This window comes from Dongia deserti, assembly GCF_003574735.1.
In the GTDB taxonomy this organism is placed as follows: Bacteria; Pseudomonadota; Alphaproteobacteria; order Dongiales; family Dongiaceae; genus Dongia_A; species Dongia_A deserti.
In genome coordinates this window covers 1-115,343 of record NZ_QORW01000019.1, presented here as the reverse complement: position 1 = coordinate 115,343, position 115,343 = coordinate 1, and the positions used below count along the sequence as shown (strand labels likewise).

Below are 115,343 nucleotides of genomic sequence, written 5' to 3'. Positions count from 1 at the left end.
CGGGCAATTCGGCGCGCAGCATTATTGCCGAATGCATTCTCAATCGCGAAGGCAAGGGCCGGTTCCGCGCCTTCAGTGCCGGCAGCCATCCCAAGGGTCAGGTCCATCCCTTCGCAATCGAGCTGCTGAAGAAGCTGAACCATCCGACGGCAGGATTGCGCTCCAAGAGCTGGGACGAGTTCGCCGGACCTGATGCGCCGCATCTGGATTTCGTGTTCACCGTCTGCGACAACGCCGCCAACGAGGTCTGTCCGATCTGGCCCGGCCAGCCCATGACCGCGCACTGGGGCGTGCCCGATCCCGCAGCGGCAGAGGGCACCGAGGCCGAGAAGCACTTCGCCTTTGCCGATGCCTACCGCATGCTTCTCAACCGCATCAGCATCTTTACCAGCCTGCCGATGCGGTCGCTGGACCGCCTCAGCCTGCAGAAGCAGCTGGACGAGATCGGCCGCTCCCTGCCCAAGTCGGCTTAGGCCATGTCGGCGTTCGAACGTTATCTGACCCTCTGGGTCGCGCTTTGCATCGTCCTTGGCATTGCCTTGGGCCACCTATTTCCTGCTCTCTTCCAGGCGATCGGGGGGCTGGAGATCGCGCAGGTCAACCTGCCGGTCGCGGCCCTCATTTGGCTGATGATCATCCCAATGTTAGTGAAGATCGATTTCGCGGCAATTCGCGAGGTCGGCCAACACTGGCGCGGCATCGGTGTGACTCTCTTCATCAACTGGGCGGTGAAGCCGTTCTCCATGGCTGCGCTGGGCTGGATCTTCATATCCTGGCTGTTTCGCCCGCTGCTCCCTGAAGACCAGATCAATTCCTACATCGCGGGCTTGATCCTGCTAGCGGCCGCACCTTGCACGGCCATGGTTTTCGTGTGGAGCAACCTCAGCGATGGTGAACCGCATTTCACCCTGAGCCAGGTCGCACTCAACGACGTGATCATGGTGTTCGCCTTCGCGCCCATTGTGGGGCTCCTGCTTGGGCTGTCGGCCATCACGGTGCCGTGGGAGACGCTGCTGCTGTCGGTCGTGCTCTATATCGTGGTGCCGGTCTGCATCGCGCAGGTCATGCGGCGGTCCGTCCTCGCCAGTGCCGGGCCCGCGGGCCTTCGGCGCCTGTTGGGGACGTTGCAACCATTGTCGCTGGTGGCGCTGCTGACGACGCTGGTCCTGCTGTTCGGCTTCCAGGGCGAGCAAATCATCCAGCAGCCGCTGGTGATCGCTCTGTTGGCCGTGCCGATCCTGATCCAGGTCTATTTCAATAGCGGCTTCGCCTACCTCTTGAATCGCTGGACGGGCGAAGCACATTGCGTCGCCGCGCCGTCCGCGCTGATCGGGGCAAGCAATTTCTTCGAGCTGGCCGTGGCGGCGGCAATCAGCCTGTTCGGCTTCTCGTCCGGCGCCGCGCTGGCGACCGTCGTGGGCGTCCTGATCGAGGTCCCAGTGATGCTATCGGTCGTTCGCATCGTCAATCGCACGCGCGGCTGGTACGAATCCGGGTCCGCGGTGCGCCAGCGTCCTGTCGAGCAGAAAGCCGGCTAAGGATCGCAATCATGGCGCGATCTCCAGCACCATGAAGGCCGAGATCGACTGGATTCCGCTACCCGTCGGCGCTGTCCGACCAACTGCCGTGTCCCCTATCGGCAGTCAGTCTGGCACGCCGAGTTGGCTGCGTCCGGTCTCGGATCAGAACGGAATGCCGCTCGGTTCGGCATGCGCACCATGGGCAATGTCTGAGCGTTCATGATCGCGTTTGACTCGACGATGCCGTTTAGATGCAGGAGGTACGCCGTGAGCGCGTAGACCTCGTCCGGCGAGAGGGATTGCGGCCTGTCCAGCGGCATCGCGCGGCGAACGTAATCGAACACGGTCGTTGCGTAGGGCCAATAGCTTCCGATGGTCTTCACAGGTTTCGCGGACTTCAAGGTGCCCTGTCCGCCAGCGAGGCGATCCATCGGTTGTCCTAGTCCTTCGGCGCCGTGACAGGCGACGCATTTCGTTTCGTAGATCGCTTTGCCCGCCTGAACCGACCCTTCGCCCGGGGGGAGCCCGGCACCGTCGATTCCCACATCGATGTTCCAGAGCTGCAGCTCGGCCTCGCTCACCCGCTGGCCGATGCCAAAGCCCTTGTCGTCCTGAGGCATTGCGCTTTGGCCAGCAGCAACGGAGATCGCGATGACAGCTGCTCCCGCGGTGAGCGGCCTACGCCTGAATGAGCGCATTGCTCACCTCACCATTTTCAGAGACACGCCAGGTGTGAATGGCGTTGAAGTGGTCCTCGGAGTTGGTCCCGCGCACCGCGATGAGCTGTTCGCGGGTAGGCTGCACGTAACCGGTCTCGTCGATCGCCCTACTCTGGAGCAGCGCCGCGGCCCCATCCCAGCGCCACGGAGATCGAAAGCGGGTCAGTGCCTTCGACAAGACGGGTTCATCGAGGCGAGCCCGATGCCAAGTGCGGCCCCCGTCTGTCGACACATCGACCGCGGTGACCCGGCCGCGACCTGACCAGGCAAGCCCCGAGATCTCGTGGAAACCATGGGCCCTCAGATGATGCCCACCCGACGGTCGCGTGATGACCGACTTGGCTTCCATGACGAAGGTGAACTGGCGAACGGTGCCATCGGGCATCAGATCGGTGTATTTCGATGTCTCATCACGGGTGTGCCAGGGCTGCGCGCCGAGCTCCAGGCGCCTCAGCCACTTGATGCTGAGGTTTCCTTCCCATCCCGGCACGAGCAGGCGGATCGGATAGCCCTGCTCGGGCCGGAGCATCTCGCCGTTCTGCGCGTATACGACCAGCGTGTCGTCCAGCGCCTTCTCGATCGGAATGCTGCGCGCCATCGCCGCAGCGTCCGCGCCCTCGGCGAGTATCCATCTCGCCTCCGGCCTTACCCCGGCCTCATCGAGAATGGTACCGAGTGGAATCCCGGTCCATTCGCAGCAGCTCAGCAGCCCATGGCTGAACTGCGCAGTCCTCGAGCGGGGCATCTGCACCACTTCCGTGTATCCGTTGCCCGCGCATTCGAGGAAATAGATCCGCGAAACGGCTGGCAGGCGCAAAAGGTCGTCCATGGTCAGCACCAACGGGCGTTCGACCAGACCATGAATGGCCAATCGGTGCTTCTTCGGATCGATATCCGGGATTCCAGCGTGATGGCGCTCGTAAACCAGCCCGTTCGGCGTGATGATTCCCGTCAGCCGATCCAGAGGGGTGAAGCTCCAGGCCGACAAATCTGTCGGTGTGTGCTCGGTCAGGCTGCGCACGACCGCGGACTCGAAGTGCGACGGCAGGCCGTAGGGAGCGCTGCCGGTGCCGCGGCCGGGCGTGGTCATCCAGTCCTGGAGTCCAATAACAGTGTTGGGCCCCGCCTCAGCCCACGCATCTCCACGCGCGGCAAAAGCCGCCACGCCTCCGGCTCCGAGTGCCGTGCGCAGCACCGCGCGGCGCCCGACCAGTCGCGGCTCCTTGCCATGGGCTTCGACCAGAAAGTTCTCCTCACGTATCACGTCATGCACCTCATCGCTGGCGTCGCTCCCGCCATAGACGATAGTGCCGCGTGAGGACACCGGCCCAATCGGGATTTTTTCGCTCTGTTATCGAAGGGCTCTATATGAGCGGCGAAACATGCCTCATGTGCTCAAGCGCAGCGCCGTTCCGGCTGCTCGAATTCACGGGCTGTTTCCGCAACGAGCCCTCTCAGCCAGCGATGGGCAGGATCCGTGTGCACGCGCTGGTGCCAGAGCGCGACTACGCTGAATTCCGGTACGGCGACAGGCGGCGCGAATGTGCGCAGACCGCTCATGCGCCCCCGCACGACCCGCTCGGGAACCACAGCGATGAGATCATCGGTTGCGAGTATTTCGGGAAGGATCAGGAATTCCGGAATCGAGAGCACGACCTGTCGCTTGCGGCCGAACTGCGCCAGCGCCTGATCCACTGGCTCTGTGAACTGACTTTCCGTGGGCGAGACCGCCACATGGGGAAACCGGCAGAACTGATCCAGCGTGATCCGCGCGCTTGCCAAGGGATGCCCCTTGCGGACGATGCATGTGTAATGCTCGTTGTAGAGCGGTCGCGATGTCAGGTCCCGAGACGGAATCTCGGACGTCGTGGCGATGCAGAGGTCAATAGCGCCGTTCTCGAATGGCATGGTGCCATGACAAAGCTCTGCGCTCCGCACTGCGAGCCGCACGTTCGGCGCTTCGCGGCGCAGTCGCCTAACGAGGGGCACGAGCAGCGCGGACTGGATGTAGTCGTTGGCGGAGATGGAAGCCGTAAATCTTGCCGTTGCGGGATTAAAGGATTCTCCTGCCACCAAGCCGTGGGCTTCGACCAGCCACTCCTTCAGTGAAGGCGCTAGGGCCTCTGAACGCGGTGTCGGCAACAGGCCTCGCTGCGCGCGGACGAACAGTGGGTCATCAAACAGGTCGCGCAGACGCGCCAGCATGGCGCTCACCGTCGGCTGCGTCAGCGCGAGGCGGTCGGCGGCTCGCGTGACACTCCGTTCCTCGAGCAGGACATCGAGGGCAACGAGCAGGTTGAGATCGATACGCTTGAGGTCTTTCATCTCGTTGGGGCGCCCGGTCAAACGATCAACACAGATGCGAAGCCACCTCCCGGCGTCCTGAAATTGGTGGCTTGCCCTTGATAGAGGCGTGCGGCGACGAGCAGGAGCTGGCCATCATAGGTGTAGAGGCGCACATCCATCTTACGCGAGGTGAGAGCGCCATCGAGATTGATCATGCGCTGGCCTGGTGGTGCGAAGGCTTGCGCCACGTATCCGCCACGCGCAATTTCGTGCCAGACCGACTTGGTCAGCTTGTTGCCGCGATAGACAGCCTTGCTTCCGTGGCCGGACGTCGGCTTGAAGAAAAGCCCATTCCGCTCTTCCCAAAGCTGCTCGGCATTTTCCGGCGTGACCATCCGCGTCCGCGGAATGCCTGCCAAGCGAGAGCGCAGTTCAGACGGCAGCCCGAAGGCCGTCATTGCGGCCGGTTTGGACAATAGAGTCAGGTTCCGTTTGTCGGCCAGCAAAGCGTGATTGTGCGGGTTGGGCGTTACCACCACCGCGCCGTCTCGATAGGCTTTCTTGAGTGCGGCATGGTGGGGCTGCTCCAGCGCGAAATCGACCAGCCGATTGTAGACAAGGTCGATCTCGGCCTCATCCACTGTCAGCCTGCCGTTCGCGTATCTCAGATCGGCTGCGTCCGCGATGAGCACCTCGATACCATGCTTCTGGAATATCTGCCTTGCGAGGACAAATTCCGGATACAGGTACTGCTCAGCAGGTCGATCGTCGACGATCGCGATGCGACGCGGGGAGCCGCCCTCACGCTGCCGCACCCACTCCCGCCGGAACATGTCGATCACGTTGACTTCGAAATCATCGACTTGTGCCTGACGGAACGACTGCTCCAGCTCGGTGCAGCAGGCCTTTTGAGCGCGTGCGAGCATCGCGTTGAGGAAGGCGCCACCCGCGTTGGTATTGATCTCGATCAGCTTCGCCCCGGTCTCGTCGAGATGGAAGTCGTAGCCCATGAAGGCACCAGCCGGTCCATGGTCTTTTTGCGCGATCTCAGGAGCCCAGAAGAGTGCCGCCTTGCGATAGCCTTCCAAGCGCGATGCCGCCTCGATCGCCTTGACGATCTCATGCATCTCCTCAACGGCCGACCGAGGCAGGAAGACAGGCGTGTTGGAGAAAAGATGCTGCCTGGCGTCGACAAAGCCCGTGGCAAAGTCCTGCCCGGTAGTCTCGCGTTCCAAGCTGCCATGAAGAACCTCTCTGTCAAGCGTGATGCAGAAACAGTCCCGGTTCAGGGCGTTCGCGTCGTATTGTCCGCATGTCGGGTTCATCATGTCCTCCAACTGAGCGCTCATGCCAGCGCGCCATAGGCGAACCCACTGGCGATCGCGCCGATCAGCGCGAAGCCAAGATAGGCGCCGAACACGCGCGGCCGCGCGAGCGCATAGACCGCGATCGCAGCCGGAAGGCTCGTGACGCCGCCAGCGACGAGGAACGCCATGCCAGCGCCAACCGCCATGCCCTGATCCATCAGTCCCGATACCAGCGGCAGAGCCGCGTAGCCGTTGAGATATGCGAAGGTCCCGATCAGCGAAGCCCCGATCACCGGCCACGGCCCCTCGCCTCCCGCCACGTTGGCCACCAGGTCGCCGGGCACATAGGCAAGCATCAGGCTCTCGAGCAAGAAGGCGAGCGTCAGCCACTTGCCGAGGAACAGCAGGTTGTCGCGTGCGCCCTTGGCGAAGCCTTCCCGCCGCGCCGCCTCCGACCAGAACCGCCAGACGATGGCCTTTGGATTGCGGATCTTGGAGCCGCCACAGCCGCCGTTGCCGACGCCGTCGCGAACGATTGGCTCGCCGAGCAGGCCGATATGCTGAAGCCCGAGGGTTCCGAAGCCGCCCAGGAGCCCGATGCCAATGGCGGCCGCTGTCTTACCGACTGCGAAGGCCGTGCCCAGGGTCGCGGCGGTGATCACGAACATAGACGGGTCCATGATCGGCGAGGCGAGCCAGAACGCCATGACGGGCGCGAGCGGAACGCCCATCGCCAGGAGCGCGGCAATCAGCGGGATGACACCGCAGGAGCAGAACGGCGACAGCGCGCCCATGAGCGACGCAAAGATCACCATCGGGACGGCATGACCTCTGAACGCACGGGCGATCAGATTGTCGGTGCCGCTCGCCTTGGCGTAAGCAGCGATCGCAACGGAGACCAGCAGGAAGGGAAGCACCTTCCAAAGGGATTCGGCCGTGAAGGCCGCAGATGTCGTGGCCTGGTCGGGCGCCACAACCAGCAGCGCCGCGAAAATGAGCGCCACCGTCAACCAAGCAATATCGAGACGGCGCAGCAATGTGATCGACTGTGCGATAGGCCTTGCTCCCGGGCGTCCCAGGTTGGCCGTTGTCATCGAGCTTTGCTCCGTCATGATTCCAAATCCCTAGAAAAGTCGTTCTTTCACGGCAAAAAAACTCACGCGACTCCAGCGGCTGCATCGGAATCCAGATCTTCGAAGCCCACGCAGCACGACTCTGTGAGATAGGCCGCCGCCCCTCGAATGATGCGGAACTCGGCGGTGCAGATCACCTCGCGCCCGCGCTTCTCCTGGATCACCAGACCAGCACGGACCAGCGCAGCCAGATGATGGGCGAGCGTCGAAGCGGGCATATCCATGCGCCGCCCGATCTCTCCCACGGTCATTCCGCTGCCGCCAGCGCGCACCAGGAGCCGCAGCAGGCGTAGACGCGCGCGGTTTCCGAGAGCGGCAAAGCCTTCAGCAGCTTCGGCTTCGGTCAGTTTCTTGGGCAAGACGGGCACAAACGGTCTCCCTTAGTCGAAAAAAAACACTATATAACTAGAAATATCGTTATGTCAAGCATCGTCGCCATGCGCCTTGGTCACATCGCCAGCCGTCCGTGAATATGCCGAGCCTGAAACAGAGCACTACCAACGGCGATCTTGTTAACTCCAGAACAGCCAAGGGTGCCAACACCATGACGCACACTACCTTCTCGTTCATTCCGCGCGCTGCGCGCGCCGTGAAGCCTCGCACGCGCGGCCTTACGGAGATCCGCGGCCCTTACTACAGCGTCTACGGCCCACGTCGCCTCGCCGACGTTCTCGACACCATGGGCGCCTGGATCGACGGCTTCAAATATGCAGGCGGTTCATTCGCGTTGATGCCCCCGGCGACCGTGAAAGCCATGAACGACATAGCGCATCAGCGCGAGGTCTATGTCTCGACCGGCGGCTGGATTGAGAATGTCCTGCGGTTTGGCCCTGACGCCGTGGACGCCTATCTGACGGAGGCGAAGGAGCTGGGCTTCGACCTCGTCGAGATTTCCACCGGCTTCGTCAGCATATCGTCGGACAGCCTGGTGCGCCTGGTCAGACGCGTGAAACAGGCGGGTCTCAAGGCCAAGCCGGAGCTGGGTATCCAGCACGGTGCCGGCGGCGGCAGCTCGGCCGGTGAACTGCAGGCAGAGGGGACACGAAGCGTGACCTGGCTGATCGAGCAGGCCGAGCGAACCCTCGAGGCCGGCGCGGACATGATCATGATCGAGAGCGAGGGCATTACCGAGAATGTCGACACATGGCGCACCGACGTGGTGGCTTCGGTCATCAGCGCACTGGGTTTGGAGAGGACAATGTTCGAGTCGGCCGATCCAGCGGTCTTCGAATGGTATGTGAGGAACTACGGGAATGACGTGAATCTGTTCGTCGACCATAGCCAGGTCGTGTAACTCGAAGCGCTCCGCTCAGGAATCTGGGGCACCGCGCGCACTTGGGGTCGTATTCAGAGCTTCAGAGAGTGAGGTATAGGCAGCCGTGCGACCTCAGGCGATGGTCGCATGGCGCATGGCATCGATGAGCGCTACCTTAGCCTCGAAGCCGATCCCGGGCACATCGGGCAACCGCACGCGGCCGCCTTCGACGGCAATGCCGTCCGCGAACCCGCCGAACGGTGCAAACAGGTCTGGATACGATTCATTCCCGCCGAGCTTCAGACCCGCGGCGATGTTCAAGGACAGCTGATGCCCGCCATGCGGAATGCAGTTGCGGCTCGAGAACCCGTGATCCGGCAGCAACGCAAGCGTGCGCAGATACTCGACCAGCCCGTACGACAGCGCGCAATCGAACTGCAGCCAGTCGCGATCCGGCCGCATGCCGCCATACCGCAGGAGATTGCGCGCATCCTGGTGCGAGAACAGGTTCTCGCCCGTCGCGATCGGCGCATCGTAGTGCTTGGCGAGCTCCGCCTGCAGCGCGTAGTCGAGCGGATCGCCTGCCTCTTCGTACCAGAACAGGTCGTACGGGCGTAGCGCCTTGGCGTATTCGATCGCCGTCTTCAGATCGAACCGGCCGTTCGCATCAACCGCGAGCGACTTGCCCTCACCCACCACTTGGAGCACCGCCTCGATGCGCCGCAGATCCTCGCCGAGGTCCGCGCCGCCGATCTTCATCTTGACCACGCTGTAGCCAAGATCGAGGTAACGGCGCATTTCGTCCTGCAGCGCGCGATGATCCTTCCCCGGATAGTAGTAGCCGCCGGCGGCATAGACGAAGACATCGCGATCTGGCTTGCCATCGCTATAGTGCTCCGCGAGATAGCGATAGAGCGGCTTGCCCCCGATCTTCGCGACGGCGTCCCACACCGCCATGTCGACCACGCCGATGGCAACCGAGCGCTCGCCGTGGCCGCCCGGCTTCTCGTTGGTCATCATGATGCGCCAGATTTTAGCCGGGTCCAGATTGTCTCCGCTCTCAATCACGATGTCCTGCGGCTTGGCTTCAAGCAGGCGCGGCAGGAAGCGCTCGCGCAGCAGCCCGCTCGCGGCGTAGCGGCCGTTGGAATTGAAGCCGTAACCGATCACAGGCTTGCCGTCGCGGATCACGTCGGTCTCGAGCGCGACGACGCTGACGGTCATCTTGCTGAAATCGATATAGGCGTTGCGGATGTCCGATGCGATCGGCAGCACCGCCTCGCGAATCTTGACGATCTTCATGACCAACGCCCCGTTCAAACAAGCCGCGACGCGCGTGTCGCGCTGCCTCGGTGTAACTGCCTCCAAGCGTGCGATCAACCTCTTCTGCAGGCTTCCAACGGTGGAGCCGGCGTAGGTCTCGAGGATCTCTGGGTGCCGCCAAAGGACTGAGTACAGTTGGCGCAGATACCTCTGGACCGCGCTTAGCTCTGCGCTGACCTATGCATGCTTGGCATTCCAACCATGATGGGCAGGGCCATGTCCTTGGCCCACTGCGAGATGGTCGGCCGCCTCAAGTGCGCCGATGAGATAGGCCTTGGCATCCGCCACGGCTACAGCCAGGTTCGCTCCCTGTGCCAGGCGGGCTGCAATCGCTGAGGACAGCGTGCATCCCGTGCCATGCGTGTGACGCGTCGCGATCCGTGGCCCGGTCAACACGCGCTCGGTCGTGCCATCCCACAGAAGGTCATCGCAGCTTGGCGAAGCCAGATGACCGCCCTTGACCAGAACGGCGGACGCACCAAGCCGACGCAATGCGCGCGCGGCCTCACCCATCGTAGCCAGATCCCGCGGCCCGGGCGCACCAAGCAGCAATCCGGCTTCGGGCAGGTTCGGCGTGACGAGGGTGGCGATCGGCAACAGGCACTCGCGGACCGCCGCTATCGCCTCAGGCGCCAGCAGCGTGTCGCCGCTGGTCGCCACCATCACGGGGTCAAGCACGATGGAGCGCGGCCGATGCCGCCGTAGTGCAGCCGCAACGGCGTTGGTGATCTCGGCAGTCGCCAGCATGCCGATCTTCACGGCATCGACGCGGATGTCGGCGAAGATCGCGTCGATCTGCTGCGCGACGAAGTCTGCGGGGGGCACGTGGACACCCTGGACGCCACGCGTGTTTTGCGCGGTCAGCGCCGTGATCGCCGCCATGCCATAGCAGCCGAGCGCGGCAAAGGTCTTGAGATCCGCCTGGATACCGGCGCCGCCGCTGGGATCCGAGCCGGCGATCGACAGGACGTTGCTGATCATGACGCCGCCTGCTGCTCGGCACGCGCGATGATTCCACGCAGGCGACGCGCGGCAGCCGTCGGGTCGACAGCACAGCAGAGGTTCGACGCAACCGCCAAGCCGGCTGCACCCGCGCGCACGATGTCGGCCGCGTTTGCCTCGGTGATGCCGCCGATCGCGACCGCAGGCAGAGCGGGAAACAGCCGGCGCACGGCTTGGAAGCCCGCAGTCCCGATCGCCGGCCCGGCATCGCCTTTGGTCCGGGTGCCGGCGATCGGTCCGATGCTCACATAGTCGAGCAGGGTCGCGTCGACCCCGACGGCCTCTTCCGGCGTGCCGACCGACAGCCCGATCAGGGCGTCCTCGCCCAGAATGCGCCGCGCATGGACCGCCGGCAGATCGTCCTGGCCGAGATGAACCCCGTTGGCGCCGATTGCCGCAGCGACCGCCACGTCGTCGTTGATGATCAGCGGGATGTCGTGCGGCGCGAGCGTGGCCCTGGTTTCCGCACCAAGAGCGCAAAGCGCGCGTGCAGAGATATCCTTGCCCCGCAGCTGGACCAGCGAGACGCCACCGGCGATCGCCGATGCGATCAGCCGCTGCGGCGGTTGCGATCCGATCAAGGCCAGGTCGAGGATCAGATAGAGCGTGGGATCGAAGCTTCGTTTCATCGTCGCATTGCCTTCAGGAAAGCGTGCACCACAGAGGCCGGATCGCCGGCGCGCATGACGGCGCCCATGGCGGCTACCCCCGCCGCCCCGGCGTCCAGGCAGTCGGCCGCTCGCTGCGGAAGGATGCCGCCTAGCGCGATGACGGGGACAGGCATCGAGCGGGCGATGGCGTGCAGCCCAGGGAGGCCAAGAGGCCGGTGTGACAAGGCCTTGCTTTCTGTTTCGAACACCGGCGCCACAACCAGGTAGTCCGCGCCGATCTGCACCGCCGCTTCGGCTTCGCCGCTGTTGTGCACCGAAGCACCCAACAGCAGATCGGTTGCATCGATCTCGTACCGCAAGCCATCCGATGGCAGATGCAGGTTCAGTGCACCGATCGCCTCGGCGGTCGTACGATCCGAATTGACGCCGAGCAGCGCCCCATGGCGATCGGCGTCTGCCTTGATCTGCCTCGCGAGATCAAGACGCGCGGATGATGCCATGTCCTTCTCGCGCAGCAGGATCCACTTCGCACCGCCATCGAGCGCCCGCGCGATGGTCGCGACCGGATCCGCGCTCATGTGCCGATTGGTGATGACCATCAGGGTCGGCGTCGGCAGCGGCGGCTTCATGTGCCGATCAATCCCGCTTCAGGACTGGAGGCCTCCGCGTGATGCAGCTGCGGAATCCGCCCGGCGCGCCAGGCGAGGCGGCCGGCTTCCACCGCGCGCCGCATCGCGTCCGCCATCAGAACAGGTCGGCGCGCCTTGGCGATGGCGGAGTTCACCAGCACCGCATCGCAGCCGAGCTCAAGCGCGATCGCCGCATCGGAGGCCGTGCCGATCCCCGCATCGACGACGACGGGCACTTCGATCCGATCGCGGATAATCGCAAGGTTGTAGCGGTTGATCAGTCCCATGCCGGACCCGATGGGCGCCGCCAGCGGCATCACCGCCGCGCAGCCGAGATCCGCCAGCTTGCGGCAGGTGATCGGATCGTCATTGCAATAAGGCAGCACGACAAAGCCGGCCTGCACCAGCTCGCCTGCCGCTGCCAGCAGCTCCGGGACATCGGGATAGAGCGTGTGACGATCGCCGATGACCTCGAGCTTGATCCAGTTGGTGCCGAGCGCCTCGCGGGCGAGCTGCGCCGTCAGCACCGCATCGCGCGCCGTGTAGCAGCCGGCGGTGTTCGGGAGCAGCCGGCCTCTTGCACCGAGGACAGCGGCCGTTTCCTCGTGTTGACCGCTGAGATTGATGCGCCGGATCGCGACGGTCACGATCTCCGCCCCGCTGGCATCAAGCGCGTCGAGCATGACCTGCTGGTTGGGGAAGCCCGCCGAGCCCATCAGCAGCCGCGACGCGAAGCGCTCCCCGCCGAGATTGAAAGGATCGTCCATCGTCAGCCTCCTTTCATCGGTTGCACGATCTCGACCCGGTCTCCGGCCGCCAGTCGCACACTTGCCCACTCGCTGCGCGGCATGACCAGATTGTTGACCGCGACAGCGACAAAGCGCTGCCGCTCGTCGACGCCCCGATCCGCCAGCAACTGCGCGAGGCTGGTGGTCTCGACAGTCATTTCAGCGCCATTCAGGATGATCGCGATGCTGGTCATGCGACGCGCTCCATGCTGCCACGTGCCGCGAACCGGGCCGCCGAGAATGGCTGCAGCGCTGGGGGCACGGTCCCGTGCAGCACGTACTCCGCGATCCCGGCCGCGGTGATCGGGGTCAACAGGATTCCGTGGCGGTAGTGGCCGGTGGCGTAGATGAGGCCGGGCAAGGGAGAAGGACCCAGAATCGGCGCATCGTCTCGGCTGGCCGGGCGAAAGCCGCTCCACCTTTCCTCGATCGGCAGCTCGTCGATGTCGGGCAGCAGCGCGCGCGCCTCTTCCAGCAGCTGGAACAATCCGCCTGCAGTCAACCGATCATCGAACCCGCGTTCCTCGACCGTCGCGCCGATCAGCAGGCGGCCGTCGCGCCGCGGCACGAGGTAGCGGCCATTGCGCCAAAGGATGAGCTCGGTAAGCGATGAACTCATGCGCACCGACAGCATCTGGCCCTTGACCGGCCGCACCGGCGGGCGATATTGCGCCGGCAGCGCTTCGTTGGCACCAGACCAGGCGCCTGCGGCAAGGATCACAAGCTCCGCCGCATAGCGGCGACCGCCGGCAATGACGCCCGTCACCTTTCCGCCGGCGAGATCCAGCGCAGTGACTTCGGTATGTTCCTGCAGCCAGCCACCATCGGTCACGAAGGCCGTGCGCAGCGCAGCCATCAGCTTCCTGTTGTCGACCTGGTGATCGGTCGGCGAGACCAAGGCGGCTTTCACATTGGGCGAAAGATGAGGCGACAGCGAGCGCGCCTCTGTCCCGCCGAGCCATCTCGCCTCCAGCTGCAGCCGGGCGAGAAAGTCCTGCAGGAACCGCAGCCGCTCGACTTCGTCGCGATCCAAGGCGACATGCAAGCCGCCGCATTGCCAATAGTCGATCAGCGTGCCGGTTCTCGCCGTGAGCTCCACGGCAAAGGCGGGCCACATCGCGTGACCGGCAAGCGCAAGCTGAATCAGCGCGTCCTCCTCCGGCTCCGCCTCGCTGACCGGTGCCAGCATCCCTGCCGCGGCCTCGCTGGCCGCGCTGCCTGCGCGCCCACGGTCGAACACGGTCACAGCGAGATCGGCGCTTGCCAGCCGCCAGCCGATCGCTAGCCCGATCGCGCCACCACCGATGATCGCGATCATGGCGCTTGCACCTCCTCCGGCCGGTAGATCTCGCCGCCACCGGTCCGGAAGCGCTCGGCCATGTCGCTCATGCCGCGTTCGACCTCGCTTGCGTTCCGCAACTCGTGGCTCAGCTTCATGGAGCAGAATTTCGGGCCGCACATGGAGCAGAAATGCGCAAGCTTCGCGCCTTCCGCCGGCAGTGTTTCGTCGTGGAAGGCCTGGGCTGTCTCCGGGTCCAATGCCAGCTTGAACTGGTCGGCCCAGCGGAACTCGAACCGTGCTCGCGACAAGGCGTCGTCCCACGCCTGCGCGCCCGGATGGCCCTTGGCAAGATCGGCGGCGTGGGCGGCGATCTTGTAGGCGATCACGCCTTGCTTGACGTCGTCCCGGTCGGGCAGGCCCAGATGCTCCTTCGGTGTCACGTAGCAGAGCATGGCGCAGCCAAACCAGCCGATCATCGCCGCTCCAATCGCGCTGGTGATGTGGTCGTAGCCCGGCGCAATGTCTGTGGTGAGCGGGCCCAAGGTGTAGAACGGCGCCTCCGCGCAGATCTCGCTCTGCAGGTCCATGTTCTCCTTGATCTTGTGCATCGGGATGTGGCCGGGGCCTTCGATCATCACCTGGACGTCATGATCATAGGCGATGCGGCGCAGCTCGCCTGCCGTGCGCAGCTCGGCGAACTGCGCGGCGTCATTGGCGTCCGCAATCGAGCCAGGCCGCAGACCGTCTCCGAGAGAGATCGAGATGTCGTAGGCGCGGCAGATCTCGCAGATCTCCGCAAAGCGCTCGTAGAGGAAGTTCTCGCGGTGATGCGCCAGGCACCATTTGGCCAGGATGGCGCCGCCACGCGAGACGATGCCCGTGACCCGCCCAATCGTCAGCGGGATATAGGCCAACCGCACGCCGGCGTGGATCGTGAAATAATCGACGCCTTGTTCCGCCTGCTCGATCAGCGTGTCGCGATAGACCTCCCAGGTGAGATCCTCGGCCTTGCCGCCGACCTTCTCCAGCGCCTGGTAGATGGGAACCGTGCCGAGTGGCACCGGGCAATTGCGGATAATCCAGTCGCGAATGTTGTGGATGTCCCTGCCCGTGGAGAGATCCATCACCGTATCGGCACCCCAGCGCGTCGCCCACACCATCTTCTCCACCTCCTCGATGGCGGAGGACGCAACTGCGGAATTGCCGATATTGGCGTTCACCTTGACCAGGAAATTGCGGCCGATCGCCATCGGCTCGCTTTCCGGATGATTGACGTTGGCCGGCAGGATCGCCCGCCCGCGCGCGATCTCGTTGCGCACGAATTCCGGTGTGACGGCACCGTTCCCGGTAGCCCCGCAGTTTTCGCGCAGCGCCACATACTCCATTTCCGGCGTGACGATGCCGCGCTTGGCGTAGGCGAGCTGCGTGACGGCATGGCCGCGAAGCGCGCGCCGCGGCACATGCGGTGCGGGACAAGGCGGAACAGCAGCCTCGCCATCGATCCGGCCATTGTCCAGCGGATGGATCGGCCGTCCTTCATAAACTTCGGCATCGCCGCGGGATTCGATCCAGCTAAGCCGTCGCCGTGCCAATCCGCGCGCCAGATCGATGCGCGCGCCAGAGTCGGTGTAGGAGCCCGATGTGTCATAGAGCATCAGCGCCTGCTGCTGCGCATCGTGCGGCAGGTCGACGCTGCGCATGGCGACGTCGTGCGCGCCCGCATAAACCTTGCGCGAACCGGGAATGGCGCCAGTGGTGACGGCGGCAGCGGCAGTGGTGGCAGAGGAAGCTTCGGGTAGGCGCATGCGGATCTCCGTCCTTCGAGTTTCGGAGACCCGGGATTGACCAAAGCGAAAGGGGAAATAAAGCGGCTGGAGTCCGCGCATTAACTTCCTTCCCTACGCCGGCATGACCCGGATCAGGTTCGAAGGGTCCTGACGTCGCCGATTTTCATCGACCAGCCAGTCTCAGCCCCTTGCCGGGGCACCCCTAGGAAACTGCATTACTGATAACGCTGACCGGTCGGCCAGGTCAAGCCGGTTGAACGCGATCCAGAGCAAAGTTCAACGCGGCCGCTGTTCGCAACCACAGGAGGCCACAATCGCAGTGCGGGATCCTTGGAACAGTCGTGGGGGCTCCGTCATTGTTTCCAGAGCGCAACGCAAAACCATATTTTGCAATCTATGCTTGGTCTCACCGGCCCGCTGGCAGGGCACATGGCTGTCCACATTGTTGCGATGAATGTCGTGGCGCCCCTCGCCCTCGTGGCATGCAGATGTCTTCTGCCTGCACACACCGGTGCGTCAGCTCGCCAGCAGATTGGACCAGCAACCGTCCTTCAGCTTGTCGTGCTCTGGGGATGGCATTTGCCGCCTGCGGTTCAATTCGCTCTTGCGTCCAGTGTTGGATTCATGGCGATGCAGTCATCACTCCTGCTCGCGGCTCTGTTGTTTTGGTACTCCGTGATATTCGCGGAAGCTCGTTGGTACTCGCTCCTCGCGCTACTCACCACGGGCAAGCTCTTCTGCCTGCTTGGCGCTCTGCTCACCTTCGCGCCCCGTCCGATATATCCGCAGTTGCGCGAACTATACGCGCAGGCCGGACATTTTCCGGTAGAGACTGCACTGTCGGATCAGCAGCTTGCCGGCCTTTTGATGCTCGTCGCATGTCCCCTGATCTATGTGCTCGCCAGTGTAGTTCTCGCGGCGCGCTGGCTTCTGGAGTGGAGCGATCACAGCTCGCCGCTTCCAAGCGACAAGGCTTGGCAATGATCGGCGTCTTCGTTCGACGCTGGAAGCTTATTGGCCTGGTCGCGCTTGGGACGGTCGCTCTCTTGATATTCCTTGCCGCCATTTTCATGGCTTCCGGCGTCTATAACGTAGCGGCATCGGAGCGCCACTTCCTGGTCACGAACAAGCTCCTCGCCTTCACCCTGCAGCGATCAATCGAAACGCATAGCATGTTCGTCGAAGTGCCAAAGCAGAACGAAGAAGATCTGGTGCCTCTGGGGGCCAATCACTTCAGTTCGGCTTGTGCACTGTGCCACGGCAGCCCTACGGAACGGCGGAATGCCGTCGTTCTGAGAATGCTTCCCACACCGCCACCGCTGAAAGAAGCCGCGACGAAGTGGACCCCGGCGCAACTCTTCTGGATCGTGAAGCACGGGCTCAAATATACCGGCATGCCGGCCTGGCCCGGCGCGCAACGGGACGACGAGGTCTGGGCCGTCGTGGCCTTTCTGAGGCGCCTGCCCGATATGGATCGAGCTGAGTATCGACGCTTGGTTCGTGCAGAGCCGCGCACTGAGAGCGAGGAGCGTTCGCCGCTCGTCTTTGAGCAGAAGGAAGAGCTCCCGCATTTCTGCTCGCGCTGCCACGGTACCGCCAGCACACTACCGGCAAGCCGGCGAGTGCCGGCGCTGCATGGCCAGTCCGCAGGCTATTTGAAGCGCGCGCTTGAAGAATACAGGAACGGCACGCGATCGAGCGGATTCATGGAGCCGGTCGCTACGAACCTGACCGCGGCGCAAATCGACTCTTTGTCCAATGAGTATGCCGAACGTGATCCGATCCACACCGCTCCCGTGCCAAAGGATTCACGCTCGCTGAAGCGCGGCCGTGCCATCGCCGAGATCGGCATTCGTGAAAGCGGTATCCCGCCGTGCCTCGCCTGTCACTCGGGACGCGCATCAAAGCAATTTCCGATCCTTCGTGGCCTCTCGGCGGACTACATGATGGGCCAATTATCTCTGTGGCGCCGAGGCCTGCGGGACGAGACGGCATACGGCGCAATCATGGCTGTCATTGCCAACCGCCTGAACCAACAGCAGATTCGCGACGTCACGGCATACCTGGAATCTCTTCAGAACAAGCACTCGGCCGATCGGCCGAGCGCGGGTAGAGGCGGCGAATGAGCCATTCACGGCCCACCACGCCTATGGTGCCTTCTCTTCTAGGTCTGGCGCTCGGTGGCTGCGAGGGTGTGCAGTCGGCCCTCTCAGCGAGCGGCGATGAGGCACATGACATCCGGCTTCTGCTCTGGATCGCCGGGGCCGTGTGCGCAGCCACCCTGGTGCTCGTGCTCGTTTTTGGAATATTGGCGTTCAACGGTTCGGCGCGCGTGCGGGCCTGGATCGCACGAGATCAGCTCATAGTCTCTGGCGGGCTCGTGCTGCCGGTCGTCGTTCTGAGCGGCCTCCTTGCGTACGCATTGCTTGTTCTGCAGGCGGGCGCCGCCCGCAGCGCATTCGCTGGGGAGCCGAGCGTGACGATCATCGGAAAGCGCTGGTGGTGGAAGGTCATCTACCGCGATTCAGAGGGACGTGAGGTGGTGAGCGCCAATGAGCTGCGGCTGCCGCTCGGCCAGCCTATCTCCCTCCGCCTTATCACCGACGATGTCATCCACAGCTTCTGGGCGCCAAAGCTCGCTGGCAAACTGGACATGATTCCGGGCCGCACGAACGTGCTGACCGTCCAGTCGAACGAAGTCGGTGTCAGTCGTGGTCAATGCGCGGAATATTGCGGCGGCGCGCATGCCCTGATGGCCTTCTATGTGGTGACACTTCCGGAAGAGGAATATCAAGCCTGGCTAGCGCGCGAGGCATCGAAGGCGCTGCCGCCGGCGACCGAGGCTGAAAAGCGCGGCCACGCAGTCTTCGTGGAGAGCGGATGCGGTGCCTGCCACACGATCAGGGGCACGGAGGCGCGCGGCACGATTGGTCCGGATCTCACGCATGTCGGGTCGCGCATGTCGCTCGCCGCCGCCACCTTGCCGAACGACGCCAATTCGTTTGCGCGCTGGATCACCGACAATCAGCATATCAAGCCGGAAAATCTGATGCCGCCCTTCCGGCATTTCAAGGCAGGGGAGCTCGACACGCTTGCCAATTACCTCGACAGCCTGAAGTGACGCCATGGCTTCCCTGTCCGAACTGGGCCTGCCCCTGACCATCATCATCTTTGCGCTTTCCGCTATCACTGTATGGATCGCCGGCACCCGGCTATCTGAATATGCCGACACGATCAAAAACGCCACTGGCATCGGGCAGGCCATCGTCGGAATCATTCTGCTCGCGGGCGTCACATCCCTGCCAGAGATCGGAGTCACGGCAACCGCTTCACTAGCCGGTGAGGCAGAGCTGGCGGCCAACAACCTGTTCGGCAGTATTGCGCTGCAGGTGTCCCTGCTTGCCGCTGTTGACGCAGCGATCGGTCGAAACGCGCTCACCTCCGTGATCCCCGACCCCACAATTATTCTGGAGGGTGCTTTGAACATCGCGCTTCTCGCAGCCATTGCGGCAGCCATCATTGTTGGCGACCGAGCGGTCTTCGGCATAGGCCTGTGGGCCTGGGGCAGCCTCGCGGCCTACCTCGCATCAGTGTGGATGCTGTCGCGCACCAAGGGCAGGCGGCCATGGCTGGCGGCGCGTGGCGGCCGCATTGAACGGGCTCCGATTCAGGAACGGGACGAGGAAGCAACGAGCCCGAAGACAGAGCGCCGCGCTCTTCGCCTCGTCATCGTGAAAACAGTTGCTGTGGCCATAACTATTCTCGGCGCGGGAGCGCTGCTGGCCTCGAGCGGTGAGGCAATTGCGGTGCAGACGGGGCTCGGATCGAGCTTTATCGGCTTTGTGCTTGTCGCCTTCTCGACCTCGTTGCCAGAGCTAAGTACTGCCTTGTCGGCCGCTCGCCAGGGGCTCTTCGTCATGGCGATTTCCGACATTCTCGGCACGAACCTCATCAATATCGGATTGCTGTTCGTCATCGACCTTCTTGGGAGCGGCGAGCCGGTGATAAGCCAAATCGGCGCTTTCTCCGCTTTCGGTGCAATGCTCGGCGTGGTGCTGACGGCCTTGTTCCTGATCGGACTTGCCGAACGCCGCGATCGAGCTCTCTTGCGGATGGGCTACGATTCGATCTTCGTGGTCCTGGCCTATACCGGCGGTGTCGTCTTTCTCTACACATTGCGGGACGCGACATGACGGCGAGTTCCGACCGCAGATTGCCGAACCCAACCCCGCGTCCCGATGATGAGCGGGACCAACTGGAGCGGATCTGGTCGACGCCAAAGGGCTGGCGCATTCTCAGCGCCGTCAACAACACGGCTGTGGGTGTTGCCTATATTGGTGGGGCCTTCCTGTTCTTCCTCATGGCCGGTGTGCTCGCGCTTGTCATGCGCACACAACTGTCCGTGCCAGAAAACCAGTTCCTCGATCAGGATCTCTATAACCAGATCTTCACGGTGCATGGCACCACCATGATGTTTCTATTCGCGGTGCCTGCGATCGAGGCTTTGGGTGTCTTGCTGCTGCCGCAGATGCTGGCCGCGCGCGATCTACCGTTTCCGCGGCTCAGCGCATTCGCCATCTGGGCTTATATGATTGGGGGGCTCGTCTTCTTCTCGACCATATTCTACGATCTTGCTCCCAAGGGTGGCTGGTTCATGTATCCGCCGCTGACGCTGACGGAATATTCGCCTGGCCATAATGCCGATTTCTGGCTGCTGGGCATCGGCTTCATCGAGATCTCCGCGATCGCCGGTGCGGTCGAGATCGTCGTCGGAACGCTGAAGACCCGACCGCCGGGCATGTCGCTGGCCAGAATGCCGATCTTCGCCTGGTCGATGCTGATTTTTGCCGGCATGATCATGTTCGCGTTTCCGGCTGTGATTCTCGCGACGATGCTACTGGAGATCGAACGGTCCTTCGGCTGGCCATTCTTCACCGCCGCCAAAGGCGGCGATCCACTCCTCTGGCAGCACTTGTTCTGGTTCTTTGGCCATCCCGAGGTCTACATCATTTTCCTTCCGGCCGCAGGGTTGGTCTCGATGATCGTACCGACAATGGCGCGCCACCGTCTGGTCGGCTACAACCTCATTGTCGTTGCTTTGATCGCCACCGGGTTCTTCAGTTTCGGCCTGTGGGTGCATCATATGTTCACGACCGGCATCCCGGCTTTGAGCCTCGGTTTCTTCTCGGCGGCGAGCATGGCGGTTGCCATTCCGTCGGGAATCCAGGTGTTCTCCTGGATCGCTACCATGGCGGCCGCCCGGGAACGATTCCGTATTACCACCGCGTCCCTATTCGTCCTCGGTTTCCTTTTCATTTTCACCATCGGTGGGCTCACGGGCGTTCTAGTGGCGCTTGTCCCATTGGATTTCCAGCTTCACGACAGCTACTTCGTGGTTGCGCATTTCCATTATGTGCTCGTGGGCGGAATGGTGTTTCCGCTCTTTGCCACTTTCTATTACTGGATCACGATGGTCAGTCGAAACCAGCTCTCGGAGCGCGTCGGACGATGGGTGTTCTGGCTCATGTTTCTCGGCTTCAACATTGCCTTTCTGCCGATGCATTGGACGGGCTTGTCGGGTATGCCCCGTCGTATCTGGACCTACCCGCCTTCGCTCGGATGGGATGGCCTCAACATGATCTCGACCGTCGGCGCCTTTATTCTCGCTGCTGGCGTGCTCCTGTTCGTCGTCGATCTCCTGCGCCGCTTCAGGCCGGGACAAAGAGAAAATGAGAACCCCTGGGGCGCCGGCACCCTCGAGTGGCTTCCGGCAGACGTCTATTCCACCCGCAGCATCCCACGCGTATCGAGCCGGGAACCGCTGTGGGACCAACCTGGCCTTGCGGAAGACGTGGAAGCGGGGCACTACTATTTGCCCAACGCGCCGACCGGGGGGCGCGAGACCATCGTCACAAGCCCCGTTGAAGCCGAGCCCGAATACATCATCCGGATGCCCGGGAACGGCTGGGGCCATGTTTGGGCCGCCATTTTCACGGCGGCCTGCTTCCTGCTCCTCACAGTCAAGGTCGTGGTTCCGGCATTGATCTGCGCACTGCTCGCGATCGCGTCGTGCATCGCGTGGGCATGGCAGCTCGATCACGGACCCGGCAAAGAGCCGGTCGAAATCGGCGGCGGCATCAAGTTGCCGACCTACATGTCCGGCCCTTCTTCGCACTCGTGGTGGGCGATGAGCGTTCTCATCCTGGTCGCCGCCTCGCTTTATGTCGCCTTCGCCTTTTCATATCTCTATCTTTGGCTCGTTTCGCCACAGGTTTGGGCGCCACACGGCTCGCCGCCACTGCCGACCCCGAGTTGGGCGATCGGCACGGCGCTGCTTCTGGCATTGGGCACTGCAATCATCGTTGTCGCCAATCGCCTGCTGCCGGCGCCCGGTCGGCGCGATATACGCGGAGTGCTCCTGCTTTTTCTGGCTGCGGCGTGTCTGGCTGCCGCGGGTTTGGTCGAGTTGTTCGTGCACTGGAACTCGGGACTACGGCCGACTGCCAATGCCTACGGCGCCATGGTGTACATGGCGAGTGCGCTGAACTTGCAAGTGGCGTTTGCTGTTCTGATCATGGCTGGTTTCACCGTCGCCCGTGCATTCGTCGGCAGAGTGGATCGCGAAAGGCGGGTCACTTTCGACAATACGCTCATGCTGTTTGTTTATGGCGTGGCGCAGACGCTTTTGGGTCTGATCCTGGTACACGGTTTTCCGCGAGCGGTTGGCTAGAATGGTGCATAGCGGAAGCCCTGGCCAAAAGCAGCACGTTACCTCGATTGTCAGGCTGATCGCGTACCTTCTGGCCGGTCCGCTCATCTGGGCTGTGCAGTTCTCAATCGTGTACGCGGTGCACACGCTGGCTTGTGCAATCTCACCTGGGGAAACAGCGATCGGCGGCTGGCTGCTTCTTTTCATGGTGGGCGTGACTGCCGCATCAGTTGCCGCTGCGCTCGCGATTCTTCTCTGCGGCCGCCGCATCCGGCGTGCGGTTTGTGGGGGCAGCAATGCGGCCGGATGGACTGCCTACGACATCATTTCCGGCTTTCTGATCATTCTGTCAGTCGTTGCCATGTCATGGTCCGGAGTGGCCATCGGTCTGCTCGAAACCTGCGATCAGACACAAATGTAAGCCAAACGCAGTCTTCCACCGGAAGATCGCTCATATACAACTGCGCCGCTGGGTGCTTCAGAGAAAGGCTGAAAGGACCAGCAGAACGAGAAAACCGACACCAGCAGCGATGGCGGCGGCTTGTTGGTAATGCCGCTCTTCAGCTTCCGGTACGAGCTTGGCGATGGTCAAATAGAAGATGCCACCAGCACCCATGCCGAATAGGCCTCCGAGAACGGCTTGCGATAGATCACGCAGCAGCAGCCACCCGATCAGTGTGGAAACGAGAACAGCCGCCGCGATCAGGCCAGTCCATCCGAAGATGCGCTTTTTTTGATGGCGCCGGTCCGCGTCCGGTTCGTTGAGGATAAGCTCCCCAATGCTGAGTCCTTCACTAAAGTTGTCGATGCCAATCGCGAGCGCGATTACAAGACCGACCTGAGGTTCAATTGCCGCTCCAATTCCGATGCTCACTCCCTCGATCAGTTCCTCGACGCTGGTACCACCGGCAAGAACGGTCACCTCGCTGCCGCGCGGTCGATGCCGTCTATGGAACCGGACGACCTTCTCACGCTCCGCAGCCTTCTCGCCCACCAGCTTTCCTCGGTGAATAAAAAGATCAAACGCGTAAATGGCCAGAAAACCGGCGGAAAAAGCGGCAACCGTAGCCGGCATGGAGCTGCGTGTCAGGGCATTGGGTACCATCTCGAAGCTAATCGTGCCCAGAAGGACGCCGCTGGCGAAACCAAGGGCGATCGACATGAACAAGGTGGTCGGTGCCCGCAAGAGCGCGACCAACCCACCGAGCGGCGATGCGGTCGCCGCAACCACAGCGATGGCAGCTAGCATACCCAAGTCACTCGCCATGGCCGTCTCCTAGCCGTTACGCGGCGCCCTCGGGAGGCCGATTGTCACTGTAAGCAGTGGAAACTCGGCACAATTTTGATTTTACATCTTCGGTCTGGCAACGGAAGGAGGCGAGTGGTTACGACCGCATATTGAGCCGTTGGACAGCATCGACAACTATCGCGGATTCTCCTACCTGCAAGCACATCGGATTGAAAGCCACGATGCCTTGATCGCAGAAGGTCGGGTCCACCTGGATTGACGGAGTGCCACTCTGTAGGGCGATCACCAGATCCTGAGCGGATAACGTGCCGTCACGCGGCAACGCGAGTGTCACGATTGGCACCTCTTCAACGTTATCGAATCCTGTCAGCTCAACGCGGCAGCCAGGCAGTGATTGGAGACCGTCCGCTAGATCCTGGGCCAGCTTGCACCATCGGCCGTGGCGCGCCTCGTCGCCTTCGGCCACGAACAGCTCCAGGGCGGCGAGTAGGCCGATGATCTGCTCCTTGCCGACCTTACACGGGCGGCCGATGCCATGCTGTGGCGTGCCTTTGAGTCGGCCCTTGTCGATCAAGATCGGCGGCGGTGCCCACTGCTCCCACAGGATGTCGAGATCGAGATGCTGCAAAGCAGCTGCCATCACGAGATCGCGGCGGCCGCATAGAAATCCGGTTGCCTGCGGTCCATTGATCGCCTTGCCGCCGGAGAAAGCCACCAGGTCCGCGCCCTCTGTGATGAATCGCCGGAGATTCCCCTGCGGGGGCAATTGCGCCGCCGCATCGACGATGACGGGAACACCCGCCGCGTGCGCCACCTTGACCACGTCCACGAGCGAAGGCCGCGCGGCACGATCTGCAACGTAAAAGACGGCCGCCGTGCGCTCGCTGATGGCATCGGCAATCTCCCAGGGCTCGGCATCGCGAATGCCGGCGCCGGCATAGCGGTCCGGCAGGCCCACTTCGACGAAGCGAACGCCGGCGGTACGGACCGCGTGATCGTAGAAATTCCGCTGGCTGCGAACGACGATGACCTCGTTCTTCATGCCGCTGGTGTCTGGCAGGCGCGCCATCCGGCCCGGATCCAGGCCGGTCACACACGCCGCGGTCGCCAGGAGCAGGCAGGCCGCGGCACCCGAGGCGACGTACCCTGCCTCGGCCCCGGTCACGTCAGCGATCACCTGCGAGGCATGCGCCTCCAACTCCGCCATGTCCACGCAGTGCCCCGCGGCTTCGGACATCGCGGCAAGCACCGCAGGATGCATGACGCCGCCGGACAGTCGCGTCGCAGGGCCCTTGGCATTGATCAGCGTCTTGATGCCTCTGCGCTCATAGATGTTCATGGCACCACCTTAATAGGTGCAAGTCAGTCCGCCATCGACCACCAGCGCCTGGCCGGTCACATAGCGGCTGTCGTCGCTGGCCAGGAACAGGATGGGTCCTGCCACATCCTCGGCCTTGCCGGGACGGCGCAGCGGCAACCGTCCATGTTTGATGAAGACGTCCTGGAACCAGTCGGTTTGATGCTCATGCACGTTGCCGTGCATCAGCGCCATGCGTGTGTCGATGTAGCCGGGCGCAACCGCATTCACGCGGATGCCCATCGGCCCGAAATCCACCGCCATGCAGCGCGTGAGATTGATCACGGCACCTTTGGCGGTCGCATAGGCCATCGAGTTCGGCTGCCCGCGCAAGCCCTGGATCGACGCCACGTTAATGATAGAGGCGCAGGGGCTGCGGCGCAGATGCGGCATGGCCGCCTGGGCGCCATAGAGTACGCTGTCGAGATTGACGTTCATCACCTTGTGCCATTGTTCCGCGGACAGCGCCTCGAATGGCGTATCGTCGGTGATGGCCGCGTTGTTGACCAAGATGTCCAACCGGCCCCAGGCGTCTGCCGCCGCGTTGACGGCGCGCGCGAGCTCGCTCCTGTTCGAGACGTCGGCGCTGGTTGTACGGACCTGAAGGCCGTCCTTGGCCAGTTGCTCCGCTGCTTCGGTCAGGACATCGGCGTCGATGTCGCACATCATGACGCGGGCGCCCTCCTGGGCGAGCGCGCGCGTCGCCGCCAGCCCGATCCCGCGGGCAGCACCCGTCACGAAGGCAACACGGGATTCCAGCCTTCTCATGGTCTAGTCCGGATTCAGACGGAAGTCCGCGCCTTCTGGCAAGGTCTGGCCGCCATCTACCACGATGGTCGTGCCGGTGATGTAGGCGGCATCGTCCGAAGCCAGGAACAGCACGGCATTTGCCACGTCGCGCGGCGTGCCGAGGCGGCCGAGCGGGATCATGTCCTGCATCGACTGGATGAAGGCCGCGCTACGCGCTTCCTTCACGCCCTCCGTCAGGATGTTGCCCGGCTCCACCCCGTTTACGGTGATGCCATAGGGCGCGAACTCCAGGGCCGCGGCCTTGATGAAGCCATTGATGCCCGCCTTGCTGGCGGAATAGTGCCCGTGGCCGGGACTGGTCACGCGCGGGCCGGTGATGGAGGAGGTGAAGATCATGCGCCCGGAACGCTGGGCTTTCATCGGGGCCAGGGCGGCACGGGCCGCCAGATAGGTGCCCTTGAGATTCACCGCCAGCACGCTGTCCCACTCCTCCGGCTCGATGTTCTCGATCAGGGTCCAGGGATAGATGCCGGCGTTCTGCACCAGAATGTCGAGCTGCCCACATTGCTCAAGCGCTGTTGCCACGGCGCGCTCGGCGTCGGCCTTCTGGGCGATATCGATCTGAAGGAAACGACCGCCGAGGCGACTTGCGGTGGCTTCTCCCGCGGGCTCGCGATCGGCGATGACGATCTGCGCGCCCTCCTCCACGAATCGCGCGGCGATGCCGGCGCCGATGCCGCGCGCGGCGCCGATGATGAGAGCGATGCGGTCCTTGAGCCTCATACGAACTTCTGCCGGATCCGGAGTTTCACGGTGTCGAGAAGCACGGCGGCCAGAACCAGCGCACCCAGGATCATCTGCGTGTAATGCGCCGGAAGCCCCATCAGATTGATCGCAGTGTGGATCGACGACAGCAGCAGCACGCCCGCATAGACTCCGGGCAGACGCCCGATGCCGCCCTTGAGGCTGACGCCGCCGATCACCACTGCCGCGAATGCATTGAACAGCATGCCGGTGCCGAGATTGGCGGTCGCGCCCGACGTGCGGATGGCCAGCAGCCATCCGGCCAGGCCGGCAACTGCGCCCGCCACCACGAACGTGATGAGCACCAGGCGATCGACCTTGATCCCCGCGCGGAACGTCGCGACCGGATTGCCGCCGATCATCGTGACATGGCGGCCGAACGGCGTTTTCGCCATGACGAAGGTGAAGATCACAAAGCAGGCGATCGCCAGCCATGCAATCAGAGGGACATGTGCGACAGTCTGAATGCCCATGAAGCGCAGCGAGGGCGCCAGATCCTGGGCCGAGCGCCCACCGGAGATGGCAACGACCAGCCCGCGCACCCAGATATAACCAGCGAGCGTCACGATGAACGCATTCATATTGAGCCGCACGACGAGGAAGCCATTGATCGCGCCGACCAGCCCGCCGACCACCAGCGCCAGCGCCAGCGAAGCGGGGATCACCAGCCATTCCGGCGTCAGTGTCACGCCAAGCCCGATGCCGCGCGCGCAGAACAGGATGCCGGTCACCATGGCCGTCAACGCCGCCACCGATTCCACCGACAAATCCATGTTGCCGGCGATGATGACGATGGCAAGGCCGATGGCCATGACGCCGACGAAGGTGGATTGCTCCACGATGTTGGCGAAGATTCCGATCTGGAAGAAGTGAGGGATCGTGCTCGAGAACACGATCAGCACGACCGCCAGCATCAGCCAGACGAGATTGTCGAGGACAAACTCGGCCAATGCGCGGCGGTCTCGCAGTCGCACTGCAAGGCTGGAAGATCGGCCTCCGGAGCGCTTCGCTCCGGAGGCTGCCTGATCGGAATTCATTGCAACCCGCTCATTCCACCGGCTTGATCGGTTCGGCTGGTGCCTTCAGGTTGCCCCAGAAGCGTGAGTCGTCCACGTTCTCCTTGGTGATGGCCGCGCCGGGAATCTTGAGGTTCGGTCCCCACGATTCGATGGTGAGCTCGGATTCCAGGCCAAGCACGTTGTACTTGCCCGGCTTGATCTCCTCCTTGTTGACCACCTTGTCGGCGAACATGCCGATCGCCGCAGCCTGGGCGTAGAGCGGCTGCTCCACTTCCACCTGCTCCCAGCCCCTGCGGATAAGATCGAGGCCCACCGGCGCGCCATTGGAGGAGACGAGCAGCACGTCGCCCGGCTTCTTGCCCTTGGCCTCGAGAGACGCCACGGCAGCGACCGCGAGGTGCGCCGCGTGCACGAAGATCAGATCGATGTCCGGATTAGCCAGCATCTGGTCGGCGACAATGGTGCCGGCGTTCGACGCTTCCCACTGCATGGCCGGCAGCGAGATGATCTTGACGTCCGGGAATTCCTTCATCCGCTCCTCGAAGCCCTGCTGGATGTCGAGGGTGTAGGGATCCGCCGGGTCGCCCAGGACCTGGAGCACCTTGCCCTTGACTGAGCCGTTCTTCTCCTTCAGCAGGCGCTGGATCTCGCCGGCCGCGACGTAGCCGATTTCGACCGTGCCAGCGACAGAGGTGAAGTCCGACTGTGTCTCCGTGATCTGCCGGTCGAAGATCATGACGGGAATGCCGGCAGCGCGCGCCTTTTCGATCGAGGGCTGCAGAGCATTGAAATCGACCGCCGCCAGGACGATCGCCTTCGGCTTCAGGTTGATGACGTCGTTCATCTGGCTCTGCTGCAGGTCGGTCTTGTTGTCGGCGTTGAGCGTGACGGGCTCGTAGCCGACGTCTTTGAGAAATTTCTCGATCGCAGCCACCGACTCAGTCTGGAACTCGTCCAGCAGCGTCGGCACCATGTAGTAGATCTTCCCCTTCGATTCCGCCCAAGCCGGCGCGACCGCTACGGCTGCCAGGATTGCCAGGGCGGCAATCACGCTACTCAACAGACGTTTCATGTTGCTTCTCCTCTGTCCTTCCGGTTTTGCGCAGCCCCTTGGCTACGCTTGTTGGGCTTGGCCTTGCACTGCCTCGCCTGTGATCATTTGCACGACTTCATCGGGGCTGGTCGCGGTTCGCTGCACGTCGCCCGCCACAACACCTTGACGGATCACCACGATGCGGTCGGCGACCTGAAAGGCCTGCGCCATAATGTGGGTGATGATGACGACGCCGATGCCTTGCGCCGCGATCCGCTTGATCATCTCCAGCCCCCGCCGCGTCTGCTCCACGCCGAGCGCCGCGAACGGCTCATCCAGCAGCACCAGCTTGCCGCCCCAATGGACGAAGCGGTTGAGCTCGATGGCCTGGCGCTGACCGCCGGACAAGTGCTCCACGTTGGTCCGCAGCGACGGTATCCGCGTGCCCGCATTGGCCATCGCGTTCGCGACCGCCGCCTCCATTTCCGCCTCCTGCAGGATCGGAATGCCGAACCAGCGCTTGACGATCTCGCGCCCCATGAAGAAATTCGCGACCACATCGACGTTGGTGCAGAGCGAGAGATCCTGATAGACGGTCTCGATGCCGGCCGCCTTGGCCTCCGCCGGCGACGCGAAGCGTCTTTCTTCGCCCTCGAAGATCACCTTTCCTGCGCTTTGCTCGAGCCCGCCCGCGATGATCTTGACCAAGGTCGACTTGCCGGCGCCGTTGTCCCCAAGCAGCGCCACCACCTCACCGCGGTGGATCTCGAAGCTGATGCCCCGCAGCGCTTGGATCGCGCCGAAGTTCTTGGTGATCCCCTCCAGCCGGAGCAAAGGCGCCTCTGCCATCACGCCGCCTCCGTTGCGGGTTGGGCTCGCACCGGCGCGCTACTCTCTTCGTCGTTTGCGAACAGCGAGCCGAAGCGCGGTGACAGCACGCCAGCGACCGCCAGCGCGGCTGCTCCACGCAGCGCCGCGTTCGCGCCATCGACTGCGCGCGTGATGCGCGGTGCTGCCCGCCCCCGTCGCTCCGAGACCGAGTGTGCGAGCGGCTCGGCGGCTTCGACCAGTCGCGTCAGGATCGACTCATCAGCCGGCCCGCCAATGACAATGGTTTCCGGATCGAACAGGTTTTCGATGGCAACCAGGGCTGCACGCAGCAAAGGTGCAGCTTCCGCGACCCATCCATCGACACCAACGGATGCCGAGCGGCGCCCCATCGCTTCCAATGACAGATAGCGTTCCAGGCATCCCCGGTTGCCGCACGGACACGGCTCCCCGTTCGGGACGAGCGGCAGGTGCCCGATTTCGCCGGCATTGCCGAAGGCGCCGCGCAAAGGCGCGCCTTCATGCACGAGGCAACCACCCAGACCAACTCCGAAATAGAGATAATAGAACTCCCGCAGCGTTCGTCCGGCGCCATAGAGCCTTTCACCTAAAGCCGCTGCAGCCATGTCGGTCTCGATGAAAGCCGGCAGGCCCGTAAGCTTGGCAAGCCGCTCCCGGATGGGGATTCCCTTCCACCCCTCCAGCGTCGTCGGGCCGACGAAGCTCATAGATTCCACATCGAAGGGACCCGGCATCGCGAGGCCAATGCCAAGCATACGGCCGCGCGGCCGCAACTTGCGAAGACTCGTCACGAGAATGCCGATCTCCCGGAAAGCCCGATCGGGACGCATCTGCCGCAGCTTTTTCTCGCGCTCTCCGATGACTTCGCCGGCCAGATTGATCAGCGCCGCTTTCAGGCCGACCGGTGTGACGTGCACGCCGATGGCATGGCCGCCATCGGGATTGATATTCAGAAATGTCGGTGGCAGGCCGCGCCCCTTGGGCAGCTCGCGGGCACCCAGCACAAAGCCCTCAAGCTCCAACTCGCGGACGATGTTCGAGACGGTCTGGACCGTCAACCCCACGCGCTTGGCGATGTCCCCACGCGCGATCGGGCCATGGAGCCGGACCGTCTCCAGTACAATACGGCGGTTGTAAGGCCGCCCCGATCCCTGGTTCGTCCCCTTCAGCGCCATGCCTGCGCGTCCCTTGCTCCGAACACGCTAAGACCGACAACGGCAATATGTCAAATGGATTTCAAAAATAGCGCGCCGCGGATGGCGGCACAAACGAGGATCAGGGTCCTGCGGCGGCGGCGCGCTCGGCGGGTGTAGGGGTCTCTGCCTCGCGATGTTCGGCAGCATCGAGCGCAAATGCCACGGCCTCATCCACACGCTCAAGCCACAGGAACTCGATCGCGTTGCGGACTTCTTCGGGGATGTCCTCGAAATCTTTCCGGTTTCGCGTTGGCAGCATCACGCGTTTGACGCCGGCGCGATGGGCGGCGACGACCTTTTCCTTGATGCCGCCGACCGGCAGCACCAGGCCGCGCAAGCTGATCTCGCCGGTCATCGCGGTGTCGCTGCGCACGGTGCGTTTGGAGAACAGCGAGGCCAGCGCCAAAAACATCGCGATGCCCGCGCTGGGGCCGTCTTTCGGGGTTGCACCTGCGGGCACATGGACGTGAATGTCGGACCTGTCGAGGCGCTCCGGGTCAATACCCAGGGAACCTGCGCGATTCTTCACGATGCTGAGCGCGGCCTGGACGCTCTCCCTCATGACGCCGCCCAACTGCCCGGTCAGGATGAGCTTCCCGCTTCCCGGCATCCGCGTCGCCTCGATGAACAGGATCTCGCCGCCGACCGGCGTCCAGGCGAGACCGGTGGCGACACCGGAAATGCTGGTGCGCATCGCGACCTCGCTCTCGAAGCGCGGCGCGCCCAGGATGGTGGTCAGATCCTGGGTGCCGATCCGGATCGGACCGCTCTCCCCCTCCGCGATGCGGACGACGGCATGGCGTAGAATACGGCCGATCTCGCGCTCCAGATTTCTGACACCGGCCTCGCGGGTGTATTGCTGGATCGTTTGGCGGATCGCCTCACCGGCGACCTCCGCCTGCCCCTCCTTGAGACCGTTCGCCTCCAACTGTCGGCGCAGAAGATAGCGGCGCGCGATCTGCAGCTTCTCCTCGACCGTGTAACCAGCAAGGCTGATGATCTCCATACGGTCCCGCAAGGGGCCGGGTATGGTATCGAGCATGTTGGCGGTCGTGAGGAAAATCACCCGGCTCAGATCGAATGGCACCCCGAGGTAGTTGTCGCGGAACGTGCTGTTCTGCTCCGGGTCCAGCACTTCGAGCATAGCGGCGCGCGGATCGCCCTGGATGCTGGCGCCGAGCTTGTCGATCTCGTCCAGCATCATCACGCAATTGCGCGTGCCTGCCTTGCGGATCGCCTGGATGATGTTACCCGGCAGAGCGCCAATGTAGGTGCGGCGGTGGCCGCGGATTTCCGCTTCGTCGTGCACGCCACCCAGGCTTACGCGCCCGAACTTGCGGTTCATCGCGCGTGCGATCGACTGGCCGAGCGAGGTCTTGCCGACGCCGGGCGGGCCGACGAAGCACAGGATCGGCGCCCTGCCCTGCGGCGCCAGCTTGCGGACCGCGAGATATTCCACGATCCGCTGCTTGATCTTCTCCAGCCCGAAATGGTCTTCATCCAGAATGCGTCGGGCCTCCTTGATATCGATGGGTATCTCCTCGGGCAGGCTCCACGGCAGCTCGATCAGCCAATCGAGATAGGATCGAACCATGCCGTATTCGGCGACGGATTCCGGCATACGTTGCAACCGGCGCAGCTCCTTGGCGGCGTGTTCCTCGACCTCCTTGGGCATGCCAGCCTTGGCGATCGCCTGCTCCAGTTCCGCGATCTCGGCGGCCTTGCCCTCCTCGCCTTCGCCGAGCTGGCGTTGAATCGCCGCCATCTGCTCGCGCAGCAGGACCTCGCGCTGGCGCTCGTCCAGGGCCGCCTTGGTCTGCCGGCTGATCTCTCGCGACAGGCGCAGCACCTCGATGCGATGGCCAAGGAGGCTTGAGACCTTCTCCATGCGGGCGAGAACATCGAGCGTTTCCAGCACCTCCTGCTTCTCCGCCGGCTTCACATCCATGTAGGAAATGGCGAAGTCGGCCAGGGCCGCAGGCGAGTCGATGGACTGGACAGCACTGACCAGTTCCGTAGGCGCCTGCGGCAGCAACTGCATCGCCTCGACCCCTTGGCTCTTCAGATTGACAAAGCGTGCTTCGACCTCCGGCGTGTGCGTCTCAGGCTCCGGCATGCGCAGGATGCGCGCCACGAGGAACGGCCAGCCGACGAGGAATTCCATAATCTGGAACCGCTGCTCTCCCTGGCAGACGAGATGGTGCGATCCGTCTGGGGCCGTTACAAAGCGGACGATGTTGGCGATCGTGCCGATCCGGTACATATCGAGCGGCGCGGGATCCTGCTGCTCCGCGTCGCGCTGCAGCAGGATACCCACCTGCTGTTGCTCGCGCAGGGCATGCTGTGCCGCCATGGCGGACTTCTTCCGGCCGATCGTGATTGGCAGCACAAGCCCTGGGAACAGCACGGTGTTCCGCACCGGCACGATGGCGACCGCATCGGGCGGGATCGGCGCATAGCCGGTGCCATGCGTGGTACGGGCGGGCGCGTCGTCAGGTGGCGACAGCATTTCTGTTTCAGCCAAGGGATCCTCTCGCCTTCCGCAGAGTGATGAGCAGGCAGCCGGCGACCGCCGCGCGGCCGACATCGCTGTATCGGCCCGGCGGAAGGGGGACGCGGCGGTAGAAGCGCCCCTGCGGCAACTCCAGCCGATGAATGGTAGCGGTGCGCAGCTCCGGCGGGAGCGCCCTCGCTCCGCCGATCGCTAGATGACCCTCCTCGATGACCGCTTGCGCTTGATCGACGTCAACGCCCGGAAGCGCTACCAGCACCAGGACCGCGTCCTCCGTCTCAAGGATGTCGACCGGCGGCTCCCAAACCGGCACGCGGGCGAGCAACCCCATGGGCCGGAAGAACTCGCGATGCATCCGCTCGGCCCGCGCGAGCAATTCGCAGGCCTGCGACCACATCCAATCGCGTGCGGGATCGCTTGTCATGAAATCGCTCTGTCAGCCATGCTTAGGATTTATGGCGCCGCAACCGCTATCAACGCCGCGTATCACCGCGCATCCTGTGGAGACGCGGCATGCCATCTCACCGTGAATAGGTTCCGACCAGCTCGGCTTGGCCGAGAGTATGCCCTTGCGCTGCCTTCCAGATGTCGGCGACCGAGACTTTCGGCGCTTGCATCAGGCTCTCCACATCCAGCGCAAGCAACTTAAAGTGATAATGATGCGTGCCGTGCCCCTTGGGCGGCGCTGGCCCGCGATAGCGCGGCTCGCCAAAGTCATTGATGCCCATGCCGAGGTCCTCCGTCTTGACACCATGACCGATGCCCTCGGGCAGGCGATCACGCTCGCTCATGATGTTGTACACACCCCAATGGCGAAATGTGCCAGTCGGGGCATCCGGATCCTCAACAATCAGCGCGAAGCTGCGGGTGTTCCTGGGCGGATCCGACCACTCGAGCGCCGGCGAGACATCCTCGCCATCGACCGTGTATTTCACCGGTATCCGCTGCCGGTCCCGAAAGGCCGGACTTCTCAACTCGAACGTCACGGAACGCTCCTCAAGCGGCAAGGGCGTTGCGATTGACCTCGCTCTTGGCAAGCTGGGTCAGCAGCTTGTCGGCCCTTTTCTCGCGCTCGAGGCATTGATGGAGCATGTCCTGCTCATCGCGCAGATCGAGCTGGCCAGCCAGCGCGGCTGCCGTACCGTAGGCCCCGATCCGGTAATGGAGGAGCTTCTGGATCGATGCGACCAGACCGGCGTCGCGCACCTCGTCGCCGCGAAGGATCGCCAGCATCTTGCCCCCTTCGCGGACCAGCGCCTGCATGGCCTGATCAGTATGTTCCGCCGGATCGGCATTGTGGCGGCGCAGGATGGATTCAATATTCTGCCTCTGAGCTTCCGCTTCTTCGCAGTGCCGCATCAGCGCGTTCTTCAATCTCAGATGCGAAGCCATCGGAGCGATGCGCATGACACCGGCGATGAACTCCCGTTCCGCGCTGGCCAACTCCTGCAATTCTGCAAGATACAGGTCCCGAAAAGTGCTGATTTCCATGACCAAACCTCCTTGGGGCGGCAGGCGACGCTATCATTTCCGAACAATTGCCGCGTCGAATTGATCCGCTCAGGGCTTCTCGACGACGGCGCACGCGATGCGAGATCCGGCATCCCCGGATGGCTGGGACTTGTAGTCATCCGGATCGGCGTGAACGACGAGCGCTGACCCATCCGCGTCGAAGAGCGAGTTCTCGCCCGAGTCGAGCGTCACATAGGGGTTGAACACCTCCAGATGCAGCGTCCCGTCCGCTGGGGCGGACTGGTTGGCCATGTCGCCGGCATGCGGGCCGGCGGGATCAAGGAAGCCATGGCTGTGCCCAGCCGGCGCAAAATGGTTGCCGGCCGACTTGAAGCCGTCGGACGCGTCGCACCGACCCGTTTCGTGAACGTGGAAACCGTGTTCTCCGGCCGGCAAGCCAGCCAGCTGACCCGAGATCAGGACGCCGTGCGGCGTATTGGTCAGTTGGACTGTCCCGATCTCTCGGCCTTCGGCGTTGATGAATGGTGCGCTCGCCGCCTGTTGCGCCTGTGCCGGGCCGGAAACGGCGAACATGCACGTCGCCACGAGAAGAGTTCGATAGGTCACGGCTATTCCCATCTGGAAATAGGCAATCTGGGACAACAGCTCTCGGGCCTCACCCATTGCCTTCGCACGGAAGCGGTTTCTGATATTAACCTTGCCCATGTGCCGACAATGGCACGCCAGCCTTGAGATAGAGAACAAGGTGGCCACGGCTCGCATATTCTCTCAGTTTGCCGCGCACGCCATGGTCACGCCCCGCCGTGATCTTCAAGGCGTCGCGCCGCGCCAGATCCAAGATCGCCGGGCTGATCTCAGGCTCATGGAAAAGCAGATCGGCCATGCGAATGAGCCGCGCATCCCGCACCGTCAACAGGTCCGGATCATCCGATCCAATATGCAAAAGGTGGACAGCTCCGCTCTCTGACCCAGGCTGAGCGCTCTGCTCGATCAGCGCGTGAGCCACGGCGAGAGCGCCATCCATGTGACCGGCCATGGCGAACTCCGCAGCCGATCCATCGAACAGATCCTCCCAGAACCTGGCGCGTTGCCCGGCGGAACCGAGGCGCCCGCGAACCATGTGCCGGATGTGGGCGGCGAGTACGGCGACCCGGCCAAAGCCCGCAGGTATGGCCGTTTCCAGCCGCTGCCGGATCAGGCGTGCGATCGCGGGCGCAACGCCGCCGGTCGAGACCGCGACGATCACCGGCGACCGGTCCAGAATGGATGGCAGGATGAAGTCGCAGAATGCCGGCCGGTCGACAACATTGATCGGGACTTTCGTTGTCTTCGCCAAACGCACTGACAGCCGATGGGTCGCCTCGTTGTCCGACGCGTCGATGACCAGCGCGGCATCCTCGAAATGATGCACAGCCAACGGCTCGCGGATGCAGGAGACCATCCGGTCACCTGCGATGCCGTCGATCAGGCTCTCGTCCAAACGTTCCACCACCAGGCGCACCCGTGCGCCGGCCCGGCGCAAGAGAGTGAGCTTGCCCAACGCCGCCTCGCCGCCGCCGATCAGCAGCGCGATGCGGCCCTTGATGCCGAGGAAAATCGGCAGGTAGGCGAGTTCGGTGTCGGCGCACCCGCTATTCGGCGGCGAGAGGGCGTTCATGGGCAATGATCTCCCGCAGCTCCGGCAGGCAGGAGCCGCAATTGGTACCGCATTGCAATCTGCGACCCAGCGCCGCCACGTCCGCAATGCGCTCGCGCTGGACCATGTCCACGATGCGATTGAGGCCGACCTGAAAACAGCTGCACACCACACGGCCTTCCGATGGCGTCGCAGTGGCTGAGCGGCCGGAGAGGAGCGCGCGGCGGTCGGCATCTGAGAGCGGGCGCCCTTCCGCCAGCAGCGCGAGCAGCCAGTCGCGCTCGTGGACGAAATCTGCTGGCCCGACGAACAGGCAACCTGCGAGCCGGCCGGCGGAATCCGTGACGGCGGCGCGAAAGATACCGCGGCGCGTATCGCGATACTCGATCGCGCCTTCATCCCGCGGCCCGTCGAACAGGCGTCGTGCCAGCAGGATGCCGTCGGACGTCGGTTCCGGGCCGGCCAGCTCGTAGAGCCAGCCGCCGACGACGGCGCGCTTGCTCCAATGCACCAGGCCCGTTGGCTTTATCGAGTGCCGGCTGAGCAGGAAACCAGCCCAGCGCATTTTCAGCGGCACAATCGAGATCGGCGTATGTTTCAGCTCCGGCTGACCCGACCAGGGATCGTTGTCCGGGTTGACCAGCGGACCCGCCGCGGCCTCCGCCGCGAAAACATTGCTCCAATGCATGGAGAGAAATGCCGTGCCAGGCCGCTGATCCATGGTGATGCGCACAGGCGCCACCGCACTCCCCTGCGCACTTTGGACGCGCGCGCAGTCGCCATCGGACAGGCCGAGCGAGGTCGCATCCTGCGGGGACACATCAATGGCCGGCGCGGGTGCGTGCGCCATCAGGCGCGGCACGGCGCCCGTGCGGGTCATCGTGTGCCACTGGTCCCGCAGGCGGCCGGTGTTCAGCGCGATCGGATAGCGGCCGCTTAGCGGGACAGCCGGTCCCTCCTGCCGCACCGCCACGAACCGGGCGCGGCCATCGGGCGTCGAGTACCGCCCGTCGGCAAAGAGCCGCTGGCCGGGTTCGCGCTGGCCTCTGCCCACCGGCCATTGCACCGGTTCCAGCGCGTCAAAGTCCTCATCGGATAGATCAGCCAGGCCACCGAGGTCGAACCTGCGGGCGCCCGCATTCTCGAAGGCTGAGAGCGCGGCATGTTCGCGGAATATCTCAGCAGGTGTGCGATAGCCGAACGCTTCCGCAAAGCCCATGCGCCGGCCGACCTGGACAAAGATCTGCCAGTCCGGGCGCGCCTCTCCCGGCAGTGGACGAAAGGCGCGCTGGCGCGAAATTCGGCGTTCGGAGTTGGTGACCGTACCGTCCTTCTCGCTCCATCCTGCCGCCGGCAACAGCACATGCGCGTAGCGTGTGGTGTCAGTGTTCGTCACATCCGACACGACGACGAAATCACATGATTTGAGCGCGGCGCGAACCCGCCGTGCGTTGGGCAGGCTCACGACGGGATTGGTGCCGGCGATCCACAGCGCCTTGACCCGGCCACACGCGACCGCGTCGAACATGTCGATTGCCTTGAGGCCGGGGCCCTTCGCCATGCGCGGCGCCTTCCAGAATCGCCGCATGCGATCAACCGCGCCCGCATCCTCGAACGCCATGTGTGCGGCAAGCTGGTTGGCAAGGCCGCCGACCTCGCGCCCGCCCATGGCATTCGGCTGGCCGGTGACGGAGAACGGCCCCATGCCGGGATGTCCGATTCGCCCGGTGGCGAGGTGCACGTTGATGATGGCGTTGACCTTGTCGGTGCCGTGCGCCGACTGGTTCACACCCTGGCTGTAGACTGTCAGGCTGCGGGCCGTGGTCGCAAACCACTCGTAGAAGCGCGCTACATCGCCGGGCTCGAGATCACAGCCGGCCGCGACCTTGGTGATCGTGCCAGCCTCGGCCTGGGCGAGCGCGAGCGCCGCATCGAAGCCCGTGGTGTGCACGTCGATATAGGCATAGTCGAGCGCATTCTTGTCGGCGAGGTAAGCCAGCAGCCCGTTGAACAGCAGCACGTCCGTCCCGGGCTTCGGCGCAAGATGCAGGTCGGCCTCTGCCGCCGTGGCGGTGCGGCGCGGATCGATCACGACAATCTTGGTGCCGCGCTTTGCGCGGGCTGTGATCAGGCGCTGATACAGGATCGGATGGCACCACGTGGTGTTCGAGCCGACGAGCACCGCCAGATCCGCATTGTCGAAGTCTTCGTAGCAGCCGGGCACCACATCCTCGCCAAAGGCCCGGCGATGGCCGGCGACGGACGAAGCCATGCACAGGCGCGAATTCGTATCGATATTGCCCGAGCCGATGAAGCCCTTCATCAGCTTGTTGGCGACGTAATAGTCCTCGGTCAGAAACTGGCCGGAGACGTAGAAGGCGATAGCGTCCGGCCCGTATCGTGTGATCGTCTCGGTGAAGCGTCGTGCGACGAGATCGAGCGCGACATCCCAGCCCGCTTCGATGCCTGCGATCCTTGGCTTCAGGATTCGCCCTTCGAGCCCGAGCGTTTCGCCGAGCGCACTGCCCTTGGAACACAAGCGGCCGAAATTGGCGGGATGCGCCGCATCGCCGCGCACCTGATTGCCCTCGGCCGCCACGATCCCACAGCCGACACCGCAATAGGCACAGGTGGTGCGAATGCTCTCAGCCATGCGCGGCACGCGACGCGCGCGGCAACCCAAGCCGGATGCGCCCGCCATCGATGCTGACGGAGATCTGCGCGGCGCAGCCGTGGTCCGGCCCCTCGACCTCGCCGGTCTCGAGGCAGATCACCCAATTATGCAGAGGGCAAGTCACCGAACGGCCATGGACAATGCCTTCGGACAGCGGCCCGCCCTTGTGGGGACAACGATCATAGAGCGCGAAGATGGAATTGTCCGCCGTGCGAAAGACAGCAATGTCACCGTCGGCCGACCGCACCACGCGTGCACCCATGATGGGGATATCGTCCACGTCCCCCACGTCGATCCAGTCGATCTTCACGCAACGACCTCCGCCAGCGGTGAGAACTCATGCGCCGCAGCGCCGGCTGCGCGCTCAGCCCAAGGATCCTTCTGGGTGAAGCTGATGGCGTGGCGGAAACGGGCATGTAACGCACGGCGGCTCTCCGCATCCTCCACGATCCGCTTGCGCAGATAGGCGATGCCGACACGCTCGATCCAGGGCCAGGGCCGTTCCAGATAGCGCCCCTCCTCGCGATAGAGCTGGAGGAAGGCGCAGCAATACTCGATGACTTCCGGCGGTGTTGCGACCTTGCACAAGAGGTCGGTGGGCCGCACATGCATGCCGGCCGCGCCGCCGACATGCAGCTCCCAGCCGGATTCCACCGCCACCACGCCGAAGTCCTTGACCGTCGCTTCGGCGCAATTGCGCGGGCAACCGGAGACCGCCATCTTCACCTTGTGTGGCGTCCAAACGCCCCAGGTCGCACGTTCCAGCGCGATGCCCATCGCCGTCGAATCCTGAGTACCGAAGCGGCACCACTCGGATCCCACGCAGGTCTTCACTGTGCGCAAGGCCTTGCCGTAAGCGTGACCGGAGACGAGGCCGGCGTTGTTGAGGTCCGCCCAGACCGCCGGCAGTTGCTCCTTCTTCACACCCAGCAGATCGATGCGCTGGCCGCCGGTCACCTTCACCGTCGGAATCTGATAGCGGTCGACCACGTCGGCGATGGCGCGCAGTTCGGCCGCACTGGTCACGCCGCCCCACATGCGCGGCACCACCGAATACGTACCGTCCTTCTGGATGTTCGCGTGGACCCTCTCATTGACAAAGCGCGACTGCGCATCGTCCCGGTATTCGCCGGGATATTCGCACAGCAGGTAGTAGTTGAGAGCGGGTCGGCACTTCGAGCAGCCATTGGGCGATGTCCAGGCCAGCTCCTGCATCAGCTCGGGAATGCTGCGCAACTCCTTGGCGCGGATCAGCTTGCGCACCTCGTCGTGGCCGTACGTGGTGCAGCCGCAGACCGGCTTCACCGAAGAGCCCTGCTGGAACGCTTCGCCCAACGTGCTTTTCAGCAGCTTCTCGACCAACCCGGTACAGGAGCCGCAGGACGCCGAGGCTTTGGTGTGGGTCCGCACATCCTCGACGGTTTGCAGTCCCTTCGCACCGATCGCCTCGACGATCTTGCCCTTGCAGACGCCGTTGCAGCCGCAGATCTCTGCCTCGGCTGGCAGGGCCGCAACGGCTTCAATAGGGTCCGGCGCCGCACCTCCGGCGGCGAGGGCAGGACCGAATACCAGCGTGTCGCGCTCTGCCGACACATCCTCGCTGCTGCGCAGCAGCTGGAACAACCGGGCGCCGTCTGCGGTATCGCCATAGAGTACGGTGCCGACGATACGGTCATCCTTGAGGACGATGCGCTTGTAGATTCCGCGTGCCGCATCGCGGAAGACGATGTCCTCCGCGTCCTTGTCGGCGCCAAACGTGCCGGCGGAGAACACGTCAATTCCCGTCACCTTGAGCTTGGTGCTAGTGACCGAGCCCTGATAAACGGAGTCGGTGCGGCCGGCGAGCTGATCCGCGACAACCTTCGCCATCTCGTAGAGCGGTGCAACTAGGCCATAGCTCTGGCCACGATGCTCGACGCATTCCCCGACTGCCAGAATAGCTTCATCCGAAGTGACCATGCGGTCATCGACGATGAGGCCGCGGTTGGTGGCGAGCCCGGTTGCCTTGCCGAGATCGGCATTGGGACGAATACCGACGGCCATCACGACCAGGTCCGCCGGAATCTCGCGTCCATCCTTCAGCCGCACGCCTCCGACACGCCCGTCGCCAAAGATGCACTCGGTGTTGGCCTCGGTGATCACGGCCAAGCCGCGGCGCTCCAGCTCGCGCCGCAGCAGATAGCCCGCCGCATCGTCGAGCTGGCGCTCCATGACCGTCGCCATCAGGTGGACGACCGTCACGGTCATGCCGCGCGCCAGTAGACCGTTCGCCGCCTCGAGCCCGAGCAGCCCACCGCCAATCACGACCGCGCGCCGGCCGCTCCCGGCTGCAGCGAGCATCGCATCAACGTCGGCAATGTCCCGGAATGTGATGACGCCCGGTAGATCCTTGCCTGGCACTGGAATCAGAATCGGATGCGACCCGGCCGCGATCACCAACCGGTCATAGGGCATGCGGCTGCCGTCTGATGCGACAACTTCGCGCGCGGTCCGATCGACGCTTTCGATGCGGGTGCCAGTACGCAGATCGAACCCGTTCTGCGCATACCAGGCGCGGTCGTGAGTCACGATGTCCTCAAACTGCTTCTCACCCGCTAACACGGGGGAGAGCATGATGCGGTTGTAGGTCGGGTGCGGCTCCGCTCCGAACACCGTCACCTCGTAGCGGCCGGGTGCCCGCTCGAGCAGTTCCTCGAGCACGCGCACGCCCGCCATGCCATTGCCGATGAGGATCAGCTTCTCTTTCATGGCGCGCACCTATGCGGCTGCTTCGGCGGCCGGCTCTGCCGGCTTGGCGTGAGGCTTCCCGCCGCTCTCGTGATCCTTGAGGAACGTCAGCAGCCCCTCCCGGTAGTCGTAGTATTTCGGGTGATCGAGCAGCGCCTTGCGACTGCGCGGCCGCGGCAGATCGACCTGCATGATATTGCCGATACGGGCGTTCGGGCCGTTGGTCATCATTACGACCCGGTCGGCGAGTAGGATCGCCTCGTCGACATCGTGCGTGACGCAGATCGCGGTGACTTGGGTGCGGGTCCACACTTCCATCAGCACTTCCTGCAGTTCCCAGCGTGTCAGGGCATCGAGCATGCCGAATGGCTCGTCGAGCAGCAGTAGCTTGGGGGACAGCGCGAAGGCGCGGGCGATGCCGACGCGCTGGCGCATGCCGTTGGAAAGGTCCGCCGCTTTCTTGTGCAGGGCATCGGCGAGACCGACACGCGAGAGGTAGTAGGTGACGATGTCCGCCCGCTCGCGCCGCGTCGCGTGCGGATAGACCCGGTCGACGCCGATGGCGACGTTCTCGGCTGCCGTCAGCCATGGCAGGAGCGAGGGCGATTGGAAGACGACCGCACGGTCCGGCCCAGCGTCGCTGACCTCCTTGCCGTCGAGCACGATGCCGCCGCGCGTGATGCCGGCGAGACCCGCCACCATCGACAGTACGGTGGACTTGCCGCAGCCCGAGTGACCGATCAGAGAGATGAACTCGCCCTTCGCCATCTTCAGATCGAAATGATCGACGACAGTCAGCGGCCCTTTGGGCGTGGGATAGACCTTGGCAACTTCGTAGAACTCGACATAGCGGTTCTCGGATGCGGGTGGTGCGGAACGCTGGCTCTTTTTGCGCGCGGCACCGAGACGGACAGGCACGATCTTGGGTGCGTTCAACGCATCATCGGTCGCGCTACGGCGGTCCTCGGCAGCATCCATCAGGTATTGCGTGATGCCGGAGCGCAATCGCCGATATTCCGGATCGTGGTTGAGTGCGGCGCGGTCGCGCGGACGCGGCATGGTCACGCGGAATTCTGTGCCGAGCGTGGCGTTCGGACCGGGCCTCAGCGGGATGATGCGATCGGCCAGCAGCAGCGCCTCATCCACGTCATTGGTGACCAGCACGATGGTCTTGCGCTCGGTCGCGCGGATCGCCTCAATCTCGTCCTGCAGCTTGGAGCGGGTCAGCGCGTCGAGCGCAGACAGTGGCTCGTCCAGCAGCAGGATCTCCGGCCTCATCGCCAAGGCGCGCGCAACGGCGACGCGCTGGCGCATGCCACCGGATAGCTCCGCCGGTCGCCGATCGGTTGCATGGGACAGGCCGACCAGCTGGATGTAGTGCCGGGTGCGTTCTGCACGCTCGGCCCGCGAGGCCTTCAGCATGGTCGCATCGACGGCGAGCGCAATATTCTGTTCGACCGTCAGCCACGGCATCAGCGCATAGCTCTGGAAGACCAGCCCGCGCTCCGGTCCTGGTTCGGTGATAACCTCGCCACGAAACCTGACGAGGCCGCTATCCGCCCGGATCAATCCAGCCATGAGCGACATGAGCGTCGTCTTGCCGGAGCCGGAGAAGCCGACGATGGCGACGAACTCGCCGTCTTCAATCACCAGCGAGATGTCCTTCAGCACATCGCCGCTCGCAGTGCCGGAACCGTAGGACTTGCTGACTCGGTTCAATTCAAGGATTGCCATCGCGCGCCCTCACCGGTTCGCCGAATGAGTGACGGCGGCCTGCAAGGTCAGCATCAGCCGGTCGAGCAGGAAGCCGATCAGGCCGATGGTGAAGACCGCGACCATGATCCGCGCGAGCGAGGCGGACGAGCCGTTCTGGAACTCGTCCCACACGAACTTGCCGAGCCCTGGATTCTGCGCCAGCATCTCGGCCGCGATCAGGACCATCCACCCCACGCCCAACGACAAGCGTAACCCGGTGAAGATGAGGGGTAGCGCGGACGGCAGCACCAGCTTGCGAATTTTGGTCGGCCAGGACAGCTTCAGGACCCGCGCGACATTCAGCAGATCCTTGTCGATCGAAGCCACGCCATAGGCCGTGTTGATCAAGGTCGGCCACAGCGAGCAGAGCGTGACGGTGATCGCCGAACTGAGAAACGACTTGGAGAGCAGCGGATCCTCTGTCACGTAGAGCGCGCTCACCACCATGGTGACGATGGGCAGCCAGGCCAGCGGCGAGACCGGCTTGAATATCTGCACCAGCGGATTGACGGCGGCGTTGATCGCCGGGGAGAGTCCGCACACGATTCCCAGCGGCACCGCCACCAGCGCCGCCAGCACGAAGCCGGTGAACACCGTCTTGAGGCTCGTCAAGATCTGATCGAAGAAGGTCGGAGGGCCGGCATACGGCCTGATCTTCACCTCGGCCGTCGGGTCCGCCGCCAGGATCTCGGCATTGCGCTTCTCCTGGCGTTCATAGAAAGCCGCTTCCTTTTCGCGCTCCGTCGCATGCGTGTCGTAGAGACCAATCGCCTGCTCCCAGACTTGGGCTGGGCCGGGTAGAGCGCCAAGGCTGGTTTCGACCCGCGGCGCGACGGCGTTCCACGCCAGGAGGAAGACGGCGATCGCAACCAGCGGAATGCCGATCTGGCGCCAGAGCTCAGCCAGTTCCTCGCGGGGATTCCCACCGGAGACGAGGCGCAGGAGCGGCGCGAAGGAACCGAGTCCGATCAGCTTCAAGGCGCCGCACAAGCGCCCGATCTGCGCCAGCCTTTGTTCACGCCGCTCGACAGTGATCGGGTCGATCGCGGCGTTATTGGTAATGAAGCTCATGTCTCTTGCCTTCTCGTGAAATCAGTTGGTGACGGCGGCACCTTCGACACGCTGTGTGCCTTTGAGACCGATCGCCAGCGTTCGGAGATAGTCGTTGGGCTTGCGCCCGTCGTAGGTCATGCCGTCGATGAAATCGGCGGTCGGCGCGCGATAACCGTCGCTGTCCCAGGGGAAGTCCTCTTGGGCTGCCTTGCCTTCCTCGACCAGGATCTTTGCGGCCTGCAGGTAGAAGTCGGGGCGATAGACGGATTTCGCAGCCTCGGCGAACCAGGAATCCGGTTTGGCTTCCGGAATCTGGCCCCAGCGCCGCATCTGGGTCAGGTACCAGATCGCATCCGAGTAGTAGGGATAGGTCGCGAAGTGGCGGAAGAAGACGTTGAAGTCCGGCACCTCGCGCTTGTCGCCCTTCTCATATTCGAATGTGCCGGTCATCGAGTTCGCGATGACCTGCGGATCCGCGCCGACATAGTCGGGTCGCGACAGGATCTCCACCGCCTCGGCGCGATTCGTGTTGTTCTCCGCGTCCAGCCACATGCCGGCGCGGATCAGCGCCTTGGTGAGCGCGATCACCGTATTGGGATTGACCTCGGCGAAAGCGGCGGTGATGCCGAACACCTTCTCCGGATTGTTCTTCCAGATCTCGTAATCGGTGATGACGGGCACGCCGATGCCCTTGATCACCGCCTGCTGGTTCCACGGCTCGCCGACGCAGTAGCCGAGAATGGTGCCGGCCTCGAGCGTCGCCGGCATCTGCGGTGGCGGCGTGACGGAGAGCAGCGCCTCGGCCATGATCTGGCCGCTGTTATCGATCGCGGAATAGAAGCCGGGGTGGATGCCGCCGGCCGCCAGCCAATAGCGCAGCTCGTAGTTGTGGGTGGAGACCGGGAACACCATGCCCATGTTGAAGGGCTTGCCCTCGGCTCTATAGCGATCGATCACAGGCTTCAGGGCGTCAGCCTTGATCGGATGCACCAGCTTGCCGTCGCCGCCGACCGGGATGTTGGGCTTCATCTCCTCCCACACGGCGTTGGATACAGTGATGCCGTTGCCGTTGAGGTCCATGGAGATTGGCGTGATGACATGCGCCTTGGTGCCGAAGCCGATAGTGGCGCCGAGCGGCTGGCCGGCCAACATGTGGGCACCGTCGAGCTCGCCGGTGATCACGCGATCGAGCAGCACCTTCCAATTGGCCTGCGCTTCGAGCGTGACATAAAGCCCCTCCTCCTCGAAGAAGCCGAGCTCCTTGGCGATGGCGAGCGGCGCCATGTCGGTGAGCTTGATGAAGCCGAGCTTGAGGTCCTCCTTCTCGGGAACGAGCGGCGCGGCGCGTGCCGGGTGGATGGTTGGACCGAGAGCGAGCGCCAGACCACCCAGCGACGCCGTCTGCAGCAAGCGCCGGCGGCTCACCTGCGCAAAGCCCTGGCTGCGCGTGACTTTGGACATCTTTCTCTCCTCTCCCCCAACGGGATCGCGAAACAAAAACGCCGCTGACCTCGGCGCATGAATGGCGCTTCAGATCAGCGGCGTTGCTGTATGGTCCGGCGTTGGACTGTTGAGACCGCCTACCGAAAGCGGCCCCGCTCAGTTCTTTCTCTTACACATGCCGTGCCAACGTCACGCACTCAGTGGTTTTCGTTCTTCCTAAAGCACTTACGGAATGTGGCCGCGACCTCCCGGAGCATCAGCCCGAGCACATTGCCCAAATTCGCTGCGCTCGCTTTGTGCATTGCACAAAGACTAGGCGCTCCTGGCCACTGCTGCCAGATAGCCTGCCACGTCTCCGGCCGTGAAAAGCGGCCCGGCGAATGCACCGATTCCATCGGCCGCCGATGCATCATTGCGCGTGGTCAGCGCTGCGTCGAACAAGTCCGGACGGTAGACACCGGCTGCGCCCATGACGGCCGCTGGCGAATGTTCGATCTGCCGCCAGCGCACCATCTGTGCGTAGAGCCAAAGCGCGTGACGCGGGTCGGGGCGCAGTGCCGCCCAGCCGTCCAGCACGAAGAACCGCGCATCCGCGCGCGTCTCGCCGTTAGGCGCGATCATCAGGCGTCCATCCAGGATTTGGCGAATCGTCTGCGGTTCGATGCCCAGGCGTTCCGGCGCAGACAGGATCTGCGCAAGCTCGGTACGGTTTTCCTGCGCCGCGCACCAGGCCGCTGCACGCGCGCATGCGCGCACCAGCCGTTGTAGCGTCGGCGCATTCGCCGCCGCCCAGTTGCTTCTGGTGGCCAGCACCTTCTCCGGACAGCGCGCGATCAGGTCGACGCCGAAGTGCAGGATGTGTCCGACGCCCTGCGCCACCGCGACGCTGGCCCAAGGCGCACCGACGCAGAAGCCGTTGAGCTGCCCTTTGGCGAGCGCGTCCGCCACGTAGGGTGGCGGCAGCACCACCAGTTGCACGTCGCGATCAGGATCGATCCCAGCTGCGGCCATCCAGTAGCGAAGCTGGTAATTGTGGCTGGAGAAGGGGAACACCATGCCGAAGACCAGCGGCTCCGCGCCTTGCTTGCGCCGCGCAGCGATCACACGAGATAGCGCCAGCCCCGTCTCCGCCGGGTCGTTCAGATCGCCCGGCGCCGCATCGGAGATCGCGCGATAGAGACCGGTGGACACGACGACGGCGTTGCCGTTGAGTCCCAAGGCCAAAGGCGCTGCCATCTCCACCTTTGTATAGTCGCTGCCGAGGGCGGCGGCGATGGCGAGCGGCGCCAGGATGTGCGCCGCATCGAACTGCCCCAGCATGAGGCGATCGCGCACGTTGGCCCATGACACTTCGCGCACCAGCTCGAGCCTGAGCCCCTCTTCCGCCGCAAAGCCGCGATCCGCAGCCACGATCAGCGCAGCCGCATCGATCAGGGGAATGAACCCGGCCCGCACCGGCGTCAAATCGCCGTTCATTTCAACATCTCCGCGGCAGTCACGATGGATTGCGCGATCTCCGACATCTTGCGCTGCTCGTTCATGGCGGTGCGGCGCATCCGATCATAGGCCTCTTCCTCGGTAATGCCCTTGGCGCGCATGAGAATGCCTTTGGCGCGGTCGACGATCTTGCGCTCGGCCAGCTGACTGCGCGCGGCATCGCGTTCGCGCCGCAGCGCATCGAAGGCCTTGAAGCGTGCGATCGCCACATCCAGCACCGGACGCACGCGATTGACGCTGAGGCCGTCGACCACGTAGGCCGATACGCCGGCCTCGATCGCCGCATGCATCATGGAATTGTCGCTCTGGTCGACGAACATGACGATCGGCCGCGGCCGCTCGCGGGTGGCGACGCGCAGTTGCTCGATGGTGTCGCGGTCCGGCAGATCGAGATCGACAATCAGCACGTCCGGCTGGGCCGTGCGCAAAAGGGCAAGCAGGTCGCCGGCCCTCGGCGCCACCTCCACCATATAGCCCCCGACATCGACTAAAGCCTGGCGGACGACGGAAGCCCGTTCAGAATTGTGGTCGACAACGAGGATACGCAACGCCATTCATCTCCGGCCAGCTTCGGGCGCCGGCCTCGCCAGCGCCAGGACAGGCTCTAGAGCAATCGGCGTGCCAGGGCAGAAAAGCCAACGATTCGAGTCTAGCGGCCATCCGGCGCCGGCAGAGGTGACTGGAAAACAGGCAGTCGCTGACCCGCCGCTACCACGCCATGAATCCGGTGCCCCACAGCCACAGGCCGGCCACCAGCATGGAAATCAGCGTGAGGGGCACGCCGGCCTTGGCGTGATCGCGGAAGGAGAGGTGCACGCCCTGCCCAGCCGCTCGTTCTGCGACGATCAGGTTCGCGAGGCTGCCGACCAGCAGCAAGTTGCCCGCAAGCGTCGAGAGAATCGCCAAGCCCACCAACGTGCCTTCTGGAATGCCGAGCCAGACCTTCAGGATCATCACCACCGCCGGCACATTGCCGATCGTGTTGCTGAGCATCAGAGCGAGCGGCGCGAGCAGCGAGACGCGATCCGGCAGCAAGCCATATGCCTCCAGCGCACGCATCGCCTGCTCCGTGAAACCAGTGCGCGCGAAGGCGTCGTTCACGACGAACAAGGACGCGAACAGGATGAGCAGCGGCAGGTCGATCTCGTCCAGCAGCTGCCGCGTTGCGTATTTGCGGCTCACGATCAGGCAGGCCGCAACCAGCAAGGCGGAAATCTCCCGCGGCAGCGGCGTCGTGAACAAGGTAAGCAGCACGACCAGGGCAATACCGCAGATGCCGGTCTGCTGCCGGTCGAAATGCGGGACAGTGATGAGCGCCGGCGCGGCCTGCGCTCGCAAGTTCGCGCGCCACGCCCACGCAATGCAGACGAACGAGGCCACGAGTGCGAGCAGTGACGGCACGATCGCCGCCGCAAAATATGACCAGAAGCCGAGATTGCCGACTTGGCCGATCATGATGTTCTGCGGATTGCCGATGAGAGTCGCAGCCGATCCGGCATTGCTGGCAGCGGCTAGCCCGAACAGGAAGGGTCGCGCATCCAGCTTGCGCGCGGCAAGACCCGCGCACAGCAACGGCGTCATCGCGAATACGACGATGTCATTGACCAGGAGCGCCGAGAGCACGCCGCCGATCGCGATCGTCAAAGCCAGGAGTCGCAACGGCTGCCCCGCCTGGCGCGCGATCCAAGCCGCCGCGGCGTCGTAAAACCCCGCGGCGCCAACCCGCGCCGACAGGATCATCAAGCCCGCGAGCAGCAGCAGGGTCGGAAAGTGGATGGCGTCCGCGATTTCGGCACCCGGCAAGGTACCGGCGACGACCAGCACCACGGCAACGATCATTGCAATGCCGGTGCGGTCGACCCGCGAGCCCGGCACGCGCCCGATCGCCATGCCGACATAGGTCAAGGCAAAAAGAATTGAGATGAAGAGCGTCATCGATGTGGCGGTCCTACCCGGCCGCCTGCGAACCTTCCCCAGCTACCCTTGCAAGGGGTCGCACAGATTTGTGCCTATTGCAATCCGACCTTGCTGCGTACGTGCGCTTCCTGCGCGGCCTTGAGATGTGCTTCGATGAAATGCTTGGCATGGCCGGCGAGGTCGCGGCCGTCGGTCCACAGGTTCCGCCAGATGGCCAGGATTCCGGACAGCGGCTGGTTGACCACGGCCGACGAGAAGGACTCGAACGTGATCGGGCCGCGATACTCGGCTTTGGCAAGGCCGCGGAAGACGCGGTCGAAGTCGAGCGATCCGGCGCCGAGGTATCCGCGGTTGGATTCGCCGATGTGGAAATAGCCGAGCATCGGCCCCGTCTCGACGATCGCCGCCTCGATGTCCGCCTCCTCGATATGCATGTGATAGGTGTCGAGATGCACCTTGATATTCGGCGCGCCGACTTGGCGGCAGAAGTCGACCGCCTGCGCCGCTGTGTTCAGCACGTTGCTCTCGTAACGGTTCACCACCTCCATGCCGATGGTGATGTTGCTCTTGGCGGCTTCGGTGCAGAATCGGCGGATGGCGTCGATCGAGCCTTGTGTGCCCTTCTCCGTCGGCGGCAGGAAGTATTTCTGGAAGGCGGAATAGAGAATGCCGCAGACGTGAGTCGCGCCGATATCGCGCGCGACCCGCAGCGCATCCATTAATCGCTCCTCGCCGCGCGCGATCTTCTCCGGATCCCCGCTGGAAATGTCGGTGGCGGCATCGAGGCCGAGGGACATGGTGACCCCGAGCCGGTTCCGCTCAAGCGTGCGACGCGTGAAGTCGACGTCGATCGATTTCGGATCCAGTGCCGGAATCTCGATCAGGTCGAAGCCCAGCTCCGCGGTCTGGCCGACGGCTTTGACGCATTCTTCATGATTCCAGCCACCGACCCATACCAGCGCATGCACGCCCAGCTTGTTCATGCCATCCTCCCACGCCGGAACGGCCGCAAGATGCGATTCGCAAAACGTTTTACGTTTTCGGCGAGCGACTTGAGGCCGATACGGGACAGATCCTGTAAATCGATTTACAGCACGACCCGCACTGGGTCAATCCGGGCTTGCGGCCGACTTTAAACCGTTGCAGCGATTGCCGAAAGGCAGTGCGGTTCAGCGCGCTGCCGCTTCGCGCGCCTCGGCCAGATCGATCACTGAGGGCTCCGCCTCTACCGCCTGAGGCCGACCAAGACTGGAGTAGCGGTAGCCGAGCTGCACCACTTCTTCGGGCCGATAGATGTTCCTGAGATCGACGATGTTCGCCGACCGCATCAGGGACTTGATGCGCTTGAGGTCGAGGGCGCGATACGAATTCCACTCGGTCAGGATCACCAGGACGTCCGCCCCCGCCACGGCATCGTACGCATCGTCGTAATAGCTGAAATCGGACATCAGCTTCTTCGCTTCCTCCATGCCGACCGGATCATGCGCCTGCACCTTGGCGCCACGCTTCATCAGCTCCGGCAGGATGACCAGGCTCGGCGCATCGCGCATGTCGTCTGTATTCGGCTTGAAGGTGAGGCCGAGCACACCGACCGTCTTGCCGGTTACCGTTCCCCCGAGCGCGGCGACGATGCGTTCGACCATCTGGCTTTTCCTCGAGTCGTTGAACTCGACTGTTGTTTCGATCAGCCCGATGGGCGCGCCCGCGTCGCGCGCGGTCTTCACCAGTGCAAGCGTGTCCTTCGGGAAGCACGAGCCGCCATAGCCGGGCCCGGGATGCAGGAACTTGGGACCGATGCGCCCGTCGAGGCCCATGCCGCGCGCCACGTCATGCACATCGGCGCCCACCTTGTCGCACAGGTCGGAGACTTGGTTGATGTAGGAGATCTTCATCGCCAGGAAGGCGTTGGCGGCATACTTGATGAGTTCCGAGGTCTCCAGGTTCGTGAACAGGATCGGCGTCTCGATCAGGAACAGAGGACGATAGAGCTGGCGCATGACGTCTCGCGCGCGGTCGGACTCACAGCCGATGACCACACGGTCCGGCCGCATGAAGTCGCCGATCGCCGAGCCTTCGCGCAGGAACTCGGGGTTCGAAACCATGTCGAAATCGGCGTTGGGATTGGTCTCGCGGATGATCCTTCCCACTTCGCGGCCCGTGCCGACCGGAACGGTCGATTTTGTGACGACGACGGTATAGCCCCGAATCTCGCGCGCGATGCTCTTTGCCGCGGCATAGACATAGCTGAGATCGGCATGGCCGTCGCCCCGCCGGCTCGGTGTGCCGACCGCGATGAAGACCGCGGCCGCGCCCGCCATGGCGGCGCTGAGATCGGTGGTAAAGGAGAGCCGCTTGCGTGCGGCATTGTTCTTCACGAGCGTGTCGAGCTCCGGCTCGTAGATCGGAATTTTGCCGTCATTGAGCTGTGCGATCTTGGTCGCGTCCTGGTCGACGCACACAACCTCGAACCCGAACTCGGAGAAGCAGGCACCGGAAACCAGGCCGACATAACCGCTGCCAATGACGGCAATTTTCATCGATCACTCCTATATCTAAATGGCGGCGCCCGCCTGGGCGTCCGACATGATTGCGCCAAAACGGCGGTCGCGGCGGCGGAACTCCGCCAACGTTGCCATCAGGTCCTCTCCGGTGAAATCGGGCCAGCACTTCTCTACAAAGGCCATCTCCGCATAGGCAAGCTGCCAGAGCAGGAAATTGCTGATGCGCTGCTCTCCGCTGGTGCGGATCATGAGATCGGGATCCGGGAGCGAAGCAGTGGAAAGATGGGCGCCGAAGGATCCTTCGTCGATATCCTCCGGGTCCAACATGCCGGTCGCCACGCGCGATGCCAGGCGACGTACGGCGGTCACGATATCGCCGCGTCCGCCATAATTCAGAGCGATGGTCAGGTGCAGGCGGCAGTTGTCACGTGTCAGCTTCTCGGCCTCTCCGATCAGCGTCACGATATCGCCCGGCAGGGCAGCACGCTCGCCGATCACCGAGAGACGGATGCCTGCCTCGTGCAGTTCCTTCACGTCCCTTTGCAGGTAGCGGCGCAGCATGCCCATGAGGTATTGCACTTCCGCCTTCGGCCGTTTCCAATTTTCCGACGAAAAGCCGAACAGGGTCAGGTGCGTGACGCCGGATTGTACGGCTGCCTTGACGACCGCGCGTGCCGCTTCGGCGCCATGATAATGGCCCATGGTGCGTGGCAGCCCGCGCGCGCGGGCCCACCTTCCATTGCCATCCATGATGATCGCGACGTGCAGGGCAGCCGGCACGCTCGGCTGCGGCGCCGTTTCCGGCGCGAGCTTGCGGATCTCCACAAGTGCACTCGAGAATTCAGTCATGCCGCGCGCCCCTGATCCCGGAGTGGACGCGGACCGATCTCATATTGTGCTGTGACGGCAGGAGACAGCCGAGTTCGCGCGGTCATGCGCGGAAATGAAGTTGACAATTAGAATGCATTCCTCGGCCTTATCAGTTCGATCACGGTCATCATGAGAATTCGCAGATCAAAGAAGAACGACCAATTATCGATATAGTAAATGTCGTGGTTCACGCGCGCCTCCAGCAGCGCCGGCTCATCCACGGCGCCGCGCAGCCCGCGCACCTGCGCCCAGCCGGTTATGCCCGGCCGCATGCGGTGGCGCACTGCATATTCACGCACGATCTCATCGCACAACCGATCCTTCACCTGCATGCCCAAAGCATGCGGTCGCGGTCCGACCAACGACATGTCGCCGGCGAGCACGTTGAAGAGCTGCGGCAGCTCGTCGATGCTGAGGCGCCGTAGCCACGTGCCGACCCGCGTCACCCGCGCGTCGTCCCGCTTAGTCTGCTCGCGGGCCTCCAGGTCGGCCTTCTCGACATACATCGAGCGGAATTTGAGGACGTTGAATTCCTTGTTGTTGAGCCCGAGTCGAGGCTGGCGAAACAGAATGGGTCCCGGGCTGTCCAGCCGGATGGCGAGCGCGGTCAGCGCCAGCAGCGGCGAGAGCGCGATCAGCAGGACAAGTGAGGTGGTGAAATCGAAGCTGCGCTTAACCAGCCAGTCGAACTCCGACTGCGGCCTTCGCAGGACGCTGAGGAGCGGCGGCTGGCCGGCGCGCGCGAACTGCCGCTCGAGGCGCATGCCCACAAAGTCCGGCACCAGCGCCACATCGACCGCCAAGCTCCGCAGCTTGGTCAGGAGCTGCAGGATGCGGCTTTCCGCACTCATCGGCAGGGCGATCAGCACCTTATCGACCGCCGGGGTGGACTTCACGAACTCGATCAACGCGTCGATGCCGCCCTCGACGGCGATGCCATGAACATGGTCCGGCGCGCGCTGGGTGCGATCGTCAAAGATTCCGACGACCTCGACAGAGTCCGCATATTCCTCGCGCACGACCTTGACGAGACGCTGCCCGATCGTTTCAGCGCCGAACACCACCACGTTGGTCGAGAGATGACCGGCCGCCTGCCAGCGATTGAGCAGCCCGTAGCCGAGCAGCCGCTCGCCTGCCATCGCCAGCGTCGCGAAGACGATCACATAGTGCTCGGCAGAAAGCTCGCCGATGCTGAGTGCAAACTCTCCTTCGACCGCACTGCGGCCGAGCCAGACTTCGATCATGTAGCTGAAGGTCACCGCCGTGCAGGTCAGAATGGCGGGCTTGATAACGAAGTCGAACAGAGATGTGTGCACCGCGCCGGCGATGTCATAGGAACTCGCCAGCGAATGCGCGACGATGAAGGCAAGCACGCTGGTGAGCGTGAAGTGCGGCCACGATGTCGAGAAGCGCTCAGCGCCGCCCGGCGCAAGCAGCATCGCGATCAGTGCGATCACTGCAGCGAACACGGCGAGATCGCACAGCGCCAGAAGCAGTCCGCCGAGCCGCGGATCGCGGGGAAGATAGTGCTTGCGTACCGATGTTTGGGTTCGGAAGGAACTCAGCTCCGAGGAGTCCACCGCGTGAGGACGCATCCTGGCCGCAGTGCGCATTTGAAGCATGGCGCCACCTGTATCCCTCCCCCGAACAGTTCACCACGTCTCCCACCAGACAGTAGCTCTTGGCATTCTTGTTGTTATTTTGATCGCTATCGAACGTTCCAGGGCGCCAAGCCAGCAGTTGCGTTTGTCAGGGCCATGCTATCGCAGCGCAACAGGCTTTCAAGCTCCTCATCTGTTCGCCACGCATCGAATGGCCACCAACTAAACTGTGAGGAAACTGCGACAAGCCGTGTCCATTCACAGTTTTGTATCGCCAGCAGAAGAGTTCGAAACGCCTCTTTGCCGATCTACCTGGCCCTCGCTCCTTCGCGTTCACTCAATTGACTTTGACGCGTCGCAGGCAGACTCGTAATTCTACTTTTTTACTCCATGGCACGTTCCGCGACTCCGACAAAGCTGTGAGAAACTCGCGACAAAGCTGTGTGCTTTCTCCGCTCTTGTCCTTTCGTGCGGACACCAAGTTCTTGTGCATCGAAAAGTTCCCGGCTGCATCGACGAAGATCGCGATTTCGATGAGCGCGTGCCGATGAGCCACACGTTTCGTTCCGCGCCTCACTTGCTCGCGCATAGATCGGAGAACACTTGGGAGAGTTAGTTGACGCTTCGGTCGCCTCCATGGCATGCATGAGCCGCAAAGATGGACCGCTTTGGCCTGCGGATATCATAAGAATGGTCGCGCACGCTCGTTCGTGAAAGTGAGGCGCAGCCGAAGCATCTAATCCGCCCAGCGCATGGAGGAGTTGCCGCTGGTGCTCGTCGGGGGTTCTTGAAGGCGCAGCGAGAGGACTTCCCATGACCAAGCAACCAAGCGTTCTGGTGACTGGCGGCGCCGGCTATGTCGGCAGCCATGTGTGCAAGGCCCTGTACCGATCGGGCCTTACTCCAGTCACCCTCGACAACCTCTCGACCGGCCATCGGCAAGCTGTCAAATGGGGCCCACTGGAAGTCGGCGACGTGCGCGATGAGGCTTTCGTTTCCGACGTGATGGCGCGCCACAAGGTGACTGCCGTCCTTCACTTCGCCGCCCTGTCACTGGTGGGCGAATCCGCCGGCAAGCCGCATGAGTATTACGACAGTAACGTCGGGGGAGTGATCGCTCTGGTGGCCGCCATGCGGCGCTGCGGCGTCTCGCGTATCGTGTTCTCCAGCACCTGCGCGGTCTACGGCATGCCCGCGAAGCTGCCGATCGAAGAAACCGAATCGACGCGACCGATCAATGTCTACGGCCGCACCAAATTGGCCGCCGAGAACTTCCTGACCGACGTCGCCTCGACCGGTGCGATCCGCACGGTCCTGTTGCGCTATTTCAACGCGGCGGGCGCCGACGCCGATGGCGATATCGGCGAGGCGCACAGCACGGAGACTCATCTCGTCCCCCTCGCCATTCAGGCCGCACTCGATCTCAGCCGGCCGCTCAGCGTCTTTGGCAGCGACTACCCGACGGCGGATGGAACATGCGAGCGCGATTATGTGCATGTCGAGGATCTGGCCGAGGCTCATCTCCAGGCGCTTGCGTTTCTCGAGACGACCGGCGGCAGCCGCGCCTTCAATCTGGGGAGCGGCCACCCTATCTCGGTCCGCCAAGTGCTTGGAGCGGTCGAGCGCGTACTCGGCACCAAGGTGCCGACGATCGAGGCGCCGCGCCGTGCCGGCGATCCGTCGCGCTTGTTCGCGGCACCCGGGCTTGCCGAGCGCGATCTCGGCTGGGTCGCCACCCGGAGCGATATCGACAGCATCGTCGCATCGGCAGCCCGGTGGCACCGTAGCAATGTTTTCTCAGAAGCGGTCTGACGATGCCGCGTGTGCACGCCAAGCGAGAAAGTTTTCTGCCCTGGGGAACAAACATCGCCTCTGGTCCGTTTCGGACCGTCCAGGTTCGTTTACGGCATGCAACTGACTGACGATGAGGACTTCGATGCTCCGCTCTCTCTCCCAGACTCTGCTCTGCCTTGCCGCCGCGGCGGTGATCGGCGCCAGCTCTGCTGCCGCTCAAGAGACCGTCGTTCCGGCGACTCCTCAGGATACCGGTTACCGAATCAATGGCGGCGACCTGCTGCATATCTCGGTTTATGGCGAGCCGAACCTCGACAAGGACGTGCCCGTGCAGCCGGATGGCGGGATCGCCTTTCCCCTGGTCGGCAATCTGAACGCGCGCGGCAAGACGCTCCAGGAGCTGCAGCAGCAAATTGCTACTAACCTACGGGAAAGTCAGTATTTTCCCAATCTGACCGACAACGAAGTGACGGTCTCGATGGTCAAGGCGACGGGCAATTCGGTCTCGGTCGTCGGGCAGGTTAAGGCGCCGGGCACGTTCGCATATGACACACGGCTTGATGTCATGCAGGCCTTGAGCCTCGCTGGTGGGCTGACACCGTTCGCAAGTAAGAGTAAGATCAAGATCTTGCGGCGGGATGATACTGGAACACAAACCGCAATTCTGTTTGACTACTCGGAAGTCGAGGATGGGGAAAATCTCGACAAGAACATCCTGCTGAGGGGTGGTGACGTGGTGGTCGTGCCGCAGGCGGGCTTGTTCTGAATCATTAACGATGGGGGAAGCGCCTGAAACGCTCGGGGATCGTTAGCACTCACATCGCACTTTGGGCGATCATCGTTGTAGGTCTCTGCGCCGGGGGGAAGAACGCTTCCGCCCAGGAGTGGCGGCTTGAAACGAACATTTCGCAAAGGGTGCTCTATAGCGACAACCTGTTGCTGAGTCGCGATCGCGAGATCGAGACGTTCGGCTTCATCACGACGCCGGCATTGCACCTGGAGCGCAATTCCCCGACGTCGCAGATCGCCTTCGACGGGCGGTTCGACTTCGCGGAATATATCGATCACTCCGAGTTCAACTCGCAGGATCAGTTCCTCGACCTTTCCGTCGATCAGGCGCTCAGCGAACGCAGCGCATTTCAGTTTGACGTCGGCTTCACCCGTGACACCACGCTGAAGAACGAGCAGGACATCACCGGCCGGATCCTGGACGATTCCTTCCGCTTCGTCAGGTGGGATGTCGATACCGGGTGGAACTATCTGCTCTCGCCGATTGATCAGCTCGCTGTGAGCGGCACCTATCGCAACGTGGACTACCACACCAACCGAAAGACCGATTACCAGTATTTTGGTCCGTCGATCGACTATCGCCGGCAGCTCAACGAGTTGGAGCGGGTCAACGCCACCGTCGGCGCCGTCCGCTTCATCCCTGATGAGCCGGGCAAGGACTACACCGACACGATCAACACGCTGTTCGGATACACCTATACCCCCTCCGACTTATTCACGATCGGCGGCGGTCTTGGCCTCGCCTATTCCATGCAACACGAGGACCCCGGCCGGGATGACGACGAGCTTGGTTATCGCGTGAAATTTAATATGCGCTATATCATGAGCGACCAGACTTCGATTCGCGCATCGCTATCCCACGACACCGAGCCATCGGGCGATGGCGACCAGGTCCTGCGCAACCGCGTAGCGTTCGGCGTTGACCACCAGTTGACGCCGCTCACTACCGCCCGCCTCAATCTCGATTACGCCGATAATGACGACCTCCTGGGAGAGCAAAGCGAAACCTCCGAAGAGAGTGGCACCTCGCGTTACACGTCGGTGCGGCCGGCGATCGCCTGGCAACTGACGGAAGATTGGAGCCTGGAGGCGGCATACCGTTTCCGCTATCGGCTGTTCAGAGATGACGATGAGTCCGCAACCTCGAATTCTGTCTTCCTCACCCTGCAGTACAACTTCCCGACCTGGGCTGGTACGGGTTTCTGAGCCTCCATCAGCGCTGCGACGCTCTTGGTAGCCGCTTCGCCATACAACCTTCTAGCTTTAGTAGTTCGGCCCGACGGGGGCCCCAGAATGAGCTCCCGAGCGCCGGATGGGAACCGTTCGCTGCCTCTCTGGGGCGAGCGCATGGCCGGCTAAAAGCCTTCCTGACTTGACACTCGACAGCACGCTAACGTTCTGCCAGTTCAGGACCATGACTCCGCAGCCGCTTGGCTGCCAGCAAGCGTGTATTTCACAAGCGAGTTGAGGTGGACATGTTTGACTGGCCGGCAATGCAAATTGCCATTGTTCTCTTTCTCGTCGTGATCGTGTTTTTCGGGTTCATCCGGGAACGGATGGCGCCAGATGTTGTCGCCGGCTGCGCCGTCGCCGTGCTGCTGATGACGGGCATTCTCAGCACGACCGATGTCCTGGGAATCTTCAGTAACAGTGCACCCATCACCATCGCAGCGATGTTCGTCCTGAGCGCTGGGCTGGAGCGCACGGGGGTGATCGATAGCCTCGGCCGGCTTGTCTCCATGGCTGCGGGAAGCTCCCCGCTTCTCGCGCTAGCCGCCATGATGACGAGCGTCATTCTAATGTCCGCCTTCATCAACAATACGCCCGTGGTAGTCATCCTTACGCCGGTCGTAATCGGTCTCGCACGGACTCTAAAGCTCGCCCCATCGAAGTTCCTGATCCCGCTTTCCTTTGCCAGCATATTCGGCGGCACGACGACACTGATCGGTACCTCGACCAACATTCTGGTGGACGGCGTAGCTCAACGGCAAGGTCTCGCACCCTTCGGCATGTTTGAGATCACGGCAGCGGGCGCGATCATGGGAGCAGTCGGGATTGTCTATCTCTTGCTAGCCGGCCGATGGCTGCTCCCTGACCGCGAGAGCCTGTCCAGCCTGCTGCCGCGCTCGGAGGATCGTCACTTTATGGCGGATGTGCTGGTCCCGCTCGACTCTCCGCTTATCGGCAAGCGCCTCAAGGAGGCTGGCTTCACGGACCAGCGTGGTCTGCGTGTCATCGATCTCATTCGCGGTGATGTCTCGTTGCGTGGTTCGCTCGACAACTCCCTATTCCTCCAAGCCGGCGACCGACTGGTCGTCCGCAGCAAGGTCGGTGACATGCTCGGTCTGCGCGAGGCTGGGGACGTCGCGTTCGGCGGCCGCCATGTCCACGCCATCGAGCCGATGGGCGCACGCGAGACCATAGTGATGGAGGGAATCGTCGGGCCTCAGTCGAGGTTTCTTGGGCGGCGCGTTGCGGATCTCAACCTGCGTCGCCTGTATGGCGCCTATATTCTCGCCATCCATCGTCGCGGCGCTGGTCTCTCGGGCAGCTTCGATGATGTCTCGCTCCAGATGGGCGACACGCTGCTTCTAGAGGGCTCTTCAGAAAGCATGAAGCGGCTGTTTGACTATCAGGAGCTGGTAAACCTGTCGCAACCGACCGAGCGGCCGCTCAGAAGGGACAAGGCGCCGATCGCGATTGCTGCTGTGCTCCTCGTTATGAGTCTCGCCGCGTTCGAGGTGTTGCCGATTGCGGCTCTGGCGCTCATGGCGGCCACGGCCATTGTCGCGTTACGCTGTATCGATCCGGAGGAAGCGTATAGCTCGATCAGATGGAACATCCTGATGCTGATCTTCGGCATGCTGGCGGTCGGGCTGGCGATGGAGAAGACCGGCGCGGCGCGGCTTATCGTCGAAAGCTTCGCCGCGGCCGTCGGCGCCCTTGGTCCGGTGGCTATCCTCTCGGCCGTTTACCTGCTCACCTCGCTCCTTACAGAGATCATGAGCAACAACGCCGCAGCAATTCTCCTGACCCCGATCGCCGTTGGGCTGGCCCACCAAATAGGAGTAGATCCACGGCCATTCGTCGTCGCGGTCATGTTTGCGGCAAGTGCCAGCTTCGCGACGCCAATCGGCTATCAGACAAACACTTTCGTCTACAATGCCGGCGGCTATCGCTTCACCGATTTCGTCAAGCTCGGGCTGCCTTTGAACCTCCTCCTTTGGGCAACCGCGACAATCGTGATTCCGATGTTCTGGCCGCTGAGTTGATAGCAAGGGAAAATCCTCACCGGGTACGAAGGTGCTGTACGGCGCTTACGCTCTGCCTCTAGAGTCAGCGCGATTTCTTGATCTGCTGGGTAACGAGCACCGATCCGCTCGCTGTCAGATGGCCGTAGTCGAACGCCTGGCGTAGGCCGTTCTGGCCTGTCAGCGACCAGGTACGGAGGAGAAGAGCGGCAGGAACAAGACAATGACCGCGCACATGAAGAACAATGCTGGAAAGATGCGCGGCGCCTGACGCACACGGAAGTTCGCGGCCGAATAGATGCCGTCGGACATCTGGCAGAGATCCAGCTCGTGCCAGCGCAACGACCGACTCGGCTGTCCCAAACTAGTTGGCGAGCGCCCCCTGTGCGCGGATGATGGACCAGTAGGCGTCGCAGGCCCGGGCCACGCCGAAGTCGGCGGCACGGCGCTGCGCCCTCTCGCCGTACATCCGCCGGCGCCCTGCATCGCTCATGGCGCGCAAGGCATCCGCCATCGCATCGGGATCGTCCACCGATACCAGGATCCCGTGCTCGGCGAACATCACGCCTGGCGTGACGCGCTCCCGCGGTAAATCAGCGAGAATCTCGGACGGACCTGACGGGCAGTTGGTGGAGATGACCGCGAGCCCGACGCTCATGGCTTCGAGCAGGCTGTTCGGGAACCCCTCCGCATTCGACGGCGACACATAGAACGCCGCCCGGCGCAGCGTCGGGAAGGGATTGGCCGAGAAGCCCGGCATCACAATGCGGCCGCTCAGCCCGAGCGCCTCGATTTTCTCGCTTAGTGGCGACCGCTCCGGTCCTTCGCCGAGAATGACCAGCTTGCCCGGGATGCCGGACCGTGCGAAGGCCTCGATCAGCATGCCGAAATTCTTGTTCTGCGTCAGTCGCCCCATCGTCACGGCGTAGGGCCCTTGCACGGCGACCGGATCGCCGCCTTCGGCCTGGGCGCGGATCTCATCGAGGTCGATCGGATTGGCGATGACCGAAATGCGTTCGCTCGGCACGCTATAGGCAGAGTGCAGTTCGTCGGCTACGCCCTGGGACACGGCAATCACCGAACGCGCCTTTGGATAGGTCGCCCTGACAAGGAAGCGCGCAATGGCGGCTCCGATGCCGCGGCCGAGGTGGCTGGTCGTGTTGACGCGCTCGCTCACGATCGCGCGAATGCCAAGAAGCCCGGCCGCAATGACGTTGGCAACGTTGGCGCGCGTCAGGAAACTGACAGTGAGATCCGGTTTCAGGCGCCGCATGGCCCGATACACCGACCAGACACTGCGAATGAGGGAATGTTGACAGTCGAGCTGCTCCACCTCGATCCAGTGCGGCACGTCATAGGCCGGAGTTTCGCGATCCAACAGGAGCAGCGAAAAGTGATGATCACGCAACTCGCCTTGCGAGGCTCGCAGCAGCGTGCACATCACGCGCTCCGCGCCGCCGCCCGCCAACGAGTTTATAATGAAAAGCACCTGCCGGCGGCCTTGCTTGGCCGCCAAGGTCGCCTCCGGCTGTGCGTCGGATGAATCCGCTGGCAGCGAGCGCGCGGACGTCGAAAGATCTCCTACCAAAAATCGACCTCTGGGGATATGGCGTCGTCAGCGATGCGGCGACCTAGCTAACACGCACGCGCAGATGGTTCAACGCCGAGAGACTCATGTGCAAATGACGATGCTGCGCGATGTTTTCGAAATGTCACCGATGCCTGCGCCAGAGCGACATCATGGCACGCGCTCCAGCACGAAAATTCAATTTCGCACGCGCCTCGTCTGTGCAATATCACCATCTCGCGCCGCGAACATTCTAGCATCGGTAGTCTGGTTCTATGTATGATTGCGGCTGTTGAGATGACTGCGGCTGTTGAGACTATTTCTGCAGGTCGAGCCGCGCTGGACAACAGACCAATGGTTTTGCTGTGGCACGGTTCTCAGTCGTCATACCGCTGTACAACAAGCGACCGCATGTCGATCGTGCGATCCGCTCCATCCTCTCGCAAACGCTCGCACCGCAGGAGATCATCGTCGTCGACGATGGTTCCACCGATGGTAGCTACGAGTACGTTCAGAGTCTTGAAGACCGTCGTATCCAGCTGCATCGGCGCGGTCAGCCCGGGCCTGGGGGCTACGCCGCACGGAACTTTGCCATCGAGCGCGCCAGTGAAGAATGGGTGGCCTTTCTCGACGCTGACGATGAATGGCTGCCACATCATCTCGAAGACATTGCGGAGGCAATCCGCTCGAGCAGACAGGCGGAGGAACTCGTTTGCGTGGCGACCGGCTATCGCAACATCTATCCGGGCGGTAGGGAGGAGCCGGACATCTACAGCCGTTCCCGGAAAGGATCCGCAGTGGCGTTCCTGGATTTCGGTCAGTTCCTCTCCACGTGGCTGGCGGTCGGCGGCTCACCGGTGTGGACCTCCGCCGCGGCGTGCCGGAAGGATGCACTCGTCAAGGCCGGATTGTTCCCGGCCGGCCGATGCACCCGCGGCGGCGACAAGGACATGTGGTTCAGGATCGCCACCCTCGGTGTGACAGCGCTCGATCCTAGGATCAGCGCAATCTACTACAAAGACTCCGTCAACATGGTCACCGGCAGGACGTCGGCGAATGAGCGCCACTGCATGTGCCAGAGCATCGAAGCGATGCTGCCGTACGGCTCGGCTGCGACCGAGAGTTTGCTGCGCAAGGTCTTCAATCTCGAGGTCTACAAATACGCCATCCGCACGATCAAGACCGCCGGGCTCGATAAAATGGCGTGGCAAGGCTTCTTCGCAACCGAGAACCCGGTCCGATACCTAGTTCTCGCCACCCTATCGAGCAGGCTCACCGATCTCGCCTTGCGCCCCTTGCTGCATTTCCATCCTCGCATGCGCCGCCAGCGCCTAGAGGCAGCATCGCGCCGAACCGTTGCCGCTCCGATAGAGCCGGCAGCGGATTCGCGTTCCAGCTACCACCAAGGGGGCTCATCATGACACAACTGCCATCCGCAGACGCGTCGACAATCACCGACGATTCCGGACCTCCTGACGAGTCTCTATCGCTGGACGAGCTTGCCAAACCGCATACGGCAGGCTGCGCGCGCACTTTCCAAGAACTTAAGAGTCTGCTCAAGGCCGATCTCTTCCGCTACGCTGGTAAGTCGGACATCAAATCCTTCCTTCGCCACTTCCTGTTCACGCCCGGATATAAGTACACGGTGTGGATGAGAACCTGCGGCTATCTCAGGGTCCAGCGGTGGGCGAAGTGGAGCCTGTATCTTCTGGTGAAATACATCCTCCTGCGCTGCAGATACAAATACGGGATCGTCATTCCCGAATACACGGTGATCGGCCCGGGCCTCTTCATTAACAGGTTCGGCGGCGTCTACGTGAACGGCGACGCCATCATCGGCAGCAACGTCAACCTCACGCACGGCATCATGCTGGGGCAACATAATCGCGGCGCCCTCATGGGCTCTCCGATCGTGGGCGATCGTGTCTTCATCGCCTCCGGCGCGAAGATCATCGGGCGTATCAGGATCGGCAACGGCGCGGTCATCGGAGCGAACGCCGTGGTGACCAAGGATGTGCCCGAGAATGCGGTTGTTGGCGGAATACCCGCAAAGGTTCTGTCGCTCAAGGGCTCAGCCGGCTACATCAACAGACAGGCCCGTACGGCGCCAGCGGCACGCGAGGATGTCGCTCCACACTGACGGCAACCGACCACGATCTCGCGGGACCTGACACAGCGTGGCTCCGCGTTCGTCAACCGAGATGTCACAAGAATGCGGGCTTTCATCGGAACCAAGACCGGTGGCGACTGTTTATTCCGGTCATTACGGCTGGCTATTGGCCGTGCTCCCCGGTATCACCACGCACAATTGATCGCCCGCTCTCGTGTCGGATTTCGCTGTCGTCATCCCCATCTACAACAAGCGTCCGCACATCGCGCGCGCGCTTCAATCCGTATTCGACCAGACCGAACCGCCGGCCGAGATATTCGTCGTGGACGATGCCTCCACTGACGGCGGACTGGACGAGGTCGTACGGTATCGAGACGAACGACTGACGATTCTGCGCCGGTCTGAACCCGGGCCCGGCGGCTATGCTGCGCGCAACATGGCGATCCTGCGCGCCCAATCAGAATGGGTTGCTTTCCTAGATGCCGACGACGCTTGGGCGCCCAATCATCTCGCCGCCATCCGTACGACTATCGCGCGAGCCGAGGCACCGGATCGTATCGGCGGCATCTTCTCGGGTTATTCGAACGTCTGGCCGGATGGCCGGGAGGAACCGGACCGTTATACGAGCCGTATCGGTCGGGACGATGCCCGGCTGCTGGATTTCCCAGCCTTGCTGGCGACTTGGCTAGAGCTCAAGGAATGCCCGGTTTGGACCTCGGCATCAGCATTTCGGCGGCAAACCCTGATCGATGCGGGGCTGTTCCCTGCCGGCCGTTGCTCGCGCGGCGGAGACAAGGATCTCTGGCTGCGCGTGGCGCGCGATGCGCCGGTGATAGCGGCGCCCGGCACGATGGCAATCTATCACCGTGATGCCGTCAACATGGTGACGCACAGGAATTCGACCGACACGCGGCACTGCCTGTGCGAGACTATTACCACGATGCTGCCCGACGCCCCGGAGCCGGTTCGCCCGCTGCTCCGGAGGCTGTTCAATCTCGAAGTCTATCTGTATGCGCTCTATGCAGCGAAGGAGCGGAAGGTCGACCGCGCGTTCTGGCGCGGCTTCTATGCCCAGGAGGATCCGCTGCGTTTCCTCGTGCTTGCCGGTCTATCGACTCGTACGGGTGCTTATGCAGCCCGCCGGCTGCGATCCATCCTGCGCCGCCGCCCGAGCTAGAGTTCCGCCGTGGCGCGACTTGTTCTGGGCTTCAGCACGGCGCGAGCGCCAGTTGCCAACGCTGCGGTTCCGTAGAGCGCCAACGCCGGCAGCGTGAGGGCAATCAGCGGCATCATCTTCCGGCGGGACCTGAGATAAGCAGCAGCCGCGCGAAGCTCCCGGGACAACTGGGCCAGGCCGGCGCGGTCCAAGTTGTTGCGCACTTCGCCCAGCCATCCCGCCGCATAGGCGCGCCGGCATTCGGGCCGCAACAGGAACTTGGCATAGTAGGCGCCGCGACCGCGATCATAGCCGGCCCTGAGGCGTGGCACGTCCGGAGGGCGCCGCCGATGATGATGCCGCACCAGTGGCCGCGGATCGTAGCGCCCCTTGAAGCCCGCCCACAAAACTGCAGCGACCGCGTCGATGTCCTCGCATGGAAACGGCGTGCCCGCCCCAAGCTCGGGATCGAAGCCGCCGATCGCCTGCAAGGCCTCGCGCCGGAACGACAGGTTGGCGCCCTTGATGGCACCGGCGATCACAAAGGAGTAAGGCGCGATCTCCACCGCATAGTCGCGCTCGTCAATGGTCACGCGGGCATCAGCTGGATCGAACAGCAGGATGCGTCCACCCAGAACGCCGATATCCGGCCGCCCGTCGAAGGCGGCGAGGATAGCATCGACGTAGTCCTCGGCAACATAGCAATCGTCGTCGGTCAAGGTGACGAGATCGCTCCGCGCTTCGCGCCAGCCGCGATCGCGCGCCGCGCCAAGGCCGATGCGTTCCTCGCGGAAATAGCGAATACGCGGTTCGATCTCGCTGGCGCGGCGGATCTTGTCGGCAGTGCCATCAGTCGAGGCGTTGTCGATCAGGATGGCTTCCCACGCGCGCGCCGTCCTCATCGCCATCAGGGAGTCGAGCGTACCGCGCAGCTGATCGGCGCGGTTGCGCGTGCATATAACGATCGACAGATCCGGCCTATCGGAAGTCATATACCAATCCCGCGACCTGATCGACGGAACTGACGAGTCGCGCATGTTGCGTGTCCTTGGTCCATGCCTCGTAAAGGGCGGACACCTTGCCGTCCAGGGAGTCGAACAGCAGGTGCCGGACGCCGAGCAGGCAACAGAGAACATGAGCGTGCAGCCGGTCGGTGATGACCATCGATCCTTTGCTCAGAAGGCCGAGCCCGAAGGCGAGCCGCTCCCGCGCATAGCGCTCGCGCACACTGAATGCGAAGGAGCGCGTCAAGCCGATGGTCCAGGGATGCCGTCGCCACGTCGCGCCCAGCGCCTTGTCCCGTTGACCGAGTCGCGAGTTCGGCGCCTCGATCCAGTCCGCGACGTCCAGCGAGCCCCCAAGCCCACTCAGGATTTTCAGCAGCCTGGGATGGTCCGTCACCATTTCCTTGTCCTGACGCAGCAGGCATAAGAAATCGAGCGAGGCCGGTTCGCGCTGGATATCGCCGAGTGCAAAGGCCATGTCGGGGCATGGGACCGTGGCGCATGTAAAGTTCTGCTCGGCAAAGGCCTGGCTCCTGCGATCGCGCACCAGCAGCGTGAAGTTGCCCTGTCGCTCGATGGCGCGCGCCGTCGCTTCGATGCCGGCTTGAGTTGTAAAGGAAATGCTCTGTGGGAACTGCACGATCGGCTTGCCCGGAAAGCGGTTAAGGATCTCCATCCGTATGGCATGATGACGCGGCCAGATCTCGCCGAAATTCCCGCCGCCCTGCAGAAGGATGATGGACGAGTCCCGGATGAACCGGTCGCAGGCCGGCGTGTAGTTCACGGTGTCGAAGAAGTCGATCCGCGCCCCGGGGAAATTCCGCCGCAGGAAGGCGAGCTCACCAAGGAAGATCGCGCTGTCTCCCACATTGGCATAGCCCGGCGGGTCGATGATGCAGATTCGCTCCGAACGACCGGCGATCAGCGGTGTCAGGGTCTCGTCGATCCGCTTGCTGAGTTGTGCATTCAAACTGGGCATGGCGCTCCGTGACGTTTGCTCTGCCTTGCCGGTTTCCCTCCCCCTGACTTCATGTCTTCGAGAGCTGCCTCTCCCAAAAGCGCTGGAAGCGCCGGATTGCTTTTGATGCGTCCCGCCGCAGCCGCTCGACGCGGTAATGCACGAGCCTTTTCAGCTTCAGGTGCTGCGGCACGTCGAACTTTTCGAACCGGGCATTACCAATGGTCGAGCCTGAGAACTCCTCCATGACCGGAAACGGGAACACGGCAAGATTGGGTTGGCCGTGCACCCACGCGCGATCCATTTCATCGTCGATGGGCCTGGTCACGGTGCGGCAATGATCGAGGAAGACCTTCGCGCCGGCCTTGGTGATGGCATAGCCCTGCGTGCCATAAGCAGGCCCACCCAGCTCCACAATCGAGCGCGCCCGCTCGATGAAGTCCTCCCTGACCACCGCCGTGGTGGTCGGAAACTTGTAGTACAGGCGCAGATAGTTGATGCCCATCTCTGTGAGCGCGATCTCGGCCAGCTTGGACAGAAACGTCCAATCGACGATGACGTCGTCCTCCAGCACCACGTACTGATCGGCCTCGTCGGACTGCAGGTCTTCCCAGGCGGCGTAGTGGCTAGAGAAGCAACCGAGTTCGGCGGCACGCAACGGCCGCCCTTTGGCGACGATGGCCGCCTGCTCATCGTAGCTCAGCGCAGGATGCAGACTGGTGCGCGCTGGATAGAAGTCCCAGGCGACAGGCGCATTCTGCGCGCGCTCCCGGAATCGACTGCGGCGCTCTTCCGCGTCAGCCAGGCTTACGACGATGATCTTGGTCCGCACGACGCTGGTCATCAATTCGGGTTTCGGATTCATCCACTCCATGGCGCGCTTGATAATGCCCATCGTTGGGATCGACAACACGACATCTCTGTGACCCGCGACGCCTCGACATCATGGATGGATGTCGAGAGCTTTATCAGCGGTTCATGACACAGAATAGTCACACGAATACATGACTACGAACAAATAAAGTTTGAGCACGCAAACCCGTGCTACTTGAACTATTGATCGGGAAAAGCGTTCTGTTATCGTCCAGCCCGACTTGGAGCACTTGCTCTCGCAGCTTGGATTTCATGGCGAAGGAATAGCGATTGCTTTCGAAAGTCGCATGCATCATTCCGACCCATGGGCGACCGGGCCATTTATCCCGCTCGCTTGGCAGCGCCTTACAGCAATCGCTGGCTCCGGCCGAGATCATGGTGGTGGACGATCTCGATGATGGTCCTACCGCAGCGATCGTGCAAGTGTCGGCGTTGCGCACCGAGATTCCTCTGCGGCGGATATTGAACAGATCCAATCCCGGAGCATCCGGTTCGCGCAATGCTGGAGCAGCGGCAAGCACGGCTGAGCTCCTCGCCTTCCTCGATGACGACGATGTCTGGCGTCCGGAATATCTGGCGTCTGCCATGGCGGAACTCGATCGCACGGGCGCCGACGCCGTCATTTCAGGCCTCTGCCGCATCAAGCATGACGGCAGCACCCAGCCGATCATCATGCCCCCACGCGAAGCGATCCGGAAGCAGCTGTTCGATAAGAACTTCGGGATGACCGGAAGCAATCTCGTGATCCGCCGCTCGGCGTTCGAATGCCTTGGCGGATTCGACCCCGCCCTGCCGGTGTTCAACGATTGGGACTTCCTGATCCGCATGATCTCGCACGGCTTCGAATATTGCGTGGTGAAGGACCTGACCGTCGAGTGGCGCGAACATGAAGGCGATCGCATCTCCACCCCGAGCCTGCGCCGCGCGGTCGGCATCGAAGCCTTTATCGCCAAGCACGCCGCCGCAATGCCGTCGATCAACCGTCGAGACTTGACTGCGGTCGCGCTCGGCATCAGATGGCGGAATGCCGGCTCCTTGGTCGGCCGGCTCTTGTGGGCCGCGAAGCTGGTGCGCTTGCTTGGCCCGCGTGAAGCGCTCGGGCGGCGATTGCGAATGACCAAGAAACGGGTGATCGAGGTGGGCTTGTGACCATGCAGACAGTTCTGGTGACTCATTCGCGTGACGGCCTCGGCGGATCGGTGATCACCGGAGCCTTGCTTGCCAAAGCTCTCGATTCCAGCGGTGAGTGGAAAACGCTGAGCATCTGCAACAGCGCCGGCCCGCCGCTCGACTACCACCGCACGATCGGGATCGACGTGGTGCCGTTGATGGAGAGCCAGGGCCTGCCCTATACGCCCAACCCCGGCGACGGCAACCGGCTGCAGCGGATCGCCAAGCGAATCACGCTGTTCCGCGCTGCGCGGCGTTTTCTCAAGTCTGCTTCGCCCGACATCATTCATGTTCACGACGAATCGAGCGCCCTCGCATGGGGCTTGGCGGCCCGCCCCAAGAGAATTCCGGTGGTCTGGCAAGTGCATCAGCAACTGCCGCAGCGCTGGATCGATTGGCTGTTGCGGCGCCTTGCTTCCCACATCGTCTTCGTCGCGGCGAACAACCAGCGGCGCTTTGATGGCGTGGATCTGCCGGCGAGCTCCGTCATCTACAACGGAGTCGATCTCTCGGTGTTCTATCCGGCGACCAACCGGCGAGAAGGCCCGATCAATATCGGATTCATCAGCAACCTGGTGGACCGCAAGCGTCCCGAGTGGGTGATACAGGCGGCGGGCCGGCTGGCGCGCGAGGGGCTTAATGTCAAGGTGCTGCTGGCAGGCAACGATTTCAGCGGCGGCGAAAAGGCCAGGGAGCTGCAGGATTTGGCCAAGGAGGAAGGAATCACCGGCCGGTACCACTATATCGGTCCGCGTTCGGATGTGCCCGACGTGCTGCGCTCGCTTGATATCCTGGTCCTGCCCTCCAAACGCGACAAGGAGGCCTTCCCGCGCATCGTCGTCGAGGCGATGGCTTGCGGGGTCCCCGTGCTGGCCACCGCGGTTGCCGGCGTGCCCGAGGCCGTGGTCGCTGGTGAAACCGGCTTGCTGGTCGATCCGGACGACTTCGACGGCTTCGTCGGCGCCCTGCGCACACTGGTGACGGATGACGCTCTGCGGAGCCGCTACGGCGCAGCCGCGGTGGCGCGCTGCCGCGCCCTGTTCTCCATGGAGGCCAGCGTCGCGGCGATTTCGGAGGTCTATCGGAGCGTGACCGCGGAACATAGCGCGCAGCAACGCGAACTCAGCTCGTTCGCCTGAACGTCCTTCGGAACCAGGAGGGACGCTGGGATTCGTTGGCCTCGCCGCGCTTCGGCTCGGTCCGGTAGTCGTTCAATGACAGCGCATCGATCCGCAGATCGCCATAGCCTTGATTCGGGCCGGCCTGCGGAACCTCCAGCCGGGCGTAGTCGTCCACCGCCACGTGTCCGTTAAAGCGCGCCCTCTCATCGAGCGCCGGCTCTTCGTCCAGCGCCAGGTCGGATGCGCGCGGGGAACCGGTTGATGGGTCGTTCTCGCCCGGCACGGCGCGCAGTTCCACCGCTTCGCGCACCATGGCCGTGATCTCCGCAACCACCATTGGATCGTCTGCCCGTTCCTCGCGGATGAAGGGCGAGACACCGCTCGCCTGGCGGTCGGCGATCACGCGCAGAACGATGTCGAGGTCGATGTCGGTCCTGTTGTCCGCCAAACCATAGACCATCGCCATGTCGCAGATCGAATTGATCACGCGCGGAACGCCGCCAGAGAAGAACTGGACCGCGCCGATCGCCGTGTCGGTGAAGATGGGGCGGTCGGCCCCCGCGACCTCTAGCCGGTGGCGGATATAGCGCCGCGTATCGAGATAGTTCAACGGCGTCAGATGGTAGGAGATGCTGATGCGCTGGGCGAACTGGGTGAGCTCCGGGCTCTTCAGCTTCATCAACAGCTCCGGCTGCCCGACCAGGATGATCTGCAGCAGCAGATCCTTGTCCGAGTTGATGTTGGACAGGAGACGCAGCTCCTCCAGCGCTTCCACCGTCAAGTTCTGTGCCTCGTCGACTACGAGGATACAGCGCCGCCCGCCGGCATATTCCTCGATCAGGAAATGCATCAGCTCCTGGTAGATCTCCGCGTCGGTCTGGGCATTCGTTCCGCGGCCGAAGGACGCCAGCGCCCACGCGGTGATGTCCGTCAGCCCGGTGTGAGTGTTGGAAATGAGACCCAGCGTGACGTCGCGCCCGATCCGCCGAAGCAGCGAGCGGATCAGCGTCGTCTTGCCCGATCCGATATCCCCGGTGATGGCGCAGAACCCGGCCTGCCCGGCCAAGCTGTATTCCAGGATGCTGAGCGCAAGCGAGTGCTTGCTGCTCATGAACAGGAAGTCCGGATCCGGCAGCAGCGAAAACGGTTTCTCTCTCAGGCCGAAGAAGGATTCGTACATGCAGTCTACCTGGCGATCTTCCTGGCTTGCCGGAACAGCCTAGTAGGCGTTCAACAGCGTACCGACGATGGCTTTGTTTCCGAGCAGGTGGGCCGATCTCTCAAGCTCCGCCTTGGTGGTACGGCCGCTGCGCGCCACCAGCAGGACAGCATCCACGTTAGGAAGGAACCCGAGCGTATCGCTGGAGGTCAGCAACGGTGGCGCGTCGTAGATGATGATGCGATCCGCGTAGCGGTTCTGCAGTTCCTTGGCCAGCGCAGTCATGCGCGGCGAGCTGATCACCTCCGCCGCCGCCTCGCCCTTTGCCTCACGCGCCGGCAGCACGACCAGGCGCGCTATCCCTGGGCACACGAGGCAATCCTTCAGCTGTGCCTCGCCGCGCAGATAGTCGTCGATGCCGACCGTCGGTTGAAAGCCGAACTTCTCATGGATCGCCGGCTTGCGCAGGTTGAGATCGACGAGGAGCACCGTCTGGTTGACATCGAGCGCGACGGCGATCGCAAGATTTGCCGCGGTCGTCGTCACGCCGCTGCTCAAATCCGGTCCGGTGACGGCAACGGTCGACATGCCGTGCTTCTTCAGGCGCTGCAGAACCTGCGTGCGCAACAGCCCATAGATGTCGGATGCGGGATGGCCGAAACTGTCCGCGACCAGCCGCTCCTTGCTCGTCCGCTTCTGATCGCATTTCGCGACCGCGGTCTCGGTGTACTGGGGCGTGAAGCCGTTGGTCGACACGGCCCGGCCATTCGGCCGGAGTCCGCCGAGGCTTCCAGCCCGCATCTCGCGCGCCCTGGCTAGCGCCTTCTCAATCTGCTCCATCGGCATCTCCGTTCGCGGTGCAATTCAGCAGCCAGGCTCCCGATGCTGCAGCTGCGAAGATCATGACCATGGCCGTCAGGGTGTGCAAGTGCAGACAACACAGCAGGACACGAATAGTTCGGCGCCGCACAAGATTCTATTGTGGCGATTTCGTGGCGAACTCCCACCAATGGCTTTCGCACGAACGTTCCATTCTTCGGCGCGATTAACGACAAACACCCGAATCCAGAGCCAAGGGTCCTTATTGGTTCTTCCTCCCCCTGCGCTACGTGCTTAACAGCATTCACTGAGCTGAACGCCGCGGCCGCGTTCATTGTCGCCAGACTTGTTCTGTCGAATAGACGTGAATGCCGGTAGCCGGTCCGTCACTTCGATGCACGAAACCATGAGACCAGCGAGATCATGAGCTTCGTTACCTCTTCTTCTTTTTTGGCCGTCGATACGGCATCTCGCAAACGCAAAACATTTTTGAGTTGATCGGAAGGTAGCACGCAGCAGCCCGCACCCCTGTGACTTATCAGAATTAATCCTGTGACATCAGCAATGGGTTCGGCGCCGGTATATCGTTGCATCGCTTAATGGTCGTGTTGGTGGGCTAAAGTCCTTGCCGCAGATCGTTGAGTTGAGGTGCTCTTGAACGATTCCGCTGGGGTCCCACGACTCCGTGCGCCACGCTTCTTGTTCGATAAAAGCACATGGCCCTTCATGTCTCCGTTGATCCGCCGGCTGTTGCGAGCGGCCTTCTATCTCGCGAGTGTGTTGGTCGGCGCTCTGTCGCTGACACCGAGCACCACTTTGCCGCCGGTGTCGATCGGCGATAAGGCGGAGCACGTCATCGCTTACGCCTTGCTCGGTCTCCTGGGTGGCATAAGCTCCGAGCGCAGCGTGGTGCGCACGGCTTTCGGGCTCGCGGCGTTTGGGATCGCAATCGAGCTGCTTCAGGCATTCTCGCCGGGACGGTCGCCGGATGTGTTCGATGTGCTGGCCGATATCGTCGGCGCTTGCATCGGCTGCGGGGGCGCCATCGCTCTCCGCCGCATGGCGCTGACTGCAGATCGACCTCGTGCCGCAAGCAGCGATGCCGACGGTATTTGAAGGCAATCTGAAGACGACGCCGGATATGACCTATCGCCGCGGCCGCGAGCGAAGCTACGGACATGTTGTTTGACATCCGATCCGGTCACTCCCAGGTTTTTCATGTTTTTCATCCAGGAGGCACGTCAATATGCGACCCAGTGGCAAGTTCATGCAGCGACACACTACCCCGCCCCTGATGACGCGGCGCCAAGCTCTGACGGTGACGCTTGCCGGGTTGCTGACCGCACTGAGCGCGGGCCGCCTGCGCGCGGAAGCAATCAATCCCACAGTGCAGACGGCGACAGCCGCGAAGCCGAAGTCGGTCACGCTGTTCACGCTCTCGGGCGCTGGCGACGAGGATGGACGCGATTGGCAGAACGCCATGCCGATCGATTCCTTGTCGAAGGCACTGAGTTCGGCGCGGCCGGGCTCGGGTTTCCTCATCGGGTTCGACAGCGCGGGCCAGCCCATCGCGATCGACAAGGGCCAGATTCGCATCAAGGCGTCGGGCGACGAGAGCAATCCGGTCTTCTTGCAGGCCGGCCTCATTGCCGACGATAACGGCGTCGCCGCGGCTTCGAAGGACGTTGCCGCCTTTTTCAAGAGCGCGCAGCCTTGGTCGGTCAAAGATTTCGGCCGGCGCGGATCTGCCTATTTCGCCTTGATTGAAGGCGCATCGCACCTCAGGGTCTCCGGTTTCCATATCGACGGCACGCCGGCCGACGGCTTTTTCAAGTTCCGCGGCAAGGAGACGGCGACCTTCCGGGATATTGTCATCTCCGGCCTCGAGGCGAGGAACGTCGGGCGCGTGATCGAGACCGATCGCGGCGCGATGCTGCAGAATCTGATCGTCACCGACTGCCGCGCCATCGGCATCATTCGCGGATTCGCGCGCTTCCGCCACCTGTCGGACTCGACGTTGCGCAACCTGGAGCTTGACGCTGCCAAGATGGATGCCGGCGGCCGCAACGTCTGTCAGCTGATCGCCGTCTCGGAGGGCAAGAACCTGCTGTTCGAGGACATCGTCCTGCGCAACGCCATCAATGAGCCCCCACCGCCGAAGGAGGGAAAGGAGCCGGGTTACGTGCAGGGCGACGGCATCGTATGCGAACGCAAGACCATGAACGTGACGATTCGCAATTGCCACGCCAGCAGCATGGGGGACGGCGGATTCGATCTCAAGACCACCAACGTGACAATGGAGGATTGCAGCAGCGATTCGTGCAAGTTCGGCGCCCGTCTCTGGGCGGAAGGTAACAATGTGATCCGACGCTGCGACTTCCGCAATCCGGTCTCGCGCAACGATACGCAGGGCGCCTGCATCCAGGCGGGCGGCACGCTCGAAATCGTTGACACCAAGCTGCATGCCGGCCGCGGAACAGTCGCCATCAGCCTTAGCAAGAAGAAGAATCAGAACCCTCCGATGGTGGTGATGCGGGGGGGCTCGATCGAGATCGAAGGCAACGCCAAGGTCGCACACGCCAGTGCCGATGGCGTGCTAGAACTGCAGGACGTCATGGTCAACGGCGTCAAGACCAGCCGCCGTTTCGTGTTCGAGAAGAAGGAGAAATAGAGGGGCACAACGGGTCCAGCGCGGCGATAGGACAGCACCATTCTTCGAACAGCTTGACCGAGATCTTCCGCGACGCCGCGAGCCCCTAGCTTCCACTCCGCTTCAGAATATAGAGCTGAACGCCAGGACGCCGGCCATCAGAATGGCCGCCACGCTGGCGACGCCGATCATGCGCAGCCTTCGTCCGCGCGTCTCGTCGATGGTCCTGATATAGGGCACCGTCGCGAGCGGCATTTCGCCGAAGGCCACCATCAGGCTCTTGGGCTCATAGATGCGGGGATCAAGCATGTCGATCGCGACCATGGCGGCGGCGGCCAGCATCGCCGTCAGGAAGAAACCGACCGCCATCAGCAGATTCTTGTTCGGCCTTGCCGGCAAGTCCGGACGCATCGGCGGCTCGATCACGGAGAAGGTCTCGCCCTTGCTCTGCTGCTCCATGTTTTCCGCGACCTGGGCGTCGGCTTCCTTGTCCTTGAAGTTCTGATAGCGTTCCAGTGCCACCCGGTGCTGGTTCTGCAGCGAGTTGTATTCCGCCTCGACGGCCGGGGTCTGCAGGATGCGCTTCTGAAGATCTTCGATGTTGGCTTCGAGCGCCGCGGAGCGCTCATTGAGGCCGCGGATCTGCGCATCCGCGTCTGCCAGCTGACTCTGGATCTGGATGTACATCGGGTTGTCCGGCGGACCTTGCGGCCGGGTGAAGCTCGACATTGCCGGTGCCGCTGCCATCTGCGCCTTCATCTCGTCAACTTGCCGGCGCAGGCGCTGGACATCCGGGTGCTTTTCACCATAGCGCTGAAGCGCGTCGGAAAGCTGGGCTTGCAACGTCGAATACTTCGCCTGATCCAATGCGCGCGTATCGACGCCGCCGATCTGGCTCTTCAAGACCTGGATTTGGCGCTGCAGCCGGACGACGTCGGGATGCTTCGAGCCGTAGCGGGTGGAGAGGTCGCTATATTGCAGCTCCAGGTCCATGAGCTGCGCCTGCGGAGTTGCAGGTCGCCCATTCGCCGTCATCGGGGTATAGGGGCTGATCGTGCTGAGCTGGCTCTGCAGGTAGGATTTCTTGTCGGTCAGGATCTGCAGGTCGGCCCGATTTTGCGTGAGCTGCGCCTGCGCCTGATTCAGCATCTGGGTGTTCATGTTGAATTGCTCGGGCAGGCTGCCATTGTATTTCGAGCGCACTTCGAGCAGGCGCTTCTCCAGTTTCTGGACGTCGTCGTACAACTTGGCCGCCTGCTCGCTCAAGAACTGGGTTGTGCCGGCCGCCTTTTGCTGGCGGGTGCGATCGTTTTCCGCCAAGTAGAGATCGGTCAGCCTGCCCGCCACCTGTTGAGCGAGGTCCTGATTTTCGTCTGCGAAGGCGAGCGTAAATGCGATGGAGGCCTGCGGCTGCTGACGCGCGCGCTGCGGCTGCTGCTGGCCGGAGAGATTGGCACTCACGACCGCCAGCTCGACGTTCGAGCGCATCTTGTTGATGAGCGCGGACCTGGGCGCGGTCAGCTGCTCTTCGGGATACAGGTTGAACTGCTTGATGACGTCGTACAGGTTCTGGCTGGTCATCACCCGCTGCTGGATGATCTGCAGCCGCTCCTGCGCATAGGTCGAGACCGTCGATTTCACCAGATCGGGGGGAACGTTGGGCTCCTCGATCAGGATGGTGGCGATCGATTGATAGGTGGATGGCCAGATCTTGACGATCGTGTAGGTCGCGGTGACGCCGAGCACGGCGATCGCTAGCCCGATCCATTTGCGCCGCCGCAAAGCGCCGAGCACGTCTATGTTGATCAGCCGATCGTCCTGATTCATGGTTGCTGCATTGCTCATGCACTTTTCCTGTCGAGTCTTGCTTTCGTCAGTCTGATGAACCCCAGCGCGGCGCCGGCAGCCCTACGCACATTCGTCCATACCGGCGGCCATGCGTGCGAATTCAACCGCCATCATGCAGCCGCCAAAGCCGCATACACCTGCCGCGTCGCCTCGCTGACGCAGCCCCAATTGAATCGCCGCGCGATCACGGCGCGATCCACGCGATACGTCTCGTAACTCGTCAGCAGCTTTCGCTTCAAGGCGTCGACATCTCCCACCGGGAAATAGTTCGTCGGGGCGAGCTCGATATCGAGATTCGGGCGGATATCGCTGAGCAGCACCGGGATGCCGAGATTGGCGGCTTCGAGCGCCGCGATCGGCAGGCCCTCGTGGCTCGACGGCAGCACGAACAAGGCGGCATTGCGATAGAGGACGCGCAGCATGTCATGAGGTTGGAAGCCGCAGAAACGGATGCGCTCGCTGGCATGGCGCAGGAGCGAGCGGGAGTAGTCGTCTTCGTGATCGGCCGCGCCGGCAATGGCGAGCTTGTGAGCCGGATCTGCCCCATGGAAGGCTGTGATCAGATCATGAAAACCCTTCTCTGGCACCAGCCGGCCGACACTGAGGATGTAACGCTGCGGTTCAAGCTCAAACTGGGCCAGGATCGACTGCTCATCCTGGCTCGCCTCGATCTCGGCAAACTCGGTCGCGCCGTTCGGGATATAGTGGATGCGTCCGCGCAGGTGCGGATTGCGGCGCCGCAACTTCTCCGTCACGGATTTCGATACGACGATGATGTGATGCGCCGCGGCGGTCGCGCATCGTTCGCCCAGGCGCAAAGCGGCCTTGCCGACGGTGTTCCACTTCTGCCGCTCGAAATCCCGGCCGTGGTGAGTGACCACCAGCTTCATTCCCAGCATCCGAGCGAGCGGGCCCAGCAGGGCCGGTCCGATGCCGTGAATGTGGAGAATTTCCGCCCGCAGCACGAAGCGCGCATACAGCACCGCTAGAGTCGTATTGCTGATGGCTTCGAGATACTTGTTCTTGATTGCGGGCAGCGGCACCACGCGGACGCCCTGGTACTTATAGGCGCCGCCCGGAATGTAGGGTGTCCTGCCGATGATGGTGATGTTGTAGTGCCGGGCGAGCGCTTTCAAGCGGGGGAACACCTGTTCGCAATGCGACTCGATCCCCCCCATGACTCCCGGGATACCGCGCAATCCGACGACGCAAACCCGGGTCTTATACATGCGAGCGACCGGCCCGCGATTCTCTCGCCCGTTGTCTTCCGGCAATCGAGCTACCTGCACCTTTAATTGTCCCTCCGTCCGACGCCATATCTCGGAGCCGCGCATTGTCCATCGGGATCGAAACGAAAAGCGGTGACCACTTGGCAACAAAGCCAACAGCGTCACCGCGCCGCAACATCACTGATGTTGCACTGCGGCAGCATTATGGCCAGCCACGAAATTTTTGCTACGGCTCAATGACTTGACACCGAAAAGTCACAGTTCGCCGTGCTCGATCCGATCCCGCCGGACCGCCGGGTAACAAGCCGCGAGGCGGCTCGCAGTTCCCGAGCGGTGTGCGGAAAGTGAGTGAGGATCAGGCGGCGCTGCGCTTGGATGAGCTCTCGAGATTCGGCAGCAGCCAGGTGACAAGGCCGATCACGGGCAGGAACGCGCACAACTGGAACACCAGCTCGATGCTGGTCACGTCGGCGAGTTCGCCGAGCACCGCCGCGCCGATGCCGCCCATTCCGAAAGCCAGGCCGAAGAACAGACCCGCGACCATGCCGACCCGGCCCGGCATCAACTCCTGCGCATAGACGACGATCGCCGAGAAAGCGGAGGAGAGGATGAGCCCAATCGGAACCGTCAGCACGACGACCCAGAACTCGTTGGCGTAGGGCAGAATCAGCGTGAAGGGCAGCGAGCCCAGAATAGAGAACCAGATGACCTTCTTGCGCCCGATCTTGTCACCGATGGGACCGCCAACGAGCGTACCAAGTGAGAACGCGGCGAGATAGATGAAGAGGTAGATCTGCGCCCGCTGCATCGACACGCCGAAATGCTCGATCATGTAGAAGGTATAATAGCTGCTGAGGCTCGCGGTGTAGAAGAACTTGGAGAAGATCAGGCCCAGCAGGACAGCGAGCGCGACCCCGACCTCGCGCCGCGTCAGCTGATTGAACTGGATGCGGCGCTGCCCCTGGCGTGTGTGAGCGACCAAGTGCGCGCGATACCACGCACCGACCCGCACGAGAACCAGAATCGCGATCAGCGCGACGAGCGAGAACCAGGCAATGGCGCTCTGCCCGCGCGGCAGCACGATGTAAGCAGCGGCCAGCGGCCCGATCGCCGACCCGAGATTGCCGCCGACCTGGAACAATGACTGCGCCAGGCCGTGCCGGCCACCCGACGCCAGTCGCGCAACGCGCGACGCTTCGGGATGGAACACCGACGATCCGGTCCCGATCAGTGCCGCCGCCAGCAGTAGCATCGGATAGCTACTCGCGTACGAAAGCAGCAGCAACCCCAGCAACGTAGACGCCATGCCGCCAGCCAAGGCGAACGGCCTCGGCCGGCGATCGGTATAGAGCCCGATCATCGGCTGCAGCAGCGAAGCCGTCACCTGGAAGGTGAGCGTGATGAGGCCGACTTGCCCGAAATCCAGCGCATAGCTTTCTTTCAGCATCGGATAGATCGACAACAGCAGCGACTGCATGGTGTCGTTGGTCAGGTGGCAGAAGCTGATGGCGACGAGGATGGCCAGCGCCGTCTTTTCCGCTGCCTTATCGGGATAGTGGCCGGCCGCCAGACTGGTATCGCTCATGGGCTCCGCTCAATTCGGCATGTCAGCGGGGCAGAATATCGAGCCGGATTTCTGCCTGCTTGCGAAGATGGGCCATTTACTTTCTCGAATGGGCCAAGCAAACTGCCGCCATGGTCAGGAACCTCGGCCCATCGATGCTGTATGAGGGCACGCCGCGTCCGGTCGTGGCCGTTGGCAACGACTACCCGCCGGATTTCGAAGTTGCACCCCATCAGCATCGCCGCTATCAGCTGCTCTATGGCGCGAGCGGTGTCATGATGGTCTCGACGGAGCACGGCGCCTGGGTCGTGCCGCCCGCGCAAGGCGTGTGGATTCCTTTCGGCATTCAGCACAGCGTGCGCACCATCGGCCCGGTCACCACCAACAGCATTTTCATCGAGCCGGACGCGATCGCCGGCATGCCGCCCTCCTGCAGCGTGCTGGGCATCTCGCCGCTCATGCGTTCCCTGTTGCTCGCCGCGATCGATCTGCCGCTGGAATATGAGATCGACGGGCGCGACGGTCTCATCATGGCGCTGCTATTGGAAGAAGTGCGACGGTTGCCGATCCTGCCGCTCTCGCTACCCCTCCCCGATGATCGAGAGTTGGCGCGACGCTGCCGCCGCTTCATCAAGGATCCGACCCCGCATGAGACGATCGACGACTGGGCGGAGAATCTCGGCCTCAGCCGACGGTCCTTTACGCGCCTCTTCAAGCGCGAGACCGGCATGAGCTTCGCTGCCTGGCAGCGCCAGGCCTGTTTGTTCTCGGCCCTGCCGCGCCTGGTCGCGCGCGAACCCATCACGCGCGTCGCCCTCGACCTCGGCTATGAAAGCCCAGCCGCCTTCACCACCATGTTCAGGAAGGCGCTCGGCATGCCGCCCAGCGAGTATGTCGCCGCTCACCAATAACCATGCCGCGCTCGCTGCAGGCCTTACCGCTGGAATGCCGCTCGGCTTGGCTAGTCCGCCGGCACCGATCTCGGATGTCGCCTATCGCTCAGCTGCGTGGCGGTCGGGCTGCAGCGCGGCGCTTGCAGCAAACCCCACCCGAAATGCGAATCCCGGCCGCGCGGACCGAGATCGCGGGCATTGGCCTGCAAGCGTGCGGTCGCCGCTGGGGGCGAAACGCCACAGCGCTGCACCATCCGCGCGATCGCGGCGGTCACGAAGGGGACGGCCAAGGATGTGCCGGAGGTGATTCTTGGTGATGTCGTCGTCAGGTCGACCCCGGGCGCCGAAATATCGATATAATCGCCGGTGTTGGCGTGTGGATAGGCATTGCCATCGATCGAAACCGCCGTGACCGCAAAGGCGGATTCGATGGCTGCCGGGTAGACCGGAGGGCCTGACGGACCGTGATTGCCTGCCGCAGCAACGACGACCGCCTCCTCGCGCGAGAGCGTCGACAGGGCGTAGAGCACCACGGCATTCTTCGTCGGCGACGTAATGCTGGCGTTGATAATTCTCACGCCAGATTTCAGCATCCAATCGACCGCACGTAGGAAGTCGGCACTGCTGGCCTTCGGGCCCTGCCTGCTGTTCTGGAAAATGCTCGCGTGAAGCAAGGTGGTTCCGCGCACAAGGCCTACCACTGACCGGTCATTTGATCGCCCAACCAGCATGGCCGCGATCGCCGTGCCGTGTGCCGTGTCGGCCGCCGGCGCTTTCCCGGACGTAAACGTCCGCGGCACAATGGCGGCACCACGAAGAGCCTGATGGGCAGGATCGAGAGAGCTGTCGATCATGCCGACGCGAATGGGCTTACCCACATCGCCATCATCCGACCGCCAGCCGATCGCCGCCAGAACCTGCCCTGGCTGGGCTAAAGGACCATGGAGTAGTCGCGCGTCCTGCGCGAGATAGAACGAATCATCCAGAGCGAGAACCGCAGTCGGAAAGTGCGCCTGCAGATCATTGAGCGCGACAACTGCCGCCGTGTGTTTCGGCAGCGCGACAATCACCAGAGAAAAATCGAGCGCCTCCAGGCGCTCGGTACTCTCCACTATGAAGCCGCCGCTAAGCAGGTATGATCGAAGCGCCGGTGATGGATCGGCGATCAGTATTCGGTCGGATCCATCGTCACCAACCTGGCTCGCTGCAGCCGGAAGCGCGGCGAATGCGACAGCCGTCATGAAAATGGCAACAATAGTCCGGCATGCGGTGATCACGTGGATCCACCACCCAAAGCAAGTGCGTTTGAGTCCTAGCGACGAACGGGTATGAAAAGAGTCGGGGTCCATGATCGGTTCCCCGCGCAGCCGCTACTTCCACGTGACGTCACATGCGCGTCACCGTAGGCATCGCAATTGTTGCCGCTGGCCCGGGAATTTCGGTGTGCATCTTGTCATTAAATCGATTTAAGGCTACGCTGCGCCCCACTTGAGCACGCTCAGGCACAAGGAGCGGCTGGGAGGATGGAAATTCATGGCTGATCGGCCGCTTATTCTCATCGATCCGCTGCCGCGGACCCTGGATGTGATTTGCGAACAGGACGTCCGCCGGCGCCTGGAGGCGCTCGGGCGCCTCGTCGTATCCGAAGATAAGCCCATGCCCGACGACATGGTGGATCGCCTGCTGCCTGAGGCCGCGATCCTGATCGGTCAGACCGCGATGCCAAAGGCGCGCATCGATCGCGCGCCGAATCTCAAGGCGATCTTCAACGTCGAGACCAACTTCCTACCTAACATCGACTACGAGCATTGCCAGGCGCGCGGCATCTGGGTGCTGAGCCCCACCTCCGCCTTTGCGCAGGGGGTCGCGGAATCCGCACTGGCCATGGCGATCGATCTCGCGCGCGGCATTACTGCCGCGGACCGCGTTTTCCGCGCCGGCGGCGAAGCCTATGGCCTCGAAGCCAATCGAGGCTGCTTCATGTTCGCCGGCGCGCCCGTCGGAATCATCGGCTTTGGCGATCTCGGCCGCACTTTGCGAGCCTTGCTGACACCGTTCCGCAATCCCGTCACGGTCTATGATCCGTGGCTGCCGGCGGAGGTGATCCGCGCCCATGATTGCCGGCCCGCGAGCCTGGACGAGGTTCTGTCGACGTCGCGCATCATCTTCGTGTTCGCGAGCGTGACCACCGAGAACCAAGGCTTCCTCGGTCAGCGCGAGCTGAACATGATCCAGCCGGGCTCCTGTTTCCTGCTGATGAGCCGAGCCGCGGTGGTCGATTTCTCGGAGCTGCTGCGTCAGGTGGAGAGCGGACGCATCAAGGCGGCAATCGACGTGTTCCCGGAGGAGCCGGTGCCGGCCGATCACCCGGTGCGCAAACTGGAGAGTGCGGTGCTCTCCGCGCACCGCACCGGCGGCATGCCGGAAGCGCTCTACCAGATCGGGCGCATGACGGTGGCGGATGCGGAGCTGATCCTGCGTGGTCTGCCGCCGGTGATGTGCCGGCGCGCAGATCCAGTCATCGCCAAAAGGCTGCGCTCGATGCCGGTCTCGATCACGTGAGGGCTCCGATGACTCAGCTGGTTAAAACGATTTTATGTAGCCGCGAAAGTCGGAGGGCGACTTGAACGACACGTCCCGGCGCAGCGGCAAGATTCCGACGATCCGCGATGTTGCGGAACTGGCGTCGGTCGCGCCGGCGACCGTCTCCAACGTGCTCACCGGCCGCCGTCCTGTTGCCGAAGAACGCAGGAAGCGCGTGCTCGCCGCGGTCGCGCAGCTCGGCTATCGGCCCAATCACCTCGCCGCGAGCCTGCGCCGGCAGGAGACGCGCACGATCGGCATCGTCATTCCCGATCTCACCAATCCATTCTTCGCTGCGCTAGTGCATCGGATCGAGGAGCTGGCGGCCGAGAGCGACTATCAGATCCTGCTCATGAGCAGCAACGAGGATGTCGAGCAGGAAGCGCATCGCGTCCAGGTAATGCTGGCACGTCAGACCGACGGACTCATTATCTCCCCGGCGCGCGACGACATTTCCGCCTTCGCCCACAGCGCCGCCGACCTGCCGCCGACGGTGCTGGTGGATCGCGGCTTCGGCCTCGCCGGGTTCGATACGATCGCGGCGGACAATTTCGACGCCGCCAAGCGCGGCTGCCAGCATCTGCTCGATCTCGGCCACGTCGACATCGTGCTGGTGGTGAGCGATACCAGCCTCGCGAACATCAGCGATCGCATCGCGGGCTATCGGGATGCACTGAGCGAGGCGGGCCTCGCGCACAAAGCGCGCGTCATTGTTGGCGGGTTCACTGTCGATGGCTGCCGCGGCACGATCGAGCAGGAGTTGCGGCGAGCCGACCGGCCGACCGCGATCTTCTCCGCCGCCTATATCGCGACGCTGGGCGCCATCAAGGCGATCCGCGCGCTCGATCTGGAATTTCCCGGCAATGTCTCGCTCTTGAGCTTCGATGATTCCGACTGGATGACGGCCTTGCGCCCCTATGTCAGCGCGGTCGCCCAGCCGGTAGATGAATTGGCCGCCGAATCCTGGCGGCTGCTGAAGCAACGGCTGACCGGAACCGGCGGCGAGCTTGCGCGGGTCCGACTGCCCTGCTCCCTGCATGTCAGGGAGTCCACCAGACCGCCATCGACCGCACAGCGGAAGCGGCGATTGGAAGCCACCACATAGAAACCAGCGGGAGGAGATGATGCGCATCAAGACAATCGCAACTGGAATGAGTGCGGCGCTGCTTGCCGCGATGCTCGCGACGCCGGCGATCGCCCAGGACAAGCCTGTTTTCGGCGTGCTGCTGAAGACCTTGTCCAATCCCTTCTGGGGCGCGATGGAGCAAGGCATCGAGGACGGCACCAAGGAAGCGAACGTCGAGTATTTCCTGCAGGCGGTCGAATCCGATCAGGCTGCCGAGCCGCAGCTCAACACTTGCAATACCATGCTGCAGCGCAAGCCGGCCGTGATGATCACCGCCGCGATCAACTCCACCATCCTGCTACCGTGCCTGAAGCAGGCGACGGAGATGGGCATCCCGGTGGTCGATCTCGACGCCAATCTCGACCATGACATCGCGGAGAAAGCCGGCGTGAAGATCGCTTTCACCATCGGCTCCGACAACACCGAGGCCGGGGCCAAGGGCGCCGACTTCATGGCCGAGCATCTCAAAGGTAAGAAGGGCTCGGTCCTGGTGATCGAAGGCCTCGCCGGCAACATCACCGGTCAGAAGCGCGCCAAGGGCTTCGCCGACCGGCTCGCCAAAGTGGCGCCGGATCTTAAGATCGTCGCCTCTCTGCCCGGTGACTGGGACCGACAGAAGGCCGCCAATATCACCAATGACACGCTGACCGCCAATCCGGATCTGGTCGGCATCTTCTGCGCCAATGACACCATGGCCCTGGGCGCAGTCGAATCCGTCTATGCGGCGGGCAAAGGCGGCGAGATCGCTGTCATCGGCGTTGACGGCAATACCGACGCGGTGAAATCGATCAAGGCCGGGCGTCTCACCGCCAGCGTCGCGCAGCTGCCCTATCTCGTCGGCAAGCAGGCCGTCGAGAAGGCGAAGACCCTGCTCGAGGGCGGCGAGGTGAAGAAGTTCACCTATGTCGACACCCTGGTCCTGACCAAGGAAGTGATGGAAGCGGGCACTGATCCCAACCTGCAGTACGTGAAGTAATGCAACCGGCTGCTGCTCCGCCGGTTCAAGCCGGCGGAGCAGCAGCCGCTTTTTCAAGAGCTGGCAATGGCGACAAACGACTCCTCGACAGCCGCCGCAGCTGGGCCGCAATCCGGCTTGCGAGCCATGCGCTTTTCCGTGCGCCTGGAATCGCTGCTGGTGCTCGCAGTCCTGGTCGTCGCGCTGTCGATCCTGTCGCCCTATTTCCTCAGTGTCTCGAATTTTCTCAACATCCTGCTGGCGACGGCCGTGATCGGCATTCTCGGGTTCGGCGCGACCTTCGTGATCGCGGCCGCCGGGATCGATCTGTCGCTCGGCTCGGTGCTCGCGCTGTCCGGTGTCCTCGGCGCGCTCAGCGTCAATGCGCTTGATCTGCCATGGCCGGTTGCGATCGTCACGTGCCTCGCGGTCGGCGCATTCTGCGGACTGATCAACGGCCTGCTCAATGCGAAGGCCGGAATCCCCGCCTTCATCGTGACGCTCGGCATGCTCGGCGTCGCGCGGGGCCTAGGCCTCGTCTTCACCAACGGCCAGCCTGTTTATGGCATGCCGGACCCGATCGTTTTCTTGGGCCAAGGCCGGCCGTTCGGCGTGCCGATGCCGGTCTTCGTCTTCATCGCGGTGGCGATCGTCGCGCATTTCGTGCTCGCCTACACGCGCTTCGGCAAATATGCGCAAGTGATCGGCGACAACGAGACCGCGGCGCGCGCCATGGGCATCCGCGTCGACCGGCACCGCATAGCACTCTATATGGTGTCCGGAACGCTCGCGGGCGTGGCCGGCCTACTGTTCCTGGCGCGCGTCAATGCTGGCGATCCGACCGCCGGCCTCAACTACGAGCTCACCGCCATCACCGCCGCGATCCTCGGCGGCACCAACCTGTTCGGCGGACGCGCCAGCGTGCTTGGCACCCTCATTGGCGCGCTGGTCATGGGTGTTCTGCAGAACGGCCTGAACCTGCTCGCGGTCTCGTCCTTCTATCAGCAGATGGCGATCGGCGCGGTGCTGGTGCTGGCGGTGTGGCTGGACCAGGTGAACAGGGCGCGAGGTCAGCGATGAGCCTGCTCGAACTCGACGGCATCAAGAAGCACTTCGGGCCGGTGCAGGTCCTGCTCGGCGTCGATCTCAAGATCGATGCCGGTGAGGTTGTGGCGCTGGTCGGCGACAACGGCGCCGGCAAATCCACGCTCATGAAGATCATCACCGGCATCCACAAGCCCGACGGCGGCACCATCCGTTTCGACGGCACGGATATCAGCGGCCATTCACCGGGCGAGATCCGCGAGCGCGGGATCGAGATGATCTATCAGGACCTCGCCCTCGCCCGCATGCAGGATGTCGCCTCCAACATCTTTCTCGGGCGCGAGCCGACCAGGCGCCTGCTCGGCACGCCGATCCGCATGATCGATCGCGCCCGCATCGAGCAGGAGGCAGAGGCGATGATCCGCAAGCTTGGCGCCCGCGTGCCTTCTGTGCGCCATCCGGTCGGCAAGCTGTCAGGCGGGCAGCAGCAATCCGTGGCGATTGCCCGCGCTCTTACCTTCAATCCCAAGCTCGTCATCATGGACGAGCCGACAGCCGCCTTGGCGGTGCGCGAAGTGGAGCATGTTCTCGATCTGATCCGAGAGCTCAAGCGGCAGGAGATCGCGGTGATCCTGATCAGTCACCGCCTGACCGACGTGTTCGCCGTGTGCGACCGCGTGGTCGCCCTGCGCCACGGGCGCGTGGTCAGCGACGAACACATCGCCCAGACCAGCATGAACACGGTGGTTGCCCACATCGTGGGTGCGGCTTAGTTGCCCCTATCCCCAGTGAGGGGAAGGTTGCGACCGGCGTCGAAGTCCATATCTAGCCTCGACGGACGCAATGGATTGCTGGCGCGTCAGCGGATCCGCTGGCCGCTGGCCGCGTCGAAAACGTACAAGTGCTCCCGCCGCAGTGCCACGCCGACGGTATCACCCTGATTGCCATGGATATCCTTCGACGCTTTCACCGTGAGCTTGTCATGCCCGATCTCTACGGTGACCAGCGTGTGATCGCCGATCAGTTCGGTCGTATATATCACGCCTTTCAAGGCCACATTCTCGGGAGCAACCACAGCGCAATCCTCCGGCCGCACACCCAGGATCGCCTTATCCACGTGCCCGCCGACCGGTGAGTCGATCCTCGCGCCGTTCGTCAGGAAATATCTGCCCTCGAGCCCGCCACGCACGATGTTCATTGGTGGCGAACCGATGAACTGGGCGACAAAGAGGTTGGCGGGATCGTTGTAAATTTCCGCGGGCGTCGCCAGTTGCTGTAGCACACCTCTGTCGAGGATCGCCACCCGGTGAGCAAGCGTCATGGCCTCGATTTGATCGTGTGTGACATAGATGGTCGTGATGCCGAGCGCCTGCTGCATATGCTTGAGCTCGGCTCTCATGTAGCCGCGGAGTTTCGCATCGAGATTCGACAGCGGCTCGTCCATGAGAAAGACCGACGGGCGGCGGATGATGGCGCGCGCCAGCGCGACACGCTGTCTCTGGCCGCCAGAAAGCTCGCGCGGGTAGCGATCGAGCAGATCGCCGAGCTGCACCTGCGATGCCGCATCTCGAATCGCGCTGTCCATTTCCGCCTTGGCTACGCGCCGCACTTTGAGCGGAAAGCCGATGTTCTCGGCGACCGTCTTGTGCGGATAGAGCGCGTAGGACTGGAAGACCATGGAGACGTCGCGGTACTTTGGGAGGATGTTGGTCACGTCGCGCTCCCCGATGACGACCCGGCCTGCCGTCGCGGTCTCCAGCCCCGACAGGATACGCAGCGCCGTCGTCTTACCGGACCCCGAAGCACCGAGCAGCACAAGGAACTCGCCCGGCGCCACGTCGAGATCGAATTGCTCGAGCACCTTCACCGGACCAAAATACTTCTGGACCTTGTCAAACTTGACCGGAACCTTCGGGCTGCCGGCTGGCATACCTACCCCTTCACCGCGCCCATCAGCACGCCCCTCGAAATGAATCGCGTCAGCAGGATCGCCATCAGAATAACAGGAATGATCATGATCACGATGACGGCGCTCATCTCCCACCACAGCACGCCCTTTTCACCCGCGTTCTTCGCCGCCACCATGATCGGCATGGTCTGCACCTTGGCGTAGGCCAGGAACACTGCGAACAGATACTCATTCCAGTTCAGGATGAGGATGAGCAGGGTCGTTGCGGCGAGCCCAGGCCGCGTCAACGGCAGCACGACATCCCAGAAAATGCGCAAGCGCGTGGCGCCATCGAGTTGCGCCGACTCCTCCAGCTCAATCGGCAGATTGGCGAAGAAGTCGCGCATCAGCCACACGACAATGGGCAGGTTCGCCACCGCATACACGACGATCAGCGCCAGGTGCGTGTCGAGCAGCCCGACGGCCTGAAACATGATGTAGATCGGGATGACGACCACGATGGGCGGCAGGATGCGCTGGGAGATGATCCAGAACAGGATATCGCCATTGCCAAGGCTGCGCACGAAGCGCGCTCCCAGCGTGCGCGCGAGAAAGAAGAAAAGGACCAAAGCCACAGATGAAGCAATCCACCACGGCACGCCCGCATAGTTGGTTGCCAGGATGACCAGAAGAAGAAGCCCGAGGAAGATCCCCACGTTGCCCACTTTTGGCCTGTATTGGATGCGGACCAGCGCGTAAGCCGCCATGGCGCCGACAACGATGCAGATGGCCGTTGCCGCGATTGAGATCACGATCGAGTTCGTGAACGCCAGGAAGATCTTGCAGATCTGCGGCTCCATGGGCTGGAGTGTCACGACGGGTGAAAGGATGAAGGCAAAGGAGTTGTAAGCCAGCAGACCTACCTGCCTGACGATGGAAGGCACGTCGCAGAACGGATCGCTGGTAAACTGGCTCCGCCAGGCGTCGAGCGTCGGTTCGAAGTCCAGAAATGGAACATAGAAGGGACCCTGGTTCACCGCAGCGGCGTCCTTGAAGGACGTGATGATGACCCAGTAGATGGGGAAGAGCACGATGACCGACCAGGCGACAAGCAGACCGTGGGCCAGCAGGCTTGCGGCAGGTGACATCTTGCCGACCGCGGGCGGCTCGAACACGCGCTCCATCAGGCTACGGTCGGCCTTGTCGAACCGGAAGGTTGCCTTGCTCATCCGCGGGCCCTTCGCAGCTGGCCAAGCACCACGTAGTTGAAGAACGAGGCGCAGGTTACGACGGTCAAAAGCAGCAGGAGGTAAGCCACCGCAGCTGACGTGCCGATATCATTGGCGCGCCAGATGTACATGGAGTGAAGCGTCATCGACTCGGTGGAGGATCCCGGCCCCCCGCCCGTCATGATGTTCGGGAGATCCACGATCTTGAAGGCTTCGATCATGCGGATCAGAAGCACCGTCACGGCAACCGGGACAATCTGCGGCCAAGTGATCTCCTTGAAGATATCGATGCCTGACGCGCCGTCCACCTGCGCTGCCTCGACATGGTCCCTGGGCACGTTCTCAAGCGCAGCCAGCATGGCGATGAAGATGAAGGGAATCCATTGCCATGAGTCGCAGACCATCATCACGATGCGCGCCGCCCAGGGGTCGGCGGACCAGACCCAGGCGTCCACGGTGGCCGCACCGAACAAGGGCTGAAACGGCCCCTTCGTGATGTCGGCGACCATTTTCATGGCGTAACCCACTCCCAAAGGGGTGATCATCAACGGAATGAAGAAAATCACGCGGAAGAAGTTCTTGCCGGATATCGGCTGCGAGCACAGGAACGCCAGGCCAGTGCCGATCACGAACTGCAGGGCGCAGCCCACAACTACATAGAAGAGCGTCGTGAGCAGTGTTCCAATCGGGTTGCCCGACAAGAGCGTGGCGCCGATGATCCACGCGACAAAGATGGCCATGGTGGCCGAGATGGCTCGGCCGGTCATGCCGATCCAGCTCGTCTTGCCATAAGACCGACGGAGCCACCAGAGCACGGCAGCAGTGACGGCCGCGAAGAAGAGCGTGCCAAGCGCACCCATCGTGCCGACCTTGCCGAGGAAATGCACCTGGTCGTTGCCGAAGAACTGCTTGGCGAAATTCTGGAACCAGACAAGCCGAAACTTCAAGCCCTCGCCGGTGAACCGGACGCGGCTCAGGGCGAAAACAATCGAATAGATGGTCGGGAAGATCGCAAAGATCAGAATGAGCACGACCGCTGGCGCGATGAAGAACGTGCGCGAATGGCGGTCGAGCCACTCTCCCCACCTCTCATGCGGAAGGACGCCAGCCGGGGAGTCCCCCGGCTGGACATCTGCGCCAGCATTCGGCATCGGACGGGCTTAGTTGCCGACGGTGCCGAGCGCCAAAGCCTGCGCCTCGATCTGGCTGTCGCGGCCGAAGTCCTCGGTCACTTCCTCCCAGCCCGCCTCAATGTTCTCCAGAGCCTCCTCGACCGTGATCTCGCCGGCGAGATAGCGGGCGAGCTCGGTATCAAGAATGACTCCGGTATATTTTTGCGCACCCGGGATCTTCATGTCGGAAGCCATATTGGGGTTGTTCAGGGCTGCATTGATGGCGCCGATATAGTTCTCCGCCAACTCCTTCGGCATGCCGGCTTTCACCCACAGATCGGTGCTGGCGAGCTGCGAGTTGCGATACGGATTGTATCCCGTGGCGCCGATAGTCACATCGACGTTCGACTGGGCAGCCTGGTTCATGTAGGAGAGGAAGGCATAGGCCGCGTCCTTCTTTTTCTGGTCCGCCTTGGCGTTGATCGCGCCGGCCCAACCGCCAAAGGCGGCGAAGGGCGCATAGTTGATGCCGTCAACGGAATGCGGAGCGCTCTCTTTCGTCACCGGCACAAGCTTGCCGGTGGCGCGGTCGAGCACCTCCTCGGAGCCGACAGCGGCGATCGCGTAGATTAGGCCCTTGACCTTGGCGGCATCGGCGTCGAGCTGCAGGGTGCCGGGATCGCCCCACTCGATGAGCAGCCCGCAGCGGCCGGCCTTGAACAGGCCGCGGGTGTCGCCAATGTCCATGTTAAGCTCTTCCGGCGGGCCGTACTTGCCTGTCTCCTTATAAACCTCGAAGGCCTTCTTCCAGGCTTCGTTGTTCACGATCGGCTTCATCGTCGCGCCATCGAAGTGGAAGCCCTGGGCCGTGCCGTGGGTCTGCACATACGACGCGGCGACGGTCTGAATGGCGAAGTAGGATTGAGCGTTGCGCTTCTTGAATATGCAGGAACCGTAGTCCCCCTGGCCGTCGCCATTCATGTCCTGGCCATGGATCTTGGACGCCACATCGATGTATTGCTCCCAAGTCTTCGGCGCTTGCAGGCCGGCCTTCTCGAGCACGTCCTTGCGATAGTAGACCATCTGGAAATCGCCATCGACCATCAGCAGCTTGGTCTTGCCGCCGATCTTCTGGCCGAAGTCACGGAAGTAGGGCGCAACGTCGTTGAGGTCGAGCTTCTTGTCTTTCTTCACGTACGGCGTCAGATCTTCGAGCAGCCCCGCCGAATCGAGTTCCACGCCCCAACCGGCGGCAAATACGCCAACGTCGATCGCATTCGTGCCCGTCGACCAGTCATTCTGGATCTTCGGGAAGATCTCAGCGAACGGCACTTCCGTAACGACGATCTTGGCTCCCGTCGCGGCTTCGAACTCCTTGCCGCGCTCCGCAAGGCGGCCGGCGATGACATAGCCCGGGCGGGTAAGGATGTTGACGGTGACCCCGTCGAACTCGCCGGCCATCGAGACGCCTGAAAAGGCGCCGAGCGCGACGGCGGCGGAAAGCGCGCACACAGACTTCGTGTAAGATGACATTGCTTTTCCTCCCCTCGTTTTTTGGGCCGGCCCGCTTTGCAGTACCGGACCCACGGACTCTACAGTGCATTTGCGCCCAAACACCAGTGCTTAACCCATCTCCCGGCTGGCTCCCTTGAGGTGTTCTGAGGGTTTGGCATCGTCCTTGGGCCCCTCTTCGCTCAGCTCGATCGGCGCGACGTCGTTCACCGGCGCAAGACTAAGGCCGGGGCGACGATCGCAGTTCGGACGCGCCGGCCCACCCCATTCGATGGCTCTCGGCGGTGTCGAGTTCTGGCCGTACACGACGCGGGTTGATATCGCGCACGTCATAGATGATGCGTTGGCGACGCAGTCAGGAACGCCGGGTCGACGGACCGCTATTCGCCGGCAAGCGGCAGCTCAATGCGAACGAAGTGAGGTTAGGCGTCGCTGGATGGGCATGACGCCGCACCAACATCTGTCATTGATCCTATATTCAGGCGAGCCAATATCGTTGCCGGGGTTCGCGCTACGGACCCCCATCCCGATCTTCCCCCACACGGGGAAGGAGAAAGGGATGACAAACGCCCCCGCGATTCCAATCTATCATTTTGCTGCTCTTACACAGTCCGGAAAAAGACCAATGGCTCAACAAACGCATATTCGCTTGAATGACGGCGTCGAGATCCCGCAGATCGGCTTCGGCGTCTGGCAGGTCGACAATGCCGAGGCGCCGAAAGCGGTCAAGGCCGCGATCGAGGCCGGCTATCGCTCCATCGACACCGCCGCGATCTATGGCAACGAAGAGGGCGTCGCCGCCGGCATCCGCGCCGCCGGCGTGCCGCGCGAGCAGCTTTTCATCACCACCAAGCTGTGGAATGACCGGCATGGCACCCAGAATGCGCTGAAGGCGTTCGACGAGAGCCTGAAGAAGCTGCGGCTCGAGTATGTCGACCTCTATCTCATCCACTGGCCGACACCGCGCACCAATCTCTATGTCGAGACCTGGCGCGCCCTGCAGGAGATCAAGAGCAGCGGCCGCGCCAAGTCGGTCGGCGTTTCCAATTTCAAGGTCCCGCATCTGGAGCACATCATCGGCGAGACCGGCATCGTGCCCGTCATCAACCAGATCGAGCTTCATCCGCGCTTCCAGCAGACGGTGCAGCGCGAGTTCCACGCCAGGCACAAGATCGTCACCGAATCCTGGAGCCCGCTGGGCCAGGGCCGTGTCATGAAAGACCCGCTAATCGCCGGCATCGCCCAGAAGCATGGCCGCACGCCGGCGCAGGTCGCGCTCCGCTGGCACATCCAGAACGGCCTGGTCGCGATCCCGAAATCGGTGACGCCCGCGCGCATTGTCGAGAACTTCGACGTGTTCAATTTCGAGCTGACCGAGGACGACATGGCGAAGATCGCCACGCTCGACAATAATCGGGGACGCATTGGCCCCGATCCGGAGCTCTTCACGTAGGGAGGGGTGCATGGAATACGTCAGGCTCGGCAAGGCCGGCCTCAAGGTTTCGCGCATCTGCCTAGGCTGCATGACCTATGGCGTGCCGGAGCGGGGCTCTCACCTCTGGACGCTCGATGAGGAGGCCAGCCGTCCGCTCATCAAGCAGGCGCTGGAACTCGGCATCAATTTCATCGATACCGCCAACACCTATTCGGACGGTACCAGCGAGGAGATCGTCGGCCGCGCGCTGCGCGACTTTGCCAAGCGCGAGGAGATCGTGCTGGCGACCAAGGTCTATTTCAAAATGCGGCCAGGACCGAACGGCGGCGGCCTTTCCCGCAAGGCGATCTTCAACGAGATCGACGCCAGCCTGAAGCGCCTCGGCACCGACTATGTCGATCTCTACCAAATCCATCGCTGGGACTACGACACACCGATCGAGGAGACGCTCGAGGCGCTGGACGACCTGATCAAGATCGGCAAGGTGCGTTATATCGGCGCCTCTTCCATGTTCGCCTGGCAGTTCGCCAAGTCGCTCTACGCCGCCGATGCTCGTGGCTGGACCCGTTTCGCCAGCATGCAGAACCATCTCAACCTGCTCTATCGCGAGGAGGAGCGCGAGATGCTACCGCTCTGTGCGGCGGAAGGAATCGGCGTCATTCCGTGGAGCCCGATGGCGCGCGGCCGCCTGACCCGCGATTGGAGCGAGACCACCAAGCGCTTAGAGACCGATGAGTTTGGCCGCACCCTGTATGGCGCGACCGAAGAGGCCGACCGCAAGATAGTGGAGCGTGTCGCGGAAGTCGCCAAAGCGCGCGGGGCATCGCGGGCGCAAGTGGCGCTCGCCTGGGTGCTGTCGAAGCCCGTGGTGACCGCGCCCATCATCGGCGCCAGCAAGCCGCATCATTTGACCGATGCGGTCGCGGCGGTTTCGCTTAAGCTTTCCGCAGAAGAGATTGCAGCGTTGGAGGAGCCATACGTGCCGCACAAGGTTGTTGGTTTCTCATGACACGTCAATTGTCATCTCGGCCGAGCGGAGCGAAAGCCGGCACCCATACGACATGTCAGCGCTGCAGCGATAGCGCATAGGTGCTGGCTAAGGCCTGGGTGACAGACTGACAATCGCCTGTGTATCTAATGCCCGCCACCGGCGCTCGGTGCAGGCTTGGGCTTGCGCAGCAGCGGGATCAGCAGCATGCCGGCGAAGAACACCGCCGCCATCAGCAGCAGCACATCGGCGAAGGTCAGCACGTCGGCCTGCTGCCGCACCATGTTGGCCAGCAGCCTGATGGCTGCCGCGTCACCCGCCTCTCCGAGCTGCAGCGACAGCCCGGCTCCAGCGTTCGACAGGAAGTTCTGCAGGTTTGGATTGCCGGGCGTCAAATTCTCCACCAGCCGCATCCAGTGCAGCGCCAGCCGCTCGATCATCACCGTGTTGATGGCTGCAAGCCCGATCGCGCCGCCGAGATTGCGCATCAGGTTGTAGAGCCCGCTCGCATTCTGCACCCGCTCGGGCGGCAGCGTGCCGAGCGCCATGATGTTGACCGGCATGAACAGGAACATGAGTGCCAGGCCGCGGACCGCCTGCGGCAGGAAGAATTCCCAGAAGCCCCAGTCTACCGTCAGCAGAGACTGCAGATAGACCCCGCCGCCGAACAGCCCAAGTCCCAGCATCAGCATGGCGCGCGGGTCCAGTACCTTCGCTAGGCGCCCCGCGATCGGCGCCGAGAGGAACTGGAACACGCCGGTCACGAACATCACCTCGCCGATCTGCAGCGCGTTGTAACCGCGGATGTTCGCCAGGAACAGCGGCATGATGTAGACGCTGCCATAGAGGCCGATGCCGATGATGAAGCTGTAAAGGCAGCCGAGACTGAAATTGCGATCGGCGAAAGCGCGCAGATCCACGATCGGATTGTCATAGCGGAACATGCGCCAGAAGAATCCGGCAGCGGCCACGCTGCCGATCATCGCGACGGTGCGCACGGATTCGTCCTCGAGCCAGTCCCAGCGCGGCCCTTCCTCCATCACATATTCCAGCGAGCCGAGGAACAGCGCCATCAGAATGAAGCCGGAAATGTCGATGCCCTTCAGCAGCGCCGGGTTCGGCTTGTCGATGTCGATGCAGGTCCACACCAGCACCGAGACGATGATTCCGGGCAGCAAGTTGATCAGGAACAGCCAGTGCCAGGAGCTGTTCTCGGTGATCCAGCCGCCGAGCGACGGGCCGATGGTCGGCGCCATTGTCGCGACCAGCCCCATGAGCACGGAGATGTTGTTGCGCCATTCGCGCGGGAACATGAGAAAGCTGGCGGCGAAGGTCACCGGAATCATCGCCCCACCGATGAAGCCCTGGATCGCGCGCGCGACGATCATGGAATTGATGTCCCCCGCCAGTGCGCAGAGCAGCGAGCTCAATGCAAATCCGGCGGCCGAGATCGTGAAGAGAATGCGCGTGGAAAGGAGCCGCGCCAGATAGCCGGTCAGCGGGATCATCACCACTTCGGCGATCAGGTAGGAGGTTTGGACCCAGCTGATCTCATCCGCGCTGGCAGCGAGCCCCGCCTGAATCTCTTTCAGCGACGATGCGACGATCTGGATGTCCAGGATTGCCATGAACATGCCGACCACCATCGCGATGAAGCCGGCCCAGTGGCGAGTGGTGACCTCCGGGCTCATTGCAGCTTCGCCCTCTCAACAACCCCCTCTCCCCTTGCGGGAGAGGGTTGCGGAGGCTTAGCGAACGAAGTGAGCTTAGCCGAAGCTGGGTGAGGGGGCAGCGCCGGAGGCGCGCAGCGCGCAAGCGCTGTACTCGCGAGGTTCGATGCGGTATCTCTAGCACTCTTGCGAACGCGCGCACCTGTCGGTGCGCTAGCCCTCGTCCAACTCCGGCTAGGCTCGGCTCCACCTCGCCAAGCCTGCGTATCCTTCTCCCGCAAGGGGAGAAGGGGAGCTTCTTTATGGCTCACTCGCTCAGATGCGAAGGTCGCGTCCTCTCGCCAAAGCTTGGTCTTGCCATCCATGACTGCAGTGGTCGCCGCCCGGCGTTTCGCGCAAGGTGTCCGGACGGCGCTAGGGGGTGCAGTCAAACCAATGGATGGCAAGACCAAGCCTTGCCGCAGAAAGAGAAGTGAGCACTGCATGGCGACCTACGCGCAGGCTATTTGCTGTCGTCGGCCGCGTGCTGGTCGGAGCTGGCCTGGGCGGCGCCGAACAGCAGGTTGTTGCCCGCGGCCACCTGCGCTTCACCCTCGCCGCCGCGCGTATCGATGCTCACCACGACGGACAGACCCGGCCGCAGCAATCCAGTGAGCGTGTTGCCGCGCGGCAGGCCGATGCGCACCGGCACACGCTGCACGATCTTGGTGAAGTTGCCGGTGGCATTTTCCGGCGGCAGCAGGCTGAACATGGCGCCGCTCGCCGGCGAGAAACTCTCGACGGTCCCGATTACCGGCTGCCCCGGGAAGGCGTCCACACGGATCTCGACCTTCTGGCCCGGCCGGATGCGGCCAAGCTGCGTCTCCTTGAAATTGGCAACCACGTGCATGTCAATCGGAACCAGGGCCAGCAATTGCTGGCCCTGCTTCGCGAACTGCCCGGCTCTGAGCGTGCGGTCGCCGACCACGCCGTCGATCGGCGCGCGGATGACGGTCTTCTCCAACTCGCTCGCGGCAAGCTCGACCTCGGCCTCCGCCTGCGCCACCTTGGCCTGTGCCTGACGACGCTCGGCCTCGATCACCGCGAGTTGGCCCTGCTCCGCCACCAGCGCGGCGCGCATCTGCACCACATCCGCTTTGGCCTTGCGATAATCAGCGCTGGCGTCGTCCATCTCCTGGACGCTGATGATCTTGCCGTCGACCAGCTTCTTGCGCCGGTCATAGGTCGACTTCGCGCGCTCCAGTTCCGCGCCGGCGAAGTCGAGCTGCGCCTGGGCCTGGTCGATCTTCGAGTGCTGGAATGCGATCTGGCTGTCATAGGTCGCGACCGCCGCAAGGTCCGTCGCCAGGGTGGCGCGGGCCTGGTCAAGGCGGGCGCGGAAATCGCGATCGTCGATGATGGCGAGCATGTCGCCCTTGCGGACCGCTTGGTTGTCGGCGACGCGCACCTCCTGGATGTAGCCGTCGATGCGCGGACTGATCGCGGAGATGTCGCTCTCCACATAGGCGTCGTCGGTCGATTGCTGGAACCGGATGACCTGCCACCAATAGTGCCCGCCAAAGCCGAAGCCGACCAAAACGGCCAGCAATCCAAGGCCCAGCGCGATCCTCCGGATCATGTTCGTTTCCTCTCCTGGGGAGATTCGACCAGAAAACTAAACCGACTAGTACAACTCTCGTCGGAAAATGCCCTTCGGTGGCCGCCTTGTCAAGCAGAACTAAACTGAGTAGTTTTGTTGGCCTTCGCGAGACGTGCTAGATTGCCGCAAGCGAGTATGGGAGAGCCGGTCACGTGACCTTTGATCTACTGCCCAAGTCCAGGCGGACCCTGGACCTAGACACGCCTGACGAGTTCGGGGCGCCTAAAGCCATCAAAGTTCTGGAGGCGGCCCGGGACCTGTTCATGACGGAGGGCTATGGTGCCGTCTCCATGGACCAGGTCGCGAAGGCGGCGGGTGTATCGAAGGCGACCGTCTATTCGCATTTCGGCAGCAAGGAGAAGCTGTTTGCTGAAATCATCCACCATGCCTGCCGGGCCTTCGCCGTGGACCTGTTCCCGGAGGTCGAGGATGAGCCCGACATTGCGGTGGCTCTGCGCCGCATCGCCACCGCGGTCGAGCAGTTCCTGCTCGGCGAAGGGCCGATCAAGGTCTATCGCATCATCGTCTCGGAGGGGCCGCGCTTCCCCGAGCTGGTGGATGCCTGGTACGGCACTGGCCCCCTGCCCTTCCGCGCCATGCTGACGGACTTCCTGCGCAAGGCCACAGCCAGCGGCAAGCTGGTGATCCCCAACCCGACCTTGGCGGCCGACCAGCTGGTCGCGCTGGTCAAGGGCCCGCTTTACCTGCGGCGATTGTTCAACATGCCGTCTCGTCCGGAGGATCCGACGCGGGAGGAAGTCGTGGATGGCGCGGTGCAAATGATCCTCAATGCCTATCGACCGCGCTGATCGCACGTTCAGTCGCTAACCATATTTTGACAGCTTTTGTGTGGCTCCCGTGTGACGAGCATCACGCCATTCGAGCGGTCCTACGCCATCGCCTGCTTTGATCTTTGGGGGCTCCCAGCTATAGTACCGCTGAGGGGGACTTCCACATCACGCGGCGATGCTGCTAGGGGCGCCCAACACGATGCATGACAGTATCAGACTGCCGGCCAGCAGCCCTGTCCGGCCGCCTCAGGCTCTTGGATTGCGATGAAGCATCGCCAAGGCGTCACCTCGTCCCAGGTCATACGGGTCTTGTGGTGCGTCGGACTGGCGTTTTCGATCGGATTTGGCTCCACACACGCGCTTGCGCAGTCGCAGCTCGACCGGTGTCTCGCCCCGATCCTGGCACCGTCGGAGCCGATCGATCCCGCATCCTTCTGGAATGACGATCGCGAGATTCTGGCGTGGCGTCGCCAGGATGGCGACCGGTATGCCTATCGCATCGCCGGCGACATCGTGGAGCTGACGCCGCGGTCCTTCGCGGCCTTGGCGACCGCGCCAGGCGAGGTCCTGGACGACGTATCGGAGATCAGCATCGAGGCGCGCGAGATCATCGTCGCGATGCCGATCCGCTTGGCTAACGGCACGATCAAGCTTCAGGGCGATGCCGTGCGCTTCACGGGTGATGCCGCCATCACGCTCGTGGATCCGCCGACGGAGCGGCATCAGTCGGTGGAGATCATTGCCGGCACGCTCGATCTGTCGCGCGCGCCGGATATGCCTTTCATGTTCCCGACCCAAGGTTGGATCCTCAATGGGCCGCCACAATGGCCGGCGGCCGACGGGCCGAAACGCATGCTGCGGGTCAATGCGCGCACCATTGTTCCGCCTACGGACGCGAGCGAAGCCGCGCTCGCCCAGCTGAAGGACGACCCGCTGCGCTGGTTCCACAACAAGACCGCCGATCAGGGATTCGATTCCGGGCTTCCGAAGAGCGTGTGGTCCGCCGGCTACGACATTGCGATCGGCGAAAGTGCAGGCACGATCTATGACGGCCTGTTCGGCGCGACGCTGGTGTGGCCGGATCTGGCGGTTGCCAAGCTCGCGCGGTTACATGCGCGCGCGCCCTTCGACCTCGTGGTCGGCGCATTCGTGCGCGCCAAGATCGATGAGCTGAGCCCACGCCTCGCGCGCCGCGCCAGCCAACAGGCCATCGCCACGCTGGATATGATCCGCGCGCAGATGGCGCTCGGCATCGACCCTTTCGGCCATGGTCCCAACGAAGTCCCGATGACGGGATTGTCGGAGCGGCTCAAATCCTTCCAGAAGTCGCTCGACACCACATTCGGCACGGGGAAGAAGGCGGGCGCTCTAGCCTTGTGGGATGACACCAGGCTGGCCGTGTTGGCCGCCGGCAAGCTCGTCGACCCCGCCAAGCAGGTGGATCAGATCGATCGCATCCTGCGCACGCAGAGCGCGGATCGTGCCGCCGCAGCGCAGCGCATCGGTAGCAATAGCGAAAAGCTGCTGAAGATGGTTCAGGACGGCCATGCCAAGATCACGGAGGCCGTTACAATCTACGAGGTGCTGCTTGGGCAATACACGGCCGAGAGGGCGCAAGCAGCGAGCTTCGGCCGTATCGTCGACGATCTCTTCGCCTACGATACCGTCATCGGTATCGGACGGCCTGCCGCCGCGCCTTATTCGCTGGTCTCGACCCCCGAAGTCACGAAACCAGTTTCCTACTACGGCAGCAAGGACACCGAGCAGCCGGCCGGCGCGCCGACCGACCTGCGCGAAATCGCAAGCCGTTATCGAGCCTATGCGCTCCTGCTTGCCGATTTCGAGGCTGCGTGGAAGGCAGCCGACCCGCATGTCGCGCCCGCGCTTGGCCATCTTACGGGCAAGCAGAAGAACGATGCGGAGCTTGCCGCATTTGGGACATCGATGGCGACCGTGCACGAAAAGGCCGACTCCCTGCGCGCCGGCCTGCCGAACGGTCCCGCGGAATTCACGCTCCCCCTCAACGACTACACACCGGTCGACGAGGAGCAGCAGAAGAAATCGAGCGCCCTGCTGCAGGAAGCGGAGGCAATCATGGCAAGCGCCGGCACGCTGCAGGCCATGATCCTGGCGGACACGCGCCGGCTGCGCGCGATCGACGCCGATCTCAGGTGGTTGAGCGCCGTGCGCGACGACCTGCTCACATTGAAGTCGCTGCCGGCGGAAGATGGCGTGCAGCGTCAGGTGCTGATCTCCAGCCTCATGAGCGCGCGCCTGCTGGCCGACGTCACGCGCTCCGCCAACCTGCTGCGCAAGGGCTTCTACTACGTGACTGGGCGGCAGATCAGCATGCCGGACCAGGCGCTCTATCCCATGGACGATGTCTTGACGGCGGCGGGCCTGGATCTACGCCGTCCGGAACAATACGATGGATTGGAGATGAAGGCCGCGCTGCAAGCCGAGCGCACCGCGCTCAAGCAGTATTACGAGGGCTTCGCCGGCGGGCTTGCGGAACAAGCGGGCGCGTTCGTCGATCGGAACCCCGCCACCCCGCCGACGGTCGAGTTCTTCCGCGCCGCCTATGAATCCGATATCAGCCACAATCTGCAGGCGTCCTATCTGCGCGCGCGATTTCTCGAATCGGTCAATCGCTCGATCGCCGCACAGATCAGGCTCGGCCGAGCCGGGGCCGGTTTCGCATCGCACCCGATCCTGATCCCGATCTCGATCACACCGCCGGGCCCGAGCGGCGGCGCGCAGTTCCTGCTGGGTGCCGCCGTGACCAAGGTGCATTTCGAGGGCGATCCCAAGATGGCAAGCCGCATCGACCTGCGCATCGAGCATCCGCGCTGGGGAACGGTCACGATCGACGGCAACTGCCATCGCGTGATCGATGCCCTCGACGATTCAGGCGCCATCGTGACCGGCTTCGCCAAGACCATCTCCATCCCACGCGAGGTGAAGCCGGACTGGCGGGAGTCCGTGCCGACCGATCAGGCCTTCGCCAAGATCCTCGACAACGCCTTTCCGCTGGATGCCCCCTACTACCTCTATGTCGAGGTCGCACAGGCGAGCGGCTGGAAACAGCCGCCAGTGATCGACGAGATCGAGATCCTGTTCGTCAAGACAGGGACGCAGCTGCAATGAATGCACGCGCGACATCGCGATCGATCCTGACGGCCGCCTGCATCCTGGCGGCGGCGGGATTTGGCGATGCTGCGGCAGCGGAGGAGTCGCTGCGCGAAGTCTTCTTCCACGACCTTGCCAAGGTCCGCTCCGGCAACATGATCATCGTGCAGACCAATCCCGAGACCGAAATCCTGGTCTTCAATGGCGGCGAGCTGGTGCTGGAAGACGGCAATCTCATCGTGGTCGCGCGCCATGCGCGGATCGATGCCGATACGACCATCCGCTCCTTTACACTTCACACAAAGCCGCCGAAACCGGGCGAGCCAAACCAGGCGGCGCGCGGCGCCGACGGCATGAATGATGGCGATCGGGGAGGCAATGGCGCGCCCGGCGGTTCAGGCGTCGTTGGCGACGATGGCGCCGCGGCCGGCAAGGTCGTGCTGCGCATCGGCGAGATCGCGGCCAAGGGCCGATTGATCGTCGACGTCTCTGGCCAAGGCGGCGGCAAGGGACAGGATGGCGGGCAAGGCGGCGATGGCGGGAATGGCCGCAACGGGCGGGCGCGGGTGTGCGGCGGTGACGAGCCGCAGGACGGCGGCGATGGCGGTTGGGGCGGCATTGGCGGGCAAGGCGGGCCGGGCGGGCGCGGCGGCAACGGCGGCATCGTCGTCTACTCCGAGGCGCTGGCGCCTTTGTTCATGAGCAAGCATTTCGTCGTGACGACTACAGCCGGTGCCGGCGGTGCCGGCGGCAATCCCGGCGAGGCCGGCAATCCCGGCAAAGGCGGTCTCGGCGGCGCGGGAATCATCGGATGCGGTACTGGCGGCGTCGATGGCGCGCCGGGCCGCCGCACGACTGGTGCCCAACCCGGATCAGCCGGAGCGCCGGGCACCGCGGGCGTCGCGGTTCAGGAGCAGGCGCCATGAGGCCGCTCCTTCATCTTGGCGCAGTGGCGGCAGCGATCATCGCGTCGAAGGCGGCGCTGGCGGAGACTGCCGTGCCATTCGAGCAGGTCTTCAATCTCGGCAACGATCAAGGGATTCGCATCGAGCTTGATCCGAGCGATGATGTGCTGGTGTTCAATGGCGGCACCTACATCCTGTGGGGCCGCAATCTCGAGATCCATGCGGGCCGCATCCAGGTCAATGCCGACACCATCATCCAGGCATTCCCGCGCGGCAGCCTGTCCGATCTCGCCCGCGACGGCGCGCCGGGCGCACCGGGAGCAAATGGCGGCAACGGCGGGCCGGGCTATCCTGGCATCGCCGCCGGCACCGTCCTGATCCGCGGCACGTCCGTTGAAGGATCCGGTCGCCTCATCATCCTCAATGACGGAATGGATGGCGGCGCCGGCGGCAACGGCGGGCCTGGTGGCCCAGGCGTAGCGGGCGGCCCCGGCGCCGACACGCAATGCAAATGCGAAACATCGAGCTGCGCGGTGTCATCGTGCCTCGGTTCCATCCTGCCGGAGACGCAGGCCGCAAAGGTCGAAGACCCGGTCATTGCGCAGTCGATATCGGGCTATCTCAAGCTGATGCAGGACGCCAGGATCCTGCAAAGCCAGCCCGGCCGCGAAGGCCAGACGCAGTCCTGGCTGCACTCCTTCCAGATCTGCACGCCGACCGCGACGGGGTCGAACGGCGAGAAGGGTGCCAAGGGCGGCAACGGTGGCAACGGCGGGGCGGGCGGCAATGGCGGGACCGGCGGTAACGTCGCTTATGTGCCGGCGCTGCAAAGCGCGTTGGATCGCGGTCAGATCGTGACCTCCGTCTCCGGCGGCGTCGGCGGCAAATCGGGGAAACCAGGCGCGCCCGGCGAAGGCGGTCCAGGCGGCGCCGGCGGCATGAAAGGCTGTCAGCAGCAATCGCGCTTCGAAATCGGACCGAAGGGCGATTCCGGTGGTGCCGGCAAAGCCGGTACGCCCGGCACCAACGGCAAACCGGGCCAAGTCTACGTCATCCAGGATTGATTCCTTCCCTTCTCCCGCAAGGGGCGAGGGACTCCCCAAAAGAAACCGGCGCGCCTGCCGCGTGACAAGCGCGCCGCTACGGGCGAATGTGCCGCCTAGAAATCAAACCCGCCAATATTCTCCTTGGTGAAGGTGAACGGCGCGCCCAGCAGGATCTCGGAGCCGTTGATGACCTGCAGCTCGCCCAGCTTGCCTGCCTTCACGGAGGTAGCGCCCGGCTTCAGCTCACCGTCAGCCACCGCACGTAGCACATGCATGGCCGCGTAGCCGAGATCGACCGGGTTCCACAGCACCACCGACTTCACGCAATCCTTCTCGACATAGGGCTTCATCGCGTTCGGCGTGGCGAGGCCGACCACCGCGATCTCGCCGCACTTGCCGGCCTGGGTCACCGCTTCCGCCGAAGCCGGTGTCGCGACCGAGGTCATGCCGAACAGGCCTTTTAGCTCGTCGCCGTGCTTGTTGATGAGCGTGGTGGCCTGGTTGAAGGAGAGCACGTTGTCTTCCTGCGCCTCGACGGTCTCGAGCCACTTCATGTTCGGATGGCACTTCTCCGCATAGGCCGCCATCTCCGCGATCCAGCGGGCCTGGTTCGGCGTCGTGAAGGTGGAGGTGACGATGGCGAAGGCGCCATCCTCGCCGATCTCCTTGGCCATGTTGTCGACCAAGGACTTGGCGATGCCGTTGAACTCCGCCTGGTTCACGAACCACTGGCGCGCATCGGGCGTGGAGTTCGCGTCGTAGCCAACGACGTTGATGCCCTTCGACAGCGCTTTCTTCAGCACCGGCGCGATCGCTACCGGGTCGTTGGCGGCGAACAGGATGCCGTCCACGCCGCTGGTGATGTAGTTGTCGATGAAGGTGATCTGCTCGTCGATGTTTGCCTTGGTGGGGCCATCGGTCTTGACCTTGACATTGCCCAACTCCTTGGCAGCGTCGGCGATGCCCTTCGAGGTCGCGTTGAAGTAGCCGATGCCGATCAGCTTCGGAATATCGACAACCGTGATCTCCTTGCCCTTGCGGTCCGGGGCGTTGGTCGGCACGCCACCGTCATAGGGCTTCGCCGCCGCTTCGGCCGCGGTACCGTCGCATGCCAACGGATTGGTCGGCAAATCGTCGCCGCCGGTCCAGGTCTGCGCCCACGCACTGCCGGTCACGACCGAGAGCGCCACTGCCGCAATCAAGCTTGTCCTTATCATCCGTTCCTCCATCCTTTGACCCGGATATGTGTTCGACGGCCGCGGCCCGGATCTGCGCGCGGCTAGCCGTCGGATTCTCTCCGCAACAGATTGCTGATGATGATCGTGGCGATCAGGATGAGCCCGATCACCACGATCGTACCGTCGCCTTTCACGCCTGCCAGAGCGAGGCCGTTCTTCAGCGCCTGCATCAGGGCCAGGCCCAGCATGGTGCCGATGATGGTGCCGCGGCCCCCGAAGATGCTGGTGCCGCCCAGCACCACGGCCGTGATCACGTCGAGCTCCAGCCCTGTGCCCATATCCGAGCGCGTGGTGGAGACCCGCGACACGAAGATGATCGCCGCCAGCCCCGAGATCAGGCCGGACGCGGTATAGATGAGCAGGATCGTCCGATCGACCGGTATCCCCGAGAAGCGCGCAGCGACGGCATTGGCCCCCGAAGCATAAGTGGCGCGGCCGAAGGTCGAGATGCCGAGCACGATGGCCGCGATCACCGCGCAGGCCAGGAAGATCCAGAGCTGGGTCGGCACGCCCAGCACCTCGCCCTGCCCCAGCACGAAGAACCATTCGGGATAGCCGCGAACCGAGCGCGCCTGACTGATGCCTTCAGCCAGGCCGCGATAGAGCGCAAGCGTTGCGAGGGTCGCGATCAGCGGCGGCACCCGGAAGCGCGTGATGATGAAGCCGTTGAACAGGCCCGCCAGCCCGCCCACGAAGACGCCGAGCATCATCGCGAGCGGCAGGGGCAATCCCACATTCTGCCAGAACACGCCGAGCAGGATGGCGACCAGCCCCAGGATCGAGCCGACCGAGAGATCGATGCCGGCCGAGACAATGACGAAGGTCATCGCCAGGGCGATCAGCCCGACCTCCGCCATCAACCTGCCCTGATTCAGCAGATTGTCCACGGTGAAGAATCGGTCCGACTGCAGGGAGAGAACGATCAGCGCCAGCACCAGCAGGATGGCGAGGATCGATTCGTGGCGCACCAGGTACCGGCTCATCACACCCTCCCCGCCACGCGATGGCGGCGCCGGCGCGCCATGTCGGCCAGCACCGTCGCCAGGATCAGGAGGCCCAGAACCGCGCGCAGCCAATAAGCCGACACGTTGAGAAAGACGAGTGCCGAGCTGATGCAGGCGAAGAGGATCGCGGCCAAAGTGGAGCCGATCACCGTGCCCGTGCCGCCCAGGATCGAGACGCCGCCGATGACAGAGGCGGTGATCACCGTCAGCTCCAGGTTGGGCGGAACCGTCGACTGGATCACCTGCAGCTGGGTCGCGAACAGCAGCGCCGCAATGCCTGCGAAGAAGCCGTGCATCGCGAAGGCCGCGACGCAGATCCGCTCGGGATAAAGCCCGGAGGCGCGCGCGGCTTCCGCGTTGCCGCCAACCGCATAGATCGCCCGGCCCAGTCCGGCATAGCGCATCCACAGGGCCATAACCACGGTCAGCACCACCATGAAATAGACCGGGGCCGGGATGCCGAAGAACCGCGCCTGCGCGATGAAGAACTCCGGCGGCATGCCTGTGATCCAGGTGCCTGCGGTAATGCTGATGAGCCCGCCCTTCAGGATCGACAGCATGCCGAGCGTGACCACGATGGACGGAATGCGAAAATAGGCGATCAGCGCGCCGACGCAGGCATTGATCGCCATTCCCACCAGCACCGGAACCGTCCAGGCGACCCAGATCGGATAGCCCTGCACTGCCAGCGTGCCTGCAATCGTCGCGAGCACCCCAATCAGGGATCCGACCGACACGTCGATATTGCCGCTGATGATAACGAGACTCATCCCGATTGCCGCGACGGCGATATAGGCGTTGCCCGAAAAGATGTTGATCAGATTGTTCTCGCTGAGGAACCGCGGGTTGACGGTGCCGACGATCACGAACAAGGCGATGATGGCGCCGAGCACCACGAGTTCCTGGCCGTACGCCTCGACCAGCCGTGAGGCGGCCGAGCGCCGCTGGATCGCCGCTGCGACCGCCATTACGCCGCCTCCCCGGACCTGTTGGATGCGTTGTTGGCCAAGGTCATCGCGGCGCCGACCGCTTCGGCGCTGGCCTCGGCGCGATCGAACTCCGCCACCAGCGTGCCGTTCTTCATCACCAGCACGCGATCGCTCATGCCGAGCACTTCCGGCAGCTCGCTGGAAATCATGAGAATGCCAAGGCCGCGCGCGGCGAGCGCGCTCATCAGCGCATGGATTTCCGACTTGGCGCCGACATCGATACCACGGGTCGGCTCATCCATGATGAGGATGCGCGGCTCGGTCGCCAGCCACTTCGCCAGCACGACCTTCTGCTGGTTGCCGCCGGAAAGCTGCCGCACGATCTGGCGCGGGCCGAGCGCTCGGATGCCGAATTTGGCGATGGAGTCCCGCGCCAGCTTCTCTTCCTTGCGGTGGTCGATCAGGGTGCCGGTGGCAAGGCTCTTCAGTACAGTGAGCGAGATGTTCTCCTGGATGCTCTGCGGCCGCACCAGCCCTTGTAGGCCGCGATCCTCCGGCACGTAGGCGATTCCGAGATCACGCGCCTGCTGCGGGCTCTCGATCCGCACCGCCTTTCCGTCGACCAAGATCTCGCCGGTGGTCGCCGGCGTGATACCGAAGACGGTGAGAGCGAGCTCCGTGCGGCCCGATCCGATCAGGCCCGCGATACCTAGAACTTCACCCGCGTGCAGCGTGAGCGAGACGTCTCGCACCACCGAACCGAAGCCGAGATCGCGCAGCTCCAGCAACGGCGCGCCGATCTTCGTCGCCTGTTTCGGGAACAACTGGTCGATCGGCCGGCCGACCATCATGGAGACCAGCTTGCGCTCATCCAGCTCACCGATCGGCGCGGTGCCGACGCGCGCGCCATCGCGCAGTACCGTCACGCGATCGGCGAGCGCGAAGATCTCCGGCAGCTTGTGGCTGACATAGACGATGCCAACGCCCTTGTCGCGCAACAGCCGCACGATCGACAGCAGCTGCTGGACATCCTCCTCCACCAGGGACGCCGTCGGCTCGTCCATGATCAGCACACGCGCGTCCTGCGATAGGGCGCGCGCGATCTCCACGCGCTGCCGGTTCGCCACGGAGAGCGACCCGACCCGCGCATCGACGTCGATGTGATGGCTTTGCAGTCGATCCAGCAATTCGCGTGCCCGGCGACGCATCTGCGGCCAATCGAGCGCGCCCCAGCCGGTGCGCGGGGCGTGGCCCATGAAGATGTTCTCCGCGACCGAGAGATCGGGGAACAGCAGCAGCTCCTGATGCACCACCGCAATGCCGCTGGCAGCCGAGGCGCGCGGCGAAGCAAAGTGCATTAGTTCGCCATTCACCCGGATCTCACCGGTATCCGCCCGGTGCACGCCGCCCATGATCTTGATCAGAGTCGATTTGCCGGCGCCATTCTCGCCAACGAGCGCATGCACTTCTCCGGCGCACACGTCGAACGAAATGTCCCGTAGCACGCTGATGCCGGCGAAGGATTTCGAGATGCCGGCAAGTTCGATAAGCGCGGTCAACGGGCGCGCTCCCGACGCGGCGCGGCACCGCGATGCTTGCAGACCATGCACGCAAGGCGGCCGGCAGATGTCGCCCCAACCATGTGCGCTTGCCTCCCTTGTGCGATCTCTTGTGACGGTCTTCCGGCGTGCGCCGAAAGATCGGGGAATTGCTTTCCTATCGCCTTGATTAAGGTTAAACATGCATGAGCAAGGATCGTCAAGCGATCATCCTTACTCATGCAAGCTGATCGCTGCAGTGCAGCAGTGAGCAATTTCGATCATCGAGGCGTGCCATGAATGAGGGAGAGCGTCATCGACACATCCTCGGTTTCCTGCGCGACCGGCCATTCGCGACCGTGCGCGATCTCTCGCAGATCGTCGTCGCCTCACCCGCCACCATCCGTCGCGATATCGGCAAGCTCCATGAGATGGGCGCTGTGCGTAAGGTCTTTGGCGGAATCGCAGCGGCCGATAATGGCAGTGGTCCCGAGCGGTTATCTGCGCGGCCGTTCGAAGAGAACCAGATGCTGGGCGTGGAGGCCAAGAAGGCGATCGCGGAGGAGGCCGAGAAACTGGTCAGTGACGGCGACGCGCTGATCATCCACGGCGGCAGCACCTGCTACCTGTTCGCGCTGCGGCTCGCGCGTCGCAACGTCAAGATCTACACCAACTCCATGCCGCTCGCCGCGACGCTATGGCAGAACGGAACCTGTCACCTGACCATCGCCGGCGGCGAATTGCATCGCGGTCCGGGCATTCTCTATTCGCCGGAGATGGAGCTGCCGGAGTTCTACGCATCCAAGTTCTTCATCGGCGCGCAAGGGGTCGGACCGGCCGGCGTTATGGAATCCCATCCCCTGCTGGTGCGCGAGATGGAACGCCTGCTGGGGCGCGCCGATGAAGTCGTCGTGCTGGCCGACAGCCGGAAGTTCGGCGTGCGAGCCCGCTACTCGGTCGTCAGCTTCTCGCGCATCGCGACCCTCATCACCGATGACGGACTCTCCGACTCCGACGACCGCATGCTGACCGACGCCGGCATCAAGGTCATCATCGCCAGGACACCCAAGAGCGGGGACAAACAGTGAGTACGGGTGACGAACAGGCGCTTGCTGTCTTCGATCTCGGCAAGACCAATGCGAAGCTGCTGGGATTCGGCGACCGAACGGGCAAGCTGCTCTTTGAAGAACGCACCGCGCAGCGCACGATCCTGGCCGATGGGCTGCGCGTGCTGGATCACCAGCCTCTCTTCGAGTGGCTGAAGGCAACACTCGCCAGCCTATCGGAGCGCCACGAGATTGCCGGATTGATGGTGAGTACCCATGGCTGCACCTTCGCGCTCACCACGGGTGATGAGCTTGCCGCGCCGATCCTCGATTACGAGCAGCCGGTGCCATCGGAGATCGATCGCCGGTTCGCCGGGCAAGCGCCGGACTTTGCCGAGAGCTTCACGCCCAATCTGCCCGGCGGCCTCAATGTCGCGCGCCACATCTACATGCGCGAGCAGATGGCGCCGGACATGTTCCGCCAAGCCGACGCCATCCTCAACTATCCGCAATTCTGGAACTGGCTGTTCACCAGGGCGAAGGTGTCGGAGATCAGCTCCATCGGCTGCCACTCGCATCTCTGGAATCCGCGCGCGGACACGTTCAGTTCGTTGGTTGAGCGCCGCGGCTGGCGCGCGAAGTTCCCGCCCCTCCGCCGCGCCGGCGAGATCCTGGGTGAGGCGCGCATCGGCAGTCAATCCGTCCCGATCCACAACGGCGTCCATGACAGCAATGCCGCGCTGTACTACTACCGCAGCCTCGGCCATTCCGACGTCACACTCATTTCCACCGGCACGTGGGTCATCGTGTTCAATCAGGCTTGCCCGCTCGACGCATTGGACGCGTCGCGCGACATGCTGGCTAATGTGACGGTCGATCGTGCGCCGATCGCTACCGCGCGCTTCATGGGCGGCCGCGAATACGAGGTGATCACCGAAGGCGCGCAGGCAGTCGTCTCGCGTGAGAGTCTGCAGCGCGTGATCGATCGCGGACAATTCGCATTGCCGAGCCTTGCGCCGGGTGGCCCCTTCCCCTCGCGTGCAGGCGCGCTGAAAGGACCGGAGCCCTCCGGCGCGGAAGAGCGTACGGCGATCGCCACGCTCTATGTCGCGCTCATGATGGATGTGGTGCTGGACCAGCTTCGCTCCGCCAACCCGATCGTGGTGGATGGCGGGCTGGCGCGGAACAAGACGCTGCTTGGGACGCTGGCAGCCCTGCGGCCTGCGCAGCGCGTGTCGCACAACATTGCGGCGGAAGGGACCGCCATGGGCGCTGCCGCGCTCGCCCTCGAAGCGCACAGCAAGCGCCAGGTGTTCGCGCCGCAGATCGAGGAAGCGAGCGCTCTGGAGTTGAAGAGCTTGCATGAATATCGCGAGACTTGGCGTAACCTCTGCGCGCAACAGTGACCGCCCCTTCAACGTCACCCCGGACAGCCGCTTTGCGGCTGATCCGGGGCCCATGCGCCATCCACGCTTCCGCATTGGTAGACCCGAAGGCTGCGCCGTCGTATGGGTCCCGGCGCTCGCTCCGCTCGGCCGGGATGACATTGAGTGAGATGATCAGGGGCGCACTACGCCACCAGCGTCGACTCCTCCCGCTCGCTCGCGCTTTCTGGCGCGACAACGATTAACCCGATCCCCGCATCTTCCACCATGCGGCGGGCATCGTCGCTGATGCCCTCGTCGGTGATGATGGTGGCGGCGCGCTCCAGCGGGCAGATGATGAGGCTGGAGCGGTTTTTGAACTTGCTCGAATCCACCAGCAGCACCAGCTCTTCCGCCTGGCGCATCAGGCGCTGCTCCGACTGGACGATGAGCGCGTCCGACTCCATGATGCCGAGCGGGCTCACGCCCTGCGCGCTCATGAACATGCGTTTGGCATAGAAATGCGCCGTCCCGTCATTCTCGAACGGGCTCAGGATGATGCTCTGCTCGCGGTAGATCGTGCCGGCCGGCACCATCACGGTGCAGCGGGAATGCCTGAGCAGATGTTCCGAGATCGGGAACGAGTTGGTCAGCACCTGCAGCCGATGTCCGGTCAGGTAATGCACCATCTGGAAGGTCGTCGTGCCGCCATTGATGATGACAGCCTCGCCCTCGTGGCACAATTCGACAGCCGCGCGCGCGATCGCGCGCTTTTGCGCCAGGTTGACCGACTGGCTCTGCCGGAAGGAGCGCGCGGTGAGAGTGCTGGCGGGATGGATCGCTTCGGCCCCGCCACGCACCTTGCGCAGACGGCCCTCGTCGGCGAGGGCCGCCATGTCGCGCCGGATCGTCGCCTCCGACGCGCCGGTATATTCCATGACGTCCTGGACCGTGACGACCGCCCGCTCCTGGAGTGCGCTCAGGATGATGCGATGGCGCTCCCGCTCGTGCATGCCGACCCTCCGCCTCTTGATCGCAGATTACGGTCGCTCACGGCCAAGTCAATCAGTTTCGATCACAATCAGTCATGCTGCGGGGCAAAATGAAGGAAATTGATCGAAAGGAATTGATTTTCTTGCCGGCGGGCGCGATGCTCGCCGCTAAACCACTGCCAGGCAGGGAGAGGATTCATGGCCGATTTGGCCCAGATTGAGCTTTTGGAGAATCGCTGGGATGAGGCGCACGCCGCGAGTTTGGATGAGCCGGGGCGGCTACTCTACCGCTCGCATCTCCTCGGTGCCGACAAGCGCATCACCAACTACGGTGGCGGCAACACCTCCGCCAAAGTGATCCAGAAGGATCCTTTGACGGGTAAAGAGGTCGAGGTGCTGTGGGTGAAGGGCTCCGGCGGTGACGTCGGCACCATGAAGCTGGACGGCTTCGCCACGCTCTATATGGAGAAGCTGCAGCATCTGAAGGCAGTTTATCGCGGTGAGAAGTACGAAGACGAGATGGTGGGCTATCTCCCCCATTGCACCTTCAACCTCAACCCCCGCGCGGCCTCAATCGACACGCCCCTGCACGCCTTCATTTCCTACAAGCATGTCGACCACATGCACCCCGACGCAGTGATCGCGATCGCAGCGATGAAGAACAGCAAGGCCGTGACGCAGACGGTGTTCGGTGATGAGATCGGCTGGCTGCCTTGGCGCCGACCGGGCTTTCAGCTCGGCCTCGATCTCGAGCGCTTCGTGAAGGAACACCCGAAGGCGAAGGGCGCGGTCCTCGGCGGCCATGGCCTCATCGCCTGGGGCAACAGCGCCAAGGAATGCTACGAAGTCACTTTGCGCGCCATCAACAAAGCGGTGCGCTGGTTCGCGGAGGAGACGCGCGGCAAGCCGGGCTTCGGCGGTGCCCAGCATCAGGCGCTGGCGCCAGCCGATCGCCGCCGCATCGCCGGCCAGTTGATGGTGGAGATCCGCGCCCGCATCGGCGGCGCGGAAAAGAAGGTCGGGCATTTTGACGACCAGCCGGCGGTACTGGAGTTCGTCAATTCACACGAGCTTTCGAAGCTCGCCGCGATGGGCACAAGCTGCCCAGATCATTTCCTGCGCACCAAGATCGCGCCGCTGGTCGTGCCGTTCGATCCGGTCTCGAAGAATCTCGACACCGCAGTATCCGGCCTCGACAAGGCGATCGCCGACTATCGCGCGGAATACGCAGCGTACTATGAGCGCTGCAAGCGCCCGGACAGTCCGAAGATGCGTGATCCCAATGCCGTGGTCTATCTGGTGCCTGGCATCGGCATGATCACCTTCGCGCGCGACAAGGCGACGGCGCGCATCGCCGGCGAGTTCTACGTCAACGCCATCAACGTGATGCGCGGCGCGGCCCTCGTCGATTCCTATGTCGGCTTGCCGGAGCAGGAAGCCTTCGACATCGAATACTGGCTGCTGGAGGCAGCGAAGTTGCAGCGCATGCCGAAGCCCAAGTCGCTCGCCGGCCGCATCGCCCTGGTGACCGGCGGTGCGGGCGGCATTGGCCGCGCTATCGCCGCCAAGCTGATGAGCGAAGGCGCCTGTGTCGTGCTCGCGGACATCGATGAAGGTTCGCTTAAGGAAACCGAGGTCGAGTTCGCCAAGAGCTTCGGCAAGGACCAGGTGCGATCGTTCGCAATGGACGTCACGGACGAAAACGCGGTCATCGCGGCGTTTGCGCACGCCGCAGCGGAATATGGCGGGCTCGACATTCTGGTATCCAATGCCGGGATTTCTTCGGCTTCACCGATCGAGGACACAGACCTCGCGGTCTGGGACCGCAACATGGACATCCTGGGCAAGGGCTATTTCCTGGTCTCGCGCGAAGCCTTCCGGCTGATGAAGAAACAGAAGCTGGGCGGCGCGATCGTATTCATCGCGTCGAAGAACGGCCTCGCTGCTTCGGTCAATGCGTCCGCCTATTGCGCCGCCAAAGCGGCTGAGATTCATCTTGCGCGCTGCCTGGCGCTGGAAGGCGCGGACCATGGCATCCGCGTCAATGTCGTCAATCCCGACGCGGTGCTGCGCGGGTCGAAGATCTGGACCGGAGAATGGCGGGCGCAGCGCGCGTCCGCCTACAACATGAAACCGGACGAGCTGGAAGAGCACTATCGCAAGCGCAGCATGCTGAAACTGTCAGTTTATCCGGAGGACATTGCGGAGGCGACCTATTTCCTCGCTTCCGATCTTTCGGCGAAATCGACCGGCAACATCATCAATGTCGATGCGGGCAACGCGCAGTCTTTCACGCGCTGACAAGCCCGCGCAAGAGTCCTGGGAGGAGTGCGATGACCGAATGGCAGATTTCCCCTGACGTGATCGCCGAGCACAACAAGCCGCTGAGCACGGCCCTTGCCGCCGATTATAGTGCGCTGGGCGAGCAGCTGGCGCGTCGCGGCGTCGACATCGACAGCGTCACCAAGAAGGTCGCCACCTTCCAGGTCGCGGTTCCTTCCTGGGGCGTCGGCACCGGCGGCACGCGCTTCGCTCGATTTCCGGGCATCGGCGAGCCACGGAACATTCTGGAGAAGCTCGACGATTGCTGCGTCATCCACCAGCTGTGCCGCGCGACCCCGCGTGTCTCGCTGCACATCCCGTGGGACAAGCCGCGCGATGCGAACGAGCTGAAGTTGTATGCCGCCGCGCGCGGCCTCAGCTTCGATGCCATGAACTCCAATACTTTCCAGGACCAGCGGGACCAGAAGCTGTCCTACAAGTTCGGCTCGCTTTCCCATACCGACAAGGCGACACGCCAGCAGGCAGTCGAGCACAATCTCGAATGCATCGAGATCGGCAAGGCGCTCGGCTCCAAGGCCCTGACGGTATGGATCGCCGATGGGTCCAACTTCCCCGGCCAGACCAACTTCACCAAGGCGTTCGAGCGGTATCTCGAGTCCGTGCGGCAGATCTATGCAGCGACCCCGAATGACTGGAAGCTGTTCATCGAGCACAAGATGTACGAGCCAGCCTTCTATTCGACGGTCATCCAGGATTGGGGCACCAGCTATCTCGCCGTGACCAGCCTAGGCGACCGCGCCTATTGCCTGGTCGATCTCGGCCACCATGCGCCAAACGTGAATATCGAGATGATCGTAGCGCGCCTGATCCAGTTCGGGCGGCTCGGCGGATTTCACTTCAACGATTCGAAATACGGCGACGATGATCTCGACACCGGCTCGATCGATCCATTTCGCCTGTTCCTCGTCTTTAACGAGCTCGTGGATGCGGAGCTGCACCGCGCGCCGCGTTTCGATCCCGCGCACATGCTGGACCAGTCACACAATGTGACCGATCCGATCGAGAGCCTGATCCGCAGTGCCAACGAGATCCGCCGCGCCTACGCGCAGGCCTTGCTGGTCGACCGCACAGGGCTCGAGGAAGCACAGGATCGGAACGACGTCATGCTGGCTTCGGAGATCTTGAAGGCCGGCTTCCGCACCGATGTCGAGCCGATCCTGAAGAAAGCGCGTCAGGATGATAGTGGCGCGATCGATCCGATCACCGCCTATCGCACTAGCGGGTACCGCACCAACGTGGCCAAGAAGCGTCCGCCGGTTGCGCGCGGCGGAAGCGGCATCGTCTAGATCCGCTCGCTACATAGGACATTGCGCCACGCGCCAAGGTCTTCTTGCGGAAACAGGCGAAGCGAGCCGGTGTCAGTCGTTCTTGCGCCCCTTGTCCTTGCCCTTGTCTTTGCCGCCCTTGCCGTCGTGTCCGCCGCCACCGATCGAGCCACGACCTCCCTTGCCGCCAACCGCGTCGCCTACTGACCGGCCGGCATCACCGACCGCGCGACCGACATCACTGACCGCGCCGCCGGCCGCATCAGCAACGCCGCCGCCGCTGGGGCTGCTTCCTTCGGACTCACTGCCGGAGGCGCTATCAGTGGATCCGCTGTCGTCGCTTGGTTCGC

At 63.2% G+C, this 115,343-nt stretch carries 99 protein-coding genes, 1 pseudogene and 1 riboswitch (1 of these 101 running past the window's edge); of the genes and pseudogenes, 36 read left to right on the top strand and 64 right to left on the bottom strand.

What is annotated here, in order from left to right; translation table 11 throughout:
* Together DTX69_RS24270 and arsB are read left to right on the top strand one after the other, a co-directional pair.
* Positions 1–473: the 3' portion of an arsenate reductase ArsC gene (locus DTX69_RS24270; protein ID WP_119304162.1), read on the top strand. Its footprint begins 37 nt before the window's first position; 473 of the gene's 510 nt are visible here — the last part of the coding sequence; the start codon falls outside the window, past its left edge; the stop codon is at positions 471–473.
* Positions 474–476: 3 nt separating this feature from the next.
* Positions 477–1,538, top strand: a complete 1,062-nt coding sequence (gene arsB, locus DTX69_RS24265; RefSeq protein ID WP_119304161.1) for an ACR3 family arsenite efflux transporter — start codon at positions 477–479, stop codon at positions 1,536–1,538.
* A 95-nt stretch (positions 1,539–1,633) separates the two neighbouring features.
* Here the strand turns inward: arsB and DTX69_RS24255 are convergent, their stop codons facing one another.
* From DTX69_RS24255 to DTX69_RS24230, 6 genes are all read right to left on the bottom strand, one after another.
* Positions 1,634–2,140 carry a c-type cytochrome gene (locus DTX69_RS24255; RefSeq protein ID WP_284736040.1) on the bottom strand — a complete coding sequence of 169 codons (507 nt, stop codon included), beginning with the start codon at positions 2,138–2,140 and terminating at the stop codon, positions 1,634–1,636.
* A gap of 58 nt (positions 2,141–2,198) precedes the next feature.
* Positions 2,199–3,563, bottom strand: coding sequence for a sulfite dehydrogenase (soxC, locus tag DTX69_RS24250; RefSeq protein WP_284736039.1), 1,365 nt, complete (start codon positions 3,561–3,563; stop codon positions 2,199–2,201).
* Positions 3,564–3,634: 71 nt separating this feature from the next.
* Positions 3,635–4,564: a LysR family transcriptional regulator gene (locus tag DTX69_RS24245; RefSeq protein WP_284736038.1), complete on the bottom strand. Its 930-nt coding sequence runs from the start codon at positions 4,562–4,564 to the stop codon at positions 3,635–3,637.
* Between the two features lie 17 nt (positions 4,565–4,581).
* Positions 4,582–5,862, bottom strand: coding sequence for an ATP-grasp domain-containing protein (locus DTX69_RS24240; RefSeq protein WP_284736037.1), 1,281 nt, complete (start codon positions 5,860–5,862; stop codon positions 4,582–4,584).
* 8 nt (positions 5,863–5,870) lie between these two features.
* Entirely contained in the window at positions 5,871–6,944 is a 1,074-nt protein-coding gene (locus tag DTX69_RS24235; RefSeq protein ID WP_284736036.1) for a permease, read from the bottom strand.
* A 44-nt stretch (positions 6,945–6,988) separates the two neighbouring features.
* A complete protein-coding gene (locus DTX69_RS24230; RefSeq protein WP_284736035.1) occupies positions 6,989–7,333 on the bottom strand; it encodes an ArsR/SmtB family transcription factor in 345 nt (114 codons plus the stop codon).
* Positions 7,334–7,509: 176 nt separating this feature from the next.
* Here DTX69_RS24230 and DTX69_RS24225 point away from each other — a divergent pair, with 176 nt between their 5' ends.
* Complete coding sequence (locus DTX69_RS24225) at positions 7,510–8,259, top strand: phosphosulfolactate synthase (protein ID WP_162917520.1); 750 nt, start codon at positions 7,510–7,512, stop codon at positions 8,257–8,259.
* Between the two features lie 93 nt (positions 8,260–8,352).
* Here the strand turns inward: DTX69_RS24225 and DTX69_RS24220 are convergent, their stop codons facing one another.
* From DTX69_RS24220 to thiC, 8 genes are all read right to left on the bottom strand, one after another.
* Positions 8,353–9,522, bottom strand: a complete 1,170-nt coding sequence (locus tag DTX69_RS24220; protein ID WP_119304159.1) for a mandelate racemase/muconate lactonizing enzyme family protein — start codon at positions 9,520–9,522, stop codon at positions 8,353–8,355.
* A gap of 198 nt (positions 9,523–9,720) precedes the next feature.
* Complete coding sequence (gene thiD, locus DTX69_RS24215; RefSeq protein ID WP_119304158.1) at positions 9,721–10,524, bottom strand: bifunctional hydroxymethylpyrimidine kinase/phosphomethylpyrimidine kinase; 804 nt, start codon at positions 10,522–10,524, stop codon at positions 9,721–9,723.
* Entirely contained in the window at positions 10,521–11,174 is a 654-nt protein-coding gene (gene thiE / locus DTX69_RS24210; protein ID WP_119304157.1) for a thiamine phosphate synthase, read from the bottom strand. The genes thiD and thiE overlap by 4 nt, the downstream gene beginning before the upstream one ends.
* Entirely contained in the window at positions 11,171–11,785 is a 615-nt protein-coding gene (locus DTX69_RS24205) for a thiamine phosphate synthase (RefSeq protein WP_119304156.1), read from the bottom strand. Before DTX69_RS24205 ends, thiE begins: the two co-directional genes overlap by 4 nt.
* On the bottom strand, positions 11,782–12,552 hold the full coding sequence (gene thiG / locus DTX69_RS24200; RefSeq protein WP_119304155.1) for a thiazole synthase: 771 nt from the start codon (positions 12,550–12,552) through the stop codon (positions 11,782–11,784). Before thiG ends, DTX69_RS24205 begins: the two co-directional genes overlap by 4 nt.
* Positions 12,553–12,554: 2 nt before the next feature.
* Positions 12,555–12,767 (bottom strand): sulfur carrier protein ThiS, encoded by a 213-nt coding sequence (thiS, locus tag DTX69_RS24195; RefSeq protein WP_119304154.1) that lies wholly within the window; start codon positions 12,765–12,767, stop codon positions 12,555–12,557.
* Positions 12,764–13,891, bottom strand: coding sequence for a glycine oxidase ThiO (gene thiO, locus DTX69_RS24190; protein WP_119304153.1), 1,128 nt, complete (start codon positions 13,889–13,891; stop codon positions 12,764–12,766). Before thiO ends, thiS begins: the two co-directional genes overlap by 4 nt.
* On the bottom strand, positions 13,888–15,660 hold the full coding sequence (thiC, locus tag DTX69_RS24185; protein WP_119304152.1) for a phosphomethylpyrimidine synthase ThiC: 1,773 nt from the start codon (positions 15,658–15,660) through the stop codon (positions 13,888–13,890). Before thiC ends, thiO begins: the two co-directional genes overlap by 4 nt.
* A gap of 73 nt (positions 15,661–15,733) precedes the next feature.
* Positions 15,734–15,856: riboswitch (TPP riboswitch) on the bottom strand.
* A gap of 215 nt (positions 15,857–16,071) precedes the next feature.
* Here thiC and DTX69_RS24180 point away from each other — a divergent pair.
* The 6 genes from DTX69_RS24180 to DTX69_RS24155 are packed head-to-tail and all read left to right on the top strand — an operon-like array spanning position 16,072 to position 22,772.
* Positions 16,072–16,626, top strand: a complete 555-nt coding sequence (locus DTX69_RS24180; RefSeq protein WP_284736034.1) for a cytochrome c oxidase assembly protein — start codon at positions 16,072–16,074, stop codon at positions 16,624–16,626.
* Positions 16,623–17,768, top strand: coding sequence for a c-type cytochrome (locus tag DTX69_RS24175; protein WP_162917519.1), 1,146 nt, complete (start codon positions 16,623–16,625; stop codon positions 17,766–17,768). The genes DTX69_RS24180 and DTX69_RS24175 overlap by 4 nt, the downstream gene beginning before the upstream one ends.
* Complete coding sequence (locus DTX69_RS24170) at positions 17,765–18,763, top strand: cytochrome c oxidase subunit II (RefSeq protein WP_284736033.1); 999 nt, start codon at positions 17,765–17,767, stop codon at positions 18,761–18,763. The genes DTX69_RS24175 and DTX69_RS24170 overlap by 4 nt, the downstream gene beginning before the upstream one ends.
* Positions 18,764–18,767: 4 nt before the next feature.
* Positions 18,768–19,835 (top strand): sodium:calcium antiporter, encoded by a 1,068-nt coding sequence (locus DTX69_RS24165; RefSeq protein ID WP_119304148.1) that lies wholly within the window; start codon positions 18,768–18,770, stop codon positions 19,833–19,835.
* Positions 19,832–22,372: a cytochrome c oxidase subunit I gene (gene ctaD, locus DTX69_RS24160; RefSeq protein WP_119304147.1), complete on the top strand. Its 2,541-nt coding sequence runs from the start codon at positions 19,832–19,834 to the stop codon at positions 22,370–22,372. The genes DTX69_RS24165 and ctaD overlap by 4 nt, the downstream gene beginning before the upstream one ends.
* Position 22,373: 1 nt before the next feature.
* The gene (locus DTX69_RS24155; protein ID WP_119304146.1) at positions 22,374–22,772 is read left to right on the top strand and encodes a hypothetical protein; all 399 of its coding nucleotides are present in this window, start codon (positions 22,374–22,376) and stop codon (positions 22,770–22,772) included.
* 57 nt (positions 22,773–22,829) lie between these two features.
* Here DTX69_RS24155 and DTX69_RS24150 read toward each other — a convergent pair whose 3' ends face one another.
* The 27 genes from DTX69_RS24150 to DTX69_RS24020 all read right to left on the bottom strand — a co-directional run bounded on the left by DTX69_RS24150 (position 22,830) and on the right by DTX69_RS24020 (position 54,288).
* Positions 22,830–23,618 (bottom strand): ZIP family metal transporter, encoded by a 789-nt coding sequence (locus DTX69_RS24150; protein ID WP_119304145.1) that lies wholly within the window; start codon positions 23,616–23,618, stop codon positions 22,830–22,832.
* Between the two features lie 118 nt (positions 23,619–23,736).
* On the bottom strand, positions 23,737–24,939 hold the full coding sequence (locus tag DTX69_RS24145; protein WP_119304144.1) for an aminotransferase class V-fold PLP-dependent enzyme: 1,203 nt from the start codon (positions 24,937–24,939) through the stop codon (positions 23,737–23,739).
* Between the two features lie 9 nt (positions 24,940–24,948).
* Positions 24,949–25,725, bottom strand: coding sequence for an SDR family NAD(P)-dependent oxidoreductase (locus DTX69_RS24140; RefSeq protein ID WP_119304143.1), 777 nt, complete (start codon positions 25,723–25,725; stop codon positions 24,949–24,951).
* 3 nt (positions 25,726–25,728) lie between these two features.
* Positions 25,729–26,490, bottom strand: a complete 762-nt coding sequence (locus DTX69_RS24135; RefSeq protein ID WP_119304142.1) for an SDR family oxidoreductase — start codon at positions 26,488–26,490, stop codon at positions 25,729–25,731.
* A complete protein-coding gene (locus DTX69_RS24130) occupies positions 26,487–27,425 on the bottom strand; it encodes an ABC transporter permease (RefSeq protein WP_407643997.1) in 939 nt (312 codons plus the stop codon). The genes DTX69_RS24135 and DTX69_RS24130 overlap by 4 nt, the downstream gene beginning before the upstream one ends.
* 133 nt (positions 27,426–27,558) lie before the next feature.
* Positions 27,559–28,602, bottom strand: coding sequence for a sugar ABC transporter substrate-binding protein (locus DTX69_RS24125; RefSeq protein WP_119304141.1), 1,044 nt, complete (start codon positions 28,600–28,602; stop codon positions 27,559–27,561).
* A gap of 42 nt (positions 28,603–28,644) precedes the next feature.
* Positions 28,645–29,412 (bottom strand): ATP-binding cassette domain-containing protein, encoded by a 768-nt coding sequence (locus DTX69_RS24120; RefSeq protein WP_119304140.1) that lies wholly within the window; start codon positions 29,410–29,412, stop codon positions 28,645–28,647.
* The gene (locus tag DTX69_RS24115) at positions 29,412–30,587 is read right to left on the bottom strand and encodes an ROK family transcriptional regulator (protein ID WP_119304139.1); all 1,176 of its coding nucleotides are present in this window, start codon (positions 30,585–30,587) and stop codon (positions 29,412–29,414) included. The genes DTX69_RS24120 and DTX69_RS24115 overlap by 1 nt, the downstream gene beginning before the upstream one ends.
* A 100-nt stretch (positions 30,588–30,687) precedes the next feature.
* A complete protein-coding gene (gene lon / locus DTX69_RS24110) occupies positions 30,688–33,132 on the bottom strand; it encodes an endopeptidase La (protein ID WP_284736031.1) in 2,445 nt (814 codons plus the stop codon).
* Complete coding sequence (locus DTX69_RS24105; RefSeq protein ID WP_119304137.1) at positions 33,125–33,544, bottom strand: Hsp20/alpha crystallin family protein; 420 nt, start codon at positions 33,542–33,544, stop codon at positions 33,125–33,127. Before DTX69_RS24105 ends, lon begins: the two co-directional genes overlap by 8 nt.
* A gap of 97 nt (positions 33,545–33,641) precedes the next feature.
* On the bottom strand, positions 33,642–34,106 hold the full coding sequence (locus tag DTX69_RS24100; RefSeq protein ID WP_119304171.1) for a YbhB/YbcL family Raf kinase inhibitor-like protein: 465 nt from the start codon (positions 34,104–34,106) through the stop codon (positions 33,642–33,644).
* Between the two features lie 10 nt (positions 34,107–34,116).
* Positions 34,117–34,611: a YciE/YciF ferroxidase family protein gene (locus DTX69_RS24095; protein WP_119304136.1), complete on the bottom strand. Its 495-nt coding sequence runs from the start codon at positions 34,609–34,611 to the stop codon at positions 34,117–34,119.
* Positions 34,612–34,680: 69 nt separating this feature from the next.
* Positions 34,681–35,298, bottom strand: coding sequence for a superoxide dismutase family protein (locus tag DTX69_RS24090; RefSeq protein ID WP_284736030.1), 618 nt, complete (start codon positions 35,296–35,298; stop codon positions 34,681–34,683).
* Positions 35,285–36,250 carry an NAD(P)-dependent oxidoreductase gene (locus DTX69_RS24085; protein WP_119304135.1) on the bottom strand — a complete coding sequence of 322 codons (966 nt, stop codon included), beginning with the start codon at positions 36,248–36,250 and terminating at the stop codon, positions 35,285–35,287. The genes DTX69_RS24090 and DTX69_RS24085 overlap by 14 nt, the downstream gene beginning before the upstream one ends.
* On the bottom strand, positions 36,225–38,882 hold the full coding sequence (locus tag DTX69_RS24080) for a nitrate reductase (RefSeq protein ID WP_119304169.1): 2,658 nt from the start codon (positions 38,880–38,882) through the stop codon (positions 36,225–36,227). The genes DTX69_RS24085 and DTX69_RS24080 overlap by 26 nt, the downstream gene beginning before the upstream one ends.
* Positions 38,875–39,213 carry a nitrite reductase small subunit NirD gene (gene nirD, locus DTX69_RS24075; protein ID WP_119304134.1) on the bottom strand — a complete coding sequence of 113 codons (339 nt, stop codon included), beginning with the start codon at positions 39,211–39,213 and terminating at the stop codon, positions 38,875–38,877. Before nirD ends, DTX69_RS24080 begins: the two co-directional genes overlap by 8 nt.
* Entirely contained in the window at positions 39,210–41,651 is a 2,442-nt protein-coding gene (nirB, locus tag DTX69_RS24070) for a nitrite reductase large subunit NirB (RefSeq protein WP_119304168.1), read from the bottom strand. The genes nirD and nirB overlap by 4 nt, the downstream gene beginning before the upstream one ends.
* A 9-nt stretch (positions 41,652–41,660) precedes the next feature.
* Positions 41,661–43,364: an ABC transporter ATP-binding protein gene (locus tag DTX69_RS24065; protein WP_119304133.1), complete on the bottom strand. Its 1,704-nt coding sequence runs from the start codon at positions 43,362–43,364 to the stop codon at positions 41,661–41,663.
* Between the two features lie 9 nt (positions 43,365–43,373).
* A complete protein-coding gene (locus DTX69_RS24060) occupies positions 43,374–44,456 on the bottom strand; it encodes an ABC transporter permease (RefSeq protein WP_119304132.1) in 1,083 nt (360 codons plus the stop codon).
* Positions 44,457–44,477: 21 nt separating this feature from the next.
* Positions 44,478–45,899 (bottom strand): CmpA/NrtA family ABC transporter substrate-binding protein, encoded by a 1,422-nt coding sequence (locus tag DTX69_RS24055; RefSeq protein ID WP_119304131.1) that lies wholly within the window; start codon positions 45,897–45,899, stop codon positions 44,478–44,480.
* 294 nt (positions 45,900–46,193) lie between these two features.
* Positions 46,194–47,357 carry a CmpA/NrtA family ABC transporter substrate-binding protein gene (locus DTX69_RS24050; RefSeq protein ID WP_119304130.1) on the bottom strand — a complete coding sequence of 388 codons (1,164 nt, stop codon included), beginning with the start codon at positions 47,355–47,357 and terminating at the stop codon, positions 46,194–46,196.
* A complete protein-coding gene (locus tag DTX69_RS24045; protein WP_119304129.1) occupies positions 47,354–47,932 on the bottom strand; it encodes an ANTAR domain-containing response regulator in 579 nt (192 codons plus the stop codon). Before DTX69_RS24045 ends, DTX69_RS24050 begins: the two co-directional genes overlap by 4 nt.
* 154 nt (positions 47,933–48,086) lie before the next feature.
* Complete coding sequence (locus tag DTX69_RS24040; protein WP_119304128.1) at positions 48,087–49,313, bottom strand: SLC13 family permease; 1,227 nt, start codon at positions 49,311–49,313, stop codon at positions 48,087–48,089.
* A 74-nt stretch (positions 49,314–49,387) separates the two neighbouring features.
* Positions 49,388–50,278 carry a sugar phosphate isomerase/epimerase family protein gene (locus tag DTX69_RS24035; RefSeq protein ID WP_119304127.1) on the bottom strand — a complete coding sequence of 297 codons (891 nt, stop codon included), beginning with the start codon at positions 50,276–50,278 and terminating at the stop codon, positions 49,388–49,390.
* A 186-nt stretch (positions 50,279–50,464) separates the two neighbouring features.
* Positions 50,465–51,832, bottom strand: a complete 1,368-nt coding sequence (locus DTX69_RS24030) for a UDP-glucose dehydrogenase family protein (RefSeq protein ID WP_119304126.1) — start codon at positions 51,830–51,832, stop codon at positions 50,465–50,467.
* Between the two features lie 15 nt (positions 51,833–51,847).
* Entirely contained in the window at positions 51,848–52,645 is a 798-nt protein-coding gene (locus DTX69_RS24025) for an isoprenyl transferase (protein WP_119304125.1), read from the bottom strand.
* Positions 52,646–52,752: 107 nt separating this feature from the next.
* Positions 52,753–54,288 carry an undecaprenyl-phosphate glucose phosphotransferase gene (locus DTX69_RS24020; protein WP_119304124.1) on the bottom strand — a complete coding sequence of 512 codons (1,536 nt, stop codon included), beginning with the start codon at positions 54,286–54,288 and terminating at the stop codon, positions 52,753–52,755.
* 792 nt (positions 54,289–55,080) lie between these two features.
* On the opposite strand from DTX69_RS24020, the gene galE reads away from it, so the two are divergent.
* The 4 genes from galE (at position 55,081) to DTX69_RS24000 (ending at position 60,122) form a co-directional block, all read left to right on the top strand.
* Positions 55,081–56,079: a UDP-glucose 4-epimerase GalE gene (gene galE / locus DTX69_RS24015; RefSeq protein ID WP_119304123.1), complete on the top strand. Its 999-nt coding sequence runs from the start codon at positions 55,081–55,083 to the stop codon at positions 56,077–56,079.
* 124 nt (positions 56,080–56,203) lie between these two features.
* Complete coding sequence (locus DTX69_RS24010; protein ID WP_162917518.1) at positions 56,204–56,827, top strand: polysaccharide biosynthesis/export family protein; 624 nt, start codon at positions 56,204–56,206, stop codon at positions 56,825–56,827.
* Positions 56,828–56,997: 170 nt separating this feature from the next.
* Positions 56,998–58,056, top strand: a complete 1,059-nt coding sequence (locus DTX69_RS24005; protein WP_162917517.1) for a DUF481 domain-containing protein — start codon at positions 56,998–57,000, stop codon at positions 58,054–58,056.
* A 269-nt stretch (positions 58,057–58,325) separates the two neighbouring features.
* Positions 58,326–60,122: an SLC13 family permease gene (locus tag DTX69_RS24000; protein WP_119304120.1), complete on the top strand. Its 1,797-nt coding sequence runs from the start codon at positions 58,326–58,328 to the stop codon at positions 60,120–60,122.
* 159 nt (positions 60,123–60,281) lie between these two features.
* Here the strand turns inward: DTX69_RS24000 and DTX69_RS30830 are convergent, their stop codons facing one another.
* On the bottom strand, positions 60,282–60,413 hold the full coding sequence (locus DTX69_RS30830; protein ID WP_284736029.1) for a hypothetical protein: 132 nt from the start codon (positions 60,411–60,413) through the stop codon (positions 60,282–60,284).
* A gap of 52 nt (positions 60,414–60,465) precedes the next feature.
* The gene (locus DTX69_RS23995) at positions 60,466–61,617 is read right to left on the bottom strand and encodes a glycosyltransferase (protein WP_162917516.1); all 1,152 of its coding nucleotides are present in this window, start codon (positions 61,615–61,617) and stop codon (positions 60,466–60,468) included.
* A gap of 416 nt (positions 61,618–62,033) precedes the next feature.
* Between DTX69_RS23995 and DTX69_RS23990 the strand changes: the two genes are divergently transcribed.
* The 3 genes from DTX69_RS23990 to DTX69_RS23980 all read left to right on the top strand — a co-directional run bounded on the left by DTX69_RS23990 (position 62,034) and on the right by DTX69_RS23980 (position 64,955).
* Positions 62,034–63,089: a glycosyltransferase family 2 protein gene (locus tag DTX69_RS23990; RefSeq protein WP_119304118.1), complete on the top strand. Its 1,056-nt coding sequence runs from the start codon at positions 62,034–62,036 to the stop codon at positions 63,087–63,089.
* Positions 63,086–63,808: a serine O-acetyltransferase gene (locus DTX69_RS23985; protein WP_119304117.1), complete on the top strand. Its 723-nt coding sequence runs from the start codon at positions 63,086–63,088 to the stop codon at positions 63,806–63,808. Before DTX69_RS23990 ends, DTX69_RS23985 begins: the two co-directional genes overlap by 4 nt.
* Before the next feature lie 184 nt (positions 63,809–63,992).
* Positions 63,993–64,955 carry a glycosyltransferase family A protein gene (locus tag DTX69_RS23980; RefSeq protein ID WP_119304116.1) on the top strand — a complete coding sequence of 321 codons (963 nt, stop codon included), beginning with the start codon at positions 63,993–63,995 and terminating at the stop codon, positions 64,953–64,955.
* Here DTX69_RS23980 and DTX69_RS23975 read toward each other — a convergent pair.
* The 3 genes from DTX69_RS23975 to DTX69_RS23965 are packed head-to-tail and all read right to left on the bottom strand — an operon-like array spanning position 64,952 to position 67,791.
* Positions 64,952–65,926: a glycosyltransferase family 2 protein gene (locus DTX69_RS23975; RefSeq protein ID WP_162917515.1), complete on the bottom strand. Its 975-nt coding sequence runs from the start codon at positions 65,924–65,926 to the stop codon at positions 64,952–64,954. The two genes, DTX69_RS23980 and DTX69_RS23975, sit on opposite strands and share 4 nt — an antisense overlap.
* A complete protein-coding gene (locus DTX69_RS23970) occupies positions 65,913–66,917 on the bottom strand; it encodes a polysaccharide pyruvyl transferase family protein (RefSeq protein ID WP_119304114.1) in 1,005 nt (334 codons plus the stop codon). The genes DTX69_RS23975 and DTX69_RS23970 overlap by 14 nt, the downstream gene beginning before the upstream one ends.
* 49 nt (positions 66,918–66,966) lie before the next feature.
* Positions 66,967–67,791, bottom strand: a complete 825-nt coding sequence (locus DTX69_RS23965; protein ID WP_119304113.1) for a glycosyltransferase family 25 protein — start codon at positions 67,789–67,791, stop codon at positions 66,967–66,969.
* Between the two features lie 248 nt (positions 67,792–68,039).
* Between DTX69_RS23965 and DTX69_RS23960 the strand changes: the two genes are divergently transcribed.
* Both DTX69_RS23960 and DTX69_RS23955 read left to right on the top strand, forming a co-directional pair.
* Entirely contained in the window at positions 68,040–68,918 is an 879-nt protein-coding gene (locus tag DTX69_RS23960) for a glycosyltransferase family 2 protein (RefSeq protein WP_119304112.1), read from the top strand.
* A gap of 2 nt (positions 68,919–68,920) precedes the next feature.
* Positions 68,921–70,078 carry a glycosyltransferase family 4 protein gene (locus DTX69_RS23955; RefSeq protein WP_119304111.1) on the top strand — a complete coding sequence of 386 codons (1,158 nt, stop codon included), beginning with the start codon at positions 68,921–68,923 and terminating at the stop codon, positions 70,076–70,078.
* Here DTX69_RS23955 and DTX69_RS23950 read toward each other — a convergent pair.
* Complete coding sequence (locus DTX69_RS23950) at positions 70,062–71,240, bottom strand: ExeA family protein (protein WP_119304110.1); 1,179 nt, start codon at positions 71,238–71,240, stop codon at positions 70,062–70,064. The genes DTX69_RS23955 and DTX69_RS23950 overlap by 17 nt on opposite strands.
* 39 nt (positions 71,241–71,279) lie before the next feature.
* Positions 71,280–72,059 carry a CpsD/CapB family tyrosine-protein kinase gene (locus DTX69_RS23945; protein WP_162917514.1) on the bottom strand — a complete coding sequence of 260 codons (780 nt, stop codon included), beginning with the start codon at positions 72,057–72,059 and terminating at the stop codon, positions 71,280–71,282.
* 705 nt (positions 72,060–72,764) lie between these two features.
* On the opposite strand from DTX69_RS23945, the gene DTX69_RS23940 reads away from it, so the two are divergent.
* Both DTX69_RS23940 and DTX69_RS23935 read left to right on the top strand, forming a co-directional pair.
* Positions 72,765–73,154, top strand: coding sequence for a VanZ family protein (locus DTX69_RS23940; RefSeq protein ID WP_119304108.1), 390 nt, complete (start codon positions 72,765–72,767; stop codon positions 73,152–73,154).
* 151 nt (positions 73,155–73,305) lie between these two features.
* Entirely contained in the window at positions 73,306–74,709 is a 1,404-nt protein-coding gene (locus DTX69_RS23935) for a right-handed parallel beta-helix repeat-containing protein (protein WP_162917513.1), read from the top strand.
* A 102-nt stretch (positions 74,710–74,811) separates the two neighbouring features.
* Here the strand turns inward: DTX69_RS23935 and DTX69_RS23930 are convergent, their stop codons facing one another.
* The 3 genes from DTX69_RS23930 to DTX69_RS23920 form a co-directional block, all read right to left on the bottom strand.
* Complete coding sequence (locus DTX69_RS23930) at positions 74,812–76,533, bottom strand: Wzz/FepE/Etk N-terminal domain-containing protein (RefSeq protein WP_162917512.1); 1,722 nt, start codon at positions 76,531–76,533, stop codon at positions 74,812–74,814.
* Positions 76,534–76,646: 113 nt separating this feature from the next.
* Positions 76,647–77,714 (bottom strand): glycosyltransferase family 4 protein, encoded by a 1,068-nt coding sequence (locus DTX69_RS23925; RefSeq protein WP_284736028.1) that lies wholly within the window; start codon positions 77,712–77,714, stop codon positions 76,647–76,649.
* A 406-nt stretch (positions 77,715–78,120) separates the two neighbouring features.
* Entirely contained in the window at positions 78,121–79,350 is a 1,230-nt protein-coding gene (locus DTX69_RS23920) for an MFS transporter (RefSeq protein ID WP_119304104.1), read from the bottom strand.
* Positions 79,351–79,460: 110 nt separating this feature from the next.
* On the opposite strand from DTX69_RS23920, the gene DTX69_RS23915 reads away from it, so the two are divergent.
* Entirely contained in the window at positions 79,461–80,240 is a 780-nt protein-coding gene (locus tag DTX69_RS23915) for an AraC family transcriptional regulator (protein WP_119304103.1), read from the top strand.
* A gap of 50 nt (positions 80,241–80,290) precedes the next feature.
* On the opposite strand, the gene DTX69_RS23910 is transcribed toward DTX69_RS23915, so the two are convergent.
* Positions 80,291–81,463, bottom strand: a complete 1,173-nt coding sequence (locus DTX69_RS23910) for a S8 family serine peptidase (protein ID WP_162917510.1) — start codon at positions 81,461–81,463, stop codon at positions 80,291–80,293.
* 292 nt (positions 81,464–81,755) lie between these two features.
* On the opposite strand from DTX69_RS23910, the gene DTX69_RS23905 reads away from it, so the two are divergent.
* The 5 genes from DTX69_RS23905 (at position 81,756) to DTX69_RS23885 (ending at position 86,703) form a co-directional block, all read left to right on the top strand.
* Positions 81,756–82,784, top strand: a complete 1,029-nt coding sequence (locus DTX69_RS23905; protein WP_119304101.1) for a hydroxyacid dehydrogenase — start codon at positions 81,756–81,758, stop codon at positions 82,782–82,784.
* 61 nt (positions 82,785–82,845) lie between these two features.
* Positions 82,846–83,910 (top strand): LacI family DNA-binding transcriptional regulator, encoded by a 1,065-nt coding sequence (locus DTX69_RS23900; RefSeq protein WP_119304100.1) that lies wholly within the window; start codon positions 82,846–82,848, stop codon positions 83,908–83,910.
* A 19-nt stretch (positions 83,911–83,929) separates the two neighbouring features.
* Positions 83,930–84,907, top strand: coding sequence for a sugar ABC transporter substrate-binding protein (locus DTX69_RS23895; protein ID WP_119304167.1), 978 nt, complete (start codon positions 83,930–83,932; stop codon positions 84,905–84,907).
* A 66-nt stretch (positions 84,908–84,973) separates the two neighbouring features.
* Positions 84,974–85,966, top strand: a complete 993-nt coding sequence (locus tag DTX69_RS23890) for an ABC transporter permease (RefSeq protein WP_284736027.1) — start codon at positions 84,974–84,976, stop codon at positions 85,964–85,966.
* Positions 85,963–86,703 carry an ATP-binding cassette domain-containing protein gene (locus tag DTX69_RS23885; protein WP_119304098.1) on the top strand — a complete coding sequence of 247 codons (741 nt, stop codon included), beginning with the start codon at positions 85,963–85,965 and terminating at the stop codon, positions 86,701–86,703. Before DTX69_RS23890 ends, DTX69_RS23885 begins: the two co-directional genes overlap by 4 nt.
* A gap of 86 nt (positions 86,704–86,789) precedes the next feature.
* On the opposite strand, the gene DTX69_RS23880 is transcribed toward DTX69_RS23885, so the two are convergent.
* From DTX69_RS23880 to DTX69_RS23860, 4 genes are read right to left on the bottom strand one after another with little or no spacing between them, the layout of a single operon-like run.
* Positions 86,790–87,860 carry an ABC transporter ATP-binding protein gene (locus DTX69_RS23880; RefSeq protein ID WP_119304097.1) on the bottom strand — a complete coding sequence of 357 codons (1,071 nt, stop codon included), beginning with the start codon at positions 87,858–87,860 and terminating at the stop codon, positions 86,790–86,792.
* Between the two features lie 2 nt (positions 87,861–87,862).
* Positions 87,863–89,047, bottom strand: a complete 1,185-nt coding sequence (locus DTX69_RS23875) for a carbohydrate ABC transporter permease (protein ID WP_284736026.1) — start codon at positions 89,045–89,047, stop codon at positions 87,863–87,865.
* Entirely contained in the window at positions 89,044–90,198 is a 1,155-nt protein-coding gene (locus DTX69_RS23865) for a carbohydrate ABC transporter permease (protein WP_119304096.1), read from the bottom strand. The genes DTX69_RS23875 and DTX69_RS23865 overlap by 4 nt, the downstream gene beginning before the upstream one ends.
* Before the next feature lie 9 nt (positions 90,199–90,207).
* Positions 90,208–91,692 carry an ABC transporter substrate-binding protein gene (locus DTX69_RS23860; protein ID WP_119304095.1) on the bottom strand — a complete coding sequence of 495 codons (1,485 nt, stop codon included), beginning with the start codon at positions 91,690–91,692 and terminating at the stop codon, positions 90,208–90,210.
* Positions 91,693–92,296: 604 nt separating this feature from the next.
* Between DTX69_RS23860 and DTX69_RS23855 the strand changes: the two genes are divergently transcribed.
* Both DTX69_RS23855 and DTX69_RS23850 read left to right on the top strand, forming a co-directional pair.
* Positions 92,297–93,124, top strand: coding sequence for an aldo/keto reductase (locus DTX69_RS23855; RefSeq protein ID WP_119304094.1), 828 nt, complete (start codon positions 92,297–92,299; stop codon positions 93,122–93,124).
* 10 nt (positions 93,125–93,134) lie between these two features.
* Positions 93,135–94,115, top strand: a complete 981-nt coding sequence (locus DTX69_RS23850) for an aldo/keto reductase (RefSeq protein ID WP_119304093.1) — start codon at positions 93,135–93,137, stop codon at positions 94,113–94,115.
* A gap of 125 nt (positions 94,116–94,240) precedes the next feature.
* On the opposite strand, the gene DTX69_RS23845 is transcribed toward DTX69_RS23850, so the two are convergent.
* On the bottom strand, positions 94,241–95,785 hold the full coding sequence (locus DTX69_RS23845; RefSeq protein ID WP_119304092.1) for a DHA2 family efflux MFS transporter permease subunit: 1,545 nt from the start codon (positions 95,783–95,785) through the stop codon (positions 94,241–94,243).
* A gap of 481 nt (positions 95,786–96,266) precedes the next feature.
* Positions 96,267–97,382, bottom strand: a complete 1,116-nt coding sequence (locus tag DTX69_RS23840) for an HlyD family secretion protein (RefSeq protein WP_119304091.1) — start codon at positions 97,380–97,382, stop codon at positions 96,267–96,269.
* A gap of 173 nt (positions 97,383–97,555) precedes the next feature.
* Between DTX69_RS23840 and DTX69_RS23835 the strand changes: the two genes are divergently transcribed.
* The 4 genes from DTX69_RS23835 (at position 97,556) to DTX69_RS30380 (ending at position 103,292) form a co-directional block, all read left to right on the top strand.
* Complete coding sequence (locus DTX69_RS23835) at positions 97,556–98,212, top strand: TetR/AcrR family transcriptional regulator (protein ID WP_162917509.1); 657 nt, start codon at positions 97,556–97,558, stop codon at positions 98,210–98,212.
* Positions 98,213–98,458: 246 nt separating this feature from the next.
* Complete coding sequence (locus tag DTX69_RS23830; protein ID WP_119304089.1) at positions 98,459–101,341, top strand: hypothetical protein; 2,883 nt, start codon at positions 98,459–98,461, stop codon at positions 101,339–101,341.
* The gene (locus DTX69_RS30385; protein WP_162917508.1) at positions 101,338–102,249 is read left to right on the top strand and encodes a hypothetical protein; all 912 of its coding nucleotides are present in this window, start codon (positions 101,338–101,340) and stop codon (positions 102,247–102,249) included. The genes DTX69_RS23830 and DTX69_RS30385 overlap by 4 nt, the downstream gene beginning before the upstream one ends.
* Positions 102,246–103,292 carry a hypothetical protein gene (locus tag DTX69_RS30380; RefSeq protein ID WP_162917507.1) on the top strand — a complete coding sequence of 349 codons (1,047 nt, stop codon included), beginning with the start codon at positions 102,246–102,248 and terminating at the stop codon, positions 103,290–103,292. The genes DTX69_RS30385 and DTX69_RS30380 overlap by 4 nt, the downstream gene beginning before the upstream one ends.
* A 95-nt stretch (positions 103,293–103,387) precedes the next feature.
* On the opposite strand, the gene DTX69_RS23810 is transcribed toward DTX69_RS30380, so the two are convergent.
* From DTX69_RS23810 to DTX69_RS23795, 4 genes are all read right to left on the bottom strand, one after another.
* The gene (locus DTX69_RS23810) at positions 103,388–104,491 is read right to left on the bottom strand and encodes an autoinducer 2 ABC transporter substrate-binding protein (RefSeq protein WP_119304165.1); all 1,104 of its coding nucleotides are present in this window, start codon (positions 104,489–104,491) and stop codon (positions 103,388–103,390) included.
* 62 nt (positions 104,492–104,553) lie between these two features.
* Entirely contained in the window at positions 104,554–105,495 is a 942-nt protein-coding gene (locus DTX69_RS23805) for an ABC transporter permease (protein ID WP_119304087.1), read from the bottom strand.
* A complete protein-coding gene (locus tag DTX69_RS23800) occupies positions 105,495–106,484 on the bottom strand; it encodes an ABC transporter permease (protein WP_119304086.1) in 990 nt (329 codons plus the stop codon). Before DTX69_RS23800 ends, DTX69_RS23805 begins: the two co-directional genes overlap by 1 nt.
* Positions 106,484–108,004 (bottom strand): sugar ABC transporter ATP-binding protein, encoded by a 1,521-nt coding sequence (locus DTX69_RS23795; protein ID WP_284736025.1) that lies wholly within the window; start codon positions 108,002–108,004, stop codon positions 106,484–106,486. Before DTX69_RS23795 ends, DTX69_RS23800 begins: the two co-directional genes overlap by 1 nt.
* A 275-nt stretch (positions 108,005–108,279) precedes the next feature.
* Here DTX69_RS23795 and DTX69_RS23790 point away from each other — a divergent pair, with 275 nt between their 5' ends.
* Both DTX69_RS23790 and DTX69_RS23785 read left to right on the top strand, forming a co-directional pair.
* Complete coding sequence (locus tag DTX69_RS23790; RefSeq protein ID WP_119304084.1) at positions 108,280–109,071, top strand: DeoR/GlpR family DNA-binding transcription regulator; 792 nt, start codon at positions 108,280–108,282, stop codon at positions 109,069–109,071.
* The gene (locus DTX69_RS23785) at positions 109,068–110,435 is read left to right on the top strand and encodes an FGGY-family carbohydrate kinase (RefSeq protein WP_119304083.1); all 1,368 of its coding nucleotides are present in this window, start codon (positions 109,068–109,070) and stop codon (positions 110,433–110,435) included. The genes DTX69_RS23790 and DTX69_RS23785 overlap by 4 nt, the downstream gene beginning before the upstream one ends.
* A 164-nt stretch (positions 110,436–110,599) precedes the next feature.
* Here DTX69_RS23785 and DTX69_RS23780 read toward each other — a convergent pair whose 3' ends face one another.
* The gene (locus DTX69_RS23780) at positions 110,600–111,406 is read right to left on the bottom strand and encodes a DeoR/GlpR family DNA-binding transcription regulator (RefSeq protein ID WP_119304082.1); all 807 of its coding nucleotides are present in this window, start codon (positions 111,404–111,406) and stop codon (positions 110,600–110,602) included.
* Between the two features lie 177 nt (positions 111,407–111,583).
* Here DTX69_RS23780 and DTX69_RS23775 point away from each other — a divergent pair, with 177 nt between their 5' ends.
* Together DTX69_RS23775 and rhaI are read left to right on the top strand one after the other, a co-directional pair.
* Complete coding sequence (locus tag DTX69_RS23775) at positions 111,584–113,686, top strand: bifunctional rhamnulose-1-phosphate aldolase/short-chain dehydrogenase (RefSeq protein ID WP_119304081.1); 2,103 nt, start codon at positions 111,584–111,586, stop codon at positions 113,684–113,686.
* A gap of 32 nt (positions 113,687–113,718) precedes the next feature.
* Positions 113,719–115,014 carry an L-rhamnose catabolism isomerase gene (rhaI, locus tag DTX69_RS23770; protein WP_119304080.1) on the top strand — a complete coding sequence of 432 codons (1,296 nt, stop codon included), beginning with the start codon at positions 113,719–113,721 and terminating at the stop codon, positions 115,012–115,014.
* Between the two features lie 72 nt (positions 115,015–115,086).
* Here rhaI and DTX69_RS23765 read toward each other — a convergent pair.
* A pseudogene (locus tag DTX69_RS23765) lies at positions 115,087–115,343 on the bottom strand (hypothetical protein); the annotation flags it as partial.

What these genes read in the sequence shown, in the direction of transcription:
- DTX69_RS24115 (WP_119304139.1), bottom strand. Translation starts at nt 30,587, where the DNA reads ATGGCGCTGAAGGGGACGAACCAGGGATCGGGGCGGCCTTACAACCGC.
- DTX69_RS23780 (WP_119304082.1), bottom strand. Translation starts at nt 111,406, where the DNA reads ATGCACGAGCGGGAGCGCCATCGCATCATCCTGAGCGCACTCCAGGAG.
- DTX69_RS23930 (WP_162917512.1), bottom strand. Translation starts at nt 76,533, where the DNA reads ATGAGCAATGCAGCAACCATGAATCAGGACGATCGGCTGATCAACATA.
- DTX69_RS24225 (WP_162917520.1), top strand. Translation starts at nt 7,510, where the DNA reads ATGACGCACACTACCTTCTCGTTCATTCCGCGCGCTGCGCGCGCCGTG.
- DTX69_RS23975 (WP_162917515.1), bottom strand. Translation starts at nt 65,926, where the DNA reads ATGACTTCCGATAGGCCGGATCTGTCGATCGTTATATGCACGCGCAAC.
- DTX69_RS24175 (WP_162917519.1), top strand. Translation starts at nt 16,623, where the DNA reads ATGATCGGCGTCTTCGTTCGACGCTGGAAGCTTATTGGCCTGGTCGCG.
- thiS (WP_119304154.1), bottom strand. Translation starts at nt 12,767, where the DNA reads ATGACCAGCATCGCGATCATCCTGAATGGCGCTGAAATGACTGTCGAG.
- thiD (WP_119304158.1), bottom strand. Translation starts at nt 10,524, where the DNA reads ATGATCAGCAACGTCCTGTCGATCGCCGGCTCGGATCCCAGCGGCGGC.
- DTX69_RS24035 (WP_119304127.1), bottom strand. Translation starts at nt 50,278, where the DNA reads ATGAACAAGCTGGGCGTGCATGCGCTGGTATGGGTCGGTGGCTGGAAT.
- DTX69_RS24050 (WP_119304130.1), bottom strand. Translation starts at nt 47,357, where the DNA reads ATGAACGGCGATTTGACGCCGGTGCGGGCCGGGTTCATTCCCCTGATC.
- DTX69_RS24125 (WP_119304141.1), bottom strand. Translation starts at nt 28,602, where the DNA reads ATGAAACGTCTGTTGAGTAGCGTGATTGCCGCCCTGGCAATCCTGGCA.
- arsB (WP_119304161.1), top strand. Translation starts at nt 477, where the DNA reads ATGTCGGCGTTCGAACGTTATCTGACCCTCTGGGTCGCGCTTTGCATC.
- DTX69_RS24170 (WP_284736033.1), top strand. Translation starts at nt 17,765, where the DNA reads ATGAGCCATTCACGGCCCACCACGCCTATGGTGCCTTCTCTTCTAGGT.
- DTX69_RS24010 (WP_162917518.1), top strand. Translation starts at nt 56,204, where the DNA reads ATGCTCCGCTCTCTCTCCCAGACTCTGCTCTGCCTTGCCGCCGCGGCG.
- DTX69_RS23830 (WP_119304089.1), top strand. Translation starts at nt 98,459, where the DNA reads ATGAAGCATCGCCAAGGCGTCACCTCGTCCCAGGTCATACGGGTCTTG.
- DTX69_RS23950 (WP_119304110.1), bottom strand. Translation starts at nt 71,240, where the DNA reads ATGTACGAATCCTTCTTCGGCCTGAGAGAGAAACCGTTTTCGCTGCTG.
- DTX69_RS23860 (WP_119304095.1), bottom strand. Translation starts at nt 91,692, where the DNA reads ATGTCATCTTACACGAAGTCTGTGTGCGCGCTTTCCGCCGCCGTCGCG.
- DTX69_RS23850 (WP_119304093.1), top strand. Translation starts at nt 93,135, where the DNA reads ATGGAATACGTCAGGCTCGGCAAGGCCGGCCTCAAGGTTTCGCGCATC.
- DTX69_RS24205 (WP_119304156.1), bottom strand. Translation starts at nt 11,785, where the DNA reads ATGAAGCCGCCGCTGCCGACGCCGACCCTGATGGTCATCACCAATCGG.
- thiO (WP_119304153.1), bottom strand. Translation starts at nt 13,891, where the DNA reads ATGATCGCGATCATCGGTGGTGGCGCGATCGGGCTAGCGATCGGCTGG.
- DTX69_RS24030 (WP_119304126.1), bottom strand. Translation starts at nt 51,832, where the DNA reads ATGAAAATTGCCGTCATTGGCAGCGGTTATGTCGGCCTGGTTTCCGGT.
- ctaD (WP_119304147.1), top strand. Translation starts at nt 19,832, where the DNA reads ATGACGGCGAGTTCCGACCGCAGATTGCCGAACCCAACCCCGCGTCCC.
- DTX69_RS30385 (WP_162917508.1), top strand. Translation starts at nt 101,338, where the DNA reads ATGAATGCACGCGCGACATCGCGATCGATCCTGACGGCCGCCTGCATC.
- DTX69_RS23885 (WP_119304098.1), top strand. Translation starts at nt 85,963, where the DNA reads ATGAGCCTGCTCGAACTCGACGGCATCAAGAAGCACTTCGGGCCGGTG.
- DTX69_RS24095 (WP_119304136.1), bottom strand. Translation starts at nt 34,611, where the DNA reads ATGGAAATCAGCACTTTTCGGGACCTGTATCTTGCAGAATTGCAGGAG.
- thiE (WP_119304157.1), bottom strand. Translation starts at nt 11,174, where the DNA reads ATGAAACGAAGCTTCGATCCCACGCTCTATCTGATCCTCGACCTGGCC.
- DTX69_RS30380 (WP_162917507.1), top strand. Translation starts at nt 102,246, where the DNA reads ATGAGGCCGCTCCTTCATCTTGGCGCAGTGGCGGCAGCGATCATCGCG.
- DTX69_RS24045 (WP_119304129.1), bottom strand. Translation starts at nt 47,932, where the DNA reads ATGGCGTTGCGTATCCTCGTTGTCGACCACAATTCTGAACGGGCTTCC.
- DTX69_RS24255 (WP_284736040.1), bottom strand. Translation starts at nt 2,140, where the DNA reads ATGCCTCAGGACGACAAGGGCTTTGGCATCGGCCAGCGGGTGAGCGAG.
- DTX69_RS24000 (WP_119304120.1), top strand. Translation starts at nt 58,326, where the DNA reads ATGTTTGACTGGCCGGCAATGCAAATTGCCATTGTTCTCTTTCTCGTC.
- DTX69_RS23940 (WP_119304108.1), top strand. Translation starts at nt 72,765, where the DNA reads ATGTCTCCGTTGATCCGCCGGCTGTTGCGAGCGGCCTTCTATCTCGCG.
- DTX69_RS23915 (WP_119304103.1), top strand. Translation starts at nt 79,461, where the DNA reads ATGGTCAGGAACCTCGGCCCATCGATGCTGTATGAGGGCACGCCGCGT.
- rhaI (WP_119304080.1), top strand. Translation starts at nt 113,719, where the DNA reads ATGACCGAATGGCAGATTTCCCCTGACGTGATCGCCGAGCACAACAAG.
- DTX69_RS24060 (WP_119304132.1), bottom strand. Translation starts at nt 44,456, where the DNA reads ATGAGCTTCATTACCAATAACGCCGCGATCGACCCGATCACTGTCGAG.
- DTX69_RS24040 (WP_119304128.1), bottom strand. Translation starts at nt 49,313, where the DNA reads ATGACGCTCTTCATCTCAATTCTTTTTGCCTTGACCTATGTCGGCATG.
- DTX69_RS23875 (WP_284736026.1), bottom strand. Translation starts at nt 89,047, where the DNA reads ATGAGCAAGGCAACCTTCCGGTTCGACAAGGCCGACCGTAGCCTGATG.
- DTX69_RS23970 (WP_119304114.1), bottom strand. Translation starts at nt 66,917, where the DNA reads ATGCCCAGTTTGAATGCACAACTCAGCAAGCGGATCGACGAGACCCTG.
- DTX69_RS23905 (WP_119304101.1), top strand. Translation starts at nt 81,756, where the DNA reads ATGGCTGATCGGCCGCTTATTCTCATCGATCCGCTGCCGCGGACCCTG.
- DTX69_RS24120 (WP_119304140.1), bottom strand. Translation starts at nt 29,412, where the DNA reads ATGGCAGAGGCGCCTTTGCTCCGGCTGGAGGGGATCACCAAGAACTTC.
- DTX69_RS24235 (WP_284736036.1), bottom strand. Translation starts at nt 6,944, where the DNA reads ATGACGGAGCAAAGCTCGATGACAACGGCCAACCTGGGACGCCCGGGA.
- DTX69_RS23945 (WP_162917514.1), bottom strand. Translation starts at nt 72,059, where the DNA reads ATGGAGCAGATTGAGAAGGCGCTAGCCAGGGCGCGCGAGATGCGGGCT.
- DTX69_RS24135 (WP_119304142.1), bottom strand. Translation starts at nt 26,490, where the DNA reads ATGAGGCTCAAGGACCGCATCGCTCTCATCATCGGCGCCGCGCGCGGC.
- nirB (WP_119304168.1), bottom strand. Translation starts at nt 41,651, where the DNA reads ATGAAAGAGAAGCTGATCCTCATCGGCAATGGCATGGCGGGCGTGCGC.
- DTX69_RS24080 (WP_119304169.1), bottom strand. Translation starts at nt 38,882, where the DNA reads ATGGCTGAGAGCATTCGCACCACCTGTGCCTATTGCGGTGTCGGCTGT.
- DTX69_RS23935 (WP_162917513.1), top strand. Translation starts at nt 73,306, where the DNA reads ATGCAGCGACACACTACCCCGCCCCTGATGACGCGGCGCCAAGCTCTG.
- thiG (WP_119304155.1), bottom strand. Translation starts at nt 12,552, where the DNA reads ATGGACGATCCTTTCAATCTCGGCGGGGAGCGCTTCGCGTCGCGGCTG.
- DTX69_RS23910 (WP_162917510.1), bottom strand. Translation starts at nt 81,463, where the DNA reads ATGACGGCTGTCGCATTCGCCGCGCTTCCGGCTGCAGCGAGCCAGGTT.
- DTX69_RS24220 (WP_119304159.1), bottom strand. Translation starts at nt 9,522, where the DNA reads ATGAAGATCGTCAAGATTCGCGAGGCGGTGCTGCCGATCGCATCGGAC.
- DTX69_RS23920 (WP_119304104.1), bottom strand. Translation starts at nt 79,350, where the DNA reads ATGAGCGATACCAGTCTGGCGGCCGGCCACTATCCCGATAAGGCAGCG.
- DTX69_RS23925 (WP_284736028.1), bottom strand. Translation starts at nt 77,714, where the DNA reads ATGGGGGGGATCGAGTCGCATTGCGAACAGGTGTTCCCCCGCTTGAAA.
- DTX69_RS23985 (WP_119304117.1), top strand. Translation starts at nt 63,086, where the DNA reads ATGACACAACTGCCATCCGCAGACGCGTCGACAATCACCGACGATTCC.
- DTX69_RS23810 (WP_119304165.1), bottom strand. Translation starts at nt 104,491, where the DNA reads ATGATAAGGACAAGCTTGATTGCGGCAGTGGCGCTCTCGGTCGTGACC.
- DTX69_RS24090 (WP_284736030.1), bottom strand. Translation starts at nt 35,298, where the DNA reads ATGGGCAAGGTTAATATCAGAAACCGCTTCCGTGCGAAGGCAATGGGT.
- DTX69_RS23895 (WP_119304167.1), top strand. Translation starts at nt 83,930, where the DNA reads ATGCGCATCAAGACAATCGCAACTGGAATGAGTGCGGCGCTGCTTGCC.
- DTX69_RS24055 (WP_119304131.1), bottom strand. Translation starts at nt 45,899, where the DNA reads ATGTCCAAAGTCACGCGCAGCCAGGGCTTTGCGCAGGTGAGCCGCCGG.
- DTX69_RS23845 (WP_119304092.1), bottom strand. Translation starts at nt 95,785, where the DNA reads ATGAGCCCGGAGGTCACCACTCGCCACTGGGCCGGCTTCATCGCGATG.
- DTX69_RS23865 (WP_119304096.1), bottom strand. Translation starts at nt 90,198, where the DNA reads ATGCCGAATGCTGGCGCAGATGTCCAGCCGGGGGACTCCCCGGCTGGC.
- DTX69_RS23805 (WP_119304087.1), bottom strand. Translation starts at nt 105,495, where the DNA reads ATGAGCCGGTACCTGGTGCGCCACGAATCGATCCTCGCCATCCTGCTG.
- DTX69_RS24085 (WP_119304135.1), bottom strand. Translation starts at nt 36,250, where the DNA reads ATGAACGCCCTCTCGCCGCCGAATAGCGGGTGCGCCGACACCGAACTC.
- DTX69_RS23880 (WP_119304097.1), bottom strand. Translation starts at nt 87,860, where the DNA reads ATGCCAGCCGGCAGCCCGAAGGTTCCGGTCAAGTTTGACAAGGTCCAG.
- DTX69_RS23775 (WP_119304081.1), top strand. Translation starts at nt 111,584, where the DNA reads ATGGCCGATTTGGCCCAGATTGAGCTTTTGGAGAATCGCTGGGATGAG.
- DTX69_RS24025 (WP_119304125.1), bottom strand. Translation starts at nt 52,645, where the DNA reads ATGACTGAATTCTCGAGTGCACTTGTGGAGATCCGCAAGCTCGCGCCG.
- DTX69_RS23965 (WP_119304113.1), bottom strand. Translation starts at nt 67,791, where the DNA reads ATGGGCATTATCAAGCGCGCCATGGAGTGGATGAATCCGAAACCCGAA.
- DTX69_RS23890 (WP_284736027.1), top strand. Translation starts at nt 84,974, where the DNA reads ATGGCGACAAACGACTCCTCGACAGCCGCCGCAGCTGGGCCGCAATCC.
- DTX69_RS23840 (WP_119304091.1), bottom strand. Translation starts at nt 97,382, where the DNA reads ATGATCCGGAGGATCGCGCTGGGCCTTGGATTGCTGGCCGTTTTGGTC.
- DTX69_RS30830 (WP_284736029.1), bottom strand. Translation starts at nt 60,413, where the DNA reads ATGTCCGACGGCATCTATTCGGCCGCGAACTTCCGTGTGCGTCAGGCG.
- DTX69_RS24150 (WP_119304145.1), bottom strand. Translation starts at nt 23,618, where the DNA reads ATGGCGAGTGACTTGGGTATGCTAGCTGCCATCGCTGTGGTTGCGGCG.
- DTX69_RS24245 (WP_284736038.1), bottom strand. Translation starts at nt 4,564, where the DNA reads ATGAAAGACCTCAAGCGTATCGATCTCAACCTGCTCGTTGCCCTCGAT.
- galE (WP_119304123.1), top strand. Translation starts at nt 55,081, where the DNA reads ATGACCAAGCAACCAAGCGTTCTGGTGACTGGCGGCGCCGGCTATGTC.
- DTX69_RS24145 (WP_119304144.1), bottom strand. Translation starts at nt 24,939, where the DNA reads ATGAACATCTATGAGCGCAGAGGCATCAAGACGCTGATCAATGCCAAG.
- DTX69_RS24020 (WP_119304124.1), bottom strand. Translation starts at nt 54,288, where the DNA reads ATGCTTCAAATGCGCACTGCGGCCAGGATGCGTCCTCACGCGGTGGAC.
- thiC (WP_119304152.1), bottom strand. Translation starts at nt 15,660, where the DNA reads ATGCGCCTACCCGAAGCTTCCTCTGCCACCACTGCCGCTGCCGCCGTC.
- DTX69_RS24105 (WP_119304137.1), bottom strand. Translation starts at nt 33,544, where the DNA reads ATGACAAGCGATCCCGCACGCGATTGGATGTGGTCGCAGGCCTGCGAA.
- DTX69_RS24155 (WP_119304146.1), top strand. Translation starts at nt 22,374, where the DNA reads ATGGTGCATAGCGGAAGCCCTGGCCAAAAGCAGCACGTTACCTCGATT.
- DTX69_RS24140 (WP_119304143.1), bottom strand. Translation starts at nt 25,725, where the DNA reads ATGAGAAGGCTGGAATCCCGTGTTGCCTTCGTGACGGGTGCTGCCCGC.
- DTX69_RS24065 (WP_119304133.1), bottom strand. Translation starts at nt 43,364, where the DNA reads ATGGCAATCCTTGAATTGAACCGAGTCAGCAAGTCCTACGGTTCCGGC.
- DTX69_RS24165 (WP_119304148.1), top strand. Translation starts at nt 18,768, where the DNA reads ATGGCTTCCCTGTCCGAACTGGGCCTGCCCCTGACCATCATCATCTTT.
- DTX69_RS23855 (WP_119304094.1), top strand. Translation starts at nt 92,297, where the DNA reads ATGGCTCAACAAACGCATATTCGCTTGAATGACGGCGTCGAGATCCCG.
- DTX69_RS24130 (WP_407643997.1), bottom strand. Translation starts at nt 27,425, where the DNA reads ATGCTGGCGGTCGTGCTGATCGTGTTCTCGAGCACGATCCCTCACTTC.
- DTX69_RS23790 (WP_119304084.1), top strand. Translation starts at nt 108,280, where the DNA reads ATGAATGAGGGAGAGCGTCATCGACACATCCTCGGTTTCCTGCGCGAC.
- DTX69_RS23955 (WP_119304111.1), top strand. Translation starts at nt 68,921, where the DNA reads ATGCAGACAGTTCTGGTGACTCATTCGCGTGACGGCCTCGGCGGATCG.
- DTX69_RS23800 (WP_119304086.1), bottom strand. Translation starts at nt 106,484, where the DNA reads ATGGCGGTCGCAGCGGCGATCCAGCGGCGCTCGGCCGCCTCACGGCTG.
- DTX69_RS24180 (WP_284736034.1), top strand. Translation starts at nt 16,072, where the DNA reads ATGGCTGTCCACATTGTTGCGATGAATGTCGTGGCGCCCCTCGCCCTC.